77 protein-coding genes and 1 pseudogene are annotated in these 85,060 nt (G+C 72.4%); 45 read left to right on the top strand and 33 right to left on the bottom strand.

The annotated features are described in order from the left end of the window. Nucleotides 1-387: pseudogene (locus ACBR40_RS39030) on the top strand (hypothetical protein); the annotation flags it as partial. 242 nt (nt 388-629) lie between these two features. Here the strand turns inward: ACBR40_RS39030 and ACBR40_RS39025 are convergent. Continuing rightward, nucleotides 630-992, bottom strand: coding sequence for a VOC family protein (locus ACBR40_RS39025; RefSeq protein ID WP_344212652.1), 363 nt, complete (start codon nt 990-992; stop codon nt 630-632). A gap of 97 nt (nt 993-1,089) precedes the next feature. Then, entirely contained in the window at nt 1,090-1,818 is a 729-nt protein-coding gene (locus tag ACBR40_RS39020; protein WP_344212654.1) for a YafY family protein, read from the bottom strand. Between the two features lie 257 nt (nt 1,819-2,075). Between ACBR40_RS39020 and ACBR40_RS39015 the strand changes: the two genes are divergently transcribed. Beyond that, nucleotides 2,076-2,369: a hypothetical protein gene (locus tag ACBR40_RS39015; RefSeq protein ID WP_371251950.1), complete on the top strand. Its 294-nt coding sequence runs from the start codon at nt 2,076-2,078 to the stop codon at nt 2,367-2,369. On the opposite strand, the gene ACBR40_RS39010 is transcribed toward ACBR40_RS39015, so the two are convergent. Further along, complete coding sequence (locus ACBR40_RS39010) at nt 2,359-3,402, bottom strand: PHP domain-containing protein (protein ID WP_371251949.1); 1,044 nt, start codon at nt 3,400-3,402, stop codon at nt 2,359-2,361. The genes ACBR40_RS39015 and ACBR40_RS39010 overlap by 11 nt on opposite strands. Before the next feature lie 100 nt (nt 3,403-3,502). On the opposite strand from ACBR40_RS39010, the gene ACBR40_RS39005 reads away from it, so the two are divergent. The 9 genes from ACBR40_RS39005 (at nt 3,503) to ACBR40_RS38965 (ending at nt 11,726) form a co-directional block, all read left to right on the top strand. Beyond that, nucleotides 3,503-3,898: a hypothetical protein gene (locus ACBR40_RS39005; RefSeq protein ID WP_344212660.1), complete on the top strand. Its 396-nt coding sequence runs from the start codon at nt 3,503-3,505 to the stop codon at nt 3,896-3,898. Between the two features lie 3 nt (nt 3,899-3,901). Then, a complete protein-coding gene (locus tag ACBR40_RS39000) occupies nt 3,902-5,047 on the top strand; it encodes a glutathionylspermidine synthase family protein (protein WP_371251948.1) in 1,146 nt (381 codons plus the stop codon). Nucleotides 5,048-5,078: 31 nt separating this feature from the next. Then, nucleotides 5,079-5,510, top strand: coding sequence for a DUF350 domain-containing protein (locus ACBR40_RS38995; RefSeq protein ID WP_344212664.1), 432 nt, complete (start codon nt 5,079-5,081; stop codon nt 5,508-5,510). Between the two features lie 120 nt (nt 5,511-5,630). After that, nucleotides 5,631-6,755, top strand: a complete 1,125-nt coding sequence (locus ACBR40_RS38990; protein ID WP_344212819.1) for a helix-turn-helix domain-containing protein — start codon at nt 5,631-5,633, stop codon at nt 6,753-6,755. Between the two features lie 103 nt (nt 6,756-6,858). Further along, a complete protein-coding gene (locus ACBR40_RS38985; RefSeq protein ID WP_371251947.1) occupies nt 6,859-7,755 on the top strand; it encodes an ACP S-malonyltransferase in 897 nt (298 codons plus the stop codon). Further along, nucleotides 7,752-8,708 carry a beta-ketoacyl-ACP synthase III gene (locus ACBR40_RS38980; RefSeq protein ID WP_344212668.1) on the top strand — a complete coding sequence of 319 codons (957 nt, stop codon included), beginning with the start codon at nt 7,752-7,754 and terminating at the stop codon, nt 8,706-8,708. The genes ACBR40_RS38985 and ACBR40_RS38980 overlap by 4 nt, the downstream gene beginning before the upstream one ends. Before the next feature lie 75 nt (nt 8,709-8,783). Continuing rightward, on the top strand, nt 8,784-9,023 hold the full coding sequence (locus ACBR40_RS38975) for an acyl carrier protein (protein WP_020541957.1): 240 nt from the start codon (nt 8,784-8,786) through the stop codon (nt 9,021-9,023). A gap of 45 nt (nt 9,024-9,068) precedes the next feature. After that, a complete protein-coding gene (gene fabF, locus ACBR40_RS38970) occupies nt 9,069-10,301 on the top strand; it encodes a beta-ketoacyl-ACP synthase II (RefSeq protein ID WP_344212671.1) in 1,233 nt (410 codons plus the stop codon). After that, the gene (locus ACBR40_RS38965) at nt 10,302-11,726 is read left to right on the top strand and encodes an acyl-CoA carboxylase subunit beta (protein ID WP_371251946.1); all 1,425 of its coding nucleotides are present in this window, start codon (nt 10,302-10,304) and stop codon (nt 11,724-11,726) included. It abuts the gene before it with no gap. A gap of 159 nt (nt 11,727-11,885) precedes the next feature. Here ACBR40_RS38965 and ACBR40_RS38960 read toward each other — a convergent pair whose 3' ends face one another. Continuing rightward, the gene (locus ACBR40_RS38960) at nt 11,886-12,380 is read right to left on the bottom strand and encodes a DUF3145 domain-containing protein (protein ID WP_091092164.1); all 495 of its coding nucleotides are present in this window, start codon (nt 12,378-12,380) and stop codon (nt 11,886-11,888) included. 176 nt (nt 12,381-12,556) lie between these two features. Here ACBR40_RS38960 and ACBR40_RS38955 point away from each other — a divergent pair, with 176 nt between their 5' ends. From ACBR40_RS38955 to ACBR40_RS38940, 4 genes are all read left to right on the top strand, one after another. Then, entirely contained in the window at nt 12,557-13,570 is a 1,014-nt protein-coding gene (locus tag ACBR40_RS38955; RefSeq protein WP_344212676.1) for a S8/S53 family peptidase, read from the top strand. Between the two features lie 73 nt (nt 13,571-13,643). After that, entirely contained in the window at nt 13,644-14,183 is a 540-nt protein-coding gene (locus tag ACBR40_RS38950) for a sigma-70 family RNA polymerase sigma factor (RefSeq protein WP_344212678.1), read from the top strand. Continuing rightward, on the top strand, nt 14,180-14,632 hold the full coding sequence (locus tag ACBR40_RS38945) for a hypothetical protein (RefSeq protein ID WP_344212680.1): 453 nt from the start codon (nt 14,180-14,182) through the stop codon (nt 14,630-14,632). Before ACBR40_RS38950 ends, ACBR40_RS38945 begins: the two co-directional genes overlap by 4 nt. Before the next feature lie 76 nt (nt 14,633-14,708). Continuing rightward, nucleotides 14,709-17,213, top strand: coding sequence for a CHAT domain-containing protein (locus ACBR40_RS38940; protein WP_371251945.1), 2,505 nt, complete (start codon nt 14,709-14,711; stop codon nt 17,211-17,213). Between the two features lies 1 nt (nt 17,214). Here the strand turns inward: ACBR40_RS38940 and ACBR40_RS38935 are convergent, their stop codons facing one another. From ACBR40_RS38935 to ACBR40_RS38915, 5 genes are all read right to left on the bottom strand, one after another. Next, nucleotides 17,215-17,742, bottom strand: a complete 528-nt coding sequence (locus ACBR40_RS38935; protein ID WP_371251944.1) for an ATP-binding protein — start codon at nt 17,740-17,742, stop codon at nt 17,215-17,217. Between the two features lie 47 nt (nt 17,743-17,789). Then, nucleotides 17,790-18,611 (bottom strand): sulfurtransferase, encoded by an 822-nt coding sequence (locus ACBR40_RS38930; RefSeq protein WP_371251943.1) that lies wholly within the window; start codon nt 18,609-18,611, stop codon nt 17,790-17,792. Next, on the bottom strand, nt 18,608-19,732 hold the full coding sequence (locus ACBR40_RS38925) for a nucleotide pyrophosphatase/phosphodiesterase family protein (protein ID WP_344212688.1): 1,125 nt from the start codon (nt 19,730-19,732) through the stop codon (nt 18,608-18,610). Before ACBR40_RS38925 ends, ACBR40_RS38930 begins: the two co-directional genes overlap by 4 nt. A 243-nt stretch (nt 19,733-19,975) precedes the next feature. Continuing rightward, the gene (locus tag ACBR40_RS38920; RefSeq protein ID WP_344212690.1) at nt 19,976-20,569 is read right to left on the bottom strand and encodes a DUF5998 family protein; all 594 of its coding nucleotides are present in this window, start codon (nt 20,567-20,569) and stop codon (nt 19,976-19,978) included. Nucleotides 20,570-20,720: 151 nt separating this feature from the next. Beyond that, nucleotides 20,721-23,432 carry a GNAT family N-acetyltransferase gene (locus tag ACBR40_RS38915; protein ID WP_371251942.1) on the bottom strand — a complete coding sequence of 904 codons (2,712 nt, stop codon included), beginning with the start codon at nt 23,430-23,432 and terminating at the stop codon, nt 20,721-20,723. Between the two features lie 168 nt (nt 23,433-23,600). Here ACBR40_RS38915 and ACBR40_RS38910 point away from each other — a divergent pair, with 168 nt between their 5' ends. Beyond that, nucleotides 23,601-24,494, top strand: a complete 894-nt coding sequence (locus tag ACBR40_RS38910; RefSeq protein WP_371251941.1) for a carbohydrate kinase family protein — start codon at nt 23,601-23,603, stop codon at nt 24,492-24,494. Nucleotides 24,495-24,550: 56 nt separating this feature from the next. On the opposite strand, the gene ACBR40_RS38905 is transcribed toward ACBR40_RS38910, so the two are convergent. Further along, nucleotides 24,551-26,638 (bottom strand): RecQ family ATP-dependent DNA helicase, encoded by a 2,088-nt coding sequence (locus tag ACBR40_RS38905; RefSeq protein ID WP_371251940.1) that lies wholly within the window; start codon nt 26,636-26,638, stop codon nt 24,551-24,553. 62 nt (nt 26,639-26,700) lie between these two features. Then, the gene (locus ACBR40_RS38900; protein ID WP_371251939.1) at nt 26,701-27,522 is read right to left on the bottom strand and encodes a TauD/TfdA dioxygenase family protein; all 822 of its coding nucleotides are present in this window, start codon (nt 27,520-27,522) and stop codon (nt 26,701-26,703) included. A gap of 113 nt (nt 27,523-27,635) precedes the next feature. Between ACBR40_RS38900 and ACBR40_RS38895 the strand changes: the two genes are divergently transcribed. The 3 genes from ACBR40_RS38895 (at nt 27,636) to ACBR40_RS38885 (ending at nt 34,601) form a co-directional block, all read left to right on the top strand. Beyond that, entirely contained in the window at nt 27,636-30,134 is a 2,499-nt protein-coding gene (locus ACBR40_RS38895; protein ID WP_371251938.1) for a DNA topoisomerase (ATP-hydrolyzing) subunit A, read from the top strand. 65 nt (nt 30,135-30,199) lie between these two features. Continuing rightward, nucleotides 30,200-31,468, top strand: coding sequence for an alpha-amylase family protein (locus ACBR40_RS38890; RefSeq protein ID WP_371251937.1), 1,269 nt, complete (start codon nt 30,200-30,202; stop codon nt 31,466-31,468). Between the two features lie 115 nt (nt 31,469-31,583). Further along, entirely contained in the window at nt 31,584-34,601 is a 3,018-nt protein-coding gene (locus ACBR40_RS38885) for a glycoside hydrolase family 3 N-terminal domain-containing protein (protein ID WP_371251936.1), read from the top strand. A gap of 6 nt (nt 34,602-34,607) precedes the next feature. On the opposite strand, the gene ACBR40_RS38880 is transcribed toward ACBR40_RS38885, so the two are convergent. Beyond that, entirely contained in the window at nt 34,608-34,982 is a 375-nt protein-coding gene (locus ACBR40_RS38880) for a VOC family protein (RefSeq protein WP_344212705.1), read from the bottom strand. A 94-nt stretch (nt 34,983-35,076) separates the two neighbouring features. Beyond that, the gene (locus ACBR40_RS38875) at nt 35,077-35,385 is read right to left on the bottom strand and encodes a hypothetical protein (protein ID WP_329592352.1); all 309 of its coding nucleotides are present in this window, start codon (nt 35,383-35,385) and stop codon (nt 35,077-35,079) included. A 171-nt stretch (nt 35,386-35,556) separates the two neighbouring features. On the opposite strand from ACBR40_RS38875, the gene ACBR40_RS38870 reads away from it, so the two are divergent. Then, nucleotides 35,557-36,051 (top strand): carbonic anhydrase, encoded by a 495-nt coding sequence (locus ACBR40_RS38870; RefSeq protein WP_344212709.1) that lies wholly within the window; start codon nt 35,557-35,559, stop codon nt 36,049-36,051. Nucleotides 36,052-36,204: 153 nt separating this feature from the next. Here ACBR40_RS38870 and ACBR40_RS38865 read toward each other — a convergent pair whose 3' ends face one another. Next, the gene (locus ACBR40_RS38865; protein WP_371251935.1) at nt 36,205-38,295 is read right to left on the bottom strand and encodes a type IIA DNA topoisomerase subunit B; all 2,091 of its coding nucleotides are present in this window, start codon (nt 38,293-38,295) and stop codon (nt 36,205-36,207) included. Nucleotides 38,296-38,520: 225 nt separating this feature from the next. Between ACBR40_RS38865 and ACBR40_RS38860 the strand changes: the two genes are divergently transcribed. Next, nucleotides 38,521-38,751 carry a hypothetical protein gene (locus ACBR40_RS38860; RefSeq protein ID WP_329592346.1) on the top strand — a complete coding sequence of 77 codons (231 nt, stop codon included), beginning with the start codon at nt 38,521-38,523 and terminating at the stop codon, nt 38,749-38,751. 109 nt (nt 38,752-38,860) lie between these two features. Here the strand turns inward: ACBR40_RS38860 and ACBR40_RS38855 are convergent, their stop codons facing one another. Further along, nucleotides 38,861-39,559, bottom strand: a complete 699-nt coding sequence (locus ACBR40_RS38855; protein ID WP_344212713.1) for a GNAT family N-acetyltransferase — start codon at nt 39,557-39,559, stop codon at nt 38,861-38,863. 64 nt (nt 39,560-39,623) lie between these two features. Between ACBR40_RS38855 and ACBR40_RS38850 the strand changes: the two genes are divergently transcribed. Beyond that, nucleotides 39,624-40,361, top strand: a complete 738-nt coding sequence (locus tag ACBR40_RS38850) for a YaaA family protein (protein ID WP_371251934.1) — start codon at nt 39,624-39,626, stop codon at nt 40,359-40,361. Nucleotides 40,362-40,428: 67 nt separating this feature from the next. Continuing rightward, nucleotides 40,429-40,875: a hypothetical protein gene (locus tag ACBR40_RS38845; RefSeq protein WP_371251933.1), complete on the top strand. Its 447-nt coding sequence runs from the start codon at nt 40,429-40,431 to the stop codon at nt 40,873-40,875. A 99-nt stretch (nt 40,876-40,974) separates the two neighbouring features. On the opposite strand, the gene ACBR40_RS38840 is transcribed toward ACBR40_RS38845, so the two are convergent. The 3 genes from ACBR40_RS38840 to ACBR40_RS38830 all read right to left on the bottom strand — a co-directional run bounded on the left by ACBR40_RS38840 (nt 40,975) and on the right by ACBR40_RS38830 (nt 45,759). Then, a complete protein-coding gene (locus tag ACBR40_RS38840; protein ID WP_344212719.1) occupies nt 40,975-42,633 on the bottom strand; it encodes an RNA polymerase sigma factor in 1,659 nt (552 codons plus the stop codon). Nucleotides 42,634-42,875: 242 nt separating this feature from the next. Continuing rightward, nucleotides 42,876-44,972, bottom strand: a complete 2,097-nt coding sequence (locus ACBR40_RS38835) for a SpoIIE family protein phosphatase (RefSeq protein ID WP_371251932.1) — start codon at nt 44,970-44,972, stop codon at nt 42,876-42,878. Nucleotides 44,973-45,189: 217 nt separating this feature from the next. Beyond that, entirely contained in the window at nt 45,190-45,759 is a 570-nt protein-coding gene (locus tag ACBR40_RS38830; protein ID WP_344212723.1) for an HhH-GPD-type base excision DNA repair protein, read from the bottom strand. Between the two features lie 154 nt (nt 45,760-45,913). Between ACBR40_RS38830 and ACBR40_RS38825 the strand changes: the two genes are divergently transcribed. From ACBR40_RS38825 to ACBR40_RS38805, 5 genes are all read left to right on the top strand, one after another. After that, nucleotides 45,914-46,138: a hypothetical protein gene (locus ACBR40_RS38825; protein ID WP_329592331.1), complete on the top strand. Its 225-nt coding sequence runs from the start codon at nt 45,914-45,916 to the stop codon at nt 46,136-46,138. A gap of 127 nt (nt 46,139-46,265) precedes the next feature. Then, entirely contained in the window at nt 46,266-47,816 is a 1,551-nt protein-coding gene (locus tag ACBR40_RS38820) for a hypothetical protein (RefSeq protein WP_371251931.1), read from the top strand. Nucleotides 47,817-47,882: 66 nt separating this feature from the next. Next, nucleotides 47,883-48,638, top strand: coding sequence for a 5-oxoprolinase subunit PxpA (locus ACBR40_RS38815; RefSeq protein WP_344212725.1), 756 nt, complete (start codon nt 47,883-47,885; stop codon nt 48,636-48,638). Beyond that, nucleotides 48,635-49,255 carry an allophanate hydrolase subunit 1 gene (locus ACBR40_RS38810; protein WP_371251930.1) on the top strand — a complete coding sequence of 207 codons (621 nt, stop codon included), beginning with the start codon at nt 48,635-48,637 and terminating at the stop codon, nt 49,253-49,255. Before ACBR40_RS38815 ends, ACBR40_RS38810 begins: the two co-directional genes overlap by 4 nt. Continuing rightward, nucleotides 49,252-50,112, top strand: a complete 861-nt coding sequence (locus ACBR40_RS38805; protein ID WP_371251929.1) for a biotin-dependent carboxyltransferase family protein — start codon at nt 49,252-49,254, stop codon at nt 50,110-50,112. Before ACBR40_RS38810 ends, ACBR40_RS38805 begins: the two co-directional genes overlap by 4 nt. Here the strand turns inward: ACBR40_RS38805 and ACBR40_RS38800 are convergent. Beyond that, complete coding sequence (locus tag ACBR40_RS38800) at nt 50,001-50,288, bottom strand: PhzF family phenazine biosynthesis isomerase (protein ID WP_371251928.1); 288 nt, start codon at nt 50,286-50,288, stop codon at nt 50,001-50,003. The two genes, ACBR40_RS38805 and ACBR40_RS38800, sit on opposite strands and share 112 nt — an antisense overlap. 65 nt (nt 50,289-50,353) lie before the next feature. On the opposite strand from ACBR40_RS38800, the gene sthA reads away from it, so the two are divergent. Next, nucleotides 50,354-51,766 (top strand): Si-specific NAD(P)(+) transhydrogenase, encoded by a 1,413-nt coding sequence (sthA, locus tag ACBR40_RS38795; protein ID WP_371251927.1) that lies wholly within the window; start codon nt 50,354-50,356, stop codon nt 51,764-51,766. A 9-nt stretch (nt 51,767-51,775) separates the two neighbouring features. On the opposite strand, the gene ACBR40_RS38790 is transcribed toward sthA, so the two are convergent. Further along, nucleotides 51,776-52,507 carry a DoxX family protein gene (locus tag ACBR40_RS38790; RefSeq protein ID WP_371251926.1) on the bottom strand — a complete coding sequence of 244 codons (732 nt, stop codon included), beginning with the start codon at nt 52,505-52,507 and terminating at the stop codon, nt 51,776-51,778. 35 nt (nt 52,508-52,542) lie between these two features. Continuing rightward, entirely contained in the window at nt 52,543-54,072 is a 1,530-nt protein-coding gene (locus ACBR40_RS38785) for an MFS transporter (RefSeq protein WP_371251925.1), read from the bottom strand. A 258-nt stretch (nt 54,073-54,330) separates the two neighbouring features. On the opposite strand from ACBR40_RS38785, the gene ACBR40_RS38780 reads away from it, so the two are divergent. The 8 genes from ACBR40_RS38780 (at nt 54,331) to ACBR40_RS38745 (ending at nt 66,371) form a co-directional block, all read left to right on the top strand. Further along, nucleotides 54,331-56,061: a tetratricopeptide repeat protein gene (locus tag ACBR40_RS38780; protein WP_371251924.1), complete on the top strand. Its 1,731-nt coding sequence runs from the start codon at nt 54,331-54,333 to the stop codon at nt 56,059-56,061. 15 nt (nt 56,062-56,076) lie between these two features. After that, a complete protein-coding gene (locus ACBR40_RS38775) occupies nt 56,077-56,991 on the top strand; it encodes a haloalkane dehalogenase (protein ID WP_371251923.1) in 915 nt (304 codons plus the stop codon). 46 nt (nt 56,992-57,037) lie between these two features. Beyond that, the gene (locus ACBR40_RS38770) at nt 57,038-59,383 is read left to right on the top strand and encodes an AAA family ATPase (protein WP_371251922.1); all 2,346 of its coding nucleotides are present in this window, start codon (nt 57,038-57,040) and stop codon (nt 59,381-59,383) included. 78 nt (nt 59,384-59,461) lie between these two features. Then, nucleotides 59,462-60,448: an ABC transporter permease gene (locus tag ACBR40_RS38765; protein ID WP_371251921.1), complete on the top strand. Its 987-nt coding sequence runs from the start codon at nt 59,462-59,464 to the stop codon at nt 60,446-60,448. Then, complete coding sequence (locus tag ACBR40_RS38760; RefSeq protein ID WP_371251920.1) at nt 60,445-61,353, top strand: ABC transporter permease; 909 nt, start codon at nt 60,445-60,447, stop codon at nt 61,351-61,353. The genes ACBR40_RS38765 and ACBR40_RS38760 overlap by 4 nt, the downstream gene beginning before the upstream one ends. After that, the gene (locus ACBR40_RS38755) at nt 61,350-63,512 is read left to right on the top strand and encodes a dipeptide ABC transporter ATP-binding protein (RefSeq protein WP_371251919.1); all 2,163 of its coding nucleotides are present in this window, start codon (nt 61,350-61,352) and stop codon (nt 63,510-63,512) included. The genes ACBR40_RS38760 and ACBR40_RS38755 overlap by 4 nt, the downstream gene beginning before the upstream one ends. 18 nt (nt 63,513-63,530) lie before the next feature. After that, nucleotides 63,531-65,225, top strand: a complete 1,695-nt coding sequence (locus ACBR40_RS38750) for an ABC transporter family substrate-binding protein (protein ID WP_344212751.1) — start codon at nt 63,531-63,533, stop codon at nt 65,223-65,225. Between the two features lie 51 nt (nt 65,226-65,276). Continuing rightward, the gene (locus ACBR40_RS38745; protein WP_371251918.1) at nt 65,277-66,371 is read left to right on the top strand and encodes a DNA glycosylase AlkZ-like family protein; all 1,095 of its coding nucleotides are present in this window, start codon (nt 65,277-65,279) and stop codon (nt 66,369-66,371) included. A 7-nt stretch (nt 66,372-66,378) separates the two neighbouring features. Here ACBR40_RS38745 and ACBR40_RS38740 read toward each other — a convergent pair whose 3' ends face one another. Next, nucleotides 66,379-66,633, bottom strand: a complete 255-nt coding sequence (locus tag ACBR40_RS38740; RefSeq protein WP_344212755.1) for a hypothetical protein — start codon at nt 66,631-66,633, stop codon at nt 66,379-66,381. Between the two features lie 146 nt (nt 66,634-66,779). Between ACBR40_RS38740 and ACBR40_RS38735 the strand changes: the two genes are divergently transcribed. From ACBR40_RS38735 to ACBR40_RS38725, 3 genes are all read left to right on the top strand, one after another. Further along, nucleotides 66,780-67,235 carry a hypothetical protein gene (locus ACBR40_RS38735; protein ID WP_371251917.1) on the top strand — a complete coding sequence of 152 codons (456 nt, stop codon included), beginning with the start codon at nt 66,780-66,782 and terminating at the stop codon, nt 67,233-67,235. Nucleotides 67,236-67,318: 83 nt separating this feature from the next. Continuing rightward, nucleotides 67,319-67,762, top strand: a complete 444-nt coding sequence (locus tag ACBR40_RS38730) for a carboxymuconolactone decarboxylase family protein (RefSeq protein WP_344212759.1) — start codon at nt 67,319-67,321, stop codon at nt 67,760-67,762. 180 nt (nt 67,763-67,942) lie between these two features. Continuing rightward, nucleotides 67,943-68,110 carry a hypothetical protein gene (locus tag ACBR40_RS38725; protein ID WP_344212761.1) on the top strand — a complete coding sequence of 56 codons (168 nt, stop codon included), beginning with the start codon at nt 67,943-67,945 and terminating at the stop codon, nt 68,108-68,110. A 2-nt stretch (nt 68,111-68,112) separates the two neighbouring features. On the opposite strand, the gene ACBR40_RS38720 is transcribed toward ACBR40_RS38725, so the two are convergent. After that, nucleotides 68,113-68,733: a pyridoxamine 5'-phosphate oxidase family protein gene (locus ACBR40_RS38720; RefSeq protein WP_371251916.1), complete on the bottom strand. Its 621-nt coding sequence runs from the start codon at nt 68,731-68,733 to the stop codon at nt 68,113-68,115. After that, entirely contained in the window at nt 68,681-69,286 is a 606-nt protein-coding gene (locus tag ACBR40_RS38715) for a helix-turn-helix domain-containing protein (RefSeq protein ID WP_344212765.1), read from the bottom strand. The genes ACBR40_RS38720 and ACBR40_RS38715 overlap by 53 nt, the downstream gene beginning before the upstream one ends. 47 nt (nt 69,287-69,333) lie before the next feature. On the opposite strand from ACBR40_RS38715, the gene ACBR40_RS38710 reads away from it, so the two are divergent. Next, entirely contained in the window at nt 69,334-70,797 is a 1,464-nt protein-coding gene (locus tag ACBR40_RS38710) for an MFS transporter (RefSeq protein ID WP_371251915.1), read from the top strand. Nucleotides 70,798-70,840: 43 nt separating this feature from the next. Here the strand turns inward: ACBR40_RS38710 and ACBR40_RS38705 are convergent, their stop codons facing one another. Next, nucleotides 70,841-71,923 carry a PrsW family intramembrane metalloprotease gene (locus ACBR40_RS38705; RefSeq protein ID WP_344212770.1) on the bottom strand — a complete coding sequence of 361 codons (1,083 nt, stop codon included), beginning with the start codon at nt 71,921-71,923 and terminating at the stop codon, nt 70,841-70,843. 58 nt (nt 71,924-71,981) lie between these two features. Further along, nucleotides 71,982-73,193 carry an amidohydrolase gene (locus ACBR40_RS38700; protein ID WP_371251914.1) on the bottom strand — a complete coding sequence of 404 codons (1,212 nt, stop codon included), beginning with the start codon at nt 73,191-73,193 and terminating at the stop codon, nt 71,982-71,984. Between the two features lie 37 nt (nt 73,194-73,230). On the opposite strand from ACBR40_RS38700, the gene ACBR40_RS38695 reads away from it, so the two are divergent. From ACBR40_RS38695 to ACBR40_RS38685, 3 genes are all read left to right on the top strand, one after another. Then, the gene (locus ACBR40_RS38695) at nt 73,231-73,629 is read left to right on the top strand and encodes an ester cyclase (protein WP_371251913.1); all 399 of its coding nucleotides are present in this window, start codon (nt 73,231-73,233) and stop codon (nt 73,627-73,629) included. A 29-nt stretch (nt 73,630-73,658) separates the two neighbouring features. Further along, nucleotides 73,659-74,144 carry a TIGR03618 family F420-dependent PPOX class oxidoreductase gene (locus tag ACBR40_RS38690; protein ID WP_344212776.1) on the top strand — a complete coding sequence of 162 codons (486 nt, stop codon included), beginning with the start codon at nt 73,659-73,661 and terminating at the stop codon, nt 74,142-74,144. A 151-nt stretch (nt 74,145-74,295) separates the two neighbouring features. Then, on the top strand, nt 74,296-75,117 hold the full coding sequence (locus tag ACBR40_RS38685) for a glycerophosphodiester phosphodiesterase (protein ID WP_371251912.1): 822 nt from the start codon (nt 74,296-74,298) through the stop codon (nt 75,115-75,117). A 5-nt stretch (nt 75,118-75,122) separates the two neighbouring features. On the opposite strand, the gene ACBR40_RS38680 is transcribed toward ACBR40_RS38685, so the two are convergent. The 4 genes from ACBR40_RS38680 to nrdR form a co-directional block, all read right to left on the bottom strand. Then, nucleotides 75,123-75,572 (bottom strand): MarR family winged helix-turn-helix transcriptional regulator, encoded by a 450-nt coding sequence (locus ACBR40_RS38680; protein ID WP_371251911.1) that lies wholly within the window; start codon nt 75,570-75,572, stop codon nt 75,123-75,125. Then, nucleotides 75,559-76,302: an alpha/beta hydrolase gene (locus tag ACBR40_RS38675; protein ID WP_344212782.1), complete on the bottom strand. Its 744-nt coding sequence runs from the start codon at nt 76,300-76,302 to the stop codon at nt 75,559-75,561. Before ACBR40_RS38675 ends, ACBR40_RS38680 begins: the two co-directional genes overlap by 14 nt. A 157-nt stretch (nt 76,303-76,459) precedes the next feature. Further along, on the bottom strand, nt 76,460-79,297 hold the full coding sequence (locus ACBR40_RS38670; RefSeq protein WP_344212784.1) for a vitamin B12-dependent ribonucleotide reductase: 2,838 nt from the start codon (nt 79,295-79,297) through the stop codon (nt 76,460-76,462). Continuing rightward, nucleotides 79,294-79,749: a transcriptional regulator NrdR gene (nrdR, locus tag ACBR40_RS38665; RefSeq protein WP_168016843.1), complete on the bottom strand. Its 456-nt coding sequence runs from the start codon at nt 79,747-79,749 to the stop codon at nt 79,294-79,296. Before nrdR ends, ACBR40_RS38670 begins: the two co-directional genes overlap by 4 nt. 2,387 nt (nt 79,750-82,136) lie before the next feature. Between nrdR and lexA the strand changes: the two genes are divergently transcribed. Then, complete coding sequence (gene lexA, locus ACBR40_RS38660) at nt 82,137-82,844, top strand: transcriptional repressor LexA (RefSeq protein ID WP_091092259.1); 708 nt, start codon at nt 82,137-82,139, stop codon at nt 82,842-82,844. A 371-nt stretch (nt 82,845-83,215) separates the two neighbouring features. Here lexA and ACBR40_RS38655 read toward each other — a convergent pair whose 3' ends face one another. From ACBR40_RS38655 to ACBR40_RS38645, 3 genes are read right to left on the bottom strand one after another with little or no spacing between them, the layout of a single operon-like run. Beyond that, the gene (locus ACBR40_RS38655; protein WP_329592267.1) at nt 83,216-83,527 is read right to left on the bottom strand and encodes a metalloregulator ArsR/SmtB family transcription factor; all 312 of its coding nucleotides are present in this window, start codon (nt 83,525-83,527) and stop codon (nt 83,216-83,218) included. Continuing rightward, complete coding sequence (locus ACBR40_RS38650) at nt 83,524-84,012, bottom strand: SRPBCC family protein (protein ID WP_371251910.1); 489 nt, start codon at nt 84,010-84,012, stop codon at nt 83,524-83,526. Before ACBR40_RS38650 ends, ACBR40_RS38655 begins: the two co-directional genes overlap by 4 nt. A gap of 59 nt (nt 84,013-84,071) precedes the next feature. Next, nucleotides 84,072-84,683, bottom strand: coding sequence for a TetR/AcrR family transcriptional regulator (locus ACBR40_RS38645; protein ID WP_371251909.1), 612 nt, complete (start codon nt 84,681-84,683; stop codon nt 84,072-84,074). Between the last annotated feature and the right edge of the window lie 377 nt (nt 84,684-85,060).

The following is an 85,060-nucleotide window of genomic DNA, read 5'->3' as shown; positions in this document are numbered from 1 at the left end:
GAGCTCGCGCTCGGCGTCGACCCGGTGGTCCCGCCGGCGACCGCCGCGGACGGCATCGAGGAGTTCCTGCACAACCTGCCGGCCGCGGTGTGGGTCACCCGGCGGCTGGCTGAGCTCGGCGTGGAGGGGGCCACGATCCACCTCCACGCCACCGACACCTCCGACGCCGCACCCGTCCCCGGGGGCGTCCGGGGCGAGTGGACGATCACACAGGGCCCCGGCGGGCGCATCGAGTGGACGCGCGGCCACGCCAAGGGCGACGTCGGCGTCCGGGGCCCGGCCGCGGACCTGTTCCTGCTGCTCTACGGCCGCCGCTCACCGGACGCGCTCACGGTCCACGGTGACCACGCCCTCCTGACCCGCTGGCTCGCCACCGCAGCCTTCTGACCCCGCCCGGCTCGCCACCGGGGCCTCCTGACCCCGTCCAGTCGGCTCGGGGCCGTCGCGGCCGGGTCAGGGCCCTGGACGCGCCGCCGCTCGGCGATCGGCGGCGTGTCCAGGGCGCGGGGTGACTCCGCGCCGCCCGCGAACCCCTCGTCGTGAGCCCTGAGGGGTAGGGCGGGCGCGCGCGGCCCCGTGGCGGCCGGGATCGGCGGGGAAGGTGCTTCCCCCGGCCCGCGCACGGGTCGTCACCTGCGGTGGAAGATCCCGAAGAGGCTGCCCGAGGTGTCCTGGAGATAGGCGAAGTCGGTGCCCGCGCCCTCGCCGACGACCTTGGTGATCACCTTGCCGCCGAGCGCCTCGGTCCGCGCGCAGGTCTCCTCGACGTCGGCCACCTGGACGTGGAAGACCGCGTGGTCGGGGAACTCCCCCTTGGTGTTGAAGAGCCCGCCCGCCGGCTCCCCGCCGCCCGCATAGCCGATCATGCGGTAGTCCATCGGCCCGCCGCCGTCGCCGGCGGCGAACGTCCAGCCGAACAGACCGCCGTAGAACCGCTGGGCGCCTTCGGGGTCGCCGGTCGCGACCTCGAACCAGGTCACCGTGTTGTCCATCGCCATCTCCCTCTTTCTCGAACAAGACAACGATGCATCCGTTGAGCGACAACCCTATGTCGGTGTTTCCTCTTGACTTTTCGAACATCTGAATCACCTAGTCGAGGAGCGTGCCGTGCACGATCAGCTCCGGGACGTCGGTGGCGAAGCCCTCCAGCGGCCGCTCGGGGCAGCGCTCAGCGGTGACGGTCGCGGCCGCGATGCGGTCGAGCCTGAAGACGCGCACGTCGTCGCGGAGCCGGCACCAGGCCACGAGATACCAGAACCCGCCGCGCCCGCCGAGGAAGACGCCTGGCTCGACGTCGCGCGAGGTGAGCGCGCCCTTGGCGTCGGCGTAGTCGAGCCGCAGCACCCGCCGCCGCAGCAGCGCCTCCTCGATGGCGCGCGAGACGTGCTCGGGGCCGAGCGGCCGGGACTCCTCGCCGTCCTCGCCGGGACGGCGGACGAGCTGCACCCGGCGGGCCAGCTCGCGGGCCAGCTCACCCTCCTGCCCCGGCATGGCGGCGACGACCTTGCGTAAGGCGCTGTGGGCGTGGCGGCCGAAGGGCTGGTCGCCCGCCTGGCTGAGCGCCACCGCGATGGCCACGGCCTCGGCCGGGCTGAAGTTGAGCGGGGGCAGGGACATCTTCTTGTCGATGGCGTAGCCGCCCTTGCGGCCGGGCTCGGCGTAGATGGGGACGCCCGACTCCTGGAGCGCGGTGATGTCGCGCTCGATCGTGCGTACGCTGACCTCGAACCGCTCGGCGAGCGCGCGGGCGGAGCGGCAGCGGGGCGCGATGGCGCGCAGGTCCTCGACGAGCGCGTAGAGCCGGTCGGTACGATTCACAGCCGTGACGCTACGTGCCGCCACCGACAATCGCGGCCCGCGACGCTCCCCCGCCACAGCCTCCTGTCCGCCCGGCCACGCTATTGTCACCCCGCCGGCCGGCCACCGTTTCCGGCTTCGGAGCTGCTTCCCGAGGCGCCTGGCTTTCCGATCGAGCAAAATCGCGCGAACCTGACCATCCTTCCCTCCCTACCGAAGGGTGACATCTCGATAACGCGGAGTTATCGCCCGGCCGCGAGAAGGAGTAGCGTCCAGCCATGCGCCTGAGAACGATTTTCATCACTGTCCTGGCCGGCTGCGCCACGCTCGTCCCCACGGTTCCTTCCGCCGCCGCGGCGGCTCGCGGCACCGCTCCCTCCTGCGTCGCCCGCATCGCCGACGAGCAGCCGCACGGCCTGATCGTGTGGGTGCGCAACGGCTGCGACAGCACCATGCGGGTCAAGGTCATCATGGACTGGGCCCGCGACACGCCCTGCGTCACGCTGGCCGTCGGGCGCTCGCGGGAGTGGACGTACAAGGTCGGGTCCTACAACCGCACGGTCACCTGCTGAGGCGTCCGGGGCGGGCGCGGGTCCAGTCGAGCAGCCGCTCCAGCGGCCAGGTGTTCACGATCCGGTCGGCCTCGATCCCGCATCTGGCCGCCCGCTCGCAGCCGTATCGCTGCCAGTCGAGCTGGCCGGGCGCGTGCGCGTCGGAGTCGATCGCGAACAGGCAGCCCATCTCGTACGCCAGCCGCATCAGCCGCTTGGGCGGGTCGAGCCGGTCGGGCCGGGAGTTGATCTCGACCGCCACCCCGAACCTGCGGCACGCCTCGAAGACCAGCTCCGCCTCGAACTCCGACTCCGGCCGCTTCACGCCCCGCTCGCCGCCGCCCCGCACCACCCGCCCGGTGCAGTGCCCGAGCACGTCCACCCGCGGGTCGGCGACGGCGGTCACCATGCGGCGGGTCATCTCCTCGCCGTTCATGCGCAGCTTGGAGTGCACGCCGGCGACCACCACGTCGAGCCGGTCCAGCAGCTCGGGCTCCTGGTCGAGCGAGCCGTCGAGGTTGACGTCCACCTCGATGCCGGTGAGGATCCTGAACGGCGCGAGCCGTTCGTTGAGCGCGGCCACCACGTCGAGCTGGCGCTCCAGCCGCTCGGCCGACAATCCCTTGGCGACGGTGAGGCGCGGCGAGTGGTCGGTCAGCGCCCAGTACTCGTGCCCGAGCGAGCGCGCCGCCTCGGCCATCTCCTCGATCGGCGACCCGCCGTCGGACCAGTCGGAGTGGCTGTGCAGGTCGCCCTTGAGCGCGGCCCGCAGCGCGGCGGTCTCGGCGTCCAGCTCCACGCCCTCGGTGGCCCGCATCCGCCGCAAATATGTCGGAACCTGGCCGTCGAGGCTTTCGTTGATCACCAGTGCGGTGACCTTCCCGATGCCGGGCAGGTCGCCGAGCCCGCCGTCGCGGGCCAGCCGCAGCAGCTCCTCCTCGGGCAGCTCGGCGACGACCGCGGCGGCACGGCGGAAGGCCCGCACGCGGTACGTCGGCTCACCGGCGCGTTCGAGCAGGAAGGCGATCTCGCGCAACGCCTCGACGGGGTTCATGCGTCCCTTCTACCCCACGGTTTCGGACAGGCCCTGTTCGGCGATTGAACGCGGCCGAGAGCCACCGGTAGGCTGATCGGCCACTGAAAGCAGGAGCTACATGGCAAAACCGCCGCAAAACAGATCGAAGCCGCCGCAGGACCGGAAATCCTCAAAAGTCGTCCAGCTCACCATCCTGGGCGTCATCTCCGTGGTCCTCGTCGGCTACTGCGCCGCCACCGCCGACGACGACGAGGTCACCGCCGACTGCGTGGTGCAGCTCGCCGACGGCACGTACGAGGTCGTGGACGACGACTACTGCGACGACGACGACGGCCACGCGCACTACTACGGCGGATCGCGCGGGGCGTACATGTGGTACTACGGAGGCACCCGCACCGGCAACAAGATCCGGGGCGGCACCACCTACCGGCCCACCGACGTGGACATCTCCTCCCGCAGCGGCAAGTCCATCCAGCGTGGCGGCTTCGGCAAGAGCTGGAGCGGCGGGAGCTGAGGCATGCGTCGCGAGCACAGCACTCCCAGGGACGGCTGGGAGAAGACGATCGAGGGGCAGGGCCTGGCCTACCACCGCGCCGCCCACCCCACGGGCCTCACCCGGCCCTACTGGGACGAGTCGGTGCACTACGTCTTCTCGATGGAGGAGATCGAGGCGCTGGAGGAGCAGGTCGAGGAGCTGCACGGCATGTGCCTGCGCGCCGTCGAGCACGTGGTGAGCACCGGCCGCTTCGCCGACTTCGCCGTGCCAGAGTGGGCGTGGGAGGAGGTCGCGCGCTCCTGGGAGCGGCGTGACCCGCACCTGTACGGCCGCTTCGACCTGCGCTACGACGGCACCGGCCCGGCCAAGCTGCTGGAGTACAACGCCGACACGCCCACCTCGCTGGTGGAGGCGTCGGTCGTGCAGTGGTTCTGGCTGCAGGACGTGCACCCCGGCGACGACCAGTGGAACTCCCTGCACGAGCGGCTCATCGACCGCTGGCGCGCGCTGCGGCTGCCGCCCGGCCCGGTGCACTTCGCCTTCACCAACGCCGACGAGACCGGCGAGGAGGCCATGACGGTCGCCTACCTGCAGGAGACCGCCGAGCAGGCGGGGCACGCGACGATCTCGGTCGCGATGGAGGACATCGGCTGGGACGACCGCGAACGCCGCTTCGTGGACGCCGGCGACCAGGTGCTCCGCTCGGCGTTCAAGCTCTATCCGTGGGAGTGGATGCTCTCGGACGACTTCGGCCGCCACGCCGTGCGTCACGCCACCTGGGTCGAGCCGCTGTGGAAGGCGCTGCTGTCCAACAAGGCGCTGCTCGCCGTGCTGTGGGAGCTCTATCCCGGGCACCCCTCGCTGCTGCCCGCCTATCTCGACGGGCCGCGCGAGCTCACCTCGTACATCTCCAAGCCGCTGCTCGGCAGGGAGGGCGCCTCCATGAGGATCGTCACCCCCGGGGGCACGCAGGAGACGCCCGGCCGCTACGGCCGCGAGGGCTACGTCCATCAGGGCTTCGAGGCGCTGCCGGAGTTCGGCGGCCAGCGCCCGGTGCTCGGCGCCTGGGTGGTCGCCGACGAGGCCGCCGGGCTCGGCATCAGGGAGAGCACGGGCCTGATCACCGACGACACCTCCTCCTTCGTCCCGCACCGCATCGCCGACTGACATCCCCCTTAGAACGAACCAAGGAACAGACGTGACCCTTCTGGAAACCCTCGCCCGCGGCTCCGGTGCCGTCGCCTCGTACGCCGCCGTGGGCGTCCTGCTCATGATCGTGGGCTTCTACGTGATCGACTGGGCCACGCCGGGCAAGCTGAGCGAGATCATCCGCAGCGGACGCAACCCCAACGCCACCCTGCTGGCCTCCTCCGCCATGGCGGCGGTCGGCCTGATCGTGGCCGCCTCCATCTGGGCCTCCGGCGGACGGCTCGCCGAGGGACTGGCGGGCACGGCGGTGTTCGGCCTGGTCGGCATCGTGGTGCAGACCGTGGCGATGCTGGTCTTCGACCGGATCGTCGGCATCTCCGTACGCGACCTGGTCCAGGAGCCCGAGCTGCAGCCGGGCGCGCGGCTGCTGGCGGTGACGCACGTGGCGATCGGCCTGATCACCGCAGTCGCGGTGATCTGAGCACGGGTTCGGCCAGTCGCGCAGGCCGAGTGGCGTCGCGTTCATCGCGAGCCACCTGGCACTCTAGAGTGCGTGACAGACCGGACCCGGGAGGACACCACACGCAGGCTCGAGCGGGCCATGGGCTCGCTCGGCACCGCGGCGCTGGCCCGCATGGACGAGCAGCTTCCCTGGTTCCGCGCGCTCAGCGCCGAGGACCGCTCCTGGGTGGGGCTCGTCGCGCAGGCCGGCATCGCGGCGTTCGTCGAGTGGTTCTCCAGCGCCGGCGAGGACCGGCCGACGCCCAGCATCGAGTTCTTCGGCACCGCTCCGCGCGAGCTCAAGCGCTCGATCTCGCTGCAGCAGACCGTCGACATCGTGCGCGTCGTGGTCGAGGTCGTCGAGGCGCAGACCCACGAGCTGGCCGCGCCCGGCGGCGAGGACCAGCTCCAGCAGGCCATGCTGCGCTACACCCGCGACGTGGCCTTCGCGGCCGCGCACGTCTACGCCCGCGAGGCCGAGGCGCGCGGCTCCTGGGACGCCCGGCTGGAGGCGCTGATCGTGGACGCCCTGGTCCGGGGCGAGGTCGACGACGGGCTCCACTCCTGGGCCGCGGCGCTCGGCTGGACCTCCTCCCCCGTGGTCGTCATCGCCGGCCACGCGCCCGAGGGCGATCCCCGCGCGGTCATCGACGGGCTGCGCGAACGCGGCCGCCGCATCGGCATGGACCTGCTGGCCGGCGTACAGGCCGACCGGCTCGTCGTGATCGTCGGCGGGGCCGACGACGTCGACGTCGCGGCCAAGCAGGTCGTGTCCCGCTTCGGCATGGGGCCCATCGTCATCGGCCCCGAGGTGCCCGACCTGCACGCCGCCCCCCGCTCCGCGCGGGCGGCGCTGGCCGGGCTGAAGGCCTCCGCGGGCTGGCCCGACGCGCCCCGTCCCGCCCACGCCGAGGACCTGCTGGCCGAGCGGGCGCTCGACGGCGACGAGGACGCCAGGGAGCAGCTCATCGAGAACGTCTACCTGCCGCTGGCCGGCACGCCGCTGCTCGACACGCTGGCGACCTATCTGGAGCAGGGCACGTCGCTGGAGGCGACCGCGCGGCTGCTGTTCGTCCATCCCAACACCGTGCGCTACCGGCTGAAGAAGATCACCGAGCTGACCGGCTACCAGCCCACGGAGGGCCGCTCGGCCTTCACGCTCCAGGTCGGCCTGATCCTCGGCAGGCTCGCGGAAGCCGCCGTTACATGGCGACCCCTAACGTAATCGGGCCGAAATCATCACTGTGGGGTTCCTACAAATAAGCCTGGACAAAGTTCGTATGGATCTCCAGCCGCGTGTCGAACCTCTACAGGGCATGGTGGAATGCGTGCTTGTACTCGTCGCTCCGGGCCAAGGTGCCCAAACTCCAGGCTTCCTCACTCCCTGGCTCGAGCTGCCCGGTCTCGCCGACCGGCTCGGCGCCTGGTCCGAGGTCGCCGGGATCGACCTGATCGCCTATGGCACGACCGCCGGCGCCGACGAGATCCGTGACACGGCCGTCGCCCAGCCGCTGCTCGTGGCCGCCGCGCTCGCCTCGGCCGAGGCCCTGGGCGTGCAGCCCGACGTGCTCGCCGGACACAGCGTGGGCGAGTTCGCCGCGGCCGCGCTGGCCGGGGTGCTCACGGCCGAGCAGGCGCTCTCCCTCGTCCGCGAGCGGGCCCAGGCCATGGCCAAGGCCGCGGCGATCACCGAGACCGGCATGACCGCCGTGCTCGGCGGCGCCGAGGACGAGGTGCTGGCCGCCATCGACAGGCACGGGCTCACTCCCGCCAACATCAACGGCGCCGGCCAGATCGTCGCCGGGGGCACGCTGGAGCAGCTCGCGGCCTTCGCCGAGGACGCCCCGGCCCGCGCCCGGCTGCGCCCCCTGTCCGTGGCGGGCGCCTTCCACACCCGGCACATGGCGACGGCCGTGGAGAGCCTGCGCGCCGCCGCCGAGGCCCTCACGCCCGCCGACCCGCGGGTGACACTGCTCTCCAACGCCGACGGCCGATCGGTCGCCGGCGGCGCCGAGTTCGTCGATCGCCTGGTCAAGCAGGTCAGCAGCCCCGTCCGGTGGGACGCCTGCATGGAGACCATGGCCGGGCTCGGCGTCACCCGGATGATCGAGTTGCTGCCCGGCGGCACGCTGACCGGCCTCGCCAAGCGCGGGCTGCGCGGCGTCGAGACCGTGGCGCTGAAGACACCAGACGACCTCGAAGCGGCCAGGGAGCTGATCAAGTGAGGATTCCCGACATCGCCCCCGGCGCCCGGGTGCTGGCGCTCGGCCATTACCAGCCGGCCAACGTCGTCACCAACGACGACCTCGCCAAGACCATGGACACCAACGACGAGTGGATCCAGTCGCGCGTCGGCATCAAGGAGCGCAGGGTCGCCGCCGCGGGCGAGTCGGTCGAGGACATGGCCGCCATCGCGGGCGGCAAGGCGCTCGCCGCGAGCGGGCTGTCGCCCGACGACGTCGACCTGGTGATCGTCGCCACCTGCACGCTGGAGACGCAGATCCCCAACGCCGCGGCCATCGTGGCGCACCGCCTCGGCATCAAGTCGCCTGGCGCGTTCGACGTCAACGCCGCCTGCGCGGGCTTCTGCTACGCGCTCGCCACCGCCAGCGCCGCCGTACGCGGTGGTTCGGCCAGGAACGTCCTGGTCATCGGGAGCGAGAAGCTGTCGCAGTGGGTCGACTGGACCGACCGCTCCACCGCCGTGATCTTCGCGGACGGCGCGGGCGCCGCGGTCGTCGGCCCCGCCGAGACCCCCGGCATCGGCCCCGTGGTCTGGGGCAGCGCCGGCGACAAGTCCGACGCGATCGCGATCCAGGACCGCACGACCTTCCTCCACCAGGAGGGGCAGACGGTCTTCCGCTGGGCCACCACCGCGCTGCACCCGGTGGCCCTGGAGGCCTGCGAGCGGGCGGGCGTCGACCCGTCCGAGCTGTCGGCCTTCGTCCCCCATCAGGCCAACCTGCGCATCATCGAGGCGATCGCCCGTAAGCTGGGCGCCGACAAGGCCGCGGTGGCGCGCGACATCGTCACCGCGGGAAACACCTCCGCCGCCTCCATCCCGCTCGCGCTCTCGCGCATGCTGGAGCGCGGCGAGGTGCAATCCGGCGGGCTGGCGCTCGTGCTGGGCTTCGGCGCGGGGCTCACGTACGCGGGCCAAGTGATCGAGATCCCGTAGGATCCCGCCCGCACCACTCGCTTGCGCGGTCCTCGGGCCGCGCGGATCCAAGAAAAACTAAAGGAGAACAACGACATGGCTGCCACCGAGCAGGACATCCTTGCGGGCCTCGGCAAGATCATCAACGAGATCACCGGGATTCCGGCCTCCGAGGTGACCCCCGAGAAGAGCTTCGTGGACGACCTCGACATCGACTCCCTGTCCATGGTCGAGATCGCCGTGGCCGCCCAGGACGAGTTCGGCGTCGAGATCCCCGACGACCAGCTCAAGAACCTGAAGACGGTCAAGGACGTCCTCAACTTCATCCAGGGCTGAAAACCACCGCAGCACACAACTGATCACCAGCAAGGAGCGCGAAACGTGAGTGCGAACCGGGTACGTGTCGTCGTCACCGGGCTTGGCGCGACGACGCCCGTCGGTGGAGACGTCACCTCGACCTGGGCGGCGCTCCTCGCCGGTCAGTCGGGTGTCGAGACCCTCGCCGCGGACTGGATCGACACCGTCCCCGTGAAGTTCGCGGGGACGGCCGCCGTCGATCCGGCCGAGGTGCTGCCCCGGCCCGAGGCCCGCAGGCTCGACCGCAGCGAGCAGTTCGCGCTGGTGGCCGCACGGGAGGCCTGGCAGGACGCCGGCGCCCCCGAGGTGGCTCCCGAGCGGCTGGGCGTGGTGGTCTCCAGCGGCATCGGCGGCATCACCACCACGCTGAACGCCTACGACACCTACCGTGAGCGGGGCTGGAACCGCCTGTCGCCGTTCACCGTGCCCATGCTCATGCCCAACGGCCCGGCCGCCTGGATCGGCCTCGACCTGGGCGCTCAGGCGGGCGTGCACGCCACCGTGTCGGCGTGCGCCTCCGGCGCCGAGGCCATCGGCAGCGCCATGGACATGATCAGGGCCGGCCGCGCCGACGTCGTGGTGGCCGGCGGCACCGAGGCCGCCATCCACGGGCTCAACATCGCGGCCTTCGCCGCCGCGCGGGCCATGTCCACCCGCAACGACGACCCGGCCGGCGCGTCCCGCCCGTGGGACCGCGACCGCGACGGGTTCGTGCTCGGCGAGGGCGCCGGCATCATCGTGCTGGAGTCCGAGGAGCACGCCAAGGCGCGCGGCGCGCGCATCTACGCCTACTGCGCGGGCGTCGGCTACTCCGCCGACGCGCACCACATCACCCAGCCCGAGCCCGAGGGCCGGGGCATCATCATGGCCATGACCCAGGCGCTCAACAACGCCGGCGTCTCCGGCCAGGACATCAAGCACGTCAACGCGCACGCCACCTCGACCCCCGCGGGCGACGTCGGCGAGGTCCGGGCGATCGCCAAGGCCATCGGCACGCACCCGCTGGTCACCTCGACCAAGTCCATGACCGGGCACCTGCTCGGCGGCGCGGGCGGCATCGAGTCCGTCTTCACCATCAAGGCGCTGCAGGACCGGATCGTCCCCGCCACCATCAACCTGCACGACCTCGACGACGGCATCGAGGTGGATCTCGTCCACGGCGAGAATCGCAAGCTGCCCGAAGGCGACATCGCCGCAGTGAACAACTCGTTCGGCTTCGGCGGGCACAACGTGTCCGTCGTGTTCAAGGGGGCTTAAATGACCGTGCTCGACAACGGGGTGGTGAGGCCCGGCTCCGATCAGGAGCCCGCCGATCCCCGTGACCCACTCGTCCGCCTGTCGGCCCTGCTCGACGAGGGCTCGCTGCGGCTGATCACCCCGGAGGACAAGAGCGGCGTCCTCGCCGCCATGGGCCGCGTCGAAGGCGTGCCCGTCGTCTCCTTCTGCAGTGACGCCCGCTTCCAGGGCGGTGCGATGGGCAGCGAAGGCTGCGAGCACATCGTCCACGCCTACGACGTCGCCGTACGCGAGCGGGTGCCGGTCATCGGCATCTGGCACTCCGGCGGCGCCCGCCTCACCGAGGGCGTCGAGTCGCTGCACGCGGTCGGCAGGGTCTTCGCCGCCATGACCAAGGCGTCCGGGGTCGTCCCGCAGATCTCCGTGGTCGTCGGCCCGGCCGCGGGCGGCGCCGCCTACGGGCCGGCGCTCACCGACCTGGTCATCCTGGCCGACACCGGCCGCATCTTCGTCACCGGCCCCGACGTCGTCCGCAGCGTCACCGGCGAGAGCGTCGACGCCGCCGCGCTCGGCGGCCCCGAGCCGCACAGCAAGCGCAGCGGCGTCGTGCACGTCGTCACCAAGACCGAGACCGACGCCTACGTCAGGGCGCGCCAGCTCGCCACGCTCCTCGGCCACCAGGGGCGGGTGCGCGCGGGAGAAATCGAGGAAGTGGACTTCTCCACGCTGCTGCCGGAGTCCGCGCGGCGGGCCTACGACGTCAAGCCGCTCGTCAACGGCCTGCTCGACGAGCCCGGCATCGAGCTGCACCCCAAGTGGGCGCCGAACATCGTCACCTCGCTCGGCCGCCTCGGGGGCCGGACCGTCGGCGTCATCGCCAACAACCCGATGCGGCTCGGCGGCTGCCTCGACGCCACGTCCGCCGAGAAGGCCGCCCGGTTCGTACGCATGTGTGACGCGTTCGGCGTGCCGTTGGTTGTCCTGGTGGACGTTCCCGGTTACCTGCCGGGCGTCGGGCAGGAGCACGACGGCGTCGTACGGCGCGGCGCCAAGCTCCTGCACGCCTTCGCCGAGGCCTCGGTGCCGCGCGTCACGCTCGTCACGCGCAAGGCGTACGGCGGGGCGTACATCGCCATGAACTCCCGCGCCCTCGGCGCCACCAAGGTCTTCGCCTGGCCCACGACCGAGGTCGCGGTCATGGGTCCCGTGGCGGCGGTGCGGATCCTCAAGCGGCGCGAGCTGGCCGCCGCGGCCGAGGAGGAGCGGGCGGCGCTGGAGGAGCGGCTGGCCGAGGAGCACCAGAAGCTGGCCGGCGGGCTCGAACGCGCTCAGGAGCTCGGGGTCATCGACGAGGTGATCAGCCCCGGGGAGACGCGCGGCGCCATCGCCAAGGTCCTCACCCAGGCGACCCCCGCCCGGGGCGCTCACGGCAACATCCCCCTGTAACACCGGCTTTCTCCGAAAGGCCCCGCACTCGCCCTCTTCCGGCGGCGAGCGCGGGGCTTTTCTGCTGCGTCAGGAACGGCGGGCGCCGCACACAGCCCAAAAGGCCCCGCACCGGCGAACGGTGGGGGCCTTTTCAGGGGGAGGTCGGGTGGGCGCCGGTCAGACGGCGGCGTGCAGCCAGCGGACGGGAGCGCCGTCCCCGGCGTACCGGAAGGGCTCCAGCTCCTCGTCCCACGGCCGGCCGAGCAGCTTGTCGAGCTCTTCCTCAAGCACACAGCGCCCCTGGGCGGCCAGCATCATCGCGGCCCTGAGCCGGTCCTCGGGGACCATGATGTCGCCGTTGACCCCGATGACCGCCGTGAAGGCGCCCAGGGTCGGCGTATAGCAGTGCCGGGAGCCGTCCACGCCCGGCGAGGCGTCCTCGGTGATCTCGAACCTGAGCCGCTGCCAGCCCATGAGCGAGGAGGCGATGGCGGCCGCGATGCCGGGCCTGCCCTCCCACTCGGCCTGCGCCCGTACGACGTTGGGCGCGGCGGGCTGCGGCGTCCACGTCAGGTCTACGGGCACGCCAAGGACACCCGCGACCGCCCATTCGATATGAGGGCACAGCGCGGGCTGAGCCGAGTGGACGTAAAGGACGCCACGTGCAGACACCGGACCTCCCGTTCGGTACGAGGTGCGCCTTCCCCAACGGCCTCGTACATAGGGATGATCACAAGTGACTAGGGAGAGACTACCGTCGGTCGCCACCCGGCACCAGTGGGGGGCCATACCAAGTTGGTGCGGGAGTGTCGCGTGACACCTGGTGCGGGCGGGAAACATACGTCGCCATGAACTTCCAATCTGTCGGCGAGGCGCTCATCCGTCCAGGTCAGCTGCTGGGCGACCGGAGCACCTTGTCCGCCGTCGCCCGCTGGACCCAGGCCGTCTCCGAGGCGGACGGGGTCTGCGTCGCGCACCTGTCGCCCGGGGTGGACCCCTGCGAGCTCGCCTCCGAGCTGCACGCCAGGGGCCTGCGGGCCTCACCCAACCACGTGTTCCGCGGCCAGCCGCTGTTCTTCGGCGGCCCGGCGTCGCGGCCGTTCCCGGTGGAGCCGATCCCGTACCGGCCGGTCAGGAACCGTTCCGCGGCGACGGTGGCGGTGCTCGACACGGGCGTGGCCAAGCATCCGTGGTGGTCGGGCACGGAGTGGTTCGCCCGCGTGGGCCCGGAGGACGCCGACGCGGCCGAGGGACAGCAGGCGGGGCACGGGACGTTCATCGCGGGCCTGCTGGCGCGCCTGGCGCCCGGCGTGTCGCTGCGGGTGCGGCGGGTGCTGGACGGCGACGGCGTCGGCGACGAGGCGAGCGTGATCCGCGCGCTGCACCGCCTGCGCGAGGACCCGCCCGACGTGATCAACCTGTCCTTCGGCGGCCACACCTTCGACGACCGGCCACCGCCCCTGCTGAACGACGCGATCGCGGCGCTGAGCGACACCGTGACCGTGGCCTGCGCCGGCAACACCGCCTCCGACCGCCCGTTCTGGCCGGCGGCGCTGCCCGCCGTGGTCGGCGTGGCGGCGCTGGAGGCGACGGGGCGGCGGCGCGCCGCCTACTCCGGCTACGGCACGTGGGTGGACGCCTGCGCACGCGGCGACTGGCTGGAGAGCAGCTATCCGGACCTCGGCGAGTTCGGCGGGTTCGCGACGTGGAGCGGCACGTCGTTCGCCGCGGCGCTGGTGTCGGGGACGATCGCGGCCGCGGCCGTCGCCGAGCCGGCCAAGGAGGTGGTGCGGCGGATGCTCGACGGGGATGGCGCCCGGCAAATTCCCGATCTGGGAGTTGTCGTTCCGGCGAGTCTGTAGAGTTTACGCTCAGTCCACGTTCGATCACGGGGAGGAATGATCGCCTCCCCGTCCCTGACGTGAAGGAGTCCTCGTGCACCCCCAGCGCGCCCCAGCGGAGCTGCTGCGAGCCGCCGCCGACGGCGATCGGTCGGCGTGGGACGCGCTCGAGGCCGAGTTCGGCCCGCTCATGTGGGCGGTGGCCCGCGCGAGCGGGCTCGGTGCCGCCGACGCGGCCGACGTGGTGCAGGGCGGCTGGCTGCGGCTGCTGCAGCGCCTGGAGGACATCAGGGAGCCCGAGCGGCTGGGCGCGTGGCTGGCCACGGTCGTGCGCCGCGAGGCGCTGCAGATCCTGCGCGAGGGCCGCCGTTCCGGCGTCCACGTCCTGGCGGCGGTCGAGGAGCCCGAGCCGGGCGCGGCCGTCCTCCGCGACGACGACCGGCAGTTGCTCTGGAAGGCGGTCTCCACCATGCACGAGCCCTGCCGCACGCTGCTGCAGCTGGTCGCGATCGACCTCGGGAGCCGGCAGACCGCTGCCCGGCTCGGGATGCCCATCGGCAGCGTCGGCCCCACCCGGGCCCGCTGCCTGGAAAAACTGCGCACTCTGATCTCATCTCAGGAGATGGCGCAATGATGGACGACGAGTATTTCCTGGCGGCGCTCCGGCTGGCCGCGGGGACCGACCCGCCCCCGGCCCACGTGACCACCGCCGCGCGCGAGGTCTACGGCCTGCGCGTCGCGGGCTCGCTCACCGCCGCCCCGGTCGCCGAGGCCATGCTCGCCGGCGCGGGGGCGCGGGGCGAGGACGGCTCGCACCTGGTGCGGTTCGTCGCCGACGGGCTGACGTTCGACCTGGAGGTGACGGTCGGCGACGGGCTCATCGACGTGGCCGGGCAGGTGCTCCCCTATCCCGGGGAGGACACGCTGGTCGACGTACGCACCCCGCATCTGACGTTGTCCCGGCGGATCAGCCGCAACGGCTGTTTCGCGGCCACCGGGCTGCCTCCGGGCTGGCTCAGCGTGGTCTGCCATCGGCCGGGGCACGCGCCCGTACAGACCCGCTGGGTGCGCATCCGACCGTGATCCGCCCGGCCACCTGGACCCGCGGCCCCGACGGGAGGGGCATGTCCTCAGCCGACCGTTCCCCTCGGGGCCGGCCATGAGCGACGCCCCCCGTCTGCTCGTCGAGGCGGCCGAGGCGGCCATGCTGCGTTCGCTGGTCGATCCCGAGCACGCCCTGCGCGCCGCCGGCACGGTGCTCGCCGCCGCCCGCCGGTCCGGCGCCTGCGAGGCCGAGGCCGTGGCACTGCGGGCCATGGCGCTGGCCGACCGCGAGCTGGGCGACCTCGACAGCGCCGAGCGCCACCTGCGGGCCGCGATCGCCGTGCCGGGCGCGCCGCGCGAGCGGGTGGCGCAGGCGCGGCTGTCGCTGGTCACCGTACGCACCGAGCTCGGCCACCCCCTCCAGGCCCTCCGCGTGGCCGCCCTGGCCTGGGCCTACCTGCGCCCGCTCGACCGGGCCAAGCTCGACACCCAGCGCGCGGTCGCGCTCGCCCACCTGGGCCGCCACCAGGAGGCCATCGCCTCCTGCGACCGGGCGCTGCGCGCCCTCGTGCACGCCCCCGGCACCGTGGACGACCGCAGGTTCCTCGCCGGCGGGCTGCTCAACCGGGGCCTGGTCCGCTGCTGGCGGGGCGAGTGGGAGGCCGCCATGCGCGACCTCACCGCGTGCCTGGAGATCTCCCAGCACGCGGGCCTGCGCCACCTCGCCCGGCTCTCGGCCGCCAACCTGCCCTTCCTCTCCGTACGCAGGGGCGACATCGCCGGCGCCTTCCACTACTACCGGGAGGCCGAGGACACGCTGTTCGGCTATCCGGAGCGGCTCGCGACCATGCGGGCCGACTTCGCCGGCGCCCTGCTGGCCGCTCACCTGCCCGGCGAGGCCAGGGCGATGCTCGAGCTGGCCGTGCCCGACCTGGAGGCGTGCGGGGCGCGGGTGACGCTCGCCGAGGCGCGGCTGAAGCTGGCCCAGGTCGAGCTGCTCACCGGCGACCCGCACCGGGCGCTGCAGGTCGGCGAGCAGGCGGCGGAGGAGCTGGCCGGGCAGGAACGCACCTCGTGGCTGCCGCTGGCCAGAGAGGTCGTGCTGCGCTCGCGCCTCGCCCTCGGGCCCGTCACGCCCGACCTGGTGTCCGGCCTGATCGCCTGCGCCGACGAGCTGGAGGACGGCCTCGCCCAGCTCCCGGGAGCGGCGGCGCTGCGGCTCACGGCGGCCGAGGCGGCGCTCGCGGTCGACGACCATCCGGCGGCCTCGGCGCAGCTCGCCCGGCTGACCCGGCACGCGGCCGTGGACGAGCGGCCCGACGAGCCGTACTCCGGCGGGCGGCTGGCCGGCGAGTGGCAGGTGCCCGCGCCGGTGCGGCAGCACGCGCTGGCGCTGGAGGCGGCGCTGCGCGAGGACGTGCCGGGCGCCTTCCGCGCGGTACGCGAAGGGCTGACCGAGATCGGCGAGGGCGTGGAGTGCTTCGACGACCCGTCGCTGCGGGCCCACGCGGCGCGGGCCGGGGAGCGGCTGGCGGCGTTCGGGCTCTCGCTGGCGGTGCGGGAGGGCCGGCCGGACGACGTGTTCGAGTGGGCCGAGCGGTGGCGGGCCGTCACGGCGCCCGCGCACGGCTCACCGGCGACCGATCCCGAGCGGGTGCGCGCGGAGCTGGGCCCGGGCGCCCTGGTGGAGTTCGTGATCGACGGGGAGTCGCTGCTCGCGGTGCTGGTCGGCGGGGAGCGGGTGCTGCTGCGCTGGCTGGGCGGGGTGCGGGCGGTCGAGGAGGCCGTCGTACGGCTGCGCTACGCGCTGCGGCGGCACGGCGAGCGGCGCGACTGGTCCGCGTCCGCGGGCCCGGACGGCGGGAACGATCTGGAGGTCGCGGCGCAGGAGGTGGACCGGCTGCTGTTCGGGCCGCTCGACGCCGAGCTGGGCGGCGGGCCGCTGGTGGTGGTGCCGGTCGGAGCCCTGCACACGCTGCCCTGGAGCGCGCTGCCCAGCCTGCGCGAACGTCCGGTCGGCGTGGCGGCCAGCGCCGCAGGCTGGCTGCGGGCACGGGCGCGGCACGACCGGCGCGGCGCCGGCGTGCCCCGGGTCGCCGCGGCGGCCGGGCCCGGCCTGACGCACGCGCACGCCGAGGTGGCGCACGTCCTGGCCTGCCATCGCGTCGCCGCCGAGATCCCCGCGCGCGGCGGCCGCGTCCTCGACGCCCTCGGCGAGGTGGACGTGCTGCACCTGGCCGCGCACGGCGTCTTCCACGCCCGCAGCCCCCTGATGTCCGGCATCACCCTGGACGACGGGCTGCTGATGGCCTACGACCTGCTGACGCTGGACCGGGCGCCGGAGCTGGTGGTGCTGTCGGCGTGCAACTCCGGCATGTCGCGCGCGCCGGTCGAGGGGGCGCCGCTCGGGCTGCCGGGGACGTTCCTGGCGCAGGGGACGTCGTGCGTGATCGCCGGGATGGTGCCGGTGCAGGACGAGGCGGCGCGGGCGGTGATGAGCGCCTTCCACGAGCTCGTCGCGGTCGGGCAGCCGCCGGACGCGGCCCTCGCCGCCGCCGCGGCCAAGACCGGCGTGTACGAGTTCACCTGCTTCGGCGCGGGCGACCGGCCGCTCTACTGACTCAGCCCTCGACGGCCTCCGCGATCCGCAGGGCGACCTGGGCGGGCGTGAGGTGCGTGGTGTCGACGACCTCGGCCTCGGCGTGCAGCCACGTACGGGCCGCTTCGGCGTAGGGCTCTAGGTGGTGGAGACGGAACGGGGAGGGGACGGGGCCGAGGAGCTTGTCCCCCTCGATGCGCCCGCGGAGGGTGTCCTGGTCGGCGTGGAGGACGAAGTGGCGTACCGGGATGTCATGGCGGGCGAGGCCCGTGCTGATCTCGCGCCAGTACTCCTCGACCAGGACGGTCATGGGCATCACCAGCGTGCCGCCGGTGTAGTCGAGCACGCGGCGGGCGGTCTCGACCACGAGCGGCCGCCACGGCGGCCAGTGCTGAAAGTTGCCCGTCGCGGGCAGCCCCGGCGTGATGTCCATGAGCGCCTCGCCGACCTTCTCGGCGTTGAACACCCGTGAGTCCGGGATCAGCCGCTGCACGAGTGCACTGGTCGTCGTCTTGCCCGCGCCGTGGGTGCCGTTGATCCAGATGATCACGAGGTCCGATGCCAGCGCCGCGCGGCTAACGCCCGCGGTTCCCGGCGCTAGCCGCCGGTCGCGACCGGGCGGGCGGGGTCGGTCACCCAGTGGGACCAGGAGCCGACGTAGAGGGCGGCGGGCAGCCCGGCCAGCTCCAACGCCAGCACCTCGTGCGCCGCCGTCACGCCGGAGCCGCAGTAGGCGCCGGTCGGCACGTCCTCCCCCGCCCCGAGCGCGGCGAAACGGGCCCGGAGCGCCGTGGGGTCGAGGAACCTGCCGTCGGGGCCGACGTTCTCGGTGGTGGGGGCGCTCACCGCGCCAGGGATGTGCCCGGCCACCGGATCGATCGGCTCGGCCTCGCCCCGGAACCGCTCCCCCGCCCTCGCGTCGAGCAGCACGCCTTCCGTGGCGATCGCGCCGGCCTCGTCAGCGGTCAGGACCGGCATGCCGCCCGGCCGGGCGGTGAAGTCGCCCTCGGCGACGCCGGGGGCTTCCTTGGTGAGCGGCAGGCCCGCGGCCGTCCAGGCGGGCAGGCCGCCGTCGAGCACGCGTACGTCCTGGTGGCCGAAGTAGCGCAGCGCCCACCAGGCGCGGGCGGCGGAGGTGGAGCCGGCGTCGTCGTAGACGACGACCGGCCGCCCGTGCCGCACCCCGAGCCGGCGCATCGCGGCCTGAAACGCCTCCGCATCGGGCAGCGGGTGGCGGCCGCCACCGCCGGGGGGCGCGGCGAGGTCGTGGTCGAGGTCGCAGAAGACCGCGCCCGGCAGGTGGCCCTCGCGGTAGAGCTCGACGCCAGGCGGGCCGCCGAGCCGCCAGCGGACGTCCAGCAACGTCACGTCGGGGCCGAGCGCGGCGAGGTCGGCGGCGGTGATCAGCGGGCCCGTCACGGGCGTACCTCCAGGAGCGGGACGTTCTGCTCGGCGGCGGTCATCGAGCCGTGGTAGCCGGTGAACAGCGCCTCGACGGGGTGGCGGGAAGGGGCGACGATGGCCAGGCCGTCGTGCGGGACCGCCACGACGTCGCCGATGCGCCCCAGCCACTCCTCGCGTACGCGGGGCCCGAACCAGCCGGAGTCCACCGCCTCCTGGCGCGAGACCACCCACGCCTTGCCGTGGAAGGTCTCGGCCCACGCCTCCAGCACGTGGCGGGCGGCGCCCGGCTCGGCGTAGACGTGCCTGGCCCGCGCCTCGCCGCCGAGCAGCGCGACGCCCTCCATCAGCTCGGGGACCTGCTCGGCGTCGACCTTCTCGGTGGCGTTGACCATGCCGTGGTCGGCGGTGACGTAGAGGGCGGAGCCGGGCGGCAGGCCCTCGGCCAGCCGGGCGGCCATGTCGTCCACGACGGCGAGCTGACGCAGCCATTCGTCACTGCCCCAGCCCACCATGTGGCCGGCGGCGTCGAGGTCGCCGTAGTAGACGGTGACGTGGGCGTGGGGCTCGCGCAGGGCCTCGTGCACGCGGGCGATGCGCTCGTCCACGGTGTCGGCCGCGAGGTAGCGGACGCCGCGGTAGACGGCCCTGGTCAGGCCGGTGCCCTCGAACTCGGCGGGGGCCACGTAGCTCGGCCGGACGCCGGCCTCGGCGGCCCGCTGGTAGACGGTCTTGGCGGGCTGCCACTGCTCGGGGTCCATGCTCAGGCCGCCGGGAAGGCTCCAGCGCAGGCAGTTGAACAGGTGACCGGTGCCGGGGACGGCGAGGGTCAGGCCCAGCATGCCGTGCTCGCCGGGGGTCATGCCGGTGCCGAGCGAGCACAGGCTCGTGACGGTGGTGGCGGGGAACCCGGCCGTGAGCGTGCGGGCGGTCAGGGAGGACAGGAACGGGGCGGCCTCGGGGTGAGCGCGCAGCAGGTCGGCGCCCAGGCCGTCGACGAGGAACAGGCAGACGCTGTCGGCGGGCGCCAGAGTCAGGCCGGCGTTCTCATGACGGGCGGGCTCGGGCACTCCCAAGGCGGCCAGCAGAGCGCCGGGCAGGTCGGCCAGCGACCCCCCGCCGTAGCCTGGCAGCAGCATGTCCACATCCTAGCCGTACGGGGGGAGACGGCCGGAGCACACGCCACGGGCAGGCCGGGACCACGTGCGGCGGCTTTCCGCGGCGCACGGCATAGCAGGCCACCGAGCGCGGCGGTGTGTCGCGACGGGCAGCGGAGCGCCCCTGGCCGCTTTCACGACGCGCGGCGGAGCCGGCCCTCGGCCGCGACCGGCCGGCGTGTCGCGACGGACGGCGGAGCGGGCCTCGGTCGCCGGGTGGGTGGGTCAGGCGCCGGCGGCGCGGGCGGTGGCCTCGGACAGGGCCTTGGCGAAGGCCAGGACGTGCGTGACCGCCTCCGGCCCGTCGGCCGCCTCGCTGACCCGGAGGGACAGGTCGTCGGCGGTGATGGCGCCGGTGTAGCCGTGGTCGGCCTCGCAGTTCTCGTCGCCGCAGGTGGCGGGTTCGAGATCGACGTGGGAGATGGCCCCCCAGCCGATGGTGAGCGTGACCTCGGTGGGCGGGACGCCCGGGACGTAGGAGGCGGGGTCGGGGACCACGCGGGTGACGGCGACCGACTGGACGCGGCTCAGCCGGACGGCCTCCGTGGTGGTGGAGGCGTGCGAGGTCGAGACGCCCTCGACCGCCGGGTGCTCGTCGGTGTGGCAGACCAGCAGCCGCGTGCCCGTCAGCACCAGGACCGTGACGTGCCTGCGCACCTCCATCGCAGGATCGAACGTGGCCTCGTGGTGCACCACGAACGCGGTCACTGCCTCCTTGCCCAGCGCGGATTCGACCGCATCGGTGACGAGGTCGGGATAGTAGCCGCTGCGCTCGATCGCTTCACGCAGGCCCGCGGCTGAGACTCGGGTTTCCCTCATGGCTCCATCCTGCCAGGGGTCGGCCGTGCACTCACCCGCCGGATATAACGCTCTATAACGTCTTTCGGACAGGCAGCAAGGGGCACACCGGCCACCTGTTTCGCGGCAAGCCGAAGACGCCCGCGTCCATAGCGGCCCTGGACGGCCCTGGTCACGACAACCTGCGCGGGCCCCCGTCGAGCCGTGGCCCCGCCGGCGTGCGCAGGGTCGCGCGGGCGCCGAGGATCATCACGCTCGACTCGCCGACGAGCACCTGGTCGAGGTCCAGACGGGCCACCTCGGGCAGGTCGTTGGCCAGGCGGCCGACCCGTACGAGCAGCTCCTCCAGGGCGTCGACGGCGACGGGCGGGTAGCCGTACTGGCCGAAGAGCAGCGGGGCGGCGCGTACCGACCGGACCAGGGCGGCGGCGTCCTCCGCCGTGAGCGGCGCCAGGCGGTAGCCCTGGTCCTGCAGGAGCCGCGCGGTCACCTCCCCCAGCCCGAACGACACCACCGGCCCGAACGCCGGGTCCTCGACCACCCCCACCACCGTGGGGACCGCGGGCTGCGGCGCCATCCGCTGGACGGCCAGCACCTTCTCGCCGAGCTGGTCGGCGAACTCGGCGTAGGCGTGGCGGACCATCTCGGGGCCGGTCAGGCCGAGGCGTACGGTGCCGGCCCGGCGCGAGGCCCCGGGGTCGGCCACCTTGAGCACCACCGGCCAGCCGAGGCGTTCGGCGGCGGCCACGGCCTCCTCGGGCGAGCGGACCATCTCGGCGGGCCACACGGTCAGGCCGTAGCAGGAGAGCAACTCGGCCGCGTCGATCTCGACCGGCGGCCCGGGCTCGGCGAACGCCGCCGAACGCACCCCGCGCCGCGTCCCGGCGGTCTCCGCAGCAGGCCCGGGCGTGGGCTCGGGGACGGACAGGAGGTCGTGGACCAGGGCGCGGGCGCGGGCCGGGTCGAGGTCGTCGAGGGCGGGCGGCGGGGTGGCGGGCTGGGCGCGCCAGGCCGCGTACCTGGCCGCCTGGGCGAGGGCGCGGACCGCCTCCTCCGGAGCCGCGTACGAGGGAATGGACCCCCGCGCCGGCGCCGGCCGCTCCCGCGAGGCCCCAGGCTCGGTCACCTGGAGCGCGGGATGCATCCCCAGATGCCCCTCGAACGTCGTCAGTACCGGCTTCCCCGAGCCCTGGGACACCCGCAGCAGCTCGGCCGCCACGGCCTCGGCGTCGCCCGGCAGCGGCGGCATGTAGATCACGACGGCGGCGTCCACGCCGGCGGAGGCGAGCTCCCCCTCCAGCGCCGCGCCGAACTCGGCGGCTCCCGCCGCGGGCCCCAGGTTGACCGGGGGACGCGGTTCGAGGCCGGCCGCGAGGCAGGCGTCGGCGGCGAGCAGGCCGAGCGCGTCGGAGTTGGTGACCAGCGCGACCTTGGGCCCGGCGGGCAGCGGCTGGTAGGCCAGGAGCTGCCCCACGTCGAAGAGCTGGATGAGGTCGTCCACCCGGATCAGGCCCGCCTGGGCGAACAGCGAGCTGATCGCCGAGTCGGGCAGCCCCAGCTCCTCGGCCGAGTGCCCCGAGGGAGTGCCGCCGCTCTTGACCACCACGACCGGCTTGCGCCGGCTGATGCGCCGGGCCAGGCGGGTGAACTTGCGCGGGTTGCCCAGCGACTCCAGGTAGAGCAGGATCACCTCGGTCGCGTCGTCCTCCTCCCAGTACTGCAGGAGGTCGTTGCCGGACACGTCGGCCCGGTTGCCGGCCGAGACGAACGACGAGATGCCCATGCCGCGCTGCGCCACCCGCTGCAGCAGCGCGGTGCCGAGAGCGCCCGACTGGCTGAAGAAGCCGACCTTCCCCCGGCCGGGGACCGTGGCGGCGAGCGTGGCGTTGAGCCGTACGGAACGGTCGGTGTTGGCGATGCCGAGGCAGTTGGGGCCGACCACGCGCAGCCCGTACGAGCGGGCGGTGCGCGCCAGCTCGTCCTGCCGCTCGCGGCCCTCCGCGCCCGTCTCGCCGAACCCCGACGACACCACGACCAGCCCGTGCACGCCCTTCTGGGCGCACTCCTCGACCACGTCGAGCACGCTCTCGGCGGGCACGGCCACCACGGCGAGGTCGACGTCGCCGTCGATCGCGGTGACGCTCGGATAGGCGCGTACGCCCGCCACCGCCCGCACCTCGCGGTGCACCGGGTAGACGGGGCCGGTGAAGTCGGCGGCCAGCAGGTTGCGCAGCACGGTCTGGCCGACGCCGCCCGGCTCGCGGGAGGCGCCGATGACCGCCACCGAGCCGGGCGTGAGCAGCCGGGCGATGGAACGGGACTCGGCGCGGTGCTCGCGGGAGGTGGTCACCTCGGCGGAGGTCTCGGTGGGGGTCAGGTCGAGCGTCATGCGGACGACGCCGTCGGCGAACCGGCTCTGCGCGGTGTAGCCCGCCTGGCGCAGCACGCCCATCATGCGCATGTTGGCGGGCAGCACGTCGGCGACGAAGGTCTCGATGCCCTGCTCGCGGGCGGTCGCGGCCAGGTGCTCGAGGAGCACGGACGCGACGCCGCGGCCCTGGTGGGCGTCCTCGACGAGGAAGGCCACCTCGGCCTCGCCTGGACCGGTCTTGTCGTAGCGGATGACCGCCACCATCTCGGTGCCGATCGTGGCGATCAGCGCGACGCGGTCGACGTAGTCGACGTTGGTGAAGCGCTCCACGTCGCGGTCCGACAGGCGCGGCCGCGGTCCGAAGAACCGGAAGTAGATCGACTCGTCGGACAGGCGTGAGTAGAAGGAGCGAAGGCGGTCCGCGTCGGCGGGCCTGATGGGGCGTACGTGAGCGGTGCCGCCGTCCGCCAGGACGACGTCGGCCTCCCAGTGGGCCGGATACTGTGCCTCCACAGCAACGAGCGTAGACCCGCATCCCAAATGCCAAGACCAGAGGCCGTTTTGGGCAACGCTTGTGCATCGACTCCCACCTCGTGTCGCCGGTCAGCCCCACGGTCGGCCCGGAAGCTGTTAGTTTTGCCGTGGCCAGGGTCGTTCTGAAGGCAGCAAGGTGGTGGCATCATGACGCGGGTCGTCGTGGTGGGCGATCTCATGACCGACGCGGTGGCGCGCGCCCGTTATGCGCTCGCCCGAGCGAGCGACACCCCGGCGGTCGTCACCATGCACGGCGGCGGGTCCGGGGCCAACATCTCCTCCTGGCTGGCCGTCGAGGGCGCCGAGGTCGCCTTCATCGGCCGCAGGGGCGCCGACATCACCGGTCGCAACCGCGACATGGAGCTGATGGGCTACGGCGTCGACGCGCGCCTGGTCATGGATCCGGAGCGGCCCACCGGCACCTGCGTGGTGCTGGTGACGCACAAGGGCGAGCGCACCATGCTCTCCGACCCCGGCGCCAACGCCGCGCTGTCCCCCGAGGACCTGCCGCGCGACCTGTTCGCCTCGGGCGCCCACCTGCACCTGTCCGGCTACACGCTGATGAACGAGGGCTCGCGCGAGGCGGGCTTCGCCGCGCTCGACATGGCCAGGCGCTCCGGGATGTCGATCTCCGTCGACTGCGCCTCGTCGGCGCCGCTGGAGCGCACCGGGGCCGAGCCGTTCCTGGAGTGGACCAACGGCGCCAAGCTGCTGTTCGCCAACATCGACCAGGCCAAGGTGCTGACCGGCCGCGACGACGCCGAGGCGGCGGCCAAGGTGCTGACCGCGTGGTTCCCGCAGGTCGTGATCAAGATGAACAAGGAGGGCGCGCTGTGGTACAGCAACGGCCGCCCCGACCCCGTACGCGCCGCCGCCGAGCCGGTCGAGAAGATCGTGGACGGCACGGGCGCGGGTGACGCGTTCTGCGCCGGGTTCCTGCCGCCGTGGCTGGAGGGCAAGCCGCCGGCCGAGTCACTGGCCTCGGGCTGCCGCCTGGCCGCTAAGGCCATCATGCACCTGGGCGCCCGCCCGCCCTTCTAACCCGAGCCGTACGGGCCCACCCGCCCTTCCGGCCCCCACCCGGGGGCCGGTGGGCGTCAACTGACCGTGGCGAGGGCCAGCGGCAGCACCGCGGGGGCCCCCGCGTGCCGGACCAGGGCCGTGGCGAGCGTCATCGTCCAGCCGGTGTCGACCCGGTCGTCCACGAGCAGCACCGGGCCGCCGCACTCCGCGACGCGCCCCGCGAGGTCCTTGGGCATGGCGAGCGTGGCCCGGATCGCCTGCACCCGCTTGGCGCTGTTGAACTGCTGCCCCGGCGAGCCCGCCCGGTAGCCCAGCTCGCCCAGGTAGGTCAGCCGGCCGATCTGCGCCAGGCGTTCGGCGAAGGAGCGTACGAGCTGCGGCCGCGACGCCGACGGCAGATTGACCACGGCCACCGGCCGATCGCGCCAGTCCCAGGCGGCCAGCACCTGGATCACGGCCCGCAGCAGGTCGTCCGGCACCGGGCCGTCGCCGCCGTGGAACAGCTCGCGCAGCCGGTTGCCCCACCCGATGTCGGTGAGCCGGCCGAGCGCGCGGCCGGGCTCGGCGCCCAGCTCGGGCTTGATCCGGCCGGACAGGTCGGACAGGCCGGTCGGCCACTGCCGGCGGGCCTCCAGCTCGACGCCGGGGCGGCTCAGCCGTTCGCGGGCCTGCTCGACGGCCTGGGGGGCGATGTCGGGCGAGCGGTGCCTGCCGGTGCAGTTGTCGCACCGGCCGCAGGGGTGGGCCGCGTCGTCGTCGAGGTGCCGGCGGAGGTAGTGCTCACGGCACTCGGTGGTGGTGAGGTAGCCGAGCATGGCCTCCTGCTCGGCGCGGCGCTCGGCGGCGATGCGGGTGTAGCGCTCGGTGTCGTACGACCACTCCTCGCCGGTCGCCTCCCAGCCGCCCTTGACCCGGCGGACGGCGCCGTCGACGTCGAGCACCTTGAGCATCATCTCCAGCCGGCTCCTGCTGAGGTCGACGGCGGTCTCCAGGGCCGGGGTGGACATGACGCCGCGCTCCTCCAGCGCCGCCAGGGTGGCGCGGACGACGGGCTCGGGCGGGAAGGCCAGCGAGGCGAAGTAGGCCCAGATGTCGCGGTCCTCGGCGCCGGGGAGCAGGATGACCTCGGCCCGCTCGACGCCGCGCCCGGCCCTGCCGACCTGCTGGTAGTAGGCGACCGGCGACTGCGGAGCGCCCACGTGCACGACGAAGCCCAGGTCGGGCTTGTCGAACCCCATGCCGAGCGCGCTCGTCGCCACCAGCGCCTTGATCTTGTTGGCGAGCAGCGCCTCCTCGGCGGCGAGCCGCTCGGCCGGATCGGTCTGGCCCGAGTAGGCGGCCACCTCGTGGCCCTGCTCGCGCAGGTAGCCGGCCACCTCGTGGGCGGCGGCCACCGTCAGGGTGTAGACGATGCCGGAGCCCGGCAGCTCGTGCAGCGTCTGGGCGAGCCAGGCCAGGCGCTGCTCGGCGGTGGGCAGGCGGACCACGGACAGGTGCAGGCTCTCGCGCTCCAGCGGGCCGCGCAGCACCAGCGTGTCCTCGCCCATCTGCTCGGCGACGTCGCGGGTGACGCGGGCGTTGGCCGTGGCGGTGGTCGCGAGGACGGGGATGCCGGGCGGCAGCTCCTCGAACAGCCGGGCCAGCCTGCGGTAGTCGGGCCGGAAGTCGTGCCCCCAGTCGGAGATGCAGTGGGCCTCGTCCACCACGACCAGCCCGGCGCTCTCGGCCAGCTCGGGCAGCACGTTGTCGCGGAAGTCGGGGTTGTTGAGCCGCTCGGGGCTGACCAGCAGCACGTCGACCAGGCCGTCGGCGACCTGGGAGTAGATCTCCTCCCAGTCCTCCGGGTTGGCGGAGTTGATGGTGACGGCCCTGATGCCGGCGCGCTCGGCGGCGGCGATCTGGTTGCGCATGAGCGCGAGCAGCGGCGAGACGATGACCGTCGGCCCCTCGCCCAGCTCGCGCAGCAGCGCGGTGGCCACGAAGTAGACGGCCGACTTGCCCCAGCCGGTGCGCTGCACCACGAGCACCCGCCGCCGGTCGACGACCAGCGCCTCGATGGCGGCCCACTGGTCGTCACGGAGCACGGCGTGCTCGCCGGCGAGCGCCCGCAGGCGCTCTTCGGCCTCTTCGCGCAACACCTCGGCGTCGGGGGCATCAATCATGCCCTCCTTGTTACCAGCTCCCTCCGACGTTTCGCGCCTCCACGCCGGAACGTGACCGCCGGCTACCGGTCGGCGTGCTCCGGGAAGGCGTTGATGGTGACGCGGTGCATGCGGCGGCGTTCGGTGTAGTCGGCGACCGCGTAGTGCTGGGTGGGACGGTTGTCCCAGAAGGCGAGCGTGCCGGGACGCCACTGCAGGCGGCACTGGAACTCGGGCGAGCGGATGTGGTCGATCAGCATCGGCAGCAGCGCCTCGTTCTCGCGGTCGGTGAGCCCGACCAGGCGGGTCGTGGACGCGCGGTTGACGAACAGCGCCTTCCTGCCGGTCTCGGCGTGCACCCGCACCACCGGCCGCTCGATGGGCGGCCACTTGGCCTGGATCTCGGCCAGGTCGAACGGGTGCCCCTTGGAGATGGCCTTCCTCATCGACATCGTGATGTCGTGCACGGCGGTCAGCTCGTCGCACAGGCGCTGGAGCGGCTTGGAGAGCGAGTCGTAGGCGAGGTAGGTGTTGGCCCAGCAGGTGTCGCCGCCCACGCTGGGGAGCTGGACACAGCGCAACAGGGAGCCCATCGGCGGGGTGGGCTCGAAGGTGTTGTCGCTGTGCCACTCGTCGCCGCCCTCGCCCTTGGGCGAGGTCTGGTCGAGCACGTGGATGGGGCTGCCGGCGTCCTTCTTGAACGCGGGGTGGTTGAGCGTGCCGAAGTTCAGGGCGAACTGCAGGTGCTGCTCGTCGTCGATGTGCTGGTCGCGGAAGAACAGCACGAGGTGCTTGAGCCAGCCCTCGCGCAGGGTCGCGACCTCTTCCTGCGACAGCGGCTTGCGCAGATCGACCCCGGTCACCTCGGCGCCGATGTGCTTGGTCACGGGACGGAACTCGATCATGACGTCTCCGGAGTCAGGGGAACCGGTGCCCCGAACGTACGACCCAAGCGCTTGCTTGGTCAAGGGCGCTCGATCCGCGAGCCGGTCGCGGGCACCCGAATACCTTCGGCACAATGTTCGACATGGCCCGACGCACGACAGCACCCCCGCCAGAGGACTTCGAGGAGCGCATCGTCGACATCGACGTCTCCTCCGAGATGCGCACGAGCTTTCTGGAGTACGCCTACTCGGTGATCTACCAGCGGGCGTTGCCCGACGCGCGTGACGGCCTCAAACCCGTGCAGCGGCGCATCCTCTACTCGATGGCCGAGATGGGCCTGCGCCCCGACCGCGGCCACGTCAAGTCCTCGCGCGTGGTCGGCGACGTCATGGGCAAGCTGCACCCCCACGGCGACTCGGCGATCTACGACGCCCTCGTCCGCCTGGCGCAGCCCTTCTCCATGCGCCTGCCGCTCGTGGACGGCCACGGCAACTTCGGCTCCCCCGACGACCTGCCGGCCGCCATGCGTTACACCGAGGCCAGGCTGGCCCCGGCGGCGATGCTCATGGTCGAGTCCATCGACGAGGACACCGTCGACTTCAAGCCCAACTACGACGGCCAGGAGACCGAGCCGGTCGTCATGCCGTCGGCCTTCCCCAACCTCCTGGTCAACGGCACCAGCGGCATCGCGGTCGGCATGGCCACCAACATGGCGCCGCACAACCTCGTCGAGATCGTCGCCGCGGCCCGCCACCTGATCAAGAAGCCGGACGCCACGCTCGACGACCTGATGGAGTTCGTGCCCGGCCCCGACCTGCCGACCGGCGGCACGATCATCGGCCTGCAGGGCGTGCGCGACGCCTACGAGAGCGGGCGCGGCACGTTCCGCATGCGGGCCAGGTGCTCGATCGAGCAGATCACGCCGCGGCGCAAGGGCATCATCGTCACCGAGCTGCCCTACAACGTGGGCCCCGAGCGCGTCGTCACCAAGATCAAGGAGCTGGTGACCAGCAAGAAGCTCCAGGGCATCGCCGACCTCAAGGACCTCACCGACCGGCACAAGGGCCTGCGCCTGGTCATCGAGATCAAGAACGGCTTCATCCCCGAGGCCGTCCTGGAGGAGCTCTACCGGCTGACGCCGATGGAGGAGTCGTTCGGCATCAACAACGTGGCGCTCGTCGACGGCGAGCCGCGCACGCTGGGCCTGCGCGAGCTGCTGCAGGTCTACGTCGACCACCGCGTCGAGGTCGTACGCCGCCGCTCGGAGTTCCGGCGCCGCAAGCGCGAGGAGCGCCTGCACCTGGTCGACGGCCTCATCGTCGCGCTGCTCAACATCGACGAGGTCATCCAGGTCATCCGCTCCTCCGACGACTCCGCGCAGGCACGCACCCGCCTCATGGAGGTCTTCGACCTCACCGAGATCCAGGCCGCCTACATCCTCGACACGCCGCTGCGCCGCCTGACCCGCTACGACAAGCTGGAGCTCGACGCCGAGAAGGAGACGCTGACCGGCGAGATCGCCAAGCTGACCGAGATCCTGTCCTCGGAGACCAAGCTGCGCCAGGTCGTCTCCGGCGAGCTGGCCGACGTCGCCAAGAAATACGGCACGCCGCGCCGCACCGTCCTGCTGGACGCCGCGGGCGTCAGCCGCACCGCGGTGGTCGAGCTGCAGGTCGCCGACGACCCGTGCCTCGCGCTGCTGTCGTCCACCGGCCTGCTGGCCCGCACGGCCGACGCCACGCCGCTGCCCGGCGAGGGCGAGCGGTCCGCGCACGACGTGCTGGTCTCGGCGGTGCGCACCTCCGTACGCGGGGAGGTCGGCGTGGTCACCTCGCTCGGCCGGCTGATCCGGGTGCAGGTCGTGGACCTGCCGACGCTGCCGCCCACGGGCGCGCCGCCGTCGCTGTCCGGCGGCCACCCGGTCTCCGAATACGTCTCCCTGCAGCCCGACGAGCGGGTCGTCGGGCTCGGCTCGCTCGACCCCGACGGGCCCGGCCTGGCCCTCGGCACGCAGCAGGGCGTGGTCAAACGGGTGGTGCCCGACTACCCGGCCAACCGCGACGACTTCGAGGTGATCACCCTCAAGGACGGCGACACCGTGGTGGGCGCGGTCGAGCTGGAGTCGGAGTCGCACGACCTCGTGTTCATCTCCTCCGACGCGCAGCTGCTGCGCTACCCGGCCTCCCTCGTACGCCCGCAGGGCCGCCCGGCCGGCGGCATGGCGGGCATCCGGCTGGACGGCGGGGCCCGGGTGATCTGGTTCGGGGCGGTCGATCCCGAACGGCCCGCCGTGGTGGTCACCGTGGCCGGCTCGTCCACGGCGCTGCCGGGCACGCAGGTCGGCGGCGGCAAGATGTCCGACTACGCGGAGTTCCCCGCCAAGGGCCGGGCCACCGGCGGCGTACGCGCGCAGCGTTTCCTCAAGGGCGAGGACGAGCTGCTGCTGGCCTGGGCCGGGCCCTCGCCAGCCAAGGCGGTCTCGTCCGTGGGCAAGCCGGTGCCGCTGCCGGATGAGCTGGGGCGGCGCGACGGCTCCGGCGTCCGCCTCACCCACACCATCGGCGCCGTCGGCGGCGCCCTCGCCTCCGGTCCCGCGCTCCCGCCGTCCGACGCGAGGGCGGAGGACGAGTAGCCCCGCCGCTCCCCGGCCCGCCTCGACGTCTCGCGGGCCGGGGGCGCGGAGTTAGGCTCACTGGGGTGACGTCGTGGAAAGAGCATGCGATCTGGTGGCACGTCTACCCTCTCGGCTTCACCGCCGCCGAGGCCGTGGCCCTGCCACCCGGCGCCCCCACGCGCCACCGCCTGCGCGCCCTGGAGGGCTGGCTGGACTACGCCGTGGAGCTCGGCTGCTCGGGCCTGCAGCTCGGCCCGATCTTCGCCGCCGAGACCCACGGCTATGACACGGTCGACCACTTCCGCCTCGACCCGCGCCTCGGCGACGAGGCCGACTTCGACCGCCTGGTGGCCGCCGCGGACGCCCGCGGCCTGCGGGTCGTCCTCGACGGCGTGTTCAACCACGTGGGGCGCGGCCATCCGCTGTTCGGCGACCCGGCGCACGCCCACTGGTTCGTCCCCGAGGGGGAGGGGCACCGCACGTTCGAGGGTCACCACGGCCTGGTGACGCTCAACCACGAGCATCCGGACGTGCTCGACCACGTCGTCGGCGTCCTCGACCACTGGCTGGCGCGCGGCGCGTCCGGCTGGCGGCTGGACGCCGCGTACGCGATGCCGGCCGCGTTCTGGCGGCGGGCGCTCGCGCGGGTCCGTCCGCGCCACCCCGAGGCGTGGTTCGGCGGCGAGGTGATCCACGGCGACTACGCCGCCTACGTGGCCGAGAGCGGCCTCGACTCGGTCACCCAGTACGAGCTGTGGAAGGCCCTCTGGAGCTCGCTCAACGACGGCAACTTCTTCGAGCTGGCCTGGGCGCTGAAGCGGCACGACGAGCTGCTGGACACGTTCACGCCGCTGACGTTCGCCGGCAACCACGACGTGACCAGGCTCGCCAGCCGCCTCGACGACGAGCGGCACCTCGGCCACGCGCTGGCCGTGCTGTTCACGGTGGCCGGGCTGCCGAGCGTCTACTACGGCGACGAGCAGGGCTTTCGCGGGGTGAAGGAGGACCGGCCCGGCGGCGACGACGCGGTCCGGCCCGCCTTCCCCGGGCGGCCGGAGGAGCTGGACCCGGCGGGGTGGCCGGTCTACCGGCTGCACCAGCGGCTGATCGGGCTGCGCCGCCGCCATCCGTGGCTGGCGCGGGCCCGTACGAGCCTGCCCCATCTCACCAACACCGCCGTCGCGCTGGAGGCGGCGGGCCCCGGCCGCGTCCTGACCCTGCTCAACGTGGGCGACGAGCCCTACCGCTTCCCGCTGGACGAGACGGGACTCGCCGTCGCGGAGGCGTCCGCGCCGGGCGGCGATCCGTGTCTCGTCCCCGCGCACGGGTGGAAGATCCTCACTCTGTCCTGACTCGGACTGTTATGAAACCCGGGCGGTCACCGATCACACAGGGAGAGCGCTCTCTGAATCGGGAGGTATCCCCGTGTTCCGCAGCAGACCCCCCTTATGGGTGACAGCCCTGGCCTTGCTGGTCCCGCTTCTCGCCGCGCCGTCCGCACCCGCCCGGGCCGCCGCCGACCTGCCGGTCCTCGCCGACTTCGAGTCCGACGCCGTCCCCGCCGGCGTGTCCGCCTGGGGCAACGACGCCGCCTCCACCCCCACGCTCACGATCGAGCCGGGCTCGGCCCGCCCCGGCGCCCCGGCCGGGAACCGGGTGCTGAGGAGCGGCTACGCCATCAGCCAGTGGGGCGGCTGGTCCCAGGACCTGACGGCCGGCCAGGACTGGTCCCCGTACGAGGGCTTCTCCTTCTGGGTGAACGGCGAGGGCTCCGGCCGCCGCATCTTCTTCGAGATCAAGGACGGCGGCTCCGGCCCCGGCGCGGCCGAGCTGTTCGAGTCCTCCTTCACCGACGACGCGGCCGGCTGGCGGCAGGTCAAGGTGCCGTTCGCGGACTTCACCCGCCGCGCCGACTACCAGCCGGGCGGCGCGCCCGCGGACGGCGAGCTGGACCTGATCGCCATGTGGGGCTACGGGATGCGCCTGCCCACCGCCTCCGGCTCCCTGGAGTGGGACCAGGTCGAGCTGTACGGCACCGCTCCCCCGCGTCCCGCCCGCCTCAGCACCGACCGGCCGGTCTACCCGGTCGGCGAGCGGTCCGAGGCCAAGGTGAGCGTCACGGTCACCACCGCCACCGGCGCGCCGCTGGCGGACGCGCTCACCGTCGCCTACCGGACCGGCTCCGGCACCGCCACCCCAGGCGCGGACTACACCCCCGCCGAGGGCACCCTGACCTTCCCGGCCGGCACGGCGTCCGGGTCGTCCCGTTCGTTCACCGTCAAGATCCTCAAGGACGGCGCGAACGAGGTGGCCGAGACCATCCCGGTCGAGCTGTCCGGCACGGGCGTCCGGCCGCCCGCCGAGGCCCCGGTCATCGTGATCGACGCGCACGGCCTGCCGTACCTGGACGCGCGCAGGCCCGTACGTGAGCGCGTCGCCGACCTGCTCGCCCGGATGACGCCGGAGGAGAAGATCGGCCAGATGACGCAGGCCGAGCGCATGGCGCTGGCCAGGCAGAGCGACATCGCCGCCTATCACCTCGGCTCGCTGCTGTCGGGCGGCGGCTCCACGCCCACGCCCAACACGCCGCGCGCGTGGGCCGACATGGTGGACGCCTTCCAGCTCCAGACCCGGCGCACCCGGCTGCAGGTGCCGCTCGTCTACGGCGTGGACGCCGTGCACGGCCACAACAACGTGGTCGGCGCCACGATCTTCCCGCACAACGTCGGCCTGGGCGCCGCCCGCGACCCCGGCCTGGTCGAGAAGGCGGGCGAGGTCACCGCCCGCGAGGTCAGGGCCACCGGCGTCCCGTGGAACTTCGCGCCGTGCCTGTGCGTGTCGCGCGACGACCGCTGGGGCCGCGCGTACGAGTCGTTCAGCGAGGACCCCGCCCTGGTCAGCCGGATGGCCACGGTCATCGACGGCCTCCAGGACAACGGCGTGCTGGCCACCGCCAAGCACTACGCCGGCGACGGCGGCACCGTGTACGGCTCCTCCACGACCGGCGACTACACCATCGACCAGGGCGTCACCAGGGTCAGCAGGAAGGAGCTGGAGGAGATCCACCTGGCGCCGTTCGCCGAGGCGGTCCGGCGCGGGGTCGCCACCGTCATGCCGTCGTTCTCCAGCGTGGACCTCGGCGCCGGGCCGGTGAAGATGCACGCGCACCGGGAACTGCTCACCGACACGCTCAAGGGCCGGCTCGGCTTCAAGGGCTTCGTGATCACCGACTGGCAGGCCATCGACCAGATCCCCGGCGACTACGCGAGCGACGTGCGCACCTCGATCAACGCCGGCATCGACATGGTCATGGTGCCGTACGCCTACCCGGACTTCACCGCCACCCTCAAGGCCGAGGTCGAGGCCGGACGGGTGCCGATGTCGCGGGTGGACGACGCCGTCGCCCGCATCCTGACCCAGAAGTTCCGCCTGGGCCTGTTCGAGCGCCCCTACGCCGACCGCACCCACCTCGGCGACGTCGGCTCCGCGGCGCACCGCGCGGTGGCGCGCACGGCCGCCGCGAAGTCCCAGGTCCTGCTGAAGAACGACGGTCGTCTGCTGCCGCTGAGCCGCGCGTCCAAGGTGTACGTGGCCGGCTCGAACGCCGACGACATCGGCAACCAGAGCGGCGGCTGGACGATCAGCTGGCAGGGCTCGTCCGGGCCGATCACGCCCGGCACGACGATCCTGCAGGCGATCCGGGGCCGCGCCGCCTCCGTGACCTATTCGCCCGACGCCTCGGCCGGGCTGGCCGGGCACGACGTGGGCGTGGTGGTCGTGGGCGAGACCCCGTACGCGGAGGGCTTCGGCGACGTCGGCCGCCAGGGCCGCACGCTGGAGCTGTCGGCCGCCGACCGGGCCGCGGTGGACCGGGTGTGCGGGGCCATGAAGTGCGTCGTGCTCGTCGTCTCCGGCCGTCCGATGCTGCTGGGCGACCTGTCGGGCATGGAGGCCGTGGTGGCCGCCTGGCTGCCGGGCACCGAGGGTGACGGCGTGGCCGATCCGCTGTTCGGGGCCGTGCCGTACACCGGGCGGCTGCCGTTCACCTGGTTCCGTACGGCGGCGCAGATCCCGATCAACGTGGGCGACGCCGCCTACGACCCGCTCTTCCCGTACGGGTGGGGCCTGCGCACCGACCCGGCCCGCGACCGGCTCAAGGCGGCGCGCGACCGGCTCGCCACGGGCGACGGCCCGGCCAGGGCCGCCGCGGCGGCGCTGACGCCGGCTCTCGCCGGCCGGAACTGGAACGCGGACGGCACGGCCCGCGACGCCCGCGCGGTCCTCGCCGCCGTGGGCACGGCCGCCACGCTGCTCGAACGCTCCCGCACCGCCGCCTTCGCCCAGTCCGACGCCGTCGTCTCGGTGGCCAGGGACCTGGCGCAGAGCGGGGGCCGGCGGCCCGACCTGCAGGCGTCCGCGGACCACGAGCTGGCCGCGGGCCACCTGAGAAAGGCGGTGGACCTGCTGGCGCAGGCCGCCCGCTAGCGGGGGTCAGCTCAGGCAGAGACAGAACGGGTGCCCGGCCGGATCGAGGAAGACCCGGAAGTCGTCGTCCTCCTCGTCCGGCTGGTGCTCGTGCTTGACCGCGCCGATCTCCAGCACCCGCTTCTCGGCCTCGTCGAGGTCGCTCACCAGGAGGTCCAGGTGGATCTGCTGCGGCCGTTCGGGGTCGGGCCAGGTGCTGGGCCGCAGGTCGGGGGCGAGCTGGAAGGCGAGGCGCTTGGGCGCGCCGCCGTCGCTGATCACCACCCAGTCGTCCTCGGCGGACGTGATCGGCCAGCCCAGCAGCTGGGAGTAGAACTCGGCCAGGCCCTTGGGGTCGGGCGTGTCGAGCACGACGGTACGGAACTGCGCGATGCCGCTCATCAGTCACCTCTCAGGGCGTCGAAGGGGTCCCGCCGGGGGGACGGGAACCGTTACCCGATCGGTGATCCGGCACACCTCGCCGGCCGGATCCCGCTCAGACGGCGATCACGGCCGGCAGGGACAGCAGCAGCTCCCGCGGCTCGCCGCCCTCCCAGCGCCGGATCAGCCGGGTGCCGGCCTCCCCCGGATCGAACTCCTCGCCTCCCAGCGGGCCGAAACAGCCCGCCTCCTCCAGCAGGAGCAGCAGCGGGTCGTCCTCGGGCAGGCCGGCCGCGTAGGCGGCGGTGTCGAGGAGGGCCAGCGCGCACCGGGCGTTGCGGCCGCCGTCGTTGGCCTCGACCCGGTCGAGGCTCCGCCGGGCCTGGGCACGGAGATACGCGGCGAGCGATTCTGACCTACTCACGACAGACCTTCTTCGATCACGTCCATTGGGCTGAGCACGTGGGTCACGCACTTTGGGCTACGACATCATCACGCATGGTGACAAGTTTTCGTGGGAGGTTTGCGAAGTCGGGCGCGTGTCGTCCGCCCCCCGGTGACGACCACCCTTCTGACATGGGGGATCATCGGTGCCATGAGTGCGTTCGACGACCTGTTTGCCGCCAACGCTGAGTTCGCCAAGGAGTTCGGAAGCTCCGATCTCACCGGCCGCGCCGCCCGTGGGCTGGGCGTGGTGACCTGTATGGACTCCCGGATCGACCCCCTCGGGCTGCTCGGGCTCAAACCGGGCGATGCCAAGATCCTCCGCAACGCCGGCGCCCGCGTCACCGACGACGTGCTGCGCACCCTCGTGGTGGGCGTCTACGTGCTCGGCGTCGAGCGCGTGCTGGTCATGCCCCACACCGACTGCGGGATGACCAAGGTCACCGACGAGGACATCCACGACCTCACCGCCGAGCGCGGCGTCGACACCCGCAGCCTCGACTTCCACACGGTGCCCGACCAGTGGGCGGCGCTGCGGCATGACCTGACCCGCATCAGGACGAGCCCGTTCCTGCCGACCGGAATGCCGGTGACCGGGGCCATCTACGACGTCCGCACCGGCCGGCTCTCCCCCGTCGACTACTGAACGACCTCGGACGGGCGCGCCGGAGATCGCCCGCCAGGGCCGTCAGGGCGTCGTGAGCGCGCGAACAGCCCCTCCCCCACACCTGGGGAGGGGCACAGCTTTCCGGACGACCTGAAGGGCCTTTCAGACGTCGAACGCGTCGCGTCCTGAATGTCAGGCGTCGATCGCGTCGCGGTCGACCTCGGCCGCGCTGGTGACGAGAAACTCGCGCCGCGGCGCGACGTCGCTGCCCATCAGGAGGTTGAAGATGCGCTCGGCCGCCTCGGCGTCCTCGATGCGCACCCGGCGCAGGATCCGGTGGCGCGGGTCCATCGTGGTCTCGGCGAGCTGGTCGGCGTCCATCTCACCGAGGCCCTTGTAGCGCTGCACCGGGTCCTTCCAGCGCTTGCCGCGCCGCTCCAGGTCGCGCAGCACCTTCTGCAGCTCCGCGTCGGAGTAGCAGTAGATGTATTTGTCCTTGCCGCGCCCCGGGTTGGTGAGCTCGATGCGGTGCAGCGGCGGCACCGCGGCGAAGACCCGCCCGGCCTCCACCATCGGCCGCATGTAGCGGTAGAAGAGGGTGAGCAGCAGGCAGCGGATGTGGGCGCCGTCGACGTCGGCGTCGGCCATGAGGATGACCTTGCCGTAGCGGGCGGCCTCGATGTCGAACGAGCGGCCCGAGCCCGCCCCGACGACCTGGATGATGGCGGCGCACTCGGCGTTCTTGAGCATGTCGCTCACCGACGCCTTCTGCACGTTGAGGATCTTGCCGCGGATCGGCAGCAGCGCCTGGAACTCCGAGTCACGGGCCAGCTTGGCGGTGCCGAGCGCGGAGTCTCCCTCGACGATGAACAGCTCGCTGCGGTCGACGCCCTCGCTGCGGCAGTCGACCAGCTTGGCCGGCAGCGCCGAGCTCTCCAGCGCGCTCTTGCGGCGCTGGTTGTCGCGGTGCTCGCGGGCCGCGATGCGCGCCTTGGCGGCGGCGACGATCTTCTCAAGCACGGCCCGCAGCGGCTGCTTGTAGCCGCGCGGCGGGTTGGCGAACAGCTCCTTGAGCTCGCGCGAGACCACGTAGGAGACGATGCGGGTGGCCGCCGAGGTGCCGAGCACCTCCTTGGTCTGGCCCTCGAACTGCGGCTCGGGCACCCGGACCGTGACGACGCCGGTCAGGCCCTCCTGGATGTCGTCCTTGGTGACGGGGTCGTCGCCGTTCTTCAGCAGCCGGGTCTCGCGCAGCACCTCGTTGATCGTGCGCAGCAGGCCGCGCTCGAAGCCGGTGAGGTGGGTGCCGCCCTTGGGGGTGGCGATCACGTTGACGAACGAGCGCACGGTGGACTCGTAGCCCTTGCCCCAGCGGATCGCCACGTCGACGCTCAGCTCGCGCTGGACCTCGGTGGGCGTCATGTGGCCCTGGTCGTCGAGGACCGGCACGGTCTCGTGGAAGTGGCCGACGCCCTGCAGCCGCAGCACGTCGCAGACCGGCTCGTCGCGGGCCAGGAACTCGGCGAACTCGGAGATGCCGCCCTCGAAGCGGAACTCCTCCTCGATGCGCTCCTCGTGCCTGCTGTCGTAGACCACCAGGGTGAGGCCGGGCACCAGGAACGCGGTCTGCCGCAGCCGCACGTGGATCTCGTCGAGCGAGACCTCGGCGTCGGGCAGGAAGATCTGCTTGTCGGCCCAGAAGCGCACCCGGGTGCCGGTGGCGCCCGCGGGGAGCTTGTCGCCGAGGCGCAGGCCGGACTTCTTCCTGAACTTCGCCGTGGGCCCGTCGCCGTCGAAGACGCCGGTGACGCCGCGCCGGAAGCTGATCTCGTGGACCCGCCCGTCGCGGTCGACCTCGACGTCGAGCCGCGCCGACAGGGCGTTGACCACCGAGGCGCCGACGCCGTGCAGGCCGCCCGAGGCGCCGTAGGAGCCGCCGCCGAACTTGCCGCCCGCGTGCAGCTTGGTGTAGACGAGCTCGACGCCGGCCAGGCCGGTCTTGGGCTCGACGTCCACGGGAATGCCGCGGCCGTTGTCGCGGACCTCGATCGAGCCGTCGGCGTAGAGCTCGACCTCGATGCGGTCGCAGTAGCCCGCCAGCGCCTCGTCGACGCCGTTGTCCACGATCTCCCAGAGGCAGTGCATCAGCCCGCGGCTGTCGGTGGACCCGATGTACATGCCCGGGCGCTTGCGGACCGCTTCGAGGCCCTCAAGCACCGACAGGTGACGAGCTGTGTAACCCGCCTCCACTAGCGTCACTCCAGCTCCCCTGGTGTTGAGCATCCGAACACGTGTGCGCAGCTTACCGTTCTTCCCTTGCGCACGCGTACAAGCTTGCCACGGCGGCATGTTTCTCGTTACCAACCGGCTGATCCTCATTACTTTCGGACACATTCCGCTCTCGGCGTACAGCGGGGGAGGTTGGGAAGGCCCACGTCCGGTTAGATGTTGTTCCAAGTGACTGACGCCAGATCCTCGCTTCGGCGGGGGTGACCCGAAAGGCGATACGTGACTGGAGCACTCGCCCCCGTTAAGCCGCTGACGGCCCTCGACCGCTGCGACCGTTGCGGCGCCCAGGCCTACATTCGCGCAACCCTGCCAGTAGGCGGGGAGCTGCTGTTCTGCGCCCACCACGGGCGTCAGCACATCGCGGCGCTGCGTGAGAAGGGCGCCGACATCCTGGACGAGTCGGCTCGACTCAGCAAGACCCCGACGAACGCCCCCGACGGCGAGCGCTGATCCACAGTGCCTGTCGTTTCGACATAACCGCATATATCCAACAGAACGGCCACCTCGGGTCTGCCCGGGGTGGCCGTTCTGCTTGCTGTGATCCTTGTCACATCCGGGTTCAGCGCACCCGGTAGTGGTAGCGCGCGGCCACCTCGAAGCCCTCGCTGCGGTACAACGCCTGGGCGGCCTCGTTGGGCGCGGTGGTGACCAGGTAGGCGGAGCCGGTCCCCGCGTGGTGCGCGAGCGCCCGCAGGATCGTGCGCGCCAGGCCGCGCCGGCGCGCCTCCGGGCGGGTCGCCATGCAGTAGACGCCGAGCGTGTCCCCCTGGGGGACGGCCCGGCCCACGGCCAGGGTCTCGCCGTTCTCCTCGTAGGCGGCGTACCAGGCGGGGACGCCGGCGCAGACGCGGGCGGCGTGGGCGAGGCCGCTCTCGTACCGGCCGTCCACGGCCCACCAGGTGTCGAGCCAGTCGGCCCACGGCTGGTCCTCGATCCTGACGCGCTCCCCGCGCCACGGCGCGAGCGACCCGGCGGTCATCACGAGAGTGGGATCGACCAGCTCGTACCCCCGGCGCTCCAGCTCCTCGTCCAGGCCGGGCATGGCGCCGGGCCCCATCGAGAAGGCCGGACGCAGGTCGCGGTCGCCGTAAAACGCCTCGGCGGCCGCGATCGCGGCGACCAGGTCGGCCGGACGGCCGAGCGGCAGCACCGAGTTGGCCCGCTTGGTCACGCCGCCCGCGTACCGCAGCACCCACCCGTCGTGCTCGTGTTGCTCGTACGCCGGCCACGCTTCATGGACAAGTCGGTCGAAATCCACCAGCGCAGCGTAGCCGACGGGTCACGACCAGGGCCGGACCAGGTCGCCCATAAGCTAGTGACCTGTGTTGACACTGCTGCCCCCGTCCGAGGGCAAGGCCCCGGAGGGAAGCGGCCCGCCCGTCGGCGAGCTGTCCTTCCCCGCCCTCGACCGGGCCCGCCGGCGGGTGCTGAACGCGCTCGTCCGCGCTTCCAAGCGCCGCGACGCCCTCGACGTGCTCGGGCTGACGCCCGGCCTGGCCGGCGAGCTGGACAAGAACACCGCGCTGAAGACCGCCCCCACGCTGCCCGCCGCCGAGCTCTACACCGGCGTCCTGTACGACAACCTGGGGCTCGGCACCCTGGAGGGCGAGGCGCGCCGGCGGGCCGAGGAGTCGGTGCTGATCTTCTCGGGGCTGTGGGGCGTGGTGCGGATCGACGACCGGATCCCGCCCTACCGGCTGTCGATGGGCGTGAGCCTGCCGCCGCTCGGCGGGCTGTCGGCCTTCTGGCGGCCCCTGCTCGCCAAGGCGCTCGACCCGGTGCCGGGGCTGGTGGTGGACATGCGCTCGGCGACGTACGCGGGCGTGTGGCAGCCGGGCGAGCGGTCGGTGGCGGTGCGCGTCTTCCGCGCCGGCAAGGTCGTCAGCCACATGGCCAAGGCCACCCGCGGCGAGATCGCCCGCGACCTGTTCCTGCACGACACCGTCCCCTCGTCGCCCGAGGAACTGGCCAAGATCCTCACCGAGCTCGGCCGCGCGGTCGAGCTCACTCCCCCGCCCCGGCCAGGCCGCGCCTGGACGCTGGACGTCCATCTGTCCTGACGCCGACGCGCGGAAGGGCCTGGCCACGCCCGAGAACCAACGGACGCATTTGATCATCCGACCATGCATGAGGTCGTTTCAGCGAGCGAGCGCGTGGCTGGCCGCGTTCGTCATCGGGGTGCCCGCGCTGGGCGTGGTCGCGATGATCGTCGCGTTGCGTGGCCGGTCGTGGGCGCTGTTCGCGGTGGCGTACCTGGTGCTGTTCACGCTGGCCTACCTCGCGGGTCTGATCCTGCTCGCCCTGCTGCGCTTCCGGCCGGACTGGCTGCGCGCGCTGGTCGCGGCCGTGGCGGTGTACGCGCTCGCACCGGTCGCGCCGCTGGTCGGCGGGATGGCCCATTACCCCTACCACGTGGTCAGGTGCGGTGGCCTGCCCGTCGTAGGCAGTGACGGCGCGGCCCCGGGCTACCTGGTCCCCGGGGAGGAGGACTACGCGGTGACGCCGTTCCACAAGAGGTTCTTCTGCACGCAGAAGGAGGCCAGGGCCGCCGGCTACTACCACGACGACTTCTGACACGGATCCAGTCCCCGGCGATGTCGGGGGCCGGGAACAGCAGAAGGGGGCTCCGCCGGCCATCGGACCGGTGGAGCCCCCTTCTGGTGTGCCTGGTGCTCAGTCCAGGTAGTCGCGCAGCACCTGGGAGCGGGACGGGTGACGGAGCTTGGACATGGTCTTGGACTCGATCTGGCGGATGCGCTCACGGGTGACCCCGTAGACCTTGCCGATCTCGTCCAGCGTCTTGGGCTGCCCGTCGGTGAGCCCGAAGCGCATCGACACGACGCCCGCCTCCCGCTCCGACAACGTGTCGAGAACGGAGTGCAGCTGCTCCTGGAGCAGCGTGAAGCTGACGGCGTCGGCCGGAACGATGGCCTCGGAGTCCTCGATGAGGTCGCCGAACTCGCTGTCGCCCTCCTCGCCCAGCGGCGTGTGGAGGGAGATGGGCTCGCGCCCGTACTTCTGGACCTCGACGACCTTCTCGGGCGTCATGTCCAGCTCACGGGCGAGCTCTTCCGGCGTGGGCTCGCGGCCGAGGTCCTGCAGCATCTGCCGCTGGACGCGGGCCAGCTTGTTGATCACTTCGACCATGTGGACCGGGATGCGGATGGTCCGCGCCTGGTCGGCCATGGCTCGCGTGATCGCCTGCCGGATCCACCACGTGGCGTAGGTGGAGAACTTGTAGCCCTTGGTGTAGTCGAACTTCTCCACGGCCCGGATGAGGCCGAGGTTGCCCTCCTGGATCAGGTCGAGGAAGAGCATGCCGCGGCCGGTGTAGCGCTTGGCCAGCGAGACCACGAGCCGGAGGTTGGCCTCCAGCAGGTGGTTCTTGGCGCGGCGGCCGTCCTCGGCGATCCACTCCAGCTCGGCGCGGACGTCGACCGGCAGGCCGTCGGCCTCGCCGCTGCCCAGCTGCTCCTCGGCGAACAGGCCGGCCTCGATGCGCTTGGCGAGCTCGACCTCCTGCTCGGCGTTGAGCAGCGGGACCTTGCCGATCTGCTTGAGGTAGTCCTTCACCGGGTCGGCGGTGGCGCCCGCGGCCGCCACCTGGGCGACGGGGGCGTCATCGTCGTCGTCGGAGAGGATGAGGACCTCGTCCTCGGTCTTCTGCGTCGCGGCGATCTCGGCGGCCTTGGGCTCGTCGGTCTCCTCGTCGTCGGAGTCCTCGCTGTCGCCCTCGGCGTCGGAGTCCTCCTCGACGATGTCCTCGACGTCGAGGTCCTCGAGGTCCTCCAGCTCCACGTCGCCGTCGAGCTCGAGGTCCTCGACCTCGTCGGTCTCGCCGCGCGCGCCCTCGGGAGCCTTCGGCTTGGTGTCGGCAGGCCCAGCTGCGGTCTTCTGCTCGGCCTTCTTGGCGGCGGCGGGTGCCGCGGCCTTCTTGGCCGCCGGAGCGGCCTTCTTCGCGGGGGCCGCCTTCTTGGCGGCCGGCTCGGCTTCTGCGGCGCCGACGACCGCGGTCACGGTCTCGGGCTGCTGCTCTTTGGCGGCCGCCGCCGTCTTGGTCTTGACGGGGGCGGCGGTGCGGCGCTTTGCTGGACCACGAGACTTCTTCGGCGCAGCCGAATCCGCGGCGGTCACCACCACGGTCACGCCCTCTTTGCTGAGGTTCCGCAAGAACGCGGCGGCGTGCGACATGGGGATGTCCGCCTCCTCGAAGGCCTGACGGACATCCTCAGACTCGAGGAAACCCTGCGAGCGCCCACGCTCGAGCAGTCGCTGAATGACGGGCTCGTTCAGCTCTTGTGGCTTCGAGCGAGTCGAACTTGCAGGCGACACGAACACCTCTCGAACGAACGCGTGGCGACAATGGACCCAGATGCCCGCTGGGGGGCTGTTGCCTCTCTCGGAGATCGGTGAGGCCGTGCGGACCGCGACGGACCTGCACAGCATTGTGGCACGACCCCGCACTCCATACGGCCACCTCCCGGCGGTTGACCTCCACCCTAGGCCGACCAAGGCAGTAGTGCGTACGTAAGCGGGGCACTGATACCCGAAAGCAACCGTTATGACTGTTTCATTCAGTCACTCTTCGTGGCTGGCGGAACGTGAAGTGCGAGCGCGGTAACGTCATCATCCTGTTCATATCCAGACAACATCCGGTCAACCAGGAAGTCCAGCAACATGTGAGGACTCTTCACGACCTCAGGCGGCGCTTCGGTCACAACACTGCAAAGGTCCGCGAGTCCGGCGTCCAGCCCGCGCTTGCGGTTCTCCACGAGACCGTCGGAGTAGAGCACGGCGGTGTGTCCGGGCGGCACCACGAACCGGAACTGCCGACGGCTGGTCGGCCAGCCCAGCGGCGTGCCCGGCTCGCCGTCGCACAGGATCGCGGTGCCCTGCGGCGAGACCAGCACGGGCGGCGGGTGGCCGGCCAGCGCCAGCGTGCCCTCGCCGGTGACGGGCTCGACGACCATGTAGGCCAGGGTGGTGACCTGCTCCTCTTCCTCGGTGGCCTCGAAGACGCGGTCGAGGCCGGTGAGGACGGCCGCGGGCGGCGGGTTGGTCAGCGCCAGGGCGCGCATGGCGTTGCGGATGCGGCCCATGCCGGCCGCGGCCTTGACGCCCTTGCCCATGACGTCGCCGACGACCGCCGCGACCCGCCCGTCCTGAAGGACGAACGCGTCGTACCAGTCGCCGCCGACCTGGACGTGACGGCTGCCCGAGCGGAAGCGCTGGGCCAGCTCCAGGCCCTTGACCACGGGCAGCCGGTCGGGCAGCAGGCTGCGCTGCAGCGTCTCGGCGGTGCGGTGCTCGCGCTCGAACAGGGTGGCCCGCTCGACCGCCAGCGCGCACTGGCCGGCCAGCGCCTCCAGGAAGACGCCGTCCTCCTGAGAGATCTTCTGCGGGCGGGTGAAGGAGAATCGGAGCGCTCCCAGCGCGCGGCCCGCGGCGAGCAGCGGCAGGCCCACCCAGGCCCGCTCGTCGCTGCTGGCGAGGTAGTTGCCCAGCACCTCCTCGTCGCCGCCCGCCTCCAGGAGCTGGGACCGCAGGCTGTCGGGCGACTCGGCGAAGACCGGGCGGCGGCTGTTGACCGCCATGGTCATGACGCTGGAGCTGGACAGCGGGATCTCCTCGCCTGAGGCGCCCGACGCCTCGGGGATGCCCTCGCCGTTGATGAGCTTGAGCGCGGCGCGGTCGGTGTCGAGCAGCGCCACGGCCGAGCGGTCGGCGGCCAGGGCCGTGCGGCCCACGTCGATGATGACCTGCACGACCTGCTCGACGGTCAGCGCCTCGGCGAGCATGGCGGTCGCGCCCTGCAGCCGGGCGGTGCGCAGGGCGGCGGCGCCGAGCTGGTCGGTCAGCCTGCCGCGCATCTCCTCGGCCTCGCGCTGCGGGGTGACGTCGGTGTTGGCGCCGACCCACTCCACGACCCTGCCGTGCCGGATGATCGGCACGGCGCGCACCTCGAAGTGCCGGTAGCCGCTGGCCCGGGTGCGCACGCGGTAGTTCCACTCGAACATGGTGCGCCCGCGCAGCGCCTCCCGCCAGGCCTCCTCGGTCTGCTGGCGCTCCTCGGGGTGCACGACCTCCAGCCAGCCGTTGGCGAGGTATTCCTCCAGGCCCTGGCCGGTGATGGCGCGCCACTGGGGCGCGTCCTCGACGACGGCTCCCGTGGGCGAGGTGATCCAGACGAGCTGGGACTGCGCCTCGACCAGCGAGCGGTAGCGCTCCTCGCTGCGGCGCAGCGCCTCCTCGGTCTGGCGGCTCTCGGTGACGTCCATGCCGACGAGCGCGACGGCGCGCAGCTCGCCCGAGTCGTCGTGGACCGGCGAGAACGACAGCGACCAGTGCCGGGTGTCGCCCTCGGCCGAGCGCACGCGGACGCGCCCCTCGGTGACCGGCGCGTCGGTCTCGATCACGGCCTGCACGGCGTGGGTGATGATCTGGCTGAGGTCTGCGGTCAGCACCTCGACCGGCTGCCGGCCGACCAGGCGCTCCTCGGGCACGTTGACGACGGCGCCGCAGAAGACGTCGTTGACGCGCTGGACGCGGCCGTCGCCGTCGAAGAACGCGAAGGCGAACTCGGCCTCGGACAGCATGCCCTGGAAGAGGGCGGAGTCTGAGATGTCCACATCCGACTCCCGGGGACGGGGAACGGAGGTCTCGGCGCTCATCGTCCGCACCTCCGTCGCGTGCCAGGGTCTCCCACGCGGCACATCTCCATAGTCGTGTCTGGGTGTAGCACAGCTCCGGGCGACCGGATCCTGCAGTACATCATCGGCGATGGGCATGTGCGGACGGAAGCCCCCGCCGCGGCCCGGTCGCCCCTAAGGTCAACGCATCCTGTCAAAATCGCTCCACGTCGCGCAGCAAGATCAGGTTACAGCGCAGCTACTCGGCCTTGGCCGCGCGCTTGGCCTCCTGCTTGGCGGCACGTACGCGGACCAGGCTTTCGGCGTCGACGACGTCGGCCACCGACCGGTGTGAACCCTCCTCGCCATAGGCTCCCGCCGCCTCACGCCAGCCTGAAGGTTGAACACCCAACTGCTTCCCCAGCAATGCCAAAAAAATCTGGGCCTTCTGCTTGCCGTATCCCGGAAGGGCCATGAGTCGTTTCAACAACTCCTTGCCGTCGGGTGCCCCGGCCCAGATGTTCTCGGGCCGCCCGTCGTAGTGCTCGACGAGGTGGGCCGCGAGCGCCTGGACCCTGGCCGCCATGGCCTTGGGGTAGCGGTGCACGGCCGGCTTCTCGGCGAGCAGCGCGGCGAACGCCTCAGGATCATACGAGGCGACGCGCTCGGCCGTGAGGTCGCCTCCCAGCCGCTCGGCGATGGTGTGCGGCCCCGTGAACGCCCATTCCATGGGGATCTGCTGGTCGAGGAGCATGCCGACGAGCAGGGCGAGGGGATTGCGGCCGAGGAGCTCGTCCGCCTCGCTCTTCTGGGCGAGCTGGATGCGCATGGAGACAGCTTGGCATGGATGGGCGCCGGGTGAAGTGAACACAGGCGTCGCGGAGGCTTGACACCCGTCCGAGAAAGGATGAAATGAGAGCGCAAGTCGCCCAGCACACGTTCCTGAGGGTTTGCCCCCGGGCTTCCAGAGGAATCTGACACCTATGCTCGCTCTGGCCACACGGTTCCTGCGCGAACCGGTCAGTCTCCGGCTGGCCGAAGAGTTCCTGACCGTACCCGTGGACATCATCGACCGCTGCGTGGCCGATGTCTGCGCGTGCGCCCGGCATCTGGGCGTCTCGGCGACGCCCGAGATCGTGGAGCGCATCGCGCGCGAGCACCTGCTCGCGATCGTCAACTCGGCGCCGCCGCCGCGCGACCCGCGCTGAGACTCCGGTAACACCGAGACTCCGACAACACCGAGACTCCGACAAACGCTGAGATCCCCGATAACATCGGGGTTACCAGGCCGAGTTCTCCGCACCGTTTGCGCCTGGAATACGAGAGAGTGAGGGTGTGCGCCGACACCGACGAGATCCCCGGGAGAGCACCCCGCCCGACGACGTGTTCAAGGAGATGGTGACGGCGGCCCGCGAGCTGCTGGCCGTGCGCACGCCGCTCGACGCGGAGCTGATGGTCTCCGACATGATCGGGGCCTGGTGGGGCCGACGGGTCCGGGGCGGCGACGTGGAGCAGGTGCTCGGCGAGGGGCTGGTCGACTACGCCGCCAAGGCCGGCAACCCCGCCTCGCTCACGTTGCTGATCTGCCTCGCCTACCTCGGCACCGCCCGCCAGGGCGCCAAGGCCGAGGGCGCGGCGCTGGCGATGATGGAGTCGGGCGTGGCGCGGCCCGGCTGGGCCGACAAGGTGGGCGCGGTCAAGCCGGCCGGCTGCTACGTCTCCCGCGACGCCTACGGCGACCAGGACACCGTCATCTGCACCTTCGCCTACCGGTGGAACGAGGCATCCGACCCGACCGACCGGCACGCGCTGGTCGTGGTCGTCGACTACAACATGAGCGGCATGGCCCGCGACGCCTGGGTGTCCTCCCAGGTCGACAAGCTGCTGGAGCAGGCGAGGGCCGAGGCGGCGGGCAACCCGATGCTGCTGTTCGAGGAGATCCAGCCCGAGCAGGCCAGGGCGCTGCTCGACTCGGCCATGAAGGCCACCAGGGAGCCCAAGACGCCCCCGCCGGTGAGCGACAGCTACAGCGCCTACCACGCCTTCGCCCGCGCCCGGCTGAAGGCGCTGCCCCCGGGCCGCAAGCGCCCGGCGCCGCTGCACATCGAGGCCCCCTACAGCAGGGAGCGGCGGGCCATGCTGGCGGCCGAGTTCCTGGCCTCCGACGCGGCCGAGCACCTGTCCGACCCCTCCGCGGCCTCGCGCTGCGCCGACCACATCATCGACTACGGCTGCGAGCAGGACTTCAACCGGCCGCTGCGGGTCAGCCCGACCAAGTGCGAGACGTTCCTGCTCGACTGGCTGCCGCGCAAGGTCATGCTGAGCGCGGCCGAGCAGGACGCCATGCCGCACGTGCTGTCGGCGTGGGTGCGCTTCGCCGCGCGCCGCACGGGCCTGCCCGAGCAAGGGCTGCGGGCCACGCTCGACGCCGTGTGGGAGGCGACGGGCAAGTTCCCCGAGGCCTACCGCGACCCGACGACGTTCGGGCTCGACCGGCCGCTGCTGGAGCGGCTGCTGCCCGACGGCGACCTGTCGGCGCTGGCCAGGCGGGCCTTCGCGTTCCCCTACCTGCAGGGTGTGCACAACGGGATCGATCTCGACAAGCTCAACCCCTCCGACGAGGCCGACCGGCGCACGCTGCTGGAGATCGACCACGGCGGCGCGATCGACCAGGAGCACCTGGCCTGGCACGAGGAGATCGCGACCCGGCTGTGGGAGGGCGACCCGCCGCAGCTCTGGGAGGCCGCCCAGCGCCTGCTCGACCTCGGCCACGACCGGCACGACGTGCTGCACGTGCTCATCGAGATCGCCGAGCGGATCGGCGGCGACCCCGACGAGCTCGCCGCGGCCCTCGATGACATCGCCGACATTCCGGACGAGATCTGACGGGCGGGGCCGGTCCGCGCCGGTGTTCGGCCTGCCGGAACGGCGGCGACTCAGCATGATGGTGCCATGGTGATTGACCTCAACGCCGATCTCGGCGAGAGCTTCGGGATCTGGCGGCTCGGCGACGACCTCGCGCTCCTCGACATCGTCACGAGCGCCAACGTGGCCTGCGGCTTCCACGCGGGCGACCCGGTGACGATCAGGCGCACCTGCGCGGCGGCCGTCGACCGGGGCGTGGCGATCGGCGCCCAGGTGTCCTACCGCGACCTCGCGGGCTTCGGCCGGCGGGCCATGGACGTCGAGCCCGAGGAGCTGTGCGCGGAGGTCCTCTACCAGCTCGCGGCGGTCGACGGCATCGCGCGGGCGATGGGCGGGCGGGTGTCGTACGTCAAGCCGCACGGCGCGCTCTACAACCGCGTCGTGCGCGACCGGGAGCAGGCGGCCGCCGTGATCGAGGCGGTGGCCGACTACGACGTCACGCTGCCGGTGCTCACGCTGCCCGGCTCGGTCGTGCACGAGGTGGCCGCCGCGGCGGGCGTGCCGACGGTGAGCGAGGCGTTCGCCGACCGGGCGTACACGCCGGAGGGGACGCTGGTGCCGCGCAGGGAGGAGGGCGCGGTGATCCACGACCCCGCGGAGGTGTCCGCGCGGGCACTGGAGATGGCGGTCAAGGGCGCGGTGAAGGCCGTCGACGGCAGCTCCGTGCCGATCGGGGCGCGCTCGATCTGCGTCCACGGCGACACGCCCGGGGCCGTCCGGCTGGCGCAGGAGGTGCGGGACGTGCTGCTGGCGGCCGGGGTGGTCCTGCAGGCGTTCACGTGATCCGCCTGGCGGGCGAGCACGGGCTGCTGGTCGAGACGGGCTCGCTGGAGCTGTCGCACCGTGTGGACGCCGCCCTGCGGCGCGAGCGGCCCGACCGGGTCGTGGAGATCGTCCCCGGGCCCGGCACCGTGCTGGTGGTGGCTCCCGGCGGCGACCGCGAACGGCTGCGCGAGCGGCTGGCGGACGTGCTGGCCAGGGAACGTGACAGGAAGCCCGACGCCGGGCCGGCCGCCGAGGCGCCGGTGGTGACCGTCCCGGTGGTCTACGACGGGGCCGACCTGGAGCAGGTGGCGGAGCTGGCGGGCGTCGGCGTGGACGAGGTGGTCGCCCGGCACGCGGGGCGCGAGCTGGTGGTGGGGTGGCTGGGGTTCGCGCCGGGGTTCGCGTACCTCACGGGGCTGGACCCGGTGCTGCACGTGCCCCGGCTGGGCACGCCGCGCACCTCGGTGCCCGCCGGGTCCGTGGCGGTCGCCGGGCCCTACTCGGCGGTCTACCCGAGCGCGTCGCCGGGCGGGTGGCGGCTGCTCGGGCACACCACGCTGCGGGTGTGGGACGTGGCGGCCGATCCGCCGACGCCGTTCCGTCCCGGCACGCGGGTGAGGTTCGAGGCCGCGTGATCGAGGTCATCTCGCCCGGCCCGTACGCGAGCGTCCAGGATCTCGGCCGGCCCGGCTTCGCCCACCTCGGTGTGCCGGGGTCCGGGGCGGCCGACGTGGCGAGTCTGAAGCTGGCGAACCGGCTGGTGGGCAACCCCGAGGGGCTGGCGGGCATCGAGCTGACCTTCGGCTCGGCGCGGCTGCGCTTCCTCGCGGGCGCCTGGGCGGCGCTGGCGGGCGCGCCGGTGCCGGCGGGGCCGGTGCGCGGGGCGGGCATGGGGGCGCCGTTCTGGGTGCCGGCAGGGGCGGAGCTGCGGTTGGGAGCGCCCGCGCGGGGGCTGCGGACGTACCTGGCGGTTCGGGGCGGGATCGCGGTGCCGCCGGTGCTGGGCAGCCGGTCCACCGACTCGCTGTCGGGGCTCGGCCCCGAGCCGCTGCGGGCGGGCACGCGGCTGCCCGTGGGGCCGGCCGTGGGCGGGCTCGTGGCGGACTACGCGCCGCTGCCGGAGCTCGGGCCGGCCGTGCTGCGGGTGCTGCCGGGGCCACGCGACGACTGGTTCGTGCCGGAGGCGCTCGCGGAGCTGTGCGCGGCTCCCTACGTCGTGACGCAGGACAGCAACCGGGTCGGCGTGCGGCTGCGCGGCCCGGAGCTGGTGCGGGCGCGGGCGGGCGAGCTGCCGAGCGAGGGGATGGTGACGGGCGCGGTCCAGGTGCCGCCGAGCGGTCAGCCGATCGTCTTCCTCGCCGACCATCCGCCGACCGGCGGCTATCCGGTGATCGCCGTGCTGCGCGCGGCCGACCTGGCGGTGGCCGCGCAGCTCCGCCCGGGCGACGAGGTGCGCTTCACCCTCGGGCCCCCGGCCTCCAGCCAGGCGTGACAGGTGCGGAGCGTGGGGTGCCCGGCGAAGGGCAGCTCCTGGGCCGGGGTGAGGATCCGTACCCGGTAGTCGGCCTCGGGGCTGGTGGGCGGCAGGACGAAGGTGGTCTCGGACAGGTTGGTCCATGCGGCGGAGCGCCGCATCTCCTCGGTGCCGAGCCCGTCGGCCTCCAGCACGACCGCGAGCGAGTCTGGCAGACGGGGCTTTTCGCGCGGTGCAGCCGGACCGCACACTGTACGTTGTGGCGGACTTTGACGTAGTTGTCCTGGGCTCCGGGCCGGGCGGACAGAAGGCCGCGATCGCCGCGGCGAAGCTCGGCCGGCGCGTCGCCGTGATCGAGAAACGGCACATGATCGGCGGCGTGTGCATCAACACGGGCACGATCCCCTCCAAGACGCTGCGCGAGGCGGTGCTCTACCTCACCGGGCTCAACCAGCGCGAGCTGTACGGCGCCAGCTACCGCGTCAAGGACGAGATCACGGTCACCGACCTCGGCATGCGCACCCAGCACGTGATCGGCCGCGAGATCCAGGTGATCCGCAGCCAGCTCGCCCGCAACCACGTGACGGTGCTGCACGGCACCGGCCGCTTCCTCGACCCGCACACGATCGGTGTGAGCGGCGACGACGACGGCGCCGAGATGAAGATCACCGCCGATCGGATCGTGATCGCCACCGGCACCTCGCCGGCCCGGCCGGAGAGCGTGGAGTTCGACGACCGTACGGTGATCGACTCCGACGCGATCCTGCGGCTGGAGCGGGTGCCGGAGACGCTGGTGGTCGTCGGGGCAGGCGTGATCGGCATCGAGTACGCCTCCATGTTCGCCGCGCTCGGCACGAAGGTGACGGTGGTGGAGCGGCGCGAGCGCATGCTGGAGTTCTGCGATCTGGAGATCGTCGAGGCGCTGAAGTACCACCTGCGCGATCTGGCGGTCACCTTCAGGTTCGGCGAGAACGTGGCGGCCGTCGAGCGGCGCGGCAGCGGCGCGCTGACCGTGCTGGAGAGCGGGAAGAGGATCCCCGCCGACTGCGTGATGTACTCGGCCGGCCGCCAGGGCAAGACCGCCGAGCTGTGCCTGGAGGCCGCGGGCCTGGCGGCCGACCGGCGCGGCCGGATCCAGGTGGACGACAACTACGCCACCGCCGTCCCGCACATCTACGCCGTGGGCGACGTGATCGGCTTCCCCGCGCTCGCGGCGACCTCGATGGAGCAGGGCCGGGTGGCCGCCCAGCACGCCTGCGGCGAGCCGGTCGAGGAGCTGGCCGAGCTGACGCCCATCGGCATCTACACGATCCCGGAGATCAGCTTCGTCGGGAAGTCGGAGGACGAGCTGACGCGGGAGAAGGTGCCGTTCGAGGTGGGGATCTCGCGCTACCGGGAGCTGGCCAGGGGGCAGATCATCGGCGACTCGTACGGCATGCTCAAGCTGCTGGTGTCCTCGGAGGACCGGCGGCTGCTCGGCGTGCACGTGTTCGGCACGGGCGCGACGGAGCTGGTGCACATCGGGCAGACCGTCATGGGGTGCGGCGGCACTGTGGATTACCTGGTGAACGCCGTTTTCAACTATCCGACGTTGGCGGAGTCGTACAAGGTGGCGGCCTTGGACGCGATGAACAAGATGCGGGTGGTGGCCCGGCTCACCGCGGAGATGTGACCCCGGGCCTCACTCGTCGGAGGTGCGCCTGCTCCGGGCGGCGGGCTTCTTGCGCCCGGCGACCAGCGTGTCGCCAGGGGCGGGGGCCCGCTCCTCGGTGCGCTTGGGAGCGGCGGCGCGCGGGCGCGGATGCGGCGCGGTGTCCTCGGTGGCGGAGCGCTCGACGGGCGGGTCCGCGGGCGGCGCCTCCTGCTGTGCTTCGGCGGGGGCGGGGGGCTCCCCGGCCTCCCCGGCCTCCCCGGCCGCGCCTGCCTCGCCGGCGGGCCGCGCCGGGGCGTCCGGGTCGCGGAAGGACGCGAGGACCCGCTCGGCGTCGTGGTCGGCGGCGAACTCGTCGGCCGCCGCCGCCTCCCGCCGCCGGATCACCACCATGTGGTCGACCGACACCCGCCCGGCCCCCACCACGGCCAGCAGCAGCGACGCCGCGCCGAGCAGGACGATCTCGTTCACGGTGATCGGGTTGAGCGGCGGCGCGACGAGGAAGACCGCCAGCGCCTCGGCGAAGAGGAACAGTCCCGTGACGGAGACCGCCAGCCCGGCGATCAGCAGCGCCCCGCCGATGAGCTCGGCGAGCATCGTGACCGTGGCCCATGCCTGCGGCGCGGGCGCGCCCTGCTCCAGGAACTTGGAGCCGGTGAGCTTCAGGCCGTCCTCCAGCTTGGCCCATCCGTTGGCGAAGAAGATCCCGCCCACGCACAGGCGGGCGACTAAGGCCGCGACATCACGGGAGACCTGTTTCACGCTAGTTGACTGCCCGGTACGGGACATGGCACACCTCAAGGACGGCGGAGCAGCACGGCCACCGCGACGGCCGTCAGGCTCAGCAGGACGACGCTCACGACGACGGTCGTGTGCAGGGCGTTGACGAAGGCCCACCGGGCGGTGTCGAGCAGCGCCTGGCCCGCGCTGCCGCCCACCTGGTGCGCGACGTGCGCGGCCGAGGCCAGGGACTGGCGGGCCTCGTCCATGCGGGTCGCGGAAACCCCGGGCACGGCGGTCAGCGCGGGGGCGTAGGCGATGGCGGTGACGGTGCCGAGCACGGCGACGCCGAGGCCGGCGCCCAGCTCGTACGCGGTCTCCTCGATGGCCGCCGCCCCTCCCGCCCTGGACTCCGGGACCGCGGACATGATGGTGTCGGAGGCGGCCAGCAGCGCCACCTGCACCCCGAACCCGATGCCGACGAAACAGACGGCCAGCATCACGGGGTGCCCTTCGACGCCCCAGCTCAGCGTGGGGGTGAGGGCCAGCGCGACCAGTCCGAGCCCGCCGCTCATCGTGGCCCGCAGGCCGAGGCGCGGCAGGATGTGGGCCGCCGCGAGCCCGCCGCAGATCGCCGACAGCACCAGCGGCAGCATGCGCACCGCCGCGCGCACCGGGCTGTCGCCGAGCACGAGCTGCAGGTACTGGGCGAGCATGAGCTGGAGCCCGACCAGCGCGAAGACGCCGAGCAGCACCCCGGTGACGCCGGTGGTGAACTCGCGCCGCCGGAACAGCCCGAGCTCCAGCAGCGGCACGGCCAGCCGCCGCTGCCGCCTCACGAAGGCGACGAGCAGCCCGGCGCCCGCCAGGAACACCAGCAGCGACGCCCACATCGGCATGAGGGTGCCCGAACCGGCCTCCTTGAGCCCGAAGGCCAGCGCGAGGAGGCCGACGACCGACAGCGCCGCGCCGGCGGCGTCCCAGGGGCGGTCCCTGCGTACGGGCGAGTCGGGCAGCAGGCGGACGGCGGCGGGCAGCAGCACGAGCAGGATCGGCACGTTGATCAGGAAGACCGCGCCCCACCAGAAGCCGACCAGCACCCCGCCGACGAGCGGCCCGACGGCGGCGCCTGCCGCGGCCACCGCGCTCCAGATGCCGAGCGCGACGGCCCGCTCGCGCCGGTCGGTGAAGACCTGGCGGATGAGCGAGAGCGTGGCGGGCATGATCATCGCGCCGCCGACGCCGAGCAGCGCCCTGGCCAGGATCAGCGCCAGCGGCGTGGGGGCGAACGCGGCCCCGGCCGAGGCCAGACCGAACAGCACGAAACCGCACAGGACCAGGCGTTTGCGTCCGTACTTGTCGCCGAGCGTGCCGAACATGATGAGCAGCGGCGCGACGACGAGCGAGTAGACGTCGATGATCCACAGGAGCTGCACCGCGCTCGGTTCGAGCGCGGCGGTGAGCGCGGGCACCGCGATGTGCAGAACCGTCGCGTCCACCGTGATGAGCAGCAGCGCCAGGCAGAGCAGCGCCAGGACGGACCAGCGGCGCTCGCCCGGCCGGCTCGCGGACGTCTTGACGAGCGGTGCGGCCTGTGTGACGGTCATGGGCCTCCTTGCAGGCCGATCCGCTGACAGGGCCCGCACGCGCAGGTGGTCGGCCGCTCGCGCGCCACGGTCTCGCGCCCGCCCCTTCAGGACGGCGGCGCCCCGGCTCTTGCGCTCCGGCTTGCGTGGCAGCTTAGGCCATGGCACGCGCTTGTCATAGCGGTATCGCCTGATCCACGGTCTGGCGCACCTCTCTAGAGAGATACAGCCATATGTCGGTATCTATCCAACGTCGGCCCCCCAACCGATCATGGAGGGGTGGGGACCGATCCAAGTGGTAAGAACGATGACATTCAGGATAGGTCCTCACGCGAATGGTGCGACGAGGCGCTGACCAGGCTCAACACCGGCCGCCCCGAATCCGCGCTGGAGGCCGCCCGCCGCGCCGCCGATCTCGATCCCGGGGCCGAGTGGGCGTACCGGCTCATCAGCCTCGCCCACGAGCGGCTGGGCCGCGACGCCGACGCGCTGCCCGCCGCCGAGCGGGCCGTGACGCTGGCGCCCGGCTCCTGGCTCGCCCGCCTGCGCCTGGCCGCCGTCCTGCGCCGCCGCCCCGGCCGTTGGCCGGACGCGGTCGGGCACGCCGAGCAGGCCAGGAGGTTCGCGCCCGAGGAGGCCGACCCCGAGGTCCTGCTGGGCGACCTCGCGCTGCTGCGCGGCGACCACGCCGGCGCGACGCGCCGCTACCGCGCGGCGCTGGCCGTCGCCCCCGCCCATCCGCAGGCCAGGGTGAACCTGGCGCTGGCGCTGCTGCGCTGGGAACGGCCCCGCCCGCACCACGATCCGGCCTGGCCCGTGGACCCGCGCGACACCGGCAGGGCCAGGCGGGCACTGGAGGTCTGGTCGCGGCAGGCCAGGCTGCTGGTCGCCGTGGCCACCGTCGCCATCGCGGCGGCGGCGCTCGCCTTCGACTGGGGGACGCGGGCGCGACTCGCCGGGTTCGCGGTGCTCGCGCTGCTGGTGCCGCTCACGGTGCGGCAGGCGCGGCGGGTCCGGGTCTGGTCGTACGTGCCCGCCATGTTCGGACGGGACCCGTGGCTCGGCGCGGGCGTGGTGGCCGCCGTGGTGTCGGTGCCGGCCTTCGCCGCCTGGCTGGTGCTCGGGACGGCGCCCGCCGTGCCCCGCGCGCTCGACCCGGTCTGGGCCGGGCTCGCGGGCGTCGTCGTGCTCGGCTGGCCGGCGCTCGCCGCCGTGCGGGCGATGGCGGAGTCCTGGCGCGGCCGGCCGCTGCGGGCTCTGGAGCAGGCGCTGCTCGCCGATCCCGACCGCACGGCGCGGCGCGATGTCGGGATCACGCTCTGGATCGTCCTGGTCAGGACGTGGTCGGTGCTGGTGCCGGTGGTGGGCGGGGCGCTCGTGGTGGAGCCGCGGGCGGCCGTGGCGGCGCTGGCGGTGCCGTACCCGGTGGTGCGCGGCTGCCTGCGCGCCCGCCGCGCGGACGACCGGTGGCTCCTGGCCGCGACGCTGCTGGTCGTGCTGGCCGCCGCCGCCTGCGCGACCGGCGGGCTGCTGGGCTCGCCGTGGGCCTGGCGGATCGGGCTGGGGGCGCTCGCGGCGGCGGTGGCGGTGTTCGCGGCGCGGGCGGCCCGGGCCTGGTGGCGGGGCGGCCCAGGGCCGTGGCGGGCCGCGCTGGTCATGTGCGACCTGCCCATGGGATCAGGGCCGTCGGCCGCGCTGACCGCCGAGGCGCGCCGGACCATCTCCTACGCCCGCGACGTCGTCCTGTCCTACGGCGACGGCCGCGGCCCCCGCGTCGCCGGCGCGGCCGCCTCCGTCACCTCCACCGGCGAGCTGCGCCTGATCGCCGGGACCGAGGCGTGGGAGGCGATCGAGGCCGATCCGCGCGTGGCGGTGTTCGCCGCCGACCCGCTCCAGCGGCGGTTCTGGGTGGAGGTGCGCGGCGTCGCGCTCGCCGACGCCGACGTGCTGCGGGTGACGCCCAAGCAGGTGTCGGTGGGCGAGTTCCCTGGGCGGCACCAGCGCCGGTGACTAGAGTTTTGTTCTATGCGGATCCTGCGTACTCCCGACGAGCGCTTCGCCGGACTGCCCGACTTCCCCTACGAGCCCCGTTACGCCGAGGTGGGCGACGGCCTGCGGATGGCGTACGTGGAGGCCGGACCGGCCGGCGGCGAGCCGGTCGTGCTGCTGCACGGCGAGCCGAGCTGGTCCTTCCTCTACCGCCACGTCATGACCGAGCTGGCCGCGGCCGGGCTGCGCGCGATCGCGCCCGACCTGATCGGCTTCGGCCGCTCCGACAAGCCCGCCGACCTCGCCGACCACACCTACGCCAGGCACGTCGAGTGGACCAGGGCCCTGCTGCTCGACGCGCTCGGCCTGCGCGGCATGACCGTGGTCGGCCAGGACTGGGGCGGCCTCATCGGGCTGCGGATCGCCGCCGAGCACCCGGAGCGGGTGGCCCGGATCGTGGCCGCCAACACGGGGTTGCCGACGGGTGACATTCCCATGCCCGAGGTCTGGCACCGGTTCCGCGCGTCCGTGCTCAACGCCCCGGCGCTCGACATCGCCCGGTTCGTCCAGGCCGGGTGCAGGACGCCGCTGCCGCCCGAGGTGCGGGCCGCGTACGACGCGCCGTTCCCCGACGAGACGTACAAGGCGGGCCCGCGGGCCATGCCCGGCCTCGTGCCCACCTCCCCCGACGACCCCGCCGCGCCCGCCAACCGCGCAGCCTGGCGGGTTCTCACCACGCTGGAGCGGCCGTTCCTGGTGGCCTTCTCCGACGGGGACCCGATCACCGGAGGCATGCGGCCGATCCTGCTCAAGTCGATGGCAGGGGCCTCCGGCCTGGAGCATCCCGTGATCAAGGGCGCCGGGCACTTCCTCCAGGAGGACGCCGGCGCCGAGCTCGGCCGTCAGATCGCCGCTTTCGTGACCTCGGCACAGCGTGTCAGAAACGCCTAATCGTCCGTCCAGTGCGGTATAACCGGGGGCGGACCGGGGAGGCGTGATGCGTGAGTCCGGCAGGGCCCAGGCCGCGGGGCGGGCCGCAGCGCGGGATCTGTTCGAACAGGTGCGGGAGCGCTACTTCCGGATCCCCCCTGGGGTGCGGCGGGTGCTCTACGTGGTCGTGCTCGTCGCGACGATGGGAGTGGGCGCGGCGCTCGGCTGGGACCTGCTGAGCACCTTCCCTCTCGTCCTGCTGGCGCTCGCCTTCATCGCGCTCACCATGCGCTTCCCCCGCGCCGCCGCCACCACGCTGGTGGTGGTGTGCTGGATGGCGCTCGCGCTGCAGGCGTTCGCGCGGCTCTACCCCGCGGGCTCGTTCGCGGTGCACCTGATGGTCGCACTGGCCCTGCCGGTCGCCGGCGCCGCGCACCTCATCCGCTGGGTGACACCGTGGGTGACCACCCTGACGGCGCTGCTGCCCGCCGGCCTGCTCGCCGCGGCCCTGTCCCCCGTCTCCGCCACCGTCTCGGTCTGGGTCGGCTACGCCGCCGCGCTCGCCGTCCTCGTCCAGCGCCTCCTGCTGGCCCGCCGGACCAGGGCCGAGAACGCCGTCGAGGAGCAGGTCAGGGTCAGGGCCCGCGAGGGCCGCCCCGAGACCGCCCAGGACAAACCCGGCGGGCCGCCCCAGATCTCCGTCGAGGACGCGCTCGCCGAGCTGGAGAGCATGATCGGGCTCGCCCCGGTCAAGGAGCAGGTGCGCTCGATCGCCGCCTCCATCGAGGCGTCCCGGCTGCGGGCCGAGGCGGGCTACGCCAGCGAGCGGCCCACCCGCCACTTCGTCTTCGTCGGCCCGCCCGGCACCGGCAAGACCTCGGTGGCCCGCGCGCTCGCCAAGATCTTCTACGCGTTCGGCCTGCTGGAGACCCCCTACGTGGTCGAGGCGCAGCGCGCCGACCTGGTGGGCGAGTTCCTGGGCGCGACCGCGATCAAGACCAACGAGCTGGTCGACCGGGCGCTCGGCGGGGTGCTGTTCATTGACGAGGCGTACGGGCTGGTCAACTCCTCCGACGGCCAGCCCGACCGGTTCGGCGCCGAGGCCGTGCAGACCCTGCTCAAGCGGGCCGAGGACGACCGCGACCGGGTGATCATCATCCTGGCCGGCTACGAGCAGGAGATGAGCGGCTTCCTGTCCAGCAACCCCGGCCTGGCCAGCCGCTTCGCCACCCGCGTGCGCTTCCCCGGCTACTCCCCGCAGGAGCTCGTCGAGGTCACCGAGCTGCTCCAGCGGCGACGGGGCGACCAGATGAGCCCCGACACCCGGCGCGTCCTGCTCGGCCTGTACGACGACGTGCACCGCCGCGGCCTGGTCGACGAGCTGGGCAACGCCCGCTTCGCCCGCAGCCTGGTCGAGGCCGCCGCGCAGGCCCGCGACGTACGCGTGGTGGGCGCGGGCGGCACGCCGACCACCGCCGACCTCGTGACGACCACCACGGCCGACGTCACCAAGGCGTTCGACGACCTCACCGCCCGCTTCCGCGGCTACGCCGCCACGCCCACGCTGGAGGAGGCGCTCGCCGACCTCGACCGCATGGCGGGCCTGGCCCCGGTCAAGCGGCAGGTGCACGCCATCGCCGCGCAGCTCCAGGTGGCCCGCATGCGGCAGGAGCGCGGGCTGCCGACGCCGCAGCAGATGCGCCACTTCGTCTTCGTCGGGCCGCCCGGCACCGGCAAGACCACGGTCGCCCGGGTGCTCGGCCGCGTCTTCGCCGCGCTCGGCCTGCTGGCCAGGCCCGACGTCGTCGAGGCGCACCGCGCCGACCTGGTCGGCCAGCACCTCGGCGCCACGGCGATCAAGACCAACGAGCTGATCGACCGGGCGCTCGGCGGCGTGCTGTTCATCGACGAGGCCTACAGCCTGGTCAACCCCGGCTACCAGGGCGGCGACGCCTTCGGCGCCGAGGCCGTCCAGACGCTGCTCAAGCGGGCCGAGGACGACCGCGACCGGCTCGTGGTCGTGCTGGCCGGCTACGAGCGCGAGATGGACGGCTTCCTCGCCACCAACCCCGGCCTGGCCAGCCGGTTCAACCAGCGCGTGGCCTTCCCCAGCTACTCCCCCGCCGAGCTGAGCGAGATCGCGGTCCTGCTCGCGTCCAAGGCGGGCGACACCTTCGACGAGGGCGCGCTGCGCAACCTCGACGAGGTCTTCACCTGGGTCTGCGCGGAGCGGCTGATCGACGGCCTCGGCAACGGCCGCTTCGCCCGCTCGCTGTTCGAGCGCGCCGCGATGCGCCGGGACGTACGCCTGGCCGCGCAGGCCGGGGCCGGCTCGGCGGCCAGCGCGGCCGAGCTGACCACGATCACGAGCGAGGACGTCGCCGCCGCCGTGGACGAACTTTCCGGCCGCTGACTTCTTCCTGCTGCGTGCACCCACCCGTCGCATGGTGTAGCTATATGACTGCGTAGCGTGCTCGGCGGAGGGAGGGCGATGGCCGGGTTCCTGGTCCGCAGGCTGCTCGGCTACACCGTGCTCGTCGTGGTGGCCGCCAGCCTCTCCTATCTGCTGGCCGCCGTCGCCCTCGACCCGCGCTCCAACTACGCCGACCGCACGCCCAAGCCGCCGCCCGCCGTGGTCGACGCGCAGCTCGCCGCGCTCAACCTCAACGACAAGGTCCCGCTGCTGCAGCGCTACGCCACCTGGGCGGGCGGGGTGGTCCGGGGCGACTTCGGCAGGACGATCACCGGTTCGCCGGTCGGCGACGACCTCAGGCGGCGCATGGGCGTGACGTTCCGGCTGGTGATCCTGGGGGTGTTCTTCGGCAGCCTGATCGGGGTGCTGGCCGGGGCGCTCGCCGCGGTCCGGCAGTACGGCTGGTTCGACCGGCTCTCCACCGGCCTGTCGTTCGTGGTGCTCGCGGTGCCGGTGGTCGTGGTGGCCAACATGCTGATCCTGCTGGCGTCCTGGGCCAACGAGCGGGTCTTCGGCCACCAGGTGCTGCTGGTCAGCGGCGAGTACACCGACGGGCTGACCTCCGGGTTCTGGGGCCAGGCCGTGGACCGGGTGCAGCACCTCGTCCTGCCGACGATCTCGCTGTCCGTCGGGCTCGCCGCCGTCTTCAGCCGCTACCAGCGCAACATGATGCTCGACGTGCTCGGCGCCGACTACGTGCGCACCGCCGTGGCCAAGGGGCTGAGCCGGCGCAAGGCGCTGCTCCGGCACGCGCTGCGCACGGCGCTGATCCCGGTGGCGACCTACTTCGCGTTCACGTTCGGGGCGCTGCTGACCGGGGCCACGTTCACCGAGAAGATCTTCGGCTGGCACGGGCTGGGCGAGCAGCTCATCAACTCGATCTTCAGCAACGACGTCAACACCGTCGCCGCCATCTCGCTGCTCGCGGGCGTCGCGGTGCTGTGCGCCTCGCTCGCCGCCGACCTGCTGCACGCGGCGCTCGACCCGAGGGTGCGGTCCGCATGACGCTGTCGCAGGAGGAGCTGGCCGAGGAGCTGAGCGACGGCGCGACCACGCGCGTCCCTTCCCGGACGCGGGTGGTGGCCGGGCGGTTCTTCCGCTCCCCGCAGGGGATCGCGGGCTTCGCGGTGCTGGCGGCCATGTTCCTGCTGGCCTTCGCCGGGCCGCTGGTCAGCCGGTGGAGCTACACCGACAAGGACTTCACCGCGTTCCTGCAGCCGCCCTCCCCCGACCACTGGTTCGGAACGCTCCAGACGGGCGCCGACGTCTTCGCCCTCACCCTGCGCGGCATGCAGAAGTCTCTGGTCGTGGGCCTGCTGGCGGCGCTGGTCTCCACGGCGCTCGCGGCCCTCGTCGGCGCGTTCGCCGGCTACTTCCTGGGCTGGACCGACCGCGTGCTGAGCTGGACCACCGACCTGCTGCTCGTGCTGCCCGCCTTCCTCGTGCTGGCGATCATGTCGCCGCTGTTCGGTGCCGGGCAGTGGGTGTTGTTCGTGATCATGCTGGCGCTGTTCCTGTGGATGGTGACCTCCAAGGTCGTCAGGGGGATGACCATCTCGCTCAAGGAGCGCGAGTTCATCCAGGCCGCCCGCTATATGGGCGTGCCGCCGGTGCGCATCGTCTTCCGGCACGTGATCCCCAACCTGTCGTCGCTGCTCGTCGTGGACGCCACGCTCAACGTCAGCGCGGCCATCCTGACCGAGACGTCGCTGTCCTACTTCGGGTTCGGCATCCAGCCGCCCGACGTGTCGTTCGGCACGCTGATCGCCGACGGGTCGAGGACGGCCATGTACGCGCCGTGGACGTTCTGGTTCGTGGCCGGGCTGCTGGTGGTGACGGTGCTCGCGGTCAACCTCGTCGGCGACGCGCTGCGCGACGCGTTCGACCCTGCGGCGAAGAGGGCGCGATGAGACCACCGGTCCTGGAGGTCACCGACCTCGGCGTCACCTTCGGCGGGGTGCCGGCCGTGCGCGGCGTCGGCTTCGCGGTGCTGCCCGGCGAGGTGCTGGCCATCGTCGGCGAGTCGGGGTCGGGCAAGTCCGTCACCTCGGCGGCCGTCATGGGCCTGCTGCCGCCGGGGGCGCGCGTCACCGGGTCGGTACGACTGCACGGCAAGGAGCTGATCGGCGCGCCCGCTCGCGAGCTCGACGCGCTGCGCGGCCGGACGATCTCGATGGTGTTCCAGGACCCGCTGTCGGCGCTCACGCCGGTCTACCGGGTGGGCGACCAGATCGCCGAGGCCGTGCGCGTACACCAGCGCGTGAGCAGGGAGAACGCCCTGGTCAAGGCGGTGGAGCTGCTGGAGCTGGTCGGCATCCCGCGCCCGGCCGAGCGGGCGCTCGCCTTCCCGCACGAGTTCTCCGGCGGCATGCGGCAGCGCGTGATGATCGCGATGGCCATCGCCAACGACCCCGACGTGATCATCTGCGACGAGCCGACCACCGCGCTCGACGTCACCGTGCAGGCGCAGGTGCTGGAGGTGCTGAAGACGGCGCAGCGCAAGACCGGCGCGGCGATCATCATGATCACGCACGACCTGGGGGTGGTGGCCGGCTTCGCCGACCGGGTGCTCGTCATGTACGCCGGCCGCCCCGTCGAGGTCGGCGGCGTCGACGACGTCTACTACCGGCCGCGCATGCCCTACACCGTGGGGCTGCTGGGCTCGGTGCCGCGCATCGACCGCCACGGCGGGCGGCTGACGCCGATCGAGGGCAGCCCGCCCTCCCCCGGCGCGCTGCCGCCCGGCTGCCCGTTCGCGCCGCGCTGCCCGCTGCACGTGGCCGCCTGCGACGAGCGCGAGCCTCCGCTGTACGAGGTGGGCGAGGGGCATCGGGCGGCGTGCATCCGCTGGGAGGAAGTCCGCCCCGCCGGCCTCGCCGAGGCGACCGGCCCCGCCGACGCCGCAGTTCCCGCGGGCCTCGCCGACACCAGCCCCGCTGTCCTCGCTGACACCGCCGGCTCCACTGTCCTCGCCGGCCCCGGCGACGCCGTCGGTTCCGGTGCAGCCGGTGCGGGCGCCGTAGCCAGTGCGGTCGGCGTCGAGCGGGCGGGAGGGTCGCGGCATCGGCGGACGGTGCTGGAGGTCAGTGGCCTGGTCAAGGACTACCCGCTGGTCAAGGGCGCGGTGTTCCGGCGGCGGGTGGGCACCGTGCACGCGGTCGCCGGGGTCGGTTTCGACATCCGCGAGGGCGAGACGCTGGCCCTGGTCGGCGAGTCGGGCAGCGGCAAGACCACGACGCTCACCCAGATCCTGGAGCTGGCCGCCCCGCAGGCCGGCCGCATCGTCGTGCTCGGCCGCGACACCTCCCGGCTCGGCCGGGCCGAGCGCACCGCGATCCGGCGCGACCTGCAGGTGGTCTTCCAGGACCCGCTGGCCTCGCTCGACCCGCGCATGACCGTCCACGACATCGTCGCCGAGCCGCTGCGCACGCACGGGCACCGGCGGCCGGGGCGGCGCGTGGCCGAGCTGCTGGCGCTGGTCGGCCTGGATCCCGAGCACGCCGCCCGCTACCCGCAGGACTTCTCCGGCGGTCAGCGGCAGCGCGTCGGCATCGCGCGGGCGCTGGCGCTGGAGCCCCGGCTGCTGGTGCTGGACGAGCCGGTCTCGGCGCTGGACGTGTCGATCCAGGCCGGCGTGATCAACCTGCTGGGCGCGTTGCGGTCCAGGCTCGGGCTGTCCTACCTGTTCGTGGCGCACGACCTGGCCGTGGTGCGGCATCTCGCCGACCGCGTGGCGGTCATGTACCTCGGCAGGATCGCCGAGATCGGCCGGGTCGAGGCCGTCTACGACACCCCGATGCATCCGTACACCCAGGCCCTGCTGTCAGCGATCCCGCTGCCCGACCCGGCGCGCGAGCGTTCCCGGCGGCGGATCCTGCTGGAGGGCGACCTGCCGAGCCCGGCCGACCCTCCGACGGGCTGCCGCTTCCGCACCAGGTGCCCCAAGTTCCGCGGCGAGCTCGCCGACGAAGAGCGCGGGCTCTGCGTCCAGGTGGAGCCCGACGTGCGGACGCTGGGCGAGGACCACGGCGCGGCCTGCCATTACGCCGAGAGGCGTGTCGTCGTATAGACCAGGAGGAACCGCTCGATGAAAGCAGCACGTCTCGTCCTCGCCCTGGCCGTGGCCGCGCCGCTGGCCCTGACGGGCTGCGGGGGCCGCTCCGGCGGCGGCGCGGGAGGCGCCGGGGGCCGGGGCGACGACCGTACGATCAGGGCGTTCGACATCAATCCGCGCCCGCGTGACCAGGTCAAGGACGGCGGCACGCTCCGGTGGGGCATCAACGAGCTGCCCGCGCAATGGAACCGCAACCACGTCGACGGCAACCTGGCGGTGGCGGCGTCGGTCAGCAACGCGCTGCTGCCCGCGCCGTTCTACTCCGACGAGAAGGCGGAGATCACGCCCGACCGCGACTACGTGCTGGAAGCCGAGGTCACGGCGCGGCGGCCGCGGCAGGTCGTCACCTACACGCTCAACCCGAAGGCCCATTGGTCCGACGGCAAGCCGATCACCTGGGCCGACTACCAGGCCCAGTGGCGGGCGCTCAACGGTAAGGACCCCGCCTATCGCATCGCCTCCGCGACCGGCTACCAGGACATCGAGAAGGTGGCGCGGGGCAAGGACGACCACGAGGTGGTGGTGACGTTCGCGCGGCCGTTCGGCGACTGGCAGTCGTTGTTCGGGCCGCTGCTGCCAGCCGCCACCAACTCCTCGGCGGAGGCGTTCAACACCGGGTGGCTCAACAGGATCCCGGTGACGGCGGGGCCGTTCAAGTTCGGCGGGTTCGACCAGACGGCCAAGACAGTCACGCTGGTGCGGGACGACGCGTGGTGGGGCGACCGGGCCAAGCTCGACAGAATCATCTACCGGGCGGCCGAGCAGGACTCGCTGATCGGCGCGTTCAGCAACGGCGAGCTCGACATCATCGACGTGGGCCCGTCCGCGCCCGACTTCGCGCGGGCCAGGGCCACCTCGGGCGCCCAGGTGCGGCAGGCGGCCGGCCCCGACTTCCGGCACTTCACCTTCAACGGCTCCAGCGAGCTGCTGCGTGACCGCAACGTGCGCCTGGCCGTTCAGCTCGGCATCAACCGGCAGGCCATCGCGCAGTCCGACCTCCAGGGCCTGGACTGGCCGATCGCGCTGCTCGACAACCACTTCTTCATGAACACCCAGGAGGGCTACCAGGACAACGCCGGCGAACACGGGGCCTACAACCCCACGCGGGCGCGGCAGCTCCTGGACGCAGCCGGCTGGCGGCTCGACGGCGCGGTGCGGAAGAAGAACGGCAAGCCGCTGGAGCTGCGCTTCGTGGTGCCGTCCGGGGTGCAGATCAGCAAGCAGGAGGGGGAGCTGGCGCAGAGCATGCTGGCCCAGATCGGGGTGAAGCTCACCATCCGGTCGGTGCCCAGCGGCGACTTCTTCACCAGCTACGTCATCCCCGGCAACTTCGACATCACGCCGTTCTCCTACATCGGCACGCCGTACCCCGTCTCCAGCAGCTTCGGCATCTACGCGAACGCGCCCGACGGCAAGACGTGGAACGCCAACTTCGGCCGCACCGGGTCGGCGGCCATCGACGAGGCCATGAGCCGGGCCGCGCAGAGCCTGGACCCGGCCGAGGGGCGCTCGCTCGCCAACGTCGCCGACCGGCTGCTGTGGCAGGAGGTCAACGTCCTGCCCCTCTACCAGCGGCCTCAGAACGTGGCCGTGAAGGAGACGCTGGCCAACGTGGGCGCGCGCGGCTTCTACGACCTGCACTACGAGAACATCGGCTTCACCGCCTGAGCCCGTGATCCGGCCGGCGGGAATGTCGGCCGGGTCCGGTAGAAAGGGCGGATGACGATTCGGGTGAACTGGGGGCAGATCCTCGCCTGGCGGCTGCGCAGGCAGTTCGTGAGCGGCGCCGACGGCGGCGACGCCGTGAGCGTCGCCAGGCGGCTCTGCGGCGTGCAGGCGCAGGTGGCCTCGTCCGCGGAGCTGGCGGTGGCGGTCCGCCAGGCCGAGCCGGAGCGCGGGGAGGTGGCCCGCGCCCTGTGGTCCGAGCGCACCCTGGTCAAGACCTGGCTCATGCGGGGCGGCACGCTGCACCTGGTGCCCGCCGACGAGCTGGCCTCCTACTGCGCGGCGCTCGCGACGCTGCGGTTCTGGGAGAAGGGCTCGTGGCAGCGCGGCCACGGGGTGACAGCCGACGAGATCGCGTTGATCATGGAGGCGGTTCCCGAGGCGCTGAAGGGCGACCCGCTGACCCGGGAGGAGCTGGTCGACGCCGTGGTGACGGTGACCGGCCGGACCCGGCTGCGCGAGGCGCTGGCGTCCGGCTGGGGCGCGCTGCTCAAGCCGCTCAGCCGCCTGGGCGAGCTGTGCTACGGCCCGCCGCGCGAGGGCCGGGTGACCTTCACCACCCCCGCGGGCTGGGTGCCGGGCTGGCCGGGCGAGCTGCCGCCGTACGAGGAGGCGGGCGTGCGGGTGGCGCGCGCCTTCCTGGGCGCGCACGGCCCGGCGACGCCGGAGATGTTCGACGGGTGGCTGTTCGGCGGGACGGCGCGCAAGGCGGTGCTGAAGGGCTGGTTCCACGCGCTCGCGCCCGAGCTGACCGAGGTCGAGACCGACGACGGGCTCACGCTGCTCGCGCTGTCGGAGCACGTGGACGAGCTGGCCGCCGGCCGCCCGTCCACGGCCGTGCACCTGCTGCCGGGCTTCGACCAGTACATTTTGGGCGCGCCGCGCACGCTCGCCCCGCTCATCCCGCCGGAGCTCAAGGCCAGGGTGAGCCGCCAGGCGGGCTGGATCTCCCCCGTCGTCGTGCACGAGGGGCGGGTCGCGGGCGTGTGGGAGCACCGGGACGGCGACGTGGCCCTCGACCTGGCCGTTCCGGTGCCGGCGGAGCCGCTGGCGGAGGCCGTCGCGCGGCTGCGTCCCCTGCTGGCCTAGCCGGGGCTCAGGTGGTGGCGCTGCCCGCCATCACCCGGTCGACGATGCCGTCGCTGCCCTCCTGGCGGGCGCAGTGCGCGCAGCAGTACCAATGCTCGCCCGACTGGACGCCGTGCCCGATGACCTTGGTGCCGCAGTGCTCGCAGATCGGCGCCATCGCCTCGATCGCGCACTGGAAGCAGTCGAAGGTGTGCACCGCGCCCTGCGCGTGCACTTCGAACGCCATGTCGTAGTCGTTGCCGCAGGTCTCGCAGATGGCCATGGTGATCCCCTCGGTAGTCGATCCGCCGGGGGGATACCCGGTTCCTGGGCGTACCTTTCCCAAGAAAGCGCCATATTCCGGCTCCGTTTGCCATCACGGTCAAGAGCCAGTAAAGATCGTCGCCGACCCTGTTTCCCCTCGAAGGGATGACCGTGCTCGCACGTACCGTTCTCGCGGCCGCCCTGGCCACCGCCGGGCTCGCCGCGCTTCCTTCCTCCGCCTACGCCGCCACGGCGGCGCACACGCCGGAGCGCATCTGCGGCTCCGGCTTCCACCGTGTCGACGACGGCCACCGCGCGATGAAGACGCGCGGCGGAGCCGTTTTCGGGCACGTCTACCTGATGTACAACAGGCGCAGCGGCCAGAACTGCGTCGCCGCGATCAAGACCGCGTACCGGGGCGTCCGCACCGTCACCGGGGCCTACCTGGAGGTGCGCGGCGGCGGCAAATCGGAGGACGCGCAGAAATACCGCTACTACGCAGAGACCGGTCACCTGGCCGGGAGCTGGAAGTGCGTACGCTACGCCGGCTGGACCCGCGACCCGGACAACCGCGTGGAGGCGTGGGGCGGCCGCCAGAGCTGGGGCAACTGCAAGGGCTGAGATTTCCCGGCCCGAGGTTGTCACATCGCGGCGGCCTGCCCCGTCCAGTACCCGTAAGCGCGAAACACCTACGGGAGGCTGCCATGAGCCAGCGGATCAACATCGTCAAGCACGTGCCCGAGATCTACCATCACCTCATCGAGGTGGAGAAGATCCTGCACGGGAGCGAGCTGCCCACCGCCACCCTGGAGCTGGTGAAGCTGCGGGTCAGCCAGATCAACGGCTGCGCCTACTGCGTGGACATGCACAGCCGTGACATGAAGAAGGCCGGCGAGAGCGACGAGCGCATGTGGATGGTGGCCGCCTGGCGCGAGGCCACGGTGTTCACCCCGGCCGAGCGGGCCGCGCTGGCGCTCGCGGAGGAGGCCACCCGGCTGCCCGACCGGGAGGCCGTGCCGGACGCGGTGTGGGAGCAGGCCCGCGAGCACTACGACGACAAGCAGCTCGCGCTGCTGATCGCGGCCATCGCGATGATCAACGCCTGGAACCGGGTCGGCGTGACCTCCCGGCTCACGCCCGGCGCCTGACCGGAACGGGGCTGGAGCCGCGCTGGAACCGGGCCGCCGAACCGGCGGCCCGGCTCCGGCTCCGCGAGCCAAGGCCGGCTGCCGCCGCGCTGACCGGGTCCTTTTGCCTGCTTCTTACACCGAACTTACGGGGGTATCGATAGATAACATCAGTAACGAAAACATCACGGGGGGCTTACGATGAAGAGGCTTGTGGTGGTGCCGCCACACATCGCCAGGCACAAGGTCCGCGACATCCGTTCGGCAGACCGCCGCAAGCCCCCCGCAGATCCCAAGGTCGTCGACCTGCGCGCCTACACCGGCCGCAACGTCCTCCGCTTCCCCGGCGGCCCGGCGCCCGCCGCCTGACGCTAGGAGGCGTACAGCTTCTTGGCGTAGGTCGCGCCGTAGTACGCCTCCAGCTCCTCCAGCGACTCCTCCACCTTCTGCACGTCCTTGGTGATCCGCGCGTGCGAGGGCAGGTCGTCGCCCCAGGTCTCGGGCTTCCAGAGCGACGAGCGCAGGAACGCCTTCGCGCAGTGGAAGAAGATCTGCTCGATCTCGACGACGATCGCCAGGTGCGGGCGGTGGCCCTTCACGACCAGCTCGTCGAAGAACGGGGCCTCGCGGACGAGCCGGGCTCGGCCGTTGATGCGCAAGGTCTCGTTGCGGCCGGGGATCAGGAAGATCAGTCCGACGTGCGGGTTGCGCAGGATGTTGATGAAGCCGTCGGCGCGGCGGTTGCCGGGCCGGTCGGGGATGGCGATCGTGGCGTCGTCGAGCACGTGGACGAACCCGGCCGGGTCGCCCTTGGGCGAGACGTCGCACGCGCCGTGCTCGCCGGAGGTGGCGATCAGACAGAACGGCGAGGCGGCCAGCCACTGACGGTCGCGCTCGTGCAGCCGCACCCGCTCCTTGGTCGCCGCCCTCGGCATGACCTCACCGAGCAGCTCGCGCAGCTCGGCCTCGGACCCGATTTCCGCCCAGCTCATGTGATCTCCCTTCAGGGGTTTCCCCCATCTTGTCAGGGATCGGGGCGAGCATCCTGTGCGGCGACCGAAGGGCGAGACTGACCAGGTCAGTACGCTTGTCGTCGCGCAGCCCCGGCCCCGGCCGCACCTCGACCTCCTCCAGCGGCACGCTCCGGCCGCACGTCCCGCAGACCGAGTAGGGATCCAGGAGTGAGCCGCAGGTGACGTGGGCGTACAGCCGCCGGGGACCGTTCGCGGTCAGGTGACGGTCGCCCCACTGGGCGAGGGCCAGCACCGGCACCCACAGCTCGCGGCCCATGGGGGTCAGGACGTACTCGTCGCGGGGCGGCGCGTCCTGGTAGCGGCGCCGTTCGAGCACGCCGGCCTCGACGAGCGCGCTCAGCCGCTGGGACAGCACCGCCTTGGGGATGTCGAGGTGGGCTTGGAAGTCGGCGAAACGGCGCACGCCGCACATCGCGTCACGGACCACGAGCAGCGTCCAGCGTTCGCCGAGCACCTCCAGGGTCTTGGCGAAGGAGCAGTCCTGACCGTCGTAGTTCTTGCCGAGCGCCATGCACCCCATGTTAGTTCATTCACCGAACCGTGATACCGTCCGGCGCTATGAGTTCATTGACCGAACCGACTCAGGCCGTGCGGCGCGGAACCCTGGCCGTGGCCTCCGTCGCGCCGCTGCTGGTGCTGTCCAACTTCACGCTGCCGATGGTGACGCTGCCGGAGATGGCGCGGGACCTCCACGCCGGGCCCACCGGGCCGGTGTGGATGCTCGGCTCGATCGCGCTCGGGCTGGCGTCGCTGCTGCTGGTCTCCGGCGGGCTGGCCGACGACCACGGCCGCAGGCGGGTCCTCGTCGCGGGCTCGCTCGTGCTGGCCGCCGCGAGCGCCGTGGCCGCGGCGGCCCCGTCGGTGGCCGTGTTCGTGGCCGCCCGGCTCGTCCAGGGAGGGGCGAGCGCCGCGATGCTGGCCGCGAGCCTCGGCATCGTCGGGCACGCCTACCCGCCGGGGCCCGGGCGGGTCCGCGCCACCGGCAGGTACGGCGCCATGATGGGCCTCGGCACCCTGCTCGGCCCGCTGCTGTCCGGCGCGCTCGCCGCGCTGACCGGCTGGCGTACGGTCTACGCGCTGATGGCGGCCTCGGCCACCGCGCTGGCGATCGCCGCGGCCCGCCGGCTGGAGGAGTCGCGCTCGCCGGCGCGGCGCCGCTTCGACGTGCCCGGCGTGGTGCTGCTCACCCTGGGCGTGGCGGCGCTGGTCGCGGGGGTGACCGAGGGCCGGGCCGGCTGGACGCGGCCCGTGGTGCCGGGCGCCTTCGTGCTGGCGGCGGTGCTGCTGGCGGCGTTCGTTGCGGTGGAGCGGCGGCGGGAGGAGCCTTTGCTGGACCTGGCGCTGTTCCGGCGGCCCGCGTTCCTGCTGAGCACGGGGTCGGCGATGGTCGTGGGGGCCGCGATCGTGGGGCTGCTCAACTACCTGCCCACCGTGCTGCAGGTCGCGCACGGGCTGACGGCGCTGGACACGGCGCTGCTGTTCGCGGTCTGGTCGGGGCTGTCGTTCGCGGGCTCGCTGCTGACCCGGCACGTCCGGCTGAGCTCGGCCGCGCGGCTGGCGCTGGGGCTCGCGCTGACGGCGGCCGGGTTCGCCGCGCTGCTCGGCGTGGGCGCGGCGCTGTCGCTGCCGCTGGTCGTGGCGGGGCTGACGGTGAGCGGCGCCGGGTCCGGCCTGATCAACTCCGCGATCACCCACCTGGCCGTCGAGAGCGTGCCGGCGCACCAGGTGAGCATGGGGTCGGGGGCCAACAACACCGCCCGGTATGTCGGCTCGTCCCTTGGGGCGGCGGGCGTGGCGGCGATCGTCGGGGCGCTGGGGCCGGCGCGCGGCGCGGACGTGGCGATCGGCGCGTGCGTCGTGCTCACCGCCGTGACGGCCCTCGCCGTCTGGTCAGCCGCCCGGTCGTCGAGCCGGTCGTCGGGTCGATTGTTCAGCCGGTCGTCAGGCCAGTCGTCCAGCCGGGCGGCGGCACAGGCGGCTGCACAGGCGGCTGCGCGGTCGGCTGCTGGGCCGGCCGCCTGATCGCTCCGACACCGGCGCCGGTCCGATCACCAGCGCCGCCCGATCACCAGCGCCGCGCCTGGGCCATGACCCCCAGATAGGCGTCCCGCTCCACCGCGAACCTGACCGGGTCCAGCTCCCTCCGCTCGGCCCGCAGATGGAGGATCGTCAGCTCGGTCGCGGCCTGCTGGTAGTCGCTCATGGCCCGGCCGAGGCCCGCCCGCCGGGCCCACTTGCGGGCCGCCTTGCGCGCGGGGAGCGTGGTGAGCATGCGGACGTCGGCGTCGGAGATCAGCCCGGTGTGCTGGTAGATCGGCAGGTAGAGAGCCATCTTGCCGACGAGGTGACGGCGCTCGTTCACGGTGACGACGACCAGCGTGACGAGCGTCGCCATGATCACCAGGTAGGCGCCGCCCAGCCAGGTGAGCGAGCCCGTGCTGGCGGCGCCGTTCCACAGCGCGTGCAGGAAGACCGCGCCGAGGTAGCCCAGCGGGATCATGGCGTACCTGAAGGTCGTGCGGCGGGTGATCGCGTAGGCGACGCCGAGCCCGATCAGCGAGGTGTAGATCGGATGGCCGAGCGGGTCGATCAGCCCCCGCACCACGAAGAGCTGGATCGCCGCCCCCGGCCCGTCCGCGCCGAACGCGAGCAGGTAGTAGCCGACGTTCTCCACGGCGGCGAAGCCGAGGCCGGCCATGGAGGCGTACACGATGCCGTCGGTCAGGTTGTCGATCTCCTGGCGGCGGCGCAGGAGCAGCAGCAGGGCCGCGCCTTTGAGCGCCTCCTCGATCACGGGGGCGAGGTAGACGGTGCCGATGCTCTCGGCGACCGCGGAGCCGTAGCCGGTCTTCACCCACTCCTGGCCCACGAAGGTCAGGGCGATGCCGAGGACGATCGCCACCCCCGCGCCCCACGCGAACGCGAAGGCGAGGTGCAGCTTCGGCTCCGGCTCCAGCCGGTCGAGGGAGAGGACCGCGGCGAGCAGCACCGGCAGGGGCGCGAACGCGAGCAGCATGGACAGCCCGAACCCGACGGGACCGCCCGCGACCAGCATGACCGCCAGCGTGATGAGCGCGAGGAGCCCGGAGACGACCAGACCGAGCAGCAAAGCCTTGCTGGGGCGCTGCGCGAGCGTCGGTGCAGTCATGGTGGTGCCTCTCTTCCCTTCGGTCCGCCCACTATGCGCCCCCCGCATCGACAAGCGCTTAACGGCTGCTTGATTCCCGGTAGTACGGGTCCGCCACCGAAGCCTCACCGTCCGTGTACGAATACACCTCCTTGCCGGAGATGAACACCCGCAGCGCCCGGCTCATCACGTCCAGGGGGTCGCCGGACCAGATCACCACGTCGCCGTCGAGCCCCGGGCGCAGCGCGCCGACCCGGTCGGCGAGCCCCATGATGCGAGCCGGGTTGACGGTGATCGAGCGCAGCGCCTCGGCCGCGTCGAGCCCTTCCTTCACCGCGAGCGTGGCCTGGTGGACGAGGAAGTGGATCGGCACCACGGGATGGTCAGTGGTGATCGCCAGCTCGACGCCGGCCCGCGCGAGCACGCCGGGGTTGCGCAGCGAGCGCTGACGCAGCTCGACCTTCGACCGGCTGGTGAACAGCGGCCCGATGATCACCGGCACGTTCCGCTCGGCCAGGACGTCGGCCAGCAGGTGCCCCTCGGTGCCGTGGTTGATGATCAGCCGGTAGCCGAACTCGTCGGCCAGGCGCAGCGCGGTGGCGATGTCGTCGGCCCGGTGCGTGTGCTGGCACCAGGGCAGCTCGCCGTCGAGCACGCGGACGAGGACCTCCATCGTGCCGTCGCGGTCGAACGGCTTGTCCTCGCGGGCCGCCGCGTCCTTCCTGGCGCGGTAGTCCTGGGCCTTCATGAACGCGTCGCGGATCACCGCGGCGACGCCCTGGCGGGTGGAGGGCAGCTTCTTCTGGTCGCCGTAGACGCGCTTGGGGTTCTCGCCGAGCGCGCTCTTGACGCTCGTCGGCTCCTTGACCAGCATCTCGTCGACGGACCTGCCCCAGCACTTGACGGCGACGGTCTGGCCGCCGATCGGGTTGCCGGAGCCCGGCTTGATCACCGCGGTGGTGACGCCGCCGGACAGGGCGTCTGCGAAGGCCAGGTCCGCGGGGTTGATCGCGTCGAGCGCGCGCAGCCGGGCGCCGTTGGGGTCGGTCATCTCGTTGGTGTCGCTGCCGGCCCACCCCTCGGCCTCCTCGTGCACGCCGAGGTGGCCGTGGGCCTCGACGAACCCGGGCAGCACCCACGCGCCCGCGGCGTCCACGATCGTGGCGTCCTCGGGGATCCGGACGTCCGCGCCGACTTCGGCGATCTTCCCGTTCGTGATGAGCACGGTGCCGCCGTCGATGGGGTCGCCGTCGACAGGCACGACATATCCGCTGGTAATTGCAAGGTTCACGACTCGTAACTTATCGGTATGGGGGTAGGGGCCCCGCATGATCGCCGAACTGTACCGACGATGGCTGCTCGACATGTGGAACGGCGACTTCGGGCTCGCCCACGACCTGGTCACCCCCGGATTCGTCGGGCACTGGCCCGGCATGGACGTCCACGGTCCCGACGGGCTGGCCGAGGCGCTGCGGCAGGGGCACGCGCCGTTCGAGGACGTCACGCTCACGCTCGACGTGGGGCCGATCGTGGACGGGGACCAGGTCGCCGCGCGGTGGACGTTCGCCGGGACGTACCGGGGCGGCCTGCCCGGCGCGACCGCCGAGCCGGGCACCAGGATCGCCTTCAGCGGACACGACCTCCTGCGGGCCGAGGACGGCAGGTTCGCCGAATACTGGGTGATCTCCGATGCCCAGACGTTGAACCGCCAGCTAGGGATAGGGTGATACCTCCGCAATCCGGACGGGGGTGGCAGGTGTCGGAGCAGTACGCGCCGGGCGCGGACCCGGCGTTCCGCCCGCTCGCCGACGACGAGCTGTCGGCGCTGCTCGCCCGGCAGCGCTTCGGCGCGCTGGCCACCGGCGACGCGGGCGGCCGCCCCCAGCTGTCCACCGTGCTGTACCGCTGGGACGCCGAGCAGCGCGTCGTCCGCATCTCGTCCCTCGCCGACCGCGCCAAGGTGCGCCGGCTCCACCGGGACCCGCGCTGCGCGCTGTACGTCGCCAGCGACGGCTTCGACGCGTACGCGGTGGCCGAGGGCTCGGCGGAGCTGTCACCGGTCACCAGCGAGCCGGGGGACGAGGTGGGCAGGGAACTGCTCGCCATGCAGGCGGGGCTGGCCGACCCGGCGGACGAAGGGGCGTTCCTGCGCCGGATGGTCGCCGACCGGCGGCTGGTGATCCGGATCAGGGCGGCGCGCCTGTACGGGACGGCACTCGGCTCCGCATCCGCGACCCTCTGAACGAACGGTGACGGCACCTTCTGCCGGTGTGAGCTTTGTGGCGTGTCGGATGCTCATCACCTGGGCATCTGTGGTCTACTCTGCACTCAACCCTTAGTCACCCTCACTTGTCACCGTCGGTTCATCGGCCTCTCCCCGACGGAGGAGACCCATGTTCCGACACCTCGTCCTCACCCTCGCCCTGACGTTCGCCGCCACCCCCGCCTGGGCCCAGACCTCGACCACGAGCCCTATCGACATCGCGCACCGGGGCGCGTCCGCGTACGCCCCCGAGAACACCATCGCCGCCTTCCACCTGGCCGACGACCTGGGCGCGGACCTGTTCGAGCTCGACGTCCAGGAGACCAAGGACCACGAGCTGGTCCTGATGCACGACACCACCCTGTCCCGCACCACCGACGTGGAGGACGTCTATCCCGACCTGTCGCCGTGGCGGGTCGGCGACCTGACGCTCGCCCAGATCCGCCGCCTCGACGCCGGCTCCTGGGCCGGATCCCGGTACGCGGGCGAGCCGGTGCCCACGCTCGGCGACGCGCTGGACGCGATGGCCGGCTCCGGCATGGGCCTCCTCCTGGAGGTCAAGTCCCCGGCGCTCTACCCGGGCATCGAGCGACGCATCGCCGACGAGCTCCGCAGGCACCCCGCCTGGCAGGCACCGGGCCTGCTGGTGGTGCAGTCGTTCGACTGGCAGTCCATGCGGACCCTCCACGGTCATCTGCCGCAGGTGCCGATCGGACTCCTCGGCACGCCGCCGGCCGCCGAGCTGCCGCGGCTGGCCAAGTTCGCCGACCTCATCAACCCGCCGCACACCGCGCTCACGGCCGCGTACGTCCAGCGCGTCCACGCCCTCGGCATGCGTACGCTGGCCTGGACCGTGGACAGCCCGAGCGCCATGCGCCGCCTGCTGGACCAGGGCGTGGACGGCATCATCACCAACCGCCCCGACGTGCTGCGCGAGCTTCTGGACTCCTGACCCGGTCAGCGGCGGCGGGCGAGCGCCTGCCCAGCGGGCAGGTCGCCGACGAAGGCCCGCAGGAAGCCGATGACCGGCTCCAGGTCGCGGCCCTCGGCGGCGGCGTCGATGGACCGGTAGAGCTCCTCCTCGACCTCCGCGATCCGCCGCCCCAGCCGGACCCCCTCCTCGGTCAGGGACAGCTCGACGGCGCGGCGGTCGTACGGCGGCACGTCCCGCCTGACCAGGCCGACCGTGACCAGCCGGTCGGCGAGCCGGCTCGGGCTGTTGCCGCTCTCGCAGACCAGCAGCTCGCCGAGGCCGTTGAGGCTGAGCGGGCCGTGTTCGCCCAGGACGCGGATGACCTCGGCCTGGGAGGGCGTCACCCCGAGCGGCCGCAGGGCCTGGGCGAGCAGCCGGTTGCCCTCCCGCTGCGCGGCCAGGATCAGGTAGCGCAGCTCCTCAGCGGCCCGCATGCGCCACCTCGCCGACCCTGGCCAGGAACTCCTCGACCGCCCGCGCGTACGTCACCGGATGCGTGAACCGGAACATGTGCCCAGTGCGCTCCAGCACCACCTCGCGAGCGCCGGGGATGCCGGTCCGCATGATCCCGGCCGCCTCGGGGCCGATCAGCTCGTCATGGGACGGCGTGATGATCAGCGTGGGCGCCTCCACCCGGCCGAGCCGGGCGGTGTAGTCGGCGGCGAGCGCCGCCGTCACCCGCGCCCCGAACGACGCCGCCGGCGTGTTGTCCAGGAAGAGCCGCCGGCTGTCGGCCGCGCTCCAGGGCACCTGCCCCTCCCCGTCGTGCGGCGAGGACAGCCGCCGGGCGTGCGCCCGCAGCACGACCTGCCGGTACAGCCCGCCCCGCAGCCTGCCCATGACCCGCATCGCCCCCTTCCAGAGCGGCGACGACACCGGGTCGGCGGCGAACCCGCCCGACATCACCAGGCCCCGCAGCCCGGCCGGCCGGCGTACGGCGAGGGCGAGCGCGACGTTCGCCCCGAACGAGTCGCCGACCAGCACGTAGTCGTCCAGGTCCGCGACCTGCGCCGCGAGGTGGTCGGCGTAGACCTCCATGTCGTCCACCCCTTCGGGCAGCCGGTACGTGCGCAGCGGCCGGTGCGCCAGCGGAGCGAGCCGCCCGAGCTCCCACGGAGCACCCGAGAAGCAGGGGACGAAGACCAGTGTGGGTTCATGTGCCATGCCTAATTAATGACACGACATATATGTCGTGTCAACTATTAGAGGGAACGAAGGCCGACGCCCCTGATGGCGGGACGTCGGCCTGGCGCTCCTGCCCTCGACCAGCCTCGCGGCCGGCCTCCTCCGGGCCGCGGCGGGCCCGGAGGAGACGATCGCCTCAGCTGCAGCCGCTGGTGGAGCCGCAGCCCTCGCAGACGTAGCAGCTGCCCGCCGGCCGCATCTTGGTGCCGCAGGTCATGCAGAGCGGAGCGTCGGCGACGAAGCGCTGGTGGCTCTCCAGCGTCAGCTCCTGACCCGCCGCCACCGACTCCGGCTCGGCGGCCTGCTTGGGCTTCTGCTTCTCCTCGATCGGCGCCGACTGGGCCAGCGCCTCGCGGTCCACCGCCTCCTGCAGCGCCGCCGGGTCCTCCCCGCGCTGCTGCGCGGCCCGCTCCGCCGCCGAGAACAGGCCGAGGGCGGCCCGCTCGTCGTACGGCAGGTAGTCGAGCGCCAGACGGCGGAAGATGTAGTCCATGACGGACGCGGCCATCCGGATGTCCGGGTCGTCCGTCATGCCGGCGGGCTCGAAGCGCATGTTGACGAACTTCGAGACGTACGTCTCCAGCGGCACGCCGTACTGGAGCCCTATCGAGATCGCGACCGAGAAGGCGTCCATGACGCCCGCCAGCGTCGACCCCTGCTTGGACATCTTGAGGAACACCTCGCCGAGCCCGTCGTCGGGGTAGGACGAGGCGGTCATGTAGCCCTTGGCGCCGCCCACCGTGAAGCGGGTGGTGGTGCTCGGCCGCTGGTTGGGCATGCGCCGGCGGGTCGGCCGGTTGACCTCGATGACCTTGATCTCCGGCTCGGCGACCTCGGCGGCCGGCTCCTCCTTCTTGGCGCCGTTGCCGACCGAGAGCGGCTGGCCGACCTTGCAGTTGTCGCGGTAGACGGCCAGGGCCTTCAGGCCGAGCTTCCAGCCCTCCATGTAGACCTGCGCGATGTCGTCGATCGTCGCCGACTCGGGCAGGTTGACCGTCTTGGAGATCGCGCCGGACAGGAACGGCTGCGTGGCCGCCATCATCCGCACGTGCCCCATGGGAGCGATCGCCCGCTCGCCCATCGCGCAGTCGAACACCTCGTAGTGCTCCTGGCGCAGGCCCGGCGCGTCGACGACGTGCCCGTGCTCGGCGATGTATTCGACGATGGCCTCGATCTGCTCCTGCTGGTAGCCGAGCAGCTTGAGCGCCCGCGGGATCGTCTGGTTGACGATCTGCATGGACCCGCCGCCGACGAGCTTCTTGAACTTGACCAGCGCCAGGTCGGGCTCGATGCCGGTCGTGTCGCAGTCCATCATGAGGCCGATCGTGCCCGTGGGGGCGAGCAGGCTGGCCTGGGCGTTGCGGTAGCCGTTCCTCTCGCCCAGCTTGAGGCACTCCGACCACTCGCGGGACGCCTGGGCGTGGATCGTGGCGTCCATGGTGCCGACCGTGCGCAGGTCGTCGTTCGCCGCGGCGTGCTTGCGCATGACGCGCTTGTGCGGCTCGGCGTTCCTGGCGTAGCCCTCGTACGCGCCCACGACCCCGGCCAGCTCGGCGCTGCGCCGGTAGGACACACCGGTCATCAGGGACGTGATCGCCGCGGCCACGGCCCGGCCGCCGTCGGAGTCGTAGGCGTGGCCGGTCGCCATGAGCAGCGCGCCCAGGTTGGCGTAGCCGATGCCGAGCTGCCGGTAGGCCCGCGTCGTCTCGCCGATCTTCTCGGTCGGGAAGTCGGCGAACGAGATCGAGATGTCCATCGCGGTGATGATCAGCTCGGTCAGCTTGACGAAGTCGGCGACGTTGAAGGTGTTGTCGTCCTTCAGGAACTTCAGCAGGTTGATGCTGGCCAGGTTGCAGGAGGAGTTGTCCAGGTGGACGTACTCGCTGCACGGGTTGCTGGCGGTGATGCGGCCGGTCTCGGGGGTGGTGTGCCAGTCGTTGATCGTGTCGTCGTACTGGACGCCGGGGTCGGCGCACTCCCAGGCGGCCTTGGCCATCTTCTGGAACAGGTCCCTGGCGTCGATCTCCTCGATGACCTCGCCGGTGAGACGGGCGCGCAGGCCGAACTTGTCGCCCTTCTCCACCGCGCGCATGAACTCGTCGGAGACGCGCACGGAGTTGTTGGCGTTCTGGTACTGGACGGAGACGATGTCCTTGCCGCCCAGGTCCATGTCGAAGCCGGCGTCGCGCAGCGCGCGGACCTTGTCCTCCTCGCGCGCCTTGGTCTCGATGAACTCCTCGATGTCGGGGTGGTCGACGTCGAGGACGACCATCTTGGCCGCCCGGCGGGTCGCGCCGCCCGACTTGATGGTGCCTGCGGAGGCGTCCGCGCCGCGCATGAAGCTCACCGGCCCGCTGGCGGTGCCACCGCTGCTGAGCAGCTCCTTGGACGAGCGGATCCGGGACAGGTTGACCCCCGACCCCGAGCCGCCCTTGAAGATCACGCCTTCTTCCTTGTACCACTCCAGGATCGACTCCATCGTGTCGTCCACGGAGAGGATGAAGCACGCGCTCACCTGCTGCGGCGACTGCGTCCCCACGTTGAACCACACGGGCGAGTTGAACGCGAACACCTGGTGCGCCAGGGCGTGCTTCAGCTCGTGGTCGAAGATCTCGGCGTCCTCGTCGCTGGCGAAGTAGCCGTGCTCGATGCCCGTACGGGTGTAGACGCCCACGACCCGGTCGATCAGCTGCTTCAGGCTCCACTCGCGCTGCGGCGTGCCCACCGCGCCGCGGAAGTACTTGGTGGTCACGATGTTGGCCGCGTTGACCGACCAGAACTCGGGGAACTCGACGCCCCGCTGCTCGAAGTTCACCGAGCCGTCGCGCCAGTTGGTCATGACGACGTCGCGGCGCTCCCACTGGATCTCGTCATACGGGTGCACGCCGGGCTTGGTGAAGATCCGCTTCATCTTCAGTCCCTTGCGCGGACGCTTGCCCCCGCGTGCCACTGAACCGCTGGCCGTCTCCGTCACGACTCCCCCTTCTCCGCCTTCAACTGCCTGATCTCGGCCTCGAAGTCCGCCAGGCTCTCGAAACCGCGGTACACCGATGCGAACCGCAGGTAGGCCACCTCGTCGAGCTCCCGCAGCGGGCCCAGGATGGCCAGGCCCACCTCGTTGGACGGGATCTCGGCCGCGCCCTTGGCCCTGATGGCCTCCTCCACCCGCTGCCCGAGCTGGGCCAGTGAATCCTCACTGACCGGCCTGCCCTGGCACGCCCGCCGCACGCCCGCGACGACCTTGTCCCGCGAGAACGGCTCCGTCACCCCGCTGCGTTTGCTCACCATGAGCAGTACGGTCTCCTGGGTGGTGAAGCGACGCCCGCATTCCGGACACGTGCGGCGCCTCCTGATGGCCGCGCCGTCGTCCGTGGAGCGGCTGTCGATGACCCTGGTGTCAGGGTGGCGACAGAACGGACAGTGCACGCGCTCGCCTCCTAGACCCGGCCACCACAACGCACCGCCGGACCGCCATGACGGGACGCTCGCGCACACCCCATGGAGAACCATGGAGCGGTCACGAAAACACAAGGTGTGGTGAACTACATCGGTGTAACTACTAGATGTTGTGGTCCAACCGTAGAAGCGCGCGACCATGAACGCAAGTTGAGCGGCGCCGCCCGATCGAAGTGGCTGATCAGCACACGCGCGCCCGGAGGGGCCCGGCGTGTCGCGTCGGAGGGCGTCACACCCCTTGCTGACCGCCACGGTGGTGAACAAACCTCACAACGGTACCGGACACCTCAGCCTGCCCGGTCACCTCGCCGCTTCCCCTGGCCAAAGGCCCTTTTATGGCGTGAGACCCGTCCGAAAAAGGTCGAAGGGCACGGACGCCCGGCTGCACGGACCCCACCGGCACCGCCACGTTCGCCGCCTACTTCATCGAGACCAGCGACGCTCATCAACCGGATCGCCGAACGCCCTCGGCCATGATGATGAACCGTCCGCTGCGAAACGGCTCGCCTACACGTCACGCCGTGCCACAGGACCAGGCCGTTCCACGGCGGCGGGTCCTCGTCGGGGTAGAGGTGGGCGCGGACGGCCGAGTTGATCCCGTCGGCGCCAACGAGCAAACCCTCTACGGTCCCACCGGCTGCCACCAGCGGCGCGGCAACGCACCCCACTGGCTCGGCCCCACTGGCTCAGCCCCAGCCGCTCGATCCCGCCAGCGGCGCGGCGGCGCACCCCACCAGCCTGACCCCGCCGGATCGACCCCGCCAGCGGCACGACAGCGCACCCCGCCAACTCGGCCCCACCAACTCGGCCGCGCCGACTCGGCCCCACCGACTCGGCCGCGTCAGCGGCGCGGCGGCGGCCGCTGACTCCAGGGAGGACCCGACACTCGCCGCCCGACGCCGTCATGAGAGCGCCTAGGGGACCGCGACCAGCACGCATCACCCCGAGACGCCACTCGGCGGATCGCCGCCGAGTGCCGTACCCCGGGGCACCGTCGTACTCCTACAAACTCCTCGGCGCCTCGCCTTCATGGACCACCACCGAGAAGAGCGCGGCGTGCCCAGACGCAGGGGCCTGCGCCGCCGCATGACTGGCCGTCCGGGTGCCGAGCCAGTAGCCGGCGAGCAACAGCAACACCATCGCCACGACCACCACGGCCCGCCCGCGTCGCGTCAACCGCACCGGTGGCGCCGCCTCCGCCCGCCCGCGAACCCCGCCCAGCCGGCCGCGCCGCACCCTCGGACGACCGGCTTCCCCAGCCGGACGCCCGCACCGCGCCCCCGAGGACTCAGTGACACCGCTCCCAGCCAAGGAGAGCCGGCGCCCACCGGACGCACCGCCCGCCGAGGACGGAAGACCGTCTACCGGAGCCGGGAGGACGGCGCCCTGTCCGGCCGCCTCCCGGCCAACGGGCGCCGCTCTCCCCCTGCGGGACTTGATCGCAGCCTGCGGCGACGCGGGCGTGTCCCTCCCGAGGCGGCGGGGGCGTCTCAGGCCGAGGCGGAAGCGTCTGCCGGTTCCAGGCCCTCCCCGACCCGTACCGGCCTTTGACCCTCGCCATCCCTCGCTTCGAGCGCCCTGCTCCTCCCGCCCTGGGGCTGTGGGCCCCTCGACAGCGTCCGCTCTCCAGGCGGGAGCGCCGTCCGGTCGCCTCGGGGCGGGTATGCGGCGGCCCGTCGGCGGCCCCCGCCGCACCGCCTTCAGCGAGCCGCGGGTCTCGGACGAGCCCTCGGCTCCTGGACGACGACGTTCGGACGCGCCCCGGCGGTCGTCACGCCCCGGGGGCGGCTCCTCGCAGGTGCCGTCCTCGTCCGGGCGGGGCGGGGGGACCAGGCGCAGCCGGGGCCTCCCCTGCCCCGAGCCGCCGGCACCGCGAACGGCACCCCGAACGGCGTCAAAACCGGCGTCTCGGGCGGCACCGTCACCTGCGCCGGGTGAAGAGCCCCCGCGCCTTCCCGAACCACCCGGAGGGAACCCCAACCTCTTGCCGGAATTTCCGCGGCCCCCGGCTTCCGCCCGCGTATTGTCTGGACGTCGGTCCTTGCTCTGCGTGGCGTCGGCGATGAGCGTGAGGCGTTTGGCGTCTTCGCTGGTCGTGTCCGTGTTTGTGGTCGTTCGCATGGTTGACCTCCCGCCGTGTGGCCCGAGGAAAAGGCCAAATAAGATCAGCAAATCGAACACGGTGTCGATCGAACTCCCGTACGATGTTGTACACCACACTCGCGCCAATTTCGAGGAAGACTCGAACAATTGTTTGAAGATGATCTTCATTCGGGATACGGTCGCGGTGTGCGACATGAAGACCACAGAACGGGAGCTTCGCCGGTGAGGCAGGCATCCGGGCGAGGAGGAGCAGCATGACCGAGCGGGATGACGCGAACGGGGTCAGCGACCTCGCGGTGCGCCGACGCGACTCCCTGGGCCTCACGCCCAGGCAGCGCAAGATCCTGGAAGTGATCCGCGACTCGGTGCAGCAGCGCGGATATCCGCCCTCCATGCGGGAGATCGGCGAGGCCGTGCAGTTGACGAGCACCTCCAGCGTGTCTCATCAGCTGACCGCTTTGCAGCGCAAGGGCTACCTCAGGCGCGACCCGCACCGCCCCCGCGCTCTGGAGGTGCGCCTGCCGGGCGAGCCCGTGATGTGGGTCGACCCCGACGCCACCGACGAGGAGCTGACGGTCAGCCGCCCAACCGCCGCGTACGTCCCGCTCGTCGGCCGCATCGCCGCCGGTGGGCCCATCCTGGCCGAGGAGAGCGTCGAGGACGTCTTCGCGCTGCCGAAGCAGCTCGTCGGCGAGGGCACCCTGTTCCTCCTGCAGGTCGCCGGTGACTCGATGATCGACGCCGCCATCGCCGACGGCGACTGGGTCGTCGTACGCCAGCAGCCGGTCGCCGAGAGCGGCGACATCGTGGCCGCCATGATCGAGGGCGAGGCCACGGTCAAGACGTTCAAGCGCAAGGACGGGCACATCTGGCTGGTCCCCCACAACCCGAACTACGAGCCGATCCCCGGCGACGAGGCCAGCGTCCTGGGCAAGGTCGTGGCGGTCCTGCGCCGGCTCTGACGACCGGCGGACACCGCGGCGGGCGACGAACGAAGGGCCGGGGCCGGGGCACCTCGCCCGCCGCGACACCGAGATCCTTCCTGTTCTGGCGCACACTCGAAGATGGCTGAGTCTCCCGAGGCCCGCCGGGGACCGGGGTACGGCACCGCACCGCCAACCCCGGCCCGCCCACGCCCCCGCCGACCCATGCCCTGGCCAGCTCGGGCTCCAGCCCGCTCATGCCCCATGCCCCGCCCATGTCCCGGCCCGCTCGGGCCCTGGCCTGCCCAGGTCCGGCCCCCGCTCGGCGCCCCCGGGCGCCGCCGGGGAGATCGTCATCAGCGCCTGTTCGCCCGATCAGCTACCAGCCGGACATGATGCCGGGATTCCGCTCAGTCGTCCGGTGTCGTGTCGAGGTGGCGTTCAAGCGCGTCAAGTCGATCGCTCCACAACCGCCGGTACGGCGCCAGCCAGGCGTCGATGTCCGCCAGAGGCTCGGGCCGCAGCCGATACCAGCGGCGCTGCGCCTCCTTGCGGACCTCGACCAGGCCGGCCTCGCGCAGCACCTTCAAGTGCTTGGACACCGCCGGCTGTGTAAGGTCCAGCCGGCCGACGAGGTCCCCGGCCAGGCGTTCGCCGTCGCGCAGCAGGTCGAGGATCTCCCGCCGCCGGGGCTCCGCCAGGACCTCGAAGGCGGTTTTCATGCCAAGGCCCGCTGATATGCGGCCTGCAGCTCGTGACTGACGGAGGCATCGGTCGGGCGGCCGTCCAGCAGGGCCTCCAGCGCGTCCAGCCCGGCATGCCAGCCGGCGCCCAGCGCGGGTGCGGTGTCAGGATCGTCGACGATGTTCGTGAACACCAGCCGGCATCCGTCGTCGCCGTCAGGCTCCAGCTCCCAGCGCAGGATTTCCGAGCCCCACGTGTACTCCAGCAGTTTCGGCGGATCGACCCGGACGACCTCGCCCTCGCCGGCCATCGTCCCCTGCCGGTCAACGAAGGCGATCCTGGCGCCGGGAACGAGGTCGAACCGGAACCGGTCGTAGTCCAGGAGCTGCACGAACCAGGCACGCAGCTGATCGGTCTCGCTGATCGCGCGCCAGACCTTGGCCTGCGGGTGCCGGAGTCTGCGTTCGAATCGCAGGGCGACGCGGCCGTCTTCGGTCCTGTGCACCGTTCCGAGCGTGCTCATGGCTCTCCCCGGGTCGTAGTTGCCTGGCTAGCTATATAGCCATCGTGGCATATAAGGTGTCAAGAACGCGACCGCGGAGCCGGTGCGGGAGGAACGACACAGGCGAGGGCGTCGCGCACGACGTCGGCGAAGGAGGCGGCGCTGCCGGGGGCGAGCCAGTGCCGCCCCGCCACGCGGATGGCCCCGGCGACCGCGGCGGCGGTGACGGCAGGGAAGAGGTCACGTTCCGGGTCCATCCCCGCGCGGGCCGCGATCGCCTCGGCGAGCGGCCCCTCGGCCATGGTGAACGCCTTGAGCGCCTCGCCCTCCAGCTCCGGCGTCGACATGATCATCCGCAGTCCGGCCCTGTCGGGCTCGGGGTCGGTGTACAGCTCCAGCATGGCCGCGATGATGGCGCGATCCAGCGGCTCGTCGGCCGGCCGGGCGGCCAGCGCCTGTCCCGCGCGTCTGGACTGATCCGCTTGGAAGGAGCAGATCGCCTCCTCCCGGCTGGAGAAGTAGTTGTTGTAGGTGCGCGGGGAAACCCCCGCCGCCGAGGCGATGTCCTGGACGCGCACCAGCGCCAGCCCGTGGGGGCCCTGGTCGATGGCCAGCCGGAGCGCGGCATGGCTGATCGCCTCGCGCGTGGCCTGCTTGTGGCGCGCCCGCAGGTTCATGGCGTCGTCGTTCATGGCAGAACTCTACATTCATTGCGTGGCACGCACATAATGCGTGACACGCAAGATGTGGTTATAGTGTCGGCAGGCGGCCGGCAGTCAAGCCCGCCCATCGCCCATCATCCGACGCAGGCCGGGACGGCGAGGTCCCGAGGGCAGGCCGGCCGCCCTCGACGGACCGTCCGTCGCGGGCGCCGTCCCGGGCCTCCCCCATCGAAGAGCACAGGAGCAGGAATGACGTCCAAGATGATCGCATTCGACGAGCACGCCCGGCGCGGTCTCGAGCGCGGTATGAACCAGCTCGCTGACGCCGTCAAGGTGACCTTGGGCCCCAAGGGCCGCAACGTCGTGCTGGAGAAGAAGTGGGGCGCCCCCACGATCACCAACGACGG

The sequence above is a fragment of the Nonomuraea sp. AD125B genome (genome assembly GCF_041402765.1).
Lineage (GTDB): Bacteria > Actinomycetota > Actinomycetes > Streptosporangiales > Streptosporangiaceae > Nonomuraea > Nonomuraea bangladeshensis.
This window is presented reverse-complemented; position numbering and strand designations above follow the sequence as displayed.

Bases quoted from the DNA above. Each gene is read 5' to 3' on its own strand.
- ACBR40_RS39025 (WP_344212652.1), bottom strand. From the start codon at position 992: ATGGACAACACGGTGACCTGGTTCGAGGTCGCGACCGGCGACCCCGAA.
- ACBR40_RS39015 (WP_371251950.1), top strand. From the start codon at position 2,076: ATGCGCCTGAGAACGATTTTCATCACTGTCCTGGCCGGCTGCGCCACG.
- ACBR40_RS39010 (WP_371251949.1), bottom strand. From the start codon at position 3,402: ATGAACCCCGTCGAGGCGTTGCGCGAGATCGCCTTCCTGCTCGAACGC.
- ACBR40_RS39005 (WP_344212660.1), top strand. From the start codon at position 3,503: ATGGCAAAACCGCCGCAAAACAGATCGAAGCCGCCGCAGGACCGGAAA.
- ACBR40_RS39000 (WP_371251948.1), top strand. From the start codon at position 3,902: ATGCGTCGCGAGCACAGCACTCCCAGGGACGGCTGGGAGAAGACGATC.
- ACBR40_RS38990 (WP_344212819.1), top strand. From the start codon at position 5,631: ATGGGCTCGCTCGGCACCGCGGCGCTGGCCCGCATGGACGAGCAGCTT.
- ACBR40_RS38975 (WP_020541957.1), top strand. From the start codon at position 8,784: ATGGCTGCCACCGAGCAGGACATCCTTGCGGGCCTCGGCAAGATCATC.
- ACBR40_RS38965 (WP_371251946.1), top strand. From the start codon at position 10,302: ATGACCGTGCTCGACAACGGGGTGGTGAGGCCCGGCTCCGATCAGGAG.
- ACBR40_RS38955 (WP_344212676.1), top strand. From the start codon at position 12,557: ATGAACTTCCAATCTGTCGGCGAGGCGCTCATCCGTCCAGGTCAGCTG.
- ACBR40_RS38945 (WP_344212680.1), top strand. From the start codon at position 14,180: ATGATGGACGACGAGTATTTCCTGGCGGCGCTCCGGCTGGCCGCGGGG.
- ACBR40_RS38940 (WP_371251945.1), top strand. From the start codon at position 14,709: ATGAGCGACGCCCCCCGTCTGCTCGTCGAGGCGGCCGAGGCGGCCATG.
- ACBR40_RS38925 (WP_344212688.1), bottom strand. From the start codon at position 19,732: ATGCTGCTGCCAGGCTACGGCGGGGGGTCGCTGGCCGACCTGCCCGGC.
- ACBR40_RS38920 (WP_344212690.1), bottom strand. From the start codon at position 20,569: ATGAGGGAAACCCGAGTCTCAGCCGCGGGCCTGCGTGAAGCGATCGAG.
- ACBR40_RS38910 (WP_371251941.1), top strand. From the start codon at position 23,601: ATGACGCGGGTCGTCGTGGTGGGCGATCTCATGACCGACGCGGTGGCG.
- ACBR40_RS38905 (WP_371251940.1), bottom strand. From the start codon at position 26,638: ATGATTGATGCCCCCGACGCCGAGGTGTTGCGCGAAGAGGCCGAAGAG.
- ACBR40_RS38900 (WP_371251939.1), bottom strand. From the start codon at position 27,522: ATGATCGAGTTCCGTCCCGTGACCAAGCACATCGGCGCCGAGGTGACC.
- ACBR40_RS38895 (WP_371251938.1), top strand. From the start codon at position 27,636: ATGTTCGACATGGCCCGACGCACGACAGCACCCCCGCCAGAGGACTTC.
- ACBR40_RS38880 (WP_344212705.1), bottom strand. From the start codon at position 34,982: ATGAGCGGCATCGCGCAGTTCCGTACCGTCGTGCTCGACACGCCCGAC.
- ACBR40_RS38870 (WP_344212709.1), top strand. From the start codon at position 35,557: ATGAGTGCGTTCGACGACCTGTTTGCCGCCAACGCTGAGTTCGCCAAG.
- ACBR40_RS38865 (WP_371251935.1), bottom strand. From the start codon at position 38,295: ATGCTCAACACCAGGGGAGCTGGAGTGACGCTAGTGGAGGCGGGTTAC.
- ACBR40_RS38845 (WP_371251933.1), top strand. From the start codon at position 40,429: ATGAGGTCGTTTCAGCGAGCGAGCGCGTGGCTGGCCGCGTTCGTCATC.
- ACBR40_RS38835 (WP_371251932.1), bottom strand. From the start codon at position 44,972: ATGAGCGCCGAGACCTCCGTTCCCCGTCCCCGGGAGTCGGATGTGGAC.
- ACBR40_RS38830 (WP_344212723.1), bottom strand. From the start codon at position 45,759: ATGCGCATCCAGCTCGCCCAGAAGAGCGAGGCGGACGAGCTCCTCGGC.
- ACBR40_RS38825 (WP_329592331.1), top strand. From the start codon at position 45,914: ATGCTCGCTCTGGCCACACGGTTCCTGCGCGAACCGGTCAGTCTCCGG.
- ACBR40_RS38815 (WP_344212725.1), top strand. From the start codon at position 47,883: ATGGTGATTGACCTCAACGCCGATCTCGGCGAGAGCTTCGGGATCTGG.
- ACBR40_RS38785 (WP_371251925.1), bottom strand. From the start codon at position 54,072: ATGACCGTCACACAGGCCGCACCGCTCGTCAAGACGTCCGCGAGCCGG.
- ACBR40_RS38775 (WP_371251923.1), top strand. From the start codon at position 56,077: ATGCGGATCCTGCGTACTCCCGACGAGCGCTTCGCCGGACTGCCCGAC.
- ACBR40_RS38770 (WP_371251922.1), top strand. From the start codon at position 57,038: ATGCGTGAGTCCGGCAGGGCCCAGGCCGCGGGGCGGGCCGCAGCGCGG.
- ACBR40_RS38765 (WP_371251921.1), top strand. From the start codon at position 59,462: ATGGCCGGGTTCCTGGTCCGCAGGCTGCTCGGCTACACCGTGCTCGTC.
- ACBR40_RS38760 (WP_371251920.1), top strand. From the start codon at position 60,445: ATGACGCTGTCGCAGGAGGAGCTGGCCGAGGAGCTGAGCGACGGCGCG.
- ACBR40_RS38755 (WP_371251919.1), top strand. From the start codon at position 61,350: ATGAGACCACCGGTCCTGGAGGTCACCGACCTCGGCGTCACCTTCGGC.
- ACBR40_RS38750 (WP_344212751.1), top strand. From the start codon at position 63,531: ATGAAAGCAGCACGTCTCGTCCTCGCCCTGGCCGTGGCCGCGCCGCTG.
- ACBR40_RS38745 (WP_371251918.1), top strand. From the start codon at position 65,277: ATGACGATTCGGGTGAACTGGGGGCAGATCCTCGCCTGGCGGCTGCGC.
- ACBR40_RS38740 (WP_344212755.1), bottom strand. From the start codon at position 66,633: ATGGCCATCTGCGAGACCTGCGGCAACGACTACGACATGGCGTTCGAA.
- ACBR40_RS38735 (WP_371251917.1), top strand. From the start codon at position 66,780: ATGACCGTGCTCGCACGTACCGTTCTCGCGGCCGCCCTGGCCACCGCC.
- ACBR40_RS38730 (WP_344212759.1), top strand. From the start codon at position 67,319: ATGAGCCAGCGGATCAACATCGTCAAGCACGTGCCCGAGATCTACCAT.
- ACBR40_RS38725 (WP_344212761.1), top strand. From the start codon at position 67,943: ATGAAGAGGCTTGTGGTGGTGCCGCCACACATCGCCAGGCACAAGGTC.
- ACBR40_RS38720 (WP_371251916.1), bottom strand. From the start codon at position 68,733: ATGAGCTGGGCGGAAATCGGGTCCGAGGCCGAGCTGCGCGAGCTGCTC.
- ACBR40_RS38715 (WP_344212765.1), bottom strand. From the start codon at position 69,286: ATGGCGCTCGGCAAGAACTACGACGGTCAGGACTGCTCCTTCGCCAAG.
- ACBR40_RS38710 (WP_371251915.1), top strand. From the start codon at position 69,334: ATGAGTTCATTGACCGAACCGACTCAGGCCGTGCGGCGCGGAACCCTG.
- ACBR40_RS38705 (WP_344212770.1), bottom strand. From the start codon at position 71,923: ATGACTGCACCGACGCTCGCGCAGCGCCCCAGCAAGGCTTTGCTGCTC.
- ACBR40_RS38695 (WP_371251913.1), top strand. From the start codon at position 73,231: ATGATCGCCGAACTGTACCGACGATGGCTGCTCGACATGTGGAACGGC.
- ACBR40_RS38685 (WP_371251912.1), top strand. From the start codon at position 74,296: ATGTTCCGACACCTCGTCCTCACCCTCGCCCTGACGTTCGCCGCCACC.
- ACBR40_RS38680 (WP_371251911.1), bottom strand. From the start codon at position 75,572: ATGCGGGCCGCTGAGGAGCTGCGCTACCTGATCCTGGCCGCGCAGCGG.
- ACBR40_RS38675 (WP_344212782.1), bottom strand. From the start codon at position 76,302: ATGGCACATGAACCCACACTGGTCTTCGTCCCCTGCTTCTCGGGTGCT.
- lexA (WP_091092259.1), top strand. From the start codon at position 82,137: ATGACCGAGCGGGATGACGCGAACGGGGTCAGCGACCTCGCGGTGCGC.
- ACBR40_RS38655 (WP_329592267.1), bottom strand. From the start codon at position 83,527: ATGAAAACCGCCTTCGAGGTCCTGGCGGAGCCCCGGCGGCGGGAGATC.
- ACBR40_RS38650 (WP_371251910.1), bottom strand. From the start codon at position 84,012: ATGAGCACGCTCGGAACGGTGCACAGGACCGAAGACGGCCGCGTCGCC.
- ACBR40_RS38645 (WP_371251909.1), bottom strand. From the start codon at position 84,683: ATGAACGACGACGCCATGAACCTGCGGGCGCGCCACAAGCAGGCCACG.